Consider the following 115,343-nt stretch of genomic DNA (forward strand, 5'->3'; position numbering starts at 1 on the left):
AGTTGCCCGCGAGCAGCCACCGGACGGGCTCGATCACCAGCGACAGCGTGCCGAAGACGCCGAGGGTGAGGGCCAGCGCGATCCTGGCCCAGTTGTGGCCGCGGCGCAGGCTCGCCGCCAGGGCGACGGCTCCGGCGAACACCGCCAGCCGGAAGGCCAGCCCGCCGGCGAGGGCGGCGAACGGGGTGCCGGCCGACAGCGCCTGTCCGACGGCGAGCGTGGCCTCGAAGGCGCCCGCGCCGACGGCGGCGAACCAGAGGGTGGAGGAGGCCTTGACGGATGCGGGGAGTGTCTGCGTGGTGGGCATGCGTCCAGTGTTCTGGATCACCCGCGGGCGGATCTCCCCCGCGCGCACCCGTTTCGCCGGTAGGGAGCGCCCTACCCGCGGGTGGCCGTCAGCTCGTCGGTGGCCTCCTGGAAGGCGCCGGCCGCCTTGCCGAAGTAGTCGAACAGCGTGGCGCGCTGCTCCTCGGTGTAGCCGCCGAGCAGCTCCGCCAGCCGCTGCCGGGCGCCGCTGAGCGCCGCGTCCAGCCGGGCCGGCCTGCCGGACGCCTCGACGATCACCTTGCGCCGGTCGGCGGGGTCGGCGGCCCGCCTGACGTAGCCGCTCTGCTCCAGGCGGTCGATCAGCCTGGTGGTCGCGCCCGTCGTGAGGCCCGTACGGGCGGCCAGCTCGCCCGAGGTGAGCGGACCTGACAGCTCCAGCGTGTTGAGCGCGTAGAGGTCGGTGGCGTTCAGCCCCGCCGCCTCGGCGCTGGCCAGGCTGTGCAGGACCACCGCGCTGAGGTAGTGGCGGAAGACCACGCTGGGTTCCATCGGGGGATTCCTTGTCTTGTGCAAGAGTTGCACTAAGGAAGATATCACCGCGGGCCGCGGGGGCGCCCCCGCGGCCCCGTTCCCGCCTCAGCGCAGCTCGCGCTTGAGGATCTTGCCGGTGGCGGTCATCGGCAGGTCGTCGCGGAACTCGACGATCCGGGGGTACTTGTAGGCGGCCATGTTCTCCTTGCTCCAGGCCACCAGCTCCGCCTCGGTGGCGGCGGCGCCCGCGGCCCGGATGACGTACGCCTTGACCTCCTCGCCGTGCGACTCGTGCGGGACCCCCACGACCGCGGCCAGCGAGACCGCGGGGTGGGTCATCAGGACCTCCTCGATCTCGCGCGGGTAGACGTTGAACCCGCCACGGATGATCATGTCCTTGGCCCTGTCGACGATGGCGTAGTAGCCGTCCGCGTCGCGGGTGGCGATGTCGCCGGTGCGGAACCAGCCGTCGTTCATGACCTCCGCGGTCGCCTCGGGCCGGTTGTAGTAGCCCTTCATGATGTTGTGGCCGCGGATGGCGATCTCGCCGGGGCCCTCGCCCTCGATCGTCTTCCAGTCGTTGTCGACGAGCCTCATCTCCACCCCCCAGATCGGGGTGCCGATGGTGCCGGGCTTGGTCGGCCGGCCGAGCTGGTTGAAGCTGGCCACCGGGGAGGTCTCCGACAGGCCGTAGCCCTCCAGGATGCCGATGCCGAAGGTCTGCTCGAAGTCGCGCAGCACCTCGACGGGGGAGGAGGCGCCGCCGGCCACGGCGAGCCTGAGCGAGGAGGGCGCCTCGACGCCGTCGGCGTGGATCTTGGTCAGCAGGCCCCAGAACATCGTCGGCACGGCGGCCAGGAAGGTGATGTTCTCCTTGCGGATCAGCTCCAGCGCCGCGCCGGGCTCGAACCGCGGCATGAGCACCAGCGTGCCGCGCCTGCGGAAGCCCGTGTTCAGCACGACGGTCTGCCCGAAGGAGTGGAAGAGCGGCAGCACGGCCAGGTAGGTGTCGCCGCCGGGGGTGCGGGGGAACATCTCGTCGGCGACCATGGCGTTCATGAGCATGTTCTGGTGGCTCAGCTCGGCGCCCTTGGGCTGGCCCGTGGTGCCCGAGGTGTAGAGGATCACCGCGGTGTCCTCCGGGGCGGTCTGCACCGTCTGGAACTCGCCCGGCATGCCGTTCAGCGCCGCCCAGATCGACTCGCCGTACTCCGACTCGGTGGCCAGCGGAGTGGCCGGCAGCACGAAGAAGTGCTCGCAGCCCTCGGCGGCCTCGAAGCCCGCCTTGCCACGCTCGCCCAGCGGCAGCTCGGGGGTGCCCTCGAAGCAGAACAGCGCCTTGGCGTCGCTGTCGTCGAGGTGGTAGGCGATCTCCCTGGCCTGCAGCAGCACGTTCAGCGGCACGACCGTCGCGCCCGCCTTGAGGATGCCGAAGTAGACGAAGGGGAAGTACGGTACGTTCGGACAGGCCAGCGCGACCTTGTCGCCCTTGCCGACGCCGCGCGCCACCAGCAGGTTCGCCACCTGGTTGGCGATCGTCTCCACCATGGAGTACGGCAGGCGCAGATCGCCGAAGACGACGGCGGTGTCGTCAGGGGCGTTGCGAGCGCTGTCCTCGAGGACGATCGACAGGTTGAGCATGGGCAGGCCTTCCTCCCTCGCGCTGACTCCTACGCGCGCCATCTTGGCAGGAACCACATACCGACCGGTAGGTAACAAAGGTTACAGATGCATATGGACGAGCCGGGCCGGGTGACGTACGCGCCACACTGGCGGGACGGTGTGGGCCCTTGACGTAAGTGAACACTTGCGCCAACGATGGACGGCATGGACATCGATCTGTCGCAGATCCCCTTCTGGGGTCTTCCGCAGGCCGAGCGGATGGCCGCCTTCAGACGGCTGCGCGAACTGGACCGGCCGGTGTTCGTCAAGGAGAACCCGGTGCCCTTCATCGGCGCGGGCGAGGGCTACTACGCGCTGGTCCGCCACGCCGACGTGGTCGAGGCCAGCCGTAACGCCGAGGTGTTCAGCAGCGAGCCGTGCTCCAACAGCATCCCCGACATGCCGCGCTGGCTCGCCGTCTACTTCGGCTCGATGATCAACATGGACGACCCCCGCCACGCCAGGCTGCGCAGGATCGTCTCCAGGGCGTTCACGCCGCGCATCCTGGCGAAGATGGAGGACGACCTCGCCGTGGCGGCGACCGAGATCGTGGACCAGGCGGTCGAGGCGGGACCTGGCGACTTCGTCGAGCAGATCGCCGCCAGGCTTCCCGTCCGCGTCATCTGCGACATGATGGGGATTCCGGCGAAATTTCATGACATGGTGCTGCGCCGTACCAACGTGATCCTCGGCAACGCCGACCCCGAGTACACCGGCGTCCGGCCCGACTTCAGCCGCTGGAACGTCGCCAAGGGGCTCGGCAAGCTCCTGCACGCGGGCCACTCCCTCAACCGGCTGGCCGCCGCCCTCGGCGACGAGCGGCGCAAGCGGCCCACCGGCGACCTGGTGAGCCTGCTGGTCAACGGCGACGAACGGCTCACCCCGCAGGAACTCGGCTCGTTCTTCATCCTGCTGGTCGTGGCGGGCAGCGAGACCACCCGCAACGCCATCGCCTACGGGCTCAAGCTGTTCACCGACCATCCCGAGCAGCGCGAGCACCTCATGGCCGACTTCGACGGGCGGATCACCAAGGCGTGCGACGAGATCGTGCGCTACTCCACCCCCGTGATCCAGTTCCGCAGGACCGTCACCCGCGACCACGGGATGTACCGCAAGGGCGACAAGGTGCTGCTCTTCTACAACTCCGCCAACAGGGACGAGGCCGTCTTCACTGACCCCGACGTCTTCGACATCACCCGCGACCCCAACCCGCACGTCGGCTTCGGCGGCCCCGGGCCGCACTACTGCCTCGGCGCCCACCTGGCGCGCAGGGAGATGACCGTGATGTTCCGCGAGCTGTTCACCCGGCTGCCCGGCATCCGTGCCGTGGGCGAGCCCGACTTCCTGCTGTCGAACTTCATCAACGGCGTCAAGCACCTCACGTACGCGTACTGACCGACCGGCAGGGGAGCGACGACATGACCGCCATCGAGATCGGGACCGTCCACGCCAACGGGCTGGAGTTCGCCTACCTGACGTGCGGCGACGGCCCCCTCGCGCTGTGCCTGCACGGTTTCCCCGACACCGCGCACACCTGGCGCCACCTGATGCCCGAACTGGCCGGCCGCGGCTACCGCGCGGTGGCGCCGTTCCTGCGCGGCTACGCGCCCACCGAGATCCCCGCCGACGGCGCCTACGAGGCGGCCGCGCTGGTGGCCGACGTCCTGGCCCTGCACGAGGAACTGGGCGGCGACGAGCGGGCCGTCGTCGTCGGGCACGACTGGGGCGCCTTCCCCGTGTACGGCACGACCGGCCGCTTCCGCAGGTCGGTGGCCATGGCGGTGCCGCCGGTCGGCGCCCTGCTGTCCGGGTTCTTCGACTACGCGCAGCTCAAGCGCTCCTTCTACATCTTCCTGTTCCAGACCGGCCTGGCCGAGAGCGCCGCCGCGACCCCCGGCTTCCTCGACGGGCTCTGGCGCGACTGGTCGCCCGGCTACGACGCCACCCAAGACCTGGAGTTCGTCAGGCGGAGCATCGGCGCGCCGGCCAACCTCGCCGCCGCGATCGGCTACTACCGCGCCATGCTCGGCACCACCCCGCCCTCGGGCCGCTTCCCCGAGCCGCCCGCGCCCGACCGGCCCGTGCTCTACCTGCACGGCGCCCAGGACGGCTGCCTCGGCGAGCACCTGGCCAAGGACGCGCTCACCCACCTGCCGCCGGGCTCGCGGATGGAGAAGGTCGCGGGGGCGGGGCACTTCCTGCACCTCGAACGCCCCCGCGAGGTCAACGACCTGATCCTCGCCTGGCTGGAGGACTGAGCACCGCGATCACCGGGTGCCTGCCCATGAGGCTCACCCGGATCGCCCTGTCCACCTGGAAGCCCGGCGGCCGGACGAGCTCCGGCAGCAGGGCGACGACCCTGCCCGGCCGCTTCAGCACCCGCCGCAGCTCGCTCCAGAACCTGTCGTGGCCGGCGGCGAGCAAGCCGCCCGCGGCCACCTGGCGCTCCCACGGCGGGTTGACCAGCGCCACGTCCACGCTGCCGGCGGGCAGCGGGATCCGGCCCGCGTCAGCGGCCAGCCACCCGATCCCCGCGCCGGCGCCCGCCGCCGCGTTGCCCGCGGCCACCCGCACCGCGGCGGGGCTGAGGTCGGCGCCGAGATAACGGGCCGACGGGGCCGCCGCGCGCGCCTCGATGAGCGTCGTGCCCGCCCCGCAGCACGGATCCAGCACCGTGCGCGCCCGCTCCAGCCCCGCCAGCCTGACCATCGCCGCCGCCACCGGCGGATGCAGCGTGCCCGGCACCGTGCCGATCTTGTACGGCCTGCGGTGCAGCGGCCTGCCGGCGATCCGCAGCCCGATCACCGCCTCGTCGCCCTCCACGCTGACCCGCCAGGACAACGCGCAGGGCGGCGGCGGCCCCTGCCTCCTGGAGTGGTACGGCACGCCGAGGCGAGCGGCCAGCTCGGCGCCCACGGCGTCCTCGATGTCGTAGCGGGTGAACGTGCGCCTGCCCAGGAAGGACGCGGACACCTCCAGCCCTGCCACCTCGGGCGGCGCCTTCACCTCGGCCGAGCCGCCGAACTGCGCCTTCAGCGACACCAGCGCGGCGGCGTCCACCTCGCGGGCGGCCGCGCGCAGGCGGTCCAGCGCGGCCTTGGTGTGCCCCACCCGCCCGGCCACCGTGCCCGCCAGCAGCACGTCGTCAGCCGTTCGCAGCTCGAGCAGACCGGGATCGGGCACGCCCCGCCTGAACCACACCTCGCGGTGCCGGAAGCGCTCCGCACCGCCGATCTCCTCGGCCACCAGCGGCTCAAGGCCGCGTACCGTCCTGGCCACCAGGAGCGTATGCACCTGTCTTCTCCCACGTCGCGACCCGGGGCGGCGGCATGCCGTCCCGCATCACCGGCGGTGGGCCGGTGCTCGCGAGAGCGGCCGCGGCCCGCCGGCGGGTCGTCAACGTCGGAAGAAGAACGTCACGCGCAGAACCTAGCGGGCGCCGCGCACCCGGCTCAACGCGTTTTCACCACCCCTGCCGACCTCGGGACGAGGGTCTTCGAGGAGGAGGACGAGTGCTGGACGGAGGGGAGAGGGAGATCGCGGCTAGCGTCCCAGCACCAGGCTGGCGTTGTGGCCGCCGAAGCCGAAGGCGTTGACGAGCACCGCCCCGCGGGGGAGCGGCGCCGCCGTCCCGCGCACCACGTCGAGCTCGATCGCCGGATCGAGGCTCTCCACGTTGATGGTGGGCGGCACCACACCCTCCACGATCGAGCGGACGGCCGCGACCGTCGCCACGCCGCCCGCGCCCCCGCACAGGTGGCCGATCATCGACTTGATCGCGGTCACCGAAGGGTGCCGGCCGACCGCGCCGGCGATCGCCTCGGCCTCCACGGGGTCGCCCTCGGGGGTGGAGGTGGCGTGCGCGCTGACGTGCCCCACGTCGGCGGGATCGAGCCGCGCCTCCCGCAGCGCCGTGGTGATCGCCCTGGACTGGCCCTCGACGGCGGAGGCGGTGATGTGGACGGCGTTCGACGTGACCGCCGCGCCCGCCAGCGTGGCCAGCACCCTCGCGCCGCGCGCGGCGGCGAACGCGGCCCGCTCCAGCACCACCAGGCCCGCGCCCTCGCCCAGGACGAAGCCGTCCCTGCTCACGTCGAACGGCCTGGAGGCCCGCGTGGGCTCGTCGTTGCGCTTCGACAGCGTCCTGGCCTGGGCGAAGGCGGCCATCGTCAGCGGGTGGACGCACGCCTCGGCGCCGCCGGCGACGACCACGTCCGCCCGGCCCAGCCTGATCAGGTCGAGGCCCATCGCGATCGCCTCCGAGCCCGACGCGCACGCGCTGACCGGAGCGTGGGCGCCGCCGCGCGCGCCCAGCTCGATGCTGACCCAGGCGGCCGGGCCGTTGGCCATGAGCATGGGAATGGTGTGGGGCGAGACCCTGCGCACGCCCTCCTTCTCCAGGATGTCGTCCTGGTCGAGCATGGTCACCGCGCCGCCGGTGCCGGTGCCGATCACCACGGCCAGCCGTACGGGGTCGACCTCGGGACGGCCGGCGTCCGCCCACGCCTCCCGCGCCGCCACCACCGCGACCTGCTCGCACCGGTCGAGGCGGCGGGCCAGCGGCCGGCCGAGCACCTCGGCGGGGTCGTCGGTCAGCCGCGCCGCGATCCGCGCGGGCAGGTCCCACTCCGTCGGGCCGACACCCGAGCGGCCGGCCAGCAGCCCCTCCCACGTCGTCGCCACGTTCCCGCCCAGCGGGGTGGTCGCGCCCAGCCCGGTGATCACCACATCAGATCTCATACCTCCACGCTGCAGGGCGGTGATCGCCCGCGTGGATGCCGTAACAGACGAACGTGGGCTCCAGATCTTGTCGAACGCGCACATAATCTTGACGTAAGTAGTCACTTTCGCCAACCATGGTGCCCATGAGGCTCGTGGACTTCGACCTGTCTGACCAGGCTTTCTGGGCGCTGCCCATGGCCGAGCGCGAGGCGGCGTTCGCCCGGCTGCGCGCGCTCGACGGGCCGGTCTTCTTCGAGGAGATGGAGGTGTCCTTCGCGCCGAAGGGCCCGGGCTACCACGCCCTGGTACGGCACGCCGACATCCTCGAGGCCAGCCGCAACCCCGCGGTCTTCTGTTCGGGCGACGGCGGCGCGACCAACATCCCCGACATGCCGCCCGAGTTCACCGAGTACTTCGGCTCGATGATCAACATGGACGATCCGCGGCACGCCAGGCTGCGCCGTATCGTGTCCAGGGCCTTCACGCCCAAGATGATCAGGCAGTTCGAGGCGGACGTGGAGGCGGCCGCCGCCCGCATCGTCGACGACCTGCTGGCCAAGGGCCCGGGCTGCGACTTCGTCACCGAGGTGGCCGCCAGGCTGCCCCTAAAGATCATCTGCGACATGATGGGCATCCCGGAGAAGGACTACCAGTTCGTCTTCGACCGCTCGAACTTCATCCTCGGCGGCTTCGACCCCGAGTACATCGGCGCCGACATCGGCGACGTCGCCACCCGCCTGCTCAACGCCGGTTTCGAGCTGCAGCAGCTGGTGCAGGACCTGGCCGCCCACCGCGCCGACCACCCCACGTCCGACCTGACCTCCGCGCTGGTCAACGCCAACCTCGACGGCGAGCGGCTGACGCTGCAGGAGCTCGGCTCCTTCTTCATCCTGCTCGTCGTGGCGGGCAACGAGACCACCCGCAACGCCATCTCCTACGGCCTGCGCCTGCTCACCAAGAACCCCGCCCAGCGCGCCCTGCTGCTGTCGGACATGGAGGCCCACCTGCCGGGCACGGTCGAGGAGATCGTCCGGCTCGCCTCGCCGGTCAACTTCATGCGCCGCAAGGTGACGCGCGACGTCGAGATGAACGGGCACCTCTACAAGGCGGGCGAGAAGGCCGTCCTGTTCTACTGGTCGGCCAACAGGGACGCCGCCGTCTTCACCGACCCCCACGCCTTCGACATCACCCGCAGCCCCAACCCGCACGTCGGCTACGGCGGGCCGGGCCCGCACTTCTGCCTGGGCGCCCACCTGGCCCGCAGGGAGATCACGGTGATGTTCCGCGAGCTGCTGCGCCGCGTGCCCGCGATCGAGGGCGGCAAGCCCGACCGGCTCCACTCGGCCTTCATCAACGGCATCAAGCACATGGAGTGCACGTTCTGAGGCCGCCAGGCCCGGCCGTCCCCGCCTCCTGGCTCTCCCCGGCGGGAGGTCAGGAAGCGGCGGTCGGCTTGATCTGCTTGAAGACGCTGTTGATGTCGGGAAGCAGTTCCTTGTGCTCCGACGGCACCGACATGTAGACGATCGCGGGCACGTCCGCGCCCGTGTTGATCGCGGCGGCCACCACGGTCGTCTTCGCCCCGTCGACCGTCACCTCGTAGGCGTTGAGCTGGGCGGGCAGGTCGCCGACCTTCAGCGTCTGGGTGGCGATCTTCCTGGCGATGTTCGGGGTGGCGAAGTACAGCTTGCGCGCCGACACCACCACGGCCTTGATCACCGGCTCCAGGTCGTCGGGGGAGGAGTAGGTGCCGGCCAGCCTGGCGGGCAGCGGGCCCGTCATCACCTGGGCGACGACCGGCTTGCCCGACGCGTCGGTGCCGGCGGGGGCGAACTGGCGGGTGCTGTAGCCGTACGTGGACTTCATGGTGGTGCGCACGTCGGCCTTCCACGGGCCGCCGAGCCTGGGCACGGAGATCCCCGCGGTGGAATCGGCGGTCACGCCCGTGACAGGGGAGGGGGTGCCCTGGAACCTGGGCAGACGTCCCACGGACGGCTTCTTGGTGGGCGGCTTGGCGGTCGAGGCCGTCGGGGACGGCTCGGCGGCGGGCGACGCCGACGTCTCCTTGGCCAGCGGGCCCGCCAGGAAGGCCCACAGCAGCGCGGCGACCAGCGCGATGCCGATCGAGCCGGCCAGCGCGTAGATCCAGACGGGCTTGCCGGGGCCGTCGTCGTCGCTGTCCTCGGCGCCGATGGCCTCCTCGTCGCCGTCGCCGAAGACGGTGTTCCACAGTTCCTGCTGGCGCTCGGGCGGCGGGGTGCGCGAGCCGCTGATCTGCCCCGCGGTGACGAAACGGTTGTCGGGGTCGGACGGGTCACGGCTCAGCTGGGCGCCGGGACGCTGCTCGCCGGGGACGCCCGTCATCGGGCCGGGCGCGGCAGGCCCCGCGGCGTCGGCCGCGTTCATGAGCGGACCGCCTGCCTGCTGGTGACCGCCCGGCTGCGGGTGACCGGCCGGTGCGCCCATCGTCCTGGGGTCGGCCCCGAGCGGGGCGCCCTGATGCGGACCTCCATGGAGAGGATCGCCATGGAGCGGGCCGCCCTGCGCCGGCGCGCCCTGGCGCGGATCGCCGTAAACGGGGCCGCTCTGGACGGGGCCGCCCGGGTGGCCCCCGGGTGCGGGGTTGCCGGCCGGCGGGTTGAGCCGGGGGTGCGAGGGGCTGGTGCCCGCGCCGAGCGGGTCGGCGGGGTCGATGCCGCCGAGCGGGTCGGGCGCGGGCGGCGCCGCGGCGGAGTCCCTGGGCGGCCAGGGCGCCGGGGTGGACAGGTTCGACCAGGCGGGCAGCGGCTCGCGGGCGGGCGGCGCCTGCTCGGGCCACGCGGGGGCCGAGCCGTTCGCGCGAGGCGCCTCCGGCCACGATCCCGACGCGGGCTCGATGCGGGAGGCCTCCGGCCACGCGGTCGGCACGGGCTCGTGACGTGACGTGTCGGACCACGCGCCGGGGCCGCGCTCGTCGCGGGCGTCGGGCCGCGACGCCGGCACGTCGGGCCAGGACGGCGGCAAGGGTGACGCTCCGGAATTCTCCGTTGCCATTGCTGCCGTACCTCCCGAGGTTATGTCCGGATTGGACGCACCCGGCATGATCTCATGCGAAGCCGGTGGTTCCGCAGCAAAACGTGAGAAGCCAGTGGGATCGGTCGGCGGGTCCTGCATGGGCAGGCCGTCGGGGTCCCATCCGGGCTCAGCTGAGCGCGCCACGGTGACGAGAGTAAACTAAAGGGACATAAGAGGTCACACGGGGCGTAGATACTCGAGTGTGGAGCGCGAGGACCGAACTGGGCGCGGCCGGGAAGCGCTGCATACATCACCATCCGGTCTCGCAGGAGCGGAAGCGTCCATTGTGCCCGGGGATCCCGGCCCGGACATGGCTTTCCACGGAAGACGAGCGGTTGTCGGCTGCGCTAGTCTTGACACGTGCGTTCCGCGACCCAGCTGCTTAGCGGGCCGCGACGGCCGTCGAGCTGAACTCCCGCCGTCGCGGCGACCCCTCGTTGCGGGAACGAGGGGTTTTCTTATGGGTCACATCTTTTAACCGAAGGAAAACCGCCGTGAGTGAGTACGATCCGCAGGCGCTGCAGGCCAAGTGGCAGCAGCGATGGGAGGAGCAGGACCCCTTCCGGGCGAGCGAGGACGCCGCCGACACCCGGGAGCGGCGTTACCTGCTGGACATGTTCCCGTACCCGTCTGGCGACCTCCACATGGGCCACGCCGAGGCGTTCGGCCTGGGCGACGTCGTGGCGCGCTACTGGTTCCAGCGCGGCTACAACGTCCTGCACCCCATCGGCTGGGACTCCTTCGGCCTGCCCGCCGAGAACGCGGCGATCAAGCGCAACGCCCACCCCGCGGAGTGGACCTACGCCAACATCGAGACCCAGGCGGCCTCGTTCAAGCGTTACGCAATCTCCTTCGACTGGTCGCGGCGTCTGCACACCAGCGACGCCGAGTACTACAAGTGGACCCAGTGGCTGTTCCTGCGCTTCTTCGAGCGCGGCCTGGCCTACCGCAAGGGCGGCCTGGTCAACTGGTGCCCCAACGACCAGACCGTGCTGGCCAACGAGCAGGTCGTCGCCGGCCGGTGCGAGCGCTGCGGCGCCGAGGTCGTCCGCCGCGAGCTGACCCAGTGGTACTTCAAGATCACTGACTACGCGCAGCGCCTGCTGGACGACATGGAGCAGCTGCAGGGCGGCTGGCCCGACCGCGTGCTGGCCATGCAGAACAACTGGATCGGCCGCTCCACCGGCGCGGACGTGCGCTTCGAGATCGAGGGCCGCGACGAGCCCGTCACGGTCTACACCACCCGCCCCGACACCCTGTACGGCGCGACGTTCTTCGTGGTGGCCGCCGACTCGGCGCTGGCCGACGAGATCTGCGACGACATCCACAGGGAGGCCTTCGAGGTCTACCGGCGCCGGGTCGCCAAGCTGAGCGACATCGAGCGGCTGTCCACCGAGAAGGAGAAGACCGGCGTCTTCCTGGGCCGCTACGCGATCAACCCGGTCAGCGGCGAGCGCATCCCCGTCTGGGCCGCCGACTACGTGCTGTCCGACTACGGCCACGGCGCCATCATGGCCGTGCCCGCGCACGACCAGCGCGACCTCGACTTCGCCCGCACCTTCAACCTGCCGGTCAAGGTGGTCGTCCACACCGGCATGGCCGACCCGGGCGAGACCGGCATCGCGACCCCCGGCGAGGGCCAGCTGGTCAACTCGGGCCCGCTGGACGGCCTGAGCAAGGCCGAGGCGATCGCCAAGATCATCGAGGTGCTGGAGGAGCGCGGCACCGGCACCGCCACGGTCAACTTCCGCCTGCGTGACTGGCTGCTGTCCCGCCAGCGGTTCTGGGGCACCCCGATCCCGATCATCCACTGCCCCGACTGCGGCGAGGTGCCCGTCCCCGACGACCAGCTGCCCGTCACGCTGCCCGACCTCCGGGGCGAGGCGCTGGCGCCGAAGGGCATCTCCCCGCTGGCCGGCGCGACCGAGTGGGTCAACGTCGAGTGCCCGAAGTGCGGTGGCGCCGCCCAGCGCGACACCGACACGATGGACACCTTCGTCGACAGCTCCTGGTACTACCTGCGCTACACCGACCCGACCTACACCGAGGGCCCCTTCGACGTGGAGAAGGTCCGCAAGTGGGGCCCGATCGACCAGTACGTCGGCGGCGTCGAGCACGCGGTGCTGCACCTGCTGTACTCCAGGTTCTTCACCAAGGTCCTGCACGACATGGGCATGGTCGACTTCACCGAGCCCTTCACCCGGCTGCTGAACCAGGGCCAGGTCATCAACCAGGGCAAGGCGATGTCCAAGTCGCTGGGCAACGGCGTCGACCTGGGCCAGCAGATCGACGCGTTCGGTGTCGACGCGGTCCGCCTGACGATGGTGTTCGCGGGTCCGCCGGAGGACGACATCGACTGGGCCGACGTCTCGCCCGCCGCCTCGCAGAAGTTCCTGGCCAGGGCCTTCCGTGTCTTCACCGAGGTGGCGAGCGAGCCGGGCGTCTCCTTCGAGGGCGGCGACCTGGAGCTGCGCAAGTTCACGCACCGCACCGTCGACGAGGTCACCAAGCTGGTCGAGACGCACCGCTTCAACGTGGCGGTGGCCCGCATGATGGAGCTGACCTCGGCCATCCGCAAGGCCATCGACTCCGGTCCCGGCGCGGCCGACCCGGCCGTCCGCGAGGGCGCGCAGGCGCTGTCGGTCATGCTGTCGCTGGTCGCGCCGTACACCGCCGAAGAGGGCTGGGAGCGCATGGGCGGCGGCGGCTCGGTCTTCCACGCGGGCTGGCCGGTGGCCGAGCCGGCGCTGCTGGTGCAGGACTCGGTGACCTGCGTCGTCCAGGTCGCGGGCAAGGTCCGCGACCGGCTGGAGGTCTCGCCCGGCATCTCCGAGGGCGACCTGCTGGCGCTGGCACTGGCCTCCGAGAAGGTGCGGGCGCTGGTGCCGGGCGAGCCGCGCAAGGTCATCGTCCGCGCGCCGAAGCTGGTCAACATCGTTCCGTAGGGATCCTGGCGGTCCCGTACGGCAGGCACGACGGCCACCGGGCTGACCCGGTGGCCGTCCGCCTTTCCGCCCGCTCCTCCCTGCTTTCCGTCCTACCTGCCAGGAGCTGTCAGGTATGCGGCGTACCGTGCGAGACATGCGATACGTGGCCTTCCTGCGCGGCATCAACGTCAACCCCCGCACCCAGGTCGACATGGCCGCCCTGCGCGCGATGCTGGAGGACCTCGGCTACACCGCGGTCCGCACCCATCTGCGCAGCGGCAACGCCGTCTTCACCGCCGAGCCGCAGCCGAGGGAGCGGATCGAGAAGGCGATCGGCGGCGCGTTGGAGCCGCCGGTGGCGGTGATGGTGCGCACGGCCGCCGAGTTGCGGGCCGTGGTCGAGCGCAACCCCCTCGAGGTGCGCGACCCGGCCAGGTTCGCGGTCGTGTTCCTGTCGCGGGCGCCCGACCGCGAGGAACTGGAGAGCATCGACCCCGCCGACTACGCCCCCGAGGTGATGCGGGTCGGCGAGCGGGAACTGTACATCGACTTCCCCGACGGCCTGGCCCGGCCCAAACTGCCGCCGCTGCTGGAGAAGAGGTCGGACAACACCGGCACGATGCGCAACTGGAACACCGTGACGAAGCTGCTGGAGCTGACGGGAACTGACGGATGAGGTTCGCTCGTAGCGCATCCGGCCGGCGCCCGCCGTGAAGATCCAGGTCATTACCCGCCGGTGCCCCGGCCGGTACGGCTCCAGCAGGGAAAATCCGCGGCGGCCGACCAGCCGAGCATTAGTGTGCAACTGTGACAATTGGCGCTTACCTAAGGTATCCCCATCTGCACGGAGACCTGATCACGTTCGTGGCCGACGACGACGTCTGGCTGGCCCCGCTGGACGGAGGAAGGGCCTGGCGATTCACCGCCGAGCGCGCCCCCGTCTCCTACCCCCGGTTCTCCCCTGACGGCACCAGGCTGGCATGGACCAGCACGCGTGAGGGCACGCCCGAGGCGTTCGCCGCGGAGATCGACGGGGCCGCGGGCGAGCGGCTGACCTACTGGGGCCACGCCTCCACCGGTGTGCGCGGCTGGACACTCGACGGCCGCGTCCTGGCGATCAGCGCGACCGGGCAGGCCTCACGCGACCGGACGTGGGCCTACGCCGTACCGCTGGACGGCGGGCAGGCCGAGCGCCTGCCGTACGGATGGGTGAGCGAGGCCGCCCCCAACGCGGGCGGCGGCGTGGTGACGGTCTCGCCGGTGTGGCGCGAGCCGTCCCAGTGGAAGCGCTACCGGGGCGGCACCGCCGCCAAGATCTGGATCGACGCCACCGGGTCGGGCGAGTTCACCAGGCTGTTCGCCGACAGCATCGCGCAGTACTGGTCGGCCATGTGGGTCGGCGGCAGGATCGCCTTCCTGGCCGACCACGAGGGCGTCGGCAACCTCTACTCCGCCCTGCCCGACGGCTCCGACCTGCGCCGGCACACCCAGCACGAGGAGTTCTACGCCCGGCACGCCGCCACCGACGGCACCCGGGTGATCTACAGTCACGCGGGCGACCTGTGGGCGCTCGACTCCCTGGACGGCGAGCCGTACCGGCTGGAGGTCAGGCTGGGCGGGCCCCGGCCCGCGCGGGCCACCCGCCCGGCGCCCAGCAGGGCCGCCGACTTCGCGCCCGACACGACCGGCCGGGCGAGCGCCGTCGAGATCCGCGGCACCGCCCACTGGGTCACCCACCGGGACGGACCCGCCGGCGTGCTGCGCGCCGAACCCGGCGTCAGGGTACGGCTGCCGCGCGTGCTCGGCGAGGACGGCCTGGCCGTCTGGATCAGCGACGCGACCGGAGAGGACGCGCTGGAGATCGGCCGCCCCGGCGGCGAGATCCGCACGCTGGCCTCCGGACAGCTCGGGCGCGTCCTCGACCTGGCCGTCGCACCCGACGGCAAGCACGTCGCGCTGGCCAGTCACGACGGGCGCCTGCTCGTCGTCGACACCACGACCGGCGCGACCAGGGAGCTCGACCGGACGGCCAACGGCGACATCGACGGCATCACCTTCTCGCCCGACTCCGCCTGGCTGGCCTGGTCGCACCCGCACCACGAGCCGCTGCGCCAGATCAAGATGGGCCGCGTCGACGGCACCTCCGTCATCGAGGTGACCTCGCAGCGCTTCAGCGACTACGCCCCGGTCTTCACCAAGGACGGCAAGCACCTGGCGTTCCTGTCGATCAGGACGTTCGACCCCGTCTACGACGCGCACGTGTTCGACCTGTCCTTCCCCGCCGGAGCCAAGCCGTACCTGGTGCCGCTGCAGGCGACCACGGCCTCGCCGTTCGCCCCCTCACTGGAGGGCCGCAGCTTCAACGGCGCCGAGTCCGACACGCCGTCGTCGCCCGACACCCCCGACGGCGGGAAGGACAAGAAGGCCAAACCCGCCACCGAGGTGGACGCCGAGGGGCTGCCCGCCCGCGTCGTCGCCGTCCCCGTCCCCGCCGGGCGCTACTCCAACCTGCGCACCGCCAAGGACGCCCTGCTGTGGCTGCGCCACCCGCTGGCCGGCGAGCTCGGCGACGGCAACGAACGCGAGGAGGTCGTGCTGGAGCGCTACGACCTCAAGAAGCGCGCCAAAGCGGAGATCGCCAAGGACGTCCGTGCCTTCGAGGTCAGCGGCGACGGCACCCGCCTGGTCACCAACGGCAAGAACGGCCTGCAGACCCGCGCGGCGAGCGAGGGCGACGAGGTCGTCGGCGTCGACCTCGACCGCATCACCGTCACCATCGACCCGGTCGCCGAATGGCGGCAGTCCTACCACGAGGCCGGGCGGCTCATGCGCGACCACTACTGGCGCGCGGACATGGACGGCGTCGACTGGGCGGGCACGCTGGCCCGCTACGCCCCGCTCGTCGAGCGGATCGGCGCCTACTCCGAGCTGATCGACCTGCTGTGGGAGGTGCAGGGCGAACTGGCCACCTCCCACGCCTACGCCCGGCCCAACGGCGCCGCCGTCGACCCCAAGCGGCGCCAGGGACTCCTCGGCGCCGACCTCGCCCTCCGCGACGGCGCCTGGGTGGTGGACAGGATCCTGCCCGGAGAGTCCTCCGACCACGCCGCCCGCTCGCCGCTACTGGCCCCCGGCGTCGCCGTACGCGAGGGCGACGCGATCGTCGCCGTCGGCGGCCGGCCCGTCGACCCGGTGCGCGGCCCGCAGGCCCTCCTCGCCGGAACGGCCGAGCAGCCGGTCGAACTGACGATCAGGCCAGCCTCGGGCGGCGACACCCGGCGCGTGGTCGTGACACCGCTGGCCGACGACACCGCGCTCCGCTACCACGACTGGGTCGAGAGCCGGCGCGCCTACGTCCGGCAGGCCTCCGGCAACCGGCTCGGCTACCTGCACGTCCCCGACATGGTCGCCAGCGGCTGGGCGCAGTTCCACCGCGACCTGCGCACCGAGATGCCGCAGGAAGGCCTCGTCGTGGACGTACGCGGCAACAGCGGGGGCCACACCTCCGAACTGGTGCTGGAGAAGCTGTCACGCAAGGTGAGCGGCTGGGCGATCTCGCGCGGGTACGAGCCGATGCGCTACCCCGAGGACTCGCCGCGTGGCCCCGTCGTCGCCGTCACGGACGAGTTCGCGGGATCCGACGGGGACATCGTCAGCGCCGGGATCAAGAACCGGAACATCGGTCCGCTCATCGGCACCCGCACCTGGGGCGGGGTGATCGGCATCGACGGGCGGTACCAGCTGGTCGACGGAACGGTCGTCACCCAGCCCCGGTACGCGTTCTGGCTGGACGGCGAGGGGTGGAACATCGAGAACTACGGCGTCGACCCTGACATCGAGGTGGTGATCACACCGCAGGACCGGGTGGCGGGGCGGGACCCGCAGCTGGAGAAGGCGGTGGAACTGGCGCTGGCGGCACTCGACCAGCAACCGGCGGCCACACCGCCCGACCTTCCCCCAACCCGCAACTGACGGGCCGCTGAGCGGGGTCGCGCGCGGGCCCCGGCAGTGCCGGAGACCGGACGTTCCGTGTGGTCGGCACTGCCGGGGGCCGGACGTTCCGTGCGGTCGGCGCTGCTGGGCCTGACCGTCTACGGTTGGAGCTGTCGGGGCCGCCTCTCGTGCGCGGCTCAGCGGGCACCACGGGAGGCTGATCCCGGCGCCGCTCCAACCGGCATCGCTCCTACCGGCATCGCTCCAACCGGCATCGCTCCAACCGGCATCGCTCCTACCGGCATCGCTCCTACCGGCATCGCTCCAATCGGCGCCGCTCCAACCGGCATCGCCTGCGTCTCGTCGCGCCGCTTCCCTCCCGAGAACGCCCACCCTCGAGAACGCCCACCCTCGAGAACGCCCACCCCCGAGAACGCCCACCCCCGAGAACGCTCAGCGCCCCGGAGGTGCCGGGTGTCGCGGTGCGACCCCGGCTGTCCGAAATCAGAGTGCTCGTGACGAGCCTCGGCCTCAGCTGGGTCCGGCAAGGGATCGCGACGAGTAGGGCGTATCGGGGTCCGGCGACCAGACCCGGGCCAGGCGGTCCAGGATCTCCGCCAGCGTCTCCGTCGACGTCGCGAAGTTGACCCGTACGTAGGTCTCCCCGCCCGGTCCGAAGGCGGCGCCGTCACTCACCAGGATCCGCGCCTCCCTCTCGAGCGCCTCCGCCATCCCCGGCCGTCGCATGTCCAGCCATGCCAGATAGGTCGCCTCCGGCATCGCGTACCCCGGCACCCGCTCGGCGATCAGACGCCGGTTGCGGTCCAGGGCCGCCATGGTGTCGCGCAGCCACCCGTCGCCGTGCCTCCACGCGGCGACCGTGGCCTCGACGCCGAAGATGTTCGCCCCGCCGTACAGGAAGGCGGGCTGCGAATGGAGCGCCTCGCGGACCCGTGCCGAGCCGACGTGGGCCAGCGCGCAGCGGATGCCGCCGAGGTTGAAGGCCTTGGTCGCGGAGGTCAGCGTGACCGTGCGTTCGGGCAGGATCGTGGCGAACGGGATGTGCGTGGCGGGCGAGTAGACCAGGTCGGCGTGGACCTCGTCGGCGATGACCAGCACGTCGTGCCGTTCGGCCTGCTCGGCCACGGTGGTGAGCTCGTCCCTGGTGAAGACCTTTCCTGTGGGGTTGTGCGGGTTGACCAGGACGAGCGCGCGGCAGCCGGCCAGATCCGCCAGGTCGGTGTGCAGCGTGCGGCCCATCTCCTCGATCGTGCCGAGGAAGGGCGGGTACGCCGGAACCTGCATGGCGATCCTGTCACCGGGTTCGGTGGCGAGGTGAAGGACCACCTGGAGCGCCTGGTTGAGATCGGAGAAGGTGCGGACGGCTGCCGGGTCGGCGGGCCAGCCGTACCGGGTGAGCATGCGCTCGGCGAAGGTCTCCGCCAGCGGTCCGGCCTGCGGGTCGGCGGCCCAGGTGGGGTAGCCGAGGTCCCCGCGGGCACGCCGCTGGAGTGCCTCGACGATCGGGGGAGCGGTGGCGAAGTCCATGTCGGCGATCCAGCAGGCGATGACATCGGGACCGGCGCTCGCCCATTTCAGGCCGTCCTTGGCGGGCGGGGGGAAGAAGTCGTCCACCCGATCAGTGTCACCCAGACCCGGGAAATGTCCGATGGGCCGGGATTGCCGGAAATCGAACGCATCGGTGTCGCCGGGTGTCGGAGGGTTCTGTGCGACCAGCTCGCGCCCGAGTCCGGATAGCGGGATGCCTGGAAGAGCCCTCGCACCAACGCATGAAGTGATGGCCAGTCCGTTCTCCGAACTGTGGGCTGGGGTTCGGACGCGCGCCCCTCGATGGGTACGGCTCCACCCGGCCCGTCGGCATCCGGCCGCCGACGTGCACGAATGGGCCGCCGGTCGGGTCGCTGCTCCGTGCGCAACGTGGGTCGCGGGTCGGGTGATGTTCCGCCCGAAGGCGTCGCTCGCGGGTAGGAGCCGGGATCCGCGCGTGGGCGTCGGCATGTGGAGGCGGCGTACATCCAGGCGACAAGCCATTCCGGGCGTCGGCGTGCGGAAGCGACGGACACTCATGCGACACGGCATTCCGGACTGGGCAGGGCTGTGTCGGTCCCACCGGCCAGGGCTACGCCGGCTCGATCGACCCTCGGGAAAGGTGAGGGCCGATCGAGCGGCGAGATGCGGTCAGAGGCGGCGCAGGACTGCGACGACCTTGCCGAGGACGCTGGCCTCGTCGCCGGGGATCGGGTCGTAGTTGGCGTTGTGCGGCACCAGCCAGACGTGGCCGTCCTTGCGCTTGAACGTCTTCACCGTCGCCTCGCCGTCGATCATGGCTGCCACGATGTCACCGCTCTCGGCCACCGGCTGCTGCCGTACGACCACCCAGTCGCCGTCAGCGATCGCTGCCTCGATCATCGAGTCACCCGCGACCTGGAGGAGGAAGAGGGTGCCCTCGCCGACGAGCTGCTTGGGCAGCGCGAAGACGTCTTCCACACTTTCCTCGGCGAGGATGGGGCCACCGGCGGCGATGCGACCGACCAGGGGAACGTAGGCGGCCGTCGGCCTGCTCACCTGCGACTCGACCTCGCTGGCATCGGGGTCGACCCACAGCACGGGCTCACCCGGCAGCCTCACCTCAAGGGCGCGAGGGCGGTGCGGGTCACGCCTCAGGTAGCCCTTGCGCTGCAACGCGGTCAGCTGGTGAGACACGCTGGACGTGCTGGTCAGCTGCACGGCCTCGCCGATCTCACGCATGGACGGCGGATAGCCGCGCTGCTGGACGGAGTCGCGAATCACCTCAAGGATCTTGCGTTGCCTGGGCGTCAGGCCCAGTGAGTCGCGACGGCGGACCGCAAGGTCGCTGACGCCGTTGCCGTCATTCGGCTCGCTCATGCTTTCCTCCTCGCCCGGCGGCCTGCCTCACCGGCCCACCCTTCCGGTCCGTGGTCTTCATGTCGCACACAGCGACCGTACCGCCGATGGAGATCAACTTCAAACAATTGTTCGAGTCTTCCTCGAAATCGTCGGTGACGTGGTGTACAACATCGTACGGGAGTTCGATCGACACCGTGTTCGATTCACTGATCTTTGTTTGACCTTTTCCTTGGGTCGACGGTGGCGGGAGGTCATCAGTGCGGGCGACCACGACGACAGATTCGACCGGCCAAGACGAGCAACTCACCCTGATCGCCGACATCACCAGGGAGGAGCGCGGGCGCCCTGCCGTACCAGGAGACCGGCGCCTCCGCCTGGTCCCTCCACCCCGAGGTACGGCAGGCCAGGACAAGCAGATCGGCGGACGGCCCGCGGGGCCGCGCGAGGTTGGGGGTGGACGGTTTGCCGGGTCGCGAGGGGCATCGGGCGGACAGTCCACGGGACCACGCGGGGCAGGAGGCGGGCGGTTGCGGGTCGTCCGCGACCAGGGGGTGGCGGGGCCGGTCGCGCGGGAGGGGACGCCCGGCCCGGCAGACGACAGCACAGATACGGGGGCGGCGATGAACGGCAGGCGAGAGCGGAAGGCACGCGCAGACGGCCGGTCGGGCGGGACGGGGCGTGGAGACGGCCGGTCGGGTGGGACCGGCCGCGGAAATGCCCGGTCGGGTGGGACGGGGCGCGGCGACGGCCGGTCGGGTGGGACGGGTCGCGGTGACGGCCGGTCGGGTGGGACGGGTCGCGGTGACGTGGCGCGTGGCGGGCGCGAGCCGCAGCGGCTCACGTCAAGGGGCAAGAGCGGCGGCCTGCGTGGCGGGTGGCGGCTTCGGGGCAGGCGGCGACCTGGCGCGATGGACGGCGGTCCCGGGAGGCCCACACCACAAGGGCGCGAGGCTCCCCCTGACGCCGCGCACGCACAGGCCGGTAGGGGTCGGCCGGGCGACACGCCGACCGCGAACCTGCAGACGAAAGAACCGGGACCGGGGGCACGCCCTGTGCGGGAGGCGCTCGCAAGCCCTGGACGAGCAGGGGCGACGCGTTCGAGCCGCGATGGTCAGGGGCAGTCGCTCCGGGGTCGGGCTCGCGTAGGAGAGATGGCCGCAGGTTCGGCTTGGGAGAGGCGGTCGGTTTCCGGCCGGGCTCGGACGGGAGAGACGGCCGCGGCTTCGGCGTGGGAGGGGCAGCCAGTCTCCGGTCGAGCTCGCATAGGAAAGACGGTCGCGGGTTCGGCTCGGGAGGGGCAGGAGCTCTCTGGCCGGGCACGCACGGGCCAGGTGGGCGGGGGCTCGGGTCGCGTGGGGCAGGCGGTCGCGGGTCCGGCTCGCCGGGCGCAGGTCGTCGAGGCGGGGGCGGGGGAAAGGCCTGGAACGGTCCGCGCGCAGGAGCAACGGTCTGGTGCGGGTCGTGGCAGGCGGCCGCGGTCGGGCGCGCGCCGCAGGCGGGGAGCGCTTCGGGTGGTCGCGCCGGAGGAGCGACCGTCGAGGAGGCAGACGGGGGAGCGACAACCAAGAAGGTCGGCGGGGGAGCGACAGGCGAGGAGGTCGGCGGCGGAGCGACAACCACGAAAGTTGGCGGGGGAGCGACAGGCGAGGAAGTCGGTGCGGCTCACGGCGCCCATGAGGCTGACCAGGCGAGGCAGGGTCGCGGTCGTGGGGCTGTTCGCCGTGCTGTCCCTGGGCGGGTTCGTGCTCGGAGCCAAGGCGACCAACTGGGCGATGGCTCAGGAGACGACGAGTGCGGGACACGCGGGCCTGCCGTGGGTGATCGTGGAGAAGGGCGACACGCTGTGGACCATCGCCGCGGCGATCTCTCCGGGCGACGACCCCACCGCCGTCGCCGAGGAGATCAAGCGGCTCAACGGGCTGGAGAGCTCACTCGTCCGTCCGGGCGGCCGGCTGTACCTCCCCGACAAAGCCCCCTGACCGACCGGCGATTCCGGATCGGAGGGACGGCAGGCGCCCGCGTGTGCGGCCAACGCGAACCGCCCCCGTGCCTCCCCGACCACCACCACCGACCACCACCACCGATCGCCGATCGTCGACCAGTGTGCACACGAGTGCGTGACGGCATCGGACGGACGGAGCGCCAAGCCGCCGACGGCATCCCGTCGCGGTCGGGGTGGCCCGACGCCGTCTCATGGGAATGTCGGCGGCAGCCCATCAGGGCGGCGGCGATGGCATCGAAAGAGCCGCTCGCAGCCGTGGTCCGAACGGCGGTTGCCGGCCCGGAGACGGCCCGATCCACGAGCCGGCGGAGCCGACACAAGCGTTGCTGAAGGCGGTGTGCACGGAGGATCTAGCGACTGATCGCCCCATGCGTCCTGCCCTTAAGCGGCTCCCGGCTGATCGATTGTGGACACGCACACGGTAGCGTCCGCATGACGATCATGAAACGAGGACCGCTGTGACTGAATCGTCCAGGAATGCGCCGGACATGTCCCGTGCCGCCCGCTTGGCTCGCCATAGTGCAGTCTCCACCGCCCTGGGGCTGCTCGCCGACCGACGGCTGGCCGAGCTGGTGGAGGCCGCCCCACCCCTCGGAGCCGGTGTCGGCGGTCCCACCGCACTCCTGGAGGTCGAGGGCAGGCCGGTCTTCGTCAAGCGGGTCCCCCTCACCGACCTGGAGAGGCGGCCGGAGAACACCAGGTCCACCGCGAACCTGTTCGGGCTTCCCACGTTCTGCCACTACGGGCTCGGGCTGGGGTCGGGGTCCGGCGTCTGGCGCGAGCTGGCCGCGCACGTCATGACGACCGGGTGGGTGCTCGGCGGCCACTTCGACGGTTTTCCGCTGCTGCACCACTGGCGGGTGCTGCGGGAGCCGGTCCGGATGGCGACGGCCGGAGAGCAAGCGGCGTTGGAGGAGGCCGCAGCGTATTGGGAGTCCTCCCCGGCGGTGCGCGCGCGGCTGGAGGCGCTCGCGCAGGCGTCGGCCGTGGTCGTGCTGTTCCTGGAGTACGTTCCGCAGGACGTCAACCGGTGGCTGGAGGTGCAGGCCGCCCTCGGCGGCGACGCCGTCGAATCGGCGTGCTCCCTCCTGGAACGGGAGCTGGCCGCCGGGGTCTCCTTCATGAACGCGAACGGGTTGCTCCACTTCGACGCGCATTTCGGCAACATCCTCACCGACGGCAGCCGCCTGTACTTCACCGACTTCGGCCTGGCGTCTTCCCCACGCTTCGAGCTCTCCGGCGCCGAGCGCGACTTCCTCCGCCTGAACGCCGGCCACGACGAGTCCTACACGGCCCGGGAACTGGTCAACCGGCTGGTGATCGCTCTGAGCCGCCCGGCTGACCGGGCGGAGCTCCTTGATCTCGTACGGCGGTGCGCCGAGGGTGACAGCCTCCCTGGCGTCCCGGAGCCGATCGGGAAGATCCTCAGACGCCACGCGCCGGTCGCCGCCGTCATGAACGAGTTCTACGGCACGTTGTTCGACGAGACCAGGACGGCACCCTACCCGGCGGCCGACATCCACCGGGCACGCTCCGCCCTGTCCCGCTGACAGCCCGCCCGCGCGCGCCGCGGCGTCAGCCCGCCCGCGCGCGCCGCGGCGTCAGCCCGCCCGCGCGCGCCGCGGCGTCCCCGGGATGTGCCGGGTGAGGCGCGCCGGGATCGCGGACCGACCTGCCGCCGCGCTCATGCGTCATCGTGGCCGGCCACCCGGGACGACACCTGGCTGTTGTGGTCTTCGTGGGGGCGGTTGAGCAGCAGGTCGGCGGCGCGGGCGAGGACCTGGGCCCGGGTGCGGTCGCCGTGGTCGGCGGCGAGGAAGTGCTCCCCGATCGCCACGCAGAAGGCAAGCATGCTGCGGGCCTCCACCTCGTCGGGATCGGAACAGAAGGTGCCGATCATCTCCCGCAGTAGCGCCATGCGCTTGTTGTCCACCCGTCGCAAGCGCTCGGCGACCCCCTCGTCGCGCCGGGCCCAGTCCCGGACCGCGAGGTCGATGGGCAGCAGGCGGTCGTCGGAGAAGGTGAGCACGCCCGCGCGCTCGATCTTGGTTTTCGGGTCGCCGCCTTCGCGCTCGACACGGTCGATCACCTCGTCCGTGCTCTCCCGCTCCCAGGCGTCCAGCATCGCCTCCAACAGCGCGTCGCGGTCGGCGAAGGACCCGTAGAACCCGCCCTTCGTGACGCCGAGTCTCTTCGCCAGGGCCTCGACGCGGACGGCGTCCGGGCCGCCGGCGGCCAGCGCCCGCAGCCCCTCCTCGATCCACCTGTCACGCGGCGTGCGAGTTGCGCCCACGATGTGTCTCACCTCACTTCTCCACCATGTATACGCCCCCGTATAACAGGGGCTATTCTCATTTTATACGGTGGCGTATGAATGAATGGAGACACCGAGATGACCGGCGGTCATGTCGCCTTTCACCACCCGCGGCCCGGGCGCGTCGAGAAGTCCGTCGGACGCACGCACCAGGCGCGCGAGACGCTTCTTCGGCCGGCGCCGGGCGCCGCTCGCGACCTGGGCGAACGCATTCCCACCCTGCTGTGGCGGCAAGAGAGGCGGTCACGGCTATGAGGCTCCCCGATACCGCGCACACCCGTCGCCCCTGGCGGATCCACGAGATCTCCGGCGATTTCCGACTTGAGGACGTCTGGGCGATCCGCGCTCCCGGCGCCGGGCTGGATCACTTCCCCACGAAGCTCGCCGTGATCCAGGCGTCGGGCGCCGGACGAGACTCCGGCTCCTTCGGTCGCCGTTCGCGGTGCGCTGGAAACTCGGTGCCCTCTTCGAGGGGGACAAGCTCAAGGCGGACATCGGGGGACAGGTCCCGTCACTACGCGACCGCCTGCCGAGCAACCTCCGCGCGGCCACACCTGGCTCAGGCGCGGGGTTCGCGCCGTTCACCCCGGTGTACGAGCTCGACGACGAATGCGCTCTCGGACTGGCGAACAAAGACCGTCCGCACGGTCACGTACCTGGGCTGGGTGGCGGGCACGAGCTGCGAACGGCGGTCCTCGTGAACCCCGGCGGCCTGGCCGGACGGCTGTACATGGTCGCTATCGCGCCGTTCCGGCACCTCATCGTCCTGCCACACTCGCTCGGCAGGCGGAACGCGCGTGGCGGGACCGTGGCCGGCCGCGTACGGCAGGCGGCGGCGCGGCCACTGTGGAAGGCGCCGTGAAAGGCGTCGCGAAAGTATTCGTGAAAGGCGCCCTGGGAGGCACTGTGAAAGGCACCGTGGTAGGCACCGTGGGAACGCGCGACGTCCCCGAGGCCGTTCTCGCTCTCAGCTCGTTGTCCCGCATCGACTACGTCGACCACTTCACTCTCTTCACGGACGTGGACGCCACACCGGAGCAGTGGGCTCGGGCGATGTTCGGTGACGTTCCCGATGCCGCGGAGCGGCTGATCTGGTGTGGTTTCCTCGGTCTCCGCATCAGCCGAGGGCGATCGCCGGACACTGTGGCCGGATGGCGGATCGCCGAACGCGGCGACGACTGGATCCGGCTCGAGGCCGATTCCTGGTTCGTGACCGGCAACCTTGTCGTCCAGGCAGCCGATGGGCGGGTGTCGCTTGGGACGTTCCTGCGCTATGACCGCCGCCTCGGCCGTGCCGTGTGGCCTCCGCTGTCCGCCGTCCATCGCCGGCTGGCACCCGGGCTGCTCCGGGGCGCCGCGGCGAAGACAGACAGGTACCGGCTGCAGCCATGATCCACTGGGGAGATCCTGGGAGGCCGGCGAGACGCTCCGGACAAGACCGCCGGCACGGGCGGGCGCGTGACGTTGCGGGCCGATGCCGAAGGCGCCTCGCCTGCCAAGCCGTCAGGTTTCGTGTACGAGCCCTCCGTTGACCGCTCGAATCCACAGCCTCTGGTGCCATTCGTTGGCGTCAGCAGCGGGCCGGGCCGTCAGCACCGGATTCGTGCCCGTCTCGATGAGATGCAGAAGCGTCCAGGCGACGCCGTAGCAGTCGTCCGGGCCGAAGCAGGCGGCGAGTGCCTTCGCCTCCTCCGCCGTCACCGGTGCGAGGATCGCCCGGAGCTGCCTGTCGCGCCTGTCGATCTGCTCTTCTTCGGCGTCCCAGTCAGGGAGGGGGCCATCGGCGATGAAGGCCTGCACTTCGGGTCTCATCCTCCAATGATCAACCGCCGCCGTCCCATGCGGGTGTACGGGTCACGCCGGCCCGACCGTGTCAGGGCGCGGCGGGATCGGCCAGCCTGGACAGCTCGACGCGTTGCAGCATCTGATGGACCAGCGTCACGGGACCTCCCTGCTTGATGGTCACGGTGGCTCGCCGTACGGTCAGGTCCCCCGAGCGCACCTCGTCGTGCTCGACCTTGTCTGCCAGCTGCGCCAGCGGCTTGCCCCCGACCTGGGCCTGCAGGGTGAACCTGGAGGTGAACGTCTGCGTCACCTCGGCGATGCGTGGCAGCACGCACACGACGTTGACCGCCTGGTCGCCCGGCCCGGCGGGACGCCGCAGGCCGACGCCGTACAGGCTGACGCCCGCCGGCTGCTGCGGCGCGAAGACGGTGGCCGTCACGACATCGCCGAGGCATTCGGCGACGGCGACGTGCTCGGGCCTGTCGTCGAGGGAGGAGCCGCCGCCACCCAGGGCGGCGGCCACGGGGGCCGCGGCCGCTCCTGCCACCAGCGCGGACCGCGTCACCACGACCTGGTTGAGCTGGGTCACCAGGCCCAACTCGGCGGTCAGCCTGGTTTGCCTGATCTCGTGGTCGGGAGCGAACGTCAGTCCTTCCTGTCCGCCGATCGTGCGCGGCTTGGCGCCGAGCGCGGTCAGCTTCTCGCTGATCGCCGCGGCGTCGAGGCCGCCCTCCATCCTGACCGCGGTGTCGGGCGGACGGCCGACGGACACCGCCCTGTCGGTCGCGAACGCCTTGATCCCCGTTCGTTCGGGCAGGAGATCGATGCGCGAGGCGAGGTCGCCGAAGCCGTACCCCACGGCAGCCAGCCAGCGCCGGTCGTCTCCCAGCCCGTCGGCCGTGACCACGCCCAGCGCGCGCCAGTGGGCCATGTCACCGTAGTCGAGGTAGGTGGCGGCGGGCCCGTCGGCGGCCAGCCGGCCCATGACCTCGCGCAGCCCGCCGCCGGGCAGCGAAGTCTCGCCTGTGGTGCCGCAGCCCGCGACGGCTAGGCAGGTGATCAATAAAAACGTGTTAATCGCGCGCATGGGGTGATCATAATCTCGCCGTCAGGGGCGGCGGGCCGGTGGCTCGGCCCCCATGGTGCAGCAGATCGCGCCCACCAGCGCGGTCCACGCCCGACGCATGGGCCACCCATGCCGGAAGAAGGAACCTTTGCACCCCGCACCCGCCCGCACCCGCCGGCATCTGTTCGCACCCGCTCCGCATCCCCAACCCGCCTCCCACTCTGTCCGCACTCGCCCCGCATCCGCCCTCATCGCTTCGCGCCCGCCTCGTATCCGGCTCGCCTGCACTCACTCAGTTCGCACCGGCCTCGGATGGCCCTCTCATCCCAAGTGCCGCCCTCATCGCTTTGCGCCCGCCTCGCATCCGCGCCACACGTGTTCTGTGCCCGGCCCGCGTCCGCTCCGCGTCATGCGTTCCCTGGGGCTGTGGTCTGGCTCCTGCGTCTGGTTGACGGCCGTGGTCGGGCGGCAGGGCGCGGTGGAGATCCGACCGATGGGTCCGCTGGAGGCGCGTGACCGGCGGATGGGTGGGTCGCGGTGAGCTCGGCCAAGCGGCGTGGGAGCCCCGTGGAGAAGGCCGCAGGAGGTGCGGGCAACTGGGCCCCGAAAATGTCGGTGCCGTCTGATGGGATGGATGCAACATCGCCGAGGCGAGCGGAGGGGCGGCATGAACATCGACGCGTGGCTGCCCTTCCTGCGGCCCTGGCCCCTCCCCACGGTGCTTTTCCTGGGGTTCGCGACGCCAGGCATGTACGGCGGGCCGAGCCTGCCGCCTGTCCCGAAGGAGCCGGACGCCGCCCGGTCCGTGCGCGGGTGCGCGCCCCCACCGTCGTTACGCGCGTTCCCTCTGGCGACCGGCCGCTGAAGAGTCCGCACGACCTCGGCCAAGCTGGACGGCCGGACGCGGCGGCACATGGCGATCTCCAGACGACGGCGATCTCCACGGATGGCTGGGACCTCCACGAATCACGGCGATCTCCAGGACGGTGACGGCCATCCGGCCCGCCACGACTCCGGGGAAGTTCGGGTCGCCGACGTCGCGGCCTGATGCGACGGTAGGTCGCCGCAACCCCGCGCAGTGGTGAGGGCTCTTCCGCGCTCCCGGAGGCGGCGACGAGGCCGCAAACGGGGTCCGCGGAGGCGCGGCGGGCTCGCGGAGAGAGGCGCGGGCGACCCCTGACCGGGCCGTCCGTGACCGCGTGCACAGGGGGGCGCACGAGCGTCCCCGCGTCACTCGGGTGGGACACGCTCGACCTCTGATCGGCCGTCCGGGACCGTGTGCACAGGGAGGTCGCAGGAGCATCTTCGCGTCACTCGGGTGGGACACGCTCGACCTCTGATCGGCCGTCCGGGACCGCGTGCACAGGGAGGTCACACGAGCATCTCCGCGTCACTCGGGTGCGACACGCCCGACCCCGCGGGGCTGATCAGCGACTTCGATGCCGGGGGCGCCGTCAACTTGCGTTCATGCTCGCTCGCTTCTACGGTTGGACCACAACATCTAGTAGTTACACCGATGTAGTTCACCACAAATTGTGTTTCCGTGACCGCTCCATGGCAGGCCGTGGAGTGGGCGCGAGCATCTGCCGACGAGCATTTTACGAGTGGTGAGCAGGTGGCGTGTCGAGGAGGCGAAGCGTGCACTGTCCGTTCTGTCGTCACCCGGACACCAGGGTCATCGACAGCCGCTCCACGGACGACGGTGCCGCCATCAGGCGACGCCGTACCTGCCCTGAATGCGGGCGCAGGTTCACCACGCAGGAGACGGTCCTGCTGATGGTGAGCAAGCGCAGCGGAGTGACCGAGCCGTTCTCGAGAGACAAGGTGGTGGCGGGCGTGCGCAGGGCGTGCCAGGGCCGGCCTGTCACCGAGGATTCGCTCGCGCAGCTAGGGCAGCGGGTCGAGGAGGCCATCAGGGCCAAGGGTGCGGCCGAGATCCCCTCCAACGAGGTGGGCCTGGCGATCCTGGGGCCGCTGCGTGACCTGGACGAGGTGGCGTACCTGCGGTTCGCATCGGTATATCGCGGTTTCGAGAGCCTGGCGGACTTCGAGGCCGAGATCAAGCAACTGAAAGCCGAGAAGGGGGAGTCATGACGGAGACGGTCAGCGGGTCAGCGACGCGTGGGGGCAGGCGCAAGGGGCTGAAGATGAAGAGGATCTTCACCACGCCCGGTGTGCACCCTTATGACGAGATCACGTGGGAGCGCCGTGACGTCGTCATGACCAATTGGCGCGATGGCTCGATCAACTTCGAGCAGCGGGGCGTGGAGTTCCCCGACTTCTGGTCGGTCAACGCGGCCAATATCGTGACGACCAAGTACTTCCGCGGCGCTGTGGGCACCCCGCAGCGCGAGTGGAGCCTGAAGCAGCTGGTCGACCGCGTGGTCGGGATGTACACCAGGACCGCGGTCGAGAACGGCTACTTCGCCAGCGACGAGGACGTCGAGATCTTCGACCACGAGCTGAAGCACGCGCTGGTCAACCAGGTGTTCGCGTTCAACTCCCCGGTGTGGTTCAACGTGGGCACGCAGAGCCCGCAGCAGGTCAGTGCCTGTTTCATCTTGGCCGTTGACGACACCATGGAGTCGATCCTCGACTGGTACAAGGAAGAGGGTGTCATCTTCAAGGGCGGTTCGGGCTCGGGGGTCAACCTGTCCCGCATCCGCTCCTCCAAGGAGCTGCTGTCCAGCGGCGGTACGGCCAGCGGCCCGGTGAGCTTCATGCGCGGCGCCGACGCCTCCGCAGGCACGATCAAGTCGGGCGGCGCCACCCGCAGGGCCGCCAAGATGGTCGTCCTCGACGTCGACCACCCCGACATCGAGGAGTTCATCGAGACCAAGGCGCGCGAGGAGGACAAGATCCGCGCGCTCCGCGACGCCGGGTTCGACATGGACCTGGGCGGCAAGGACATCGTCTCCGTCCAGTACCAGAACGCCAACAACTCCGTCCGCGTCTCCGACGAGTTCATGCGCGCGGTCGAGAAGGGCGAGAAGTTCGGCCTGCGGGCCCGCCTGACCGGCGAGATCATCGAGCAGATCGACGCCAAGGACCTCTTCCACAAGATGGCCAAGGCCGCGTGGGAGTGCGCCGACCCGGGCGTGCAGTACGACGACACGATCAACGACTGGCACACCAGCCCGGAGACCGGCCGCATCACCGCGTCCAACCCGTGCTCGGAGTACCTGCACCTCGACAACTCCTCGTGCAACCTGGCCAGCATCAACCTGCTGAAGTTCCTGAAGGACGACAACTCCTTCGACGTGGCCGGCTTCGTCAAGCTCACCGAGCTGATCATCACGGCGATGGACGTGTCGATCACGTTCGCCGACTTCCCGACCGAGAAGATCGGCGAGACCACCCGCGCCTACCGCCAGCTCGGCATCGGCTACGCCAACCTGGGCGCGCTGCTCATGGCCACCGGCCACGCCTACGACTCCGACGGCGGCCGGGCGGTCGCCGGGGCGATCACCTCGCTGATGACCGGCGTGTCCTACCGGCGCAGCGCCGAACTGGCCGCGGTGGTCGGGCCGTACGAGGGCTATGCCAGGAACGCCGACGCCCACAAGCGCGTCATGCGCAAGCACGCCGGCGCCAACGACAGCCTGCGCACCATCGGCACCATGGACGCCAAGATCCACACCGAGGCGTCCAAGCAGTGGGCCGACTGCCTCAAGCTGGGCGAGAAGCACGGCTACCGCAACGCGCAGGCCTCGCTGCTGGCGCCGACCGGCACCATCGGCCTGATGATGGACTGCGACACCACCGGCATCGAGCCCGACCTGGCGCTGGTGAAGTTCAAGAAGCTGGTCGGCGGCGGCTCCATGCAGATCGTCAACCAGACGATCCCGCGGGCGCTCAAGCAGCTCGGCTACCAGCAGGAGCAGATCGAGGCCATCGTCGAGTACATCGCCGAGCACGGCCACGTCGTCGACGCCCCCGGGCTGAAGCGCGAGCACTACGAGGTGTTCGACTGCGCGATGGGTGAGCGGGCGATCGCGCCCATGGGCCACGTCCGGATGATGGCCGCGGCGCAGCCGTTCCTGTCCGGCGCGATCTCCAAGACCGTCAACCTGCCCGAGTCGGCGACGGTCGAGGACATCGAGCAGGTCTACATGGAGGGCTGGCGGATGGGCTTGAAGGCCCTGGCCGTCTACCGCGACAACTGCAAGGTGGGCCAGCCGCTGTCGGCCGCCGGCAAGAAGGAGGCGCCTGCCGCCGCCGAGACGCAGGAGCCCCAGGTCAAGGTCATCGAGGTCAACCGGCCCACCAGGCGCCGGATGCCCAACCAGCGCCCGAGCACCACCACCCGCTTCACCGTGGGCGGCGCGAAGGGCTACATGACCGCCTCCTCCTACCCTGACGACGGGCTCGGCGAGGTCTTCCTCAAGATGTCCAAGCAGGGTTCGACGCTGGCCGGCGTCATGGACGCCTTCTCCGTGGCGATCTCCGTCGGCCTGCAGTACGGCGTGCCGCTGGAGACCTACGTCAGCAAGTTCGTCAACATGCGCTTCGAGCCCGCCGGCATGACCGACGACCCCGACGTGCGCATGGCGACCTCGGTGGTGGACTACATCTTCCGCCGCCTGGCGCTCGACCACCTGCCCTTCGACGAGCGGGCCGCGGTCGGCATCTTCTCCGCCGCCGAGCGTACGGCGCAGCAGCGCGGTGACGACCCGGCCGTCGACAAGGAGGCGCTGGCCCAGTCGGCGCCGATCGAGGCCAAGGCCGTGGAGCCGGTCGCGCCCGCTCCGGTGCGGGAGACGACGAAGGAGCTGACGCTGGAGAGCCACCAGCGGTTCACCGCCGACGCGCCGCTCTGCATGACGTGCGGCACGAAGATGCGCCCCGCCGGCAGCTGCTACGTCTGCGAGGGCTGCGGCTCCACCAGCGGCTGCAGCTGAGGCATCCCGGCCTGACCCGATGAGGGTCTGGCCGGATGAAGGGGGAGTCCGGTCGCGACCGGACTCCCCCTTCGCCATGTTCGCCGGTGGGGCGCGTGGCTCGCCGTGACATGTTGAGCAGTCGGTGGGCGCGCCGCAAGCCGGAGCTGAGGGCGCCGCACTCGGCAGGCGCATGGACCGGGCACCAGAACGGCCGGCCGCGCCGGTCAGCGGGCGGGGGACACCAGGCCGGCGTCGTAGGCCGTGATGACGAGCTGCACGCGGTCACGGGCGTCCAGCTTGGCGAGCAGGCTGGCCACGTGCGCCTTGGCGGTGCCGGGGCTGATGTGCAGCCGGGCCGCGATCTCGGCGTTCGACAGGCCGCCTCCGACCAGGGTCAGTACTTCGCGTTCCCGCCCGGTGACGCCCGCGAGCTCGCGCGGCCGGGGAGCCGGGGCGGGGCGGCGGGTGAAGTCCTCGATGAGGCGGCGGGTGACGCTGGGCGCGATCAGGGCGTCCCCGGCGGCGACCACGTGGACGGCGGACAGGATGTCCTCCAGCGCCATGTCCTTGACCAGGAATCCGCTCGCTCCGGCGCGCAGGGAGGCGTAGACGTTGTCGTCGTCGTCGAACGTGGTCAGCATGATCACTCGGCAGGCGGGAGACTCGGCGGTGAGGGTCTGGGTGGCCTCGATGCCGTCCATGCCGGGCATGCGGATGTCCATCACCACGACGTCGGGACGCAACTGCCTGGCGAGCTGGACGGCCTGGGCGCCGGTCCCGGCCTCTCCTGCGACCTCGACGTCGGGGGCGGTGTCGATGACCATGCGCAGGCCGGCCCGGATCAGCGGCTGGTCGTCGGCGAGCACGACACGGATCGTCACCGGGCCTCCGTCTGCCCGGCCTCGGCCCGTGCCCGGACGATCGCAGGTTCGGCCGCGGTCGTGAGCGGCAGCCGGGCGGTGACGCGGAAGCCGCCCTCGGGCCGGGGGCCGGCGCTGAAGTCGCCGTTCAGCAGGGCGACCCGTTCCCGCATGCCCGCGATCCCGTGCCCGCTCCCCTCGCCGGCGGCGGGGGAGGCGGCGCCGCGCCCGTCGTCGACGATGTCGATGCGCACGTCCTCGCTCCCGTAGTCGATCAGAACCCGGCAGTGGCCGGTATCCGCGTGGCGGAGGACGTTGGTCACCGACTCCTGGACGATGCGGAAGGCGGACCGGTCGACGGCGGCGGGCAGCAGGCGTGGTCGCCCGTGTCTGCGCACGTCCACGCGAACACCCGCGGCCGTGGTCGTCCGGGCCAGCCGGTCGACGTCGGCCAACCCGGCGGCAGGATCATGCTCGGGCGAGCCGGGGTGCTCGCGGTCGGTCTCGCGCAGCACGCCGACCATCTGCCGTAGTCCCTTCAACGTCTGCCTGCTGGTGTCCTCGATCGCGCCGAGCGCCTGGCGCGCCTGCTCCGGCCGGGTGTCGATCACGCGAGCGCCCGCACCGGCCTGGATGGCGATGATGCCGATGCTGTGCGCGACCAGGTCGTGCAGCTCGCGGGCGATGCGCAGCCGCTCCTCGGTGACCGCCTGCGCCCCGGCGTGCGCGCGCAGCGCCAGGTCGTACGCGCGCCGCTGCCGGACGACCACCCCGGCCAGCCATGCGATCAGGACGCCCAGGCCGAGCAGGAACGACAGCGCGAGGAAGCCGGGCGCCCAGGCGCGCAGGCCGTGGCGCAGCAGGTCCGCCTGCCAGGTCGTCTCCTGGACGATCAGCGTGGCAGCGGCCGCGACCAGGCCCGCGCGACGCGACCGGGTGGCGGTCAGGAGGCAGACCAGGACGTCGGCCGCCGGGAACAGCGGCCACCACCGCTGCACCGGTTGTCCCAGCACCGCCGCCCCGATGGCGCCGGCCAGCAGTACCGCGAGCACCGCTTCGGGTGATCGCCGGGCCCAGGCCAGCGGAACGGCCATGGCGACGGCGAACGCCGCGTGGGAGGCGGCCACCGGGAGCAGGTCCTCGCCGTCCGTCAGCGTCATGACGTACAGCAGCGGCACCAGGCCCGCCAGCCCGCACCAGACGACGAGCGCCCGTACGCCACGGGGCAGGCGTGCCCAAAGAGGTGGTCTGGGCGTTCTGTCACGCACGCGTCGATCGTATTCGCCTGCTCAGGTGCGGGCATCGGCCCGAAGGCCTATGCCCGCGGGCCACCCGCGCAGCGCGGAAACCGGCCCGCGGACCGATGCGGCGGGGCTGTGACCTGCGTCAACGTTGGCGACGTGATCGAAGTCAATGGACTGACCAAGCGCTACGGCGCGGTGACGGCGGTGAAGGATCTCACGTTCGTCGTACGGCCGGGGCACGTCACCGGGTTCCTCGGCCCCAACGGCGCCGGCAAGAGCACCACCCTGCGCCTGATCCTCGGCCTGAACCGCCCGACCGCGGGGAGCGCCACCATCGGCGGCGGCTCCTTCGCCCGCCATCGGGCCGGGCTGCGTCACGTCGGCGCCTTGCTGGACGCCGGCGACGTCCACGGCGGCAGGAGCGCCGCCGCCCACCTGCACGCGCTGGCGGCCGGCAACGGACTGCCCCGCCGCCGGGTGGCCGAGGTGCTGGACGAGGTGGGGCTGGCCGGGGCGGCGCGCCGCCGTATCGGCGGGTTCTCCCTGGGTATGCGCCAGCGGCTCGGCATCGCCGCCGCCCTGCTGGGCGACCCGCCCGTGCTGCTGTTCGACGAGCCGATCAACGGCCTGGACCCGGAAGGGGTGCGCTGGGTACGCGGCCTGTTCCGGCGCCTGGCCGCCGAGGGCCGCACCGTGCTGGTCTCCAGCCATCTGATGAGCGAGATGGAGAACACCGCCGACCAACTGGTCGTCGTCGGCCGCGGCGAGCTGATCGCCGAGGAGAGCCTGGCCGCGTTCGCCGCCCGCGGCGCCGGCGCGTCCGTCGCCGTGCGCACGCCGGACCCCACGGAGCTGGCGGCCGTCCTCAGCGTGGAAGGCGCGTCCGTACGGCCGGACGGCGCCGACGGCCTGACCGTGATCGGTCTCAGCGCCACCCGCATCGGCGAACTGGCCCATCAGCGCCGGATCATGCTGTACGAGCTCGCCCCGCGCACCGCCTCGCTGGAGCAGGCGTTCATGGAGCTGACCGCCGACCGCGCCGACCACCGCGCCGCCGACCAGCGCGCAGCGGACCGCGCGGACCAGGGCGCCGCTGACTGTGCCGCCGACCGCGCCGGCCACCGCGCCGACCAGGGCGCCGCTGCCCGTGCCGCCGACCGCGCCGGCCACCGCGCCGACGCCTTGGAAGGTCGCCCGTGATGACACCGGCCCGCTTCCGCGACCTGCTCGCCGCCGAGTGGATCAAACTCTGGTCCCTGCGCTCGACCTCCTGGCTTCTCGGCCTGGGCACGCTGGCCATCGTCGCGCTCGCCGCCCAGAGCAGCCTGGACGCCTACCAGGGCTGGCCTGGCTTCACCGCCATGGAGAAGGCCAGGTTCAACCCCCTGACCGAGGCGTTCAGCGGCCTGGCCGCCTGCATGCTCATGATCGGCGCGGGGAGTCTGGGAGCCCTGACGATCGTCGGTGAGTACGCCACCGGCCTGATCCGCACCACGCTCATCGCCGTTCCCGTCCGCCACCGCGTGGTGGCCGCCAAAGTCACCGTCACCGCCACCATCACGCTCGTCGCCGGTGCGCTCGTCTCGGCGGGCACGTTCGGCGTCAGTCACGTCATCCTGTCCGGCCGCGGCGTCGCCGTGTCGGTCGGCGACCCCGGTGTGCTGCGCGTCCTCGCCGCCAACGCGCTGCTCGCCCCGGTGTCGGCACTGGTCGGCATGGGCATCGGCGCGCTGGTGCGGCACACCGCCGCCGCCGTCGTCAGCGTGTGCGCCGCGCTGGTGATCGTGCCCATGTTCTTCCGGCCCACCGTCCACCAGTGGGTCAACGACCTGTACGCCCTGGTCCCCTTCTACGTCTGGCGCACCTGCCTGGGCCTGCCCCAGCTCCGTGACGACCCCGCCCTGCCCACGGTGGCCGGCTCGTGGGCCGCCTTCGCGCTGTGGCCGCTCGCCGCCGCCGCCGTGACCCTGATCGTCGTCCGTCACCGCGACGTATGACCGTCCCGACAAGGAGAGATCCCATGACAGCACCGACCACCCGGGCCCGTCTGCTGGCCGTTCCGCTCACGGCCTGCCTCGTCCTGACCACAGCGGCCTGCGCCCCGGCGGCCGCGGCGGCGTCCGGACAACCCAGCCCCACCGCCACGGCCGCCGCCGTACGGCTGGAGCTCCCACAGCCGACCGGGCCCGACCCGGTCGGCCGCGACGTCCTGCACCTGGTCGACAACAGCCGTAAGGACCCCTGGGTGCCCGAATCGGGCCCACGCCAGCTCATGGTCTCGATGTACTACCCCGCCCGCTCGGCCACCGGCGACCCCGCCCCCTACATGACCGCCGCCGAGGCCGCCTCGCTCCTGCAGCGCAAGGCCCCCGGCACCGAACTCTCTCCTGCGATCGTCAGCACCATCCGCACCCACGCCCGCACCGGTGCGTCACCCAAGCACGGCCGATATCCGCTCGTCGTCCTTTCTCCCGGCTTCGGTCTCCCGCGGGCCAGCCTCACCTTCCTTGCCGAGGAGCTGGCCAGCCGCGGCTACGTCGTCGCGCTGGTCGACCACGCCTACGAGTCCTCCGGCACCACGCTTCCCAACGGCCGGACCATCACCTGCGCCCCCCTCTGCGACCAGCCCAAGCCCCCGGAAGGAGGGCAGGCGACCATCACCAGGAACCGGACCAAGGACGTCCGTTTCGTCATCGACGAGCTGACCCGCCGGCACCCTGCCTGGAAGCACGCCCGCATGATCGCTCCCCAGCGGATCGGCATGGCGGGTCACTCCCTCGGCGGTGACGCCAGCGCCGCCACCATGGCCGTCGACAAGCGCGTGCGGGCCGGGGCGAACCTGGACGGCACCTTCCACCCCGCGATCACTTTCGACCGGCCCTTCCTGCTGCTGGGCAGCCAGGCCGATCACGTTCCCGGCAAGGACCACACCTGGGACGGCAGCTGGGCCACTTCGCGCGGTTGGAAGCGCTGGCTCACCGTGGCCCGAACCAACCACCTGAGCTTCACCGATCTGTCGATCCTGCAGAAGGCGGCCGGCATGTCGGGCCCCGATGACCTGTCACCGCAACGCTCACTGGAGATCACCCGCAGCTACGTCGGCGCCTTCTTCGACCAGCACCTGAAAGGCAGGAAGCAGCCACTGCTGGGCGGTCCGTCCCCGGTCAACCCCGAGGTCGCCTTCCACAATCCCTGACCTCGCCCCGCGTTCCGACAGTTAAACCAAGGTTGACGTCACGTTAGTCTGGGGGCGTGCAGGAGCCCGCCGCGATCACCAAGGAACTCACCATCGGCGAACTGTCGGAGCGTAGCGGCGTGCCCGCCTCCGCGCTGCGCTTCTACGAGCGGGAAGGTCTCATCGCCAGCCGTCGCACCGCGGGGAACCAGCGGCGCTACCACCGCAGCACCCTTCGCAGGGTGGCCTTCATCCGGGCCTCCCAGAGCGTCGGCATGCCGTTGTCGGTGATCGGTGGCGTGCTCGCTTTCCTGCCGGCGGATGTTCCGCCCACGCGGGAGTTCTGGGTGCGGGCCTCGCAGTGCTGGAGCGAGGAGATCAACGCCAGGATCGAGAAGATGGAGCGGATGCGCGACAGGTTCACCGAGTGCATCGGGTGCGGGTGCCTGTCGTTCGAGCAGTGCGCGCTGGTCAACCCCGGTGACGCGCTGGGCGCGCAGGGGCCTGGCCCCCGCCGCCTGCTGGAGCCCTGATCCCGGCGCACTCGTCGCCGCCCGGGCCGCGGATTCCTGGCGACCGTCGGTCACGGTGACCGGCCCGCCGGATGGCGGGGCGAGGACGATATCGGCCGACCGGCGCCTCCTGCCCGACCACCGACCGGTTGCCCCCGTCGGCTGATCGCCCACGGCGTGCGTTCGGTCGGTCGTCGGGCGGGCACCGGTGATCACGGCCATGCGCCCGGTCCTGGCGTACCCCGCGATGTCCGGGTCCGGCCCGTCAAGGGCCGGACGGCGGCCGGTCAGCCGCAGTTGGTGAACGCGTTGTTACCGCCGTAGACCATGCTCGTCCTCCGGTAGCCGGTGGCCATCGAGCCGGAGAACTTCACGCACATGCCCTTGCCGTCCAGCTTCACCGGTCCGGCGTAGTACTTGAACAGCCCGGAGTCGGAGTCCTTGTGGATGTAGGGGGCGGTGTTGTTGCCGGCCGGGCGCGCCACCTGCAGCTCCACCGTGGTCCGGGTGCTCTGGCCGGCGAGCTGCGACTTGATGGTGACCGCGCAGTTCTGGCCGTTGCGGCGGTTGTACAGCAGGTAGACCGTACCCAGCTTGCCGACCGGCGCCTTGTTGACGACCGCGAAGCCGTTGCCGCAGATCCCTTCGGGGGTGTATCCGGCGGCGTTGGCGGTCGCGGGCACGGCGAGAACCCCACCCATGATCACCGTAGCCGCGAGAACAGACTTGAGCACGCTCTGTTTCCCTTCGTTGAGACTGCCGATCATCATGCCGGACAATCCCTGACAGTGGGGCCGAAACCCCGAAAATGGGGTGGTCAATTCGGCTAGGTTGCATGCATGAATATCGCGATTACCAGCGGATATGTGGTGCCTGTCGACGGTGATCCCATCGACGGAGGCACCGTGCTGATCCAGGATGGCAAGATCGTGGCGGTCGGGCGCGACGTCGAGATCCCCGAAGGCGTGCCGGTCGTCGACGCGGCGGGCGGCTGGGTACTGCCCGGCTTTGTCGAGGCGCACGGCCACCTGGGCGTTCACGAGGAGGCCGACGGGTGGGCCGGCCACGACACCAACGAGATGACCGACCCCAACGGTGCCAGGCTGCGGGCGCTCGACGCCATCAACCCCGGCGACCTCGGCTTCGGCGACGCGCTGTCCGGCGGCGTCACCACGGCGGTCATCAAGCCCGGCTCCGGCAACCCGATCGGCGGCCAGACGGTGGCGGTGAAGTGCTGGGGCCGTACGGTCGAGGAGATGCTGGTCCGCGAGCCGGTGAGCGTCAAGAGCGCGCTCGGCGAGAACCCCAAGCGTGTGTACGGTGACCAGAAGAAGATGCCCTCCACCAGGCAGGGTGTGGCCGCGGTGATCCGTGACGCGTTCCGCAAGGCGCAGGACTACCGGGACAGGCGCGAGCAGGCCGAGGCGGACGGCAAGGCCTTCGACCGGGACGGCACGCTCGAGGTGCTGGTGAAGGTGTTGGACGGAGAACTGCCCTGGTGCCAGCACACGCACCGGGCCGACGACATCGCCACGGCACTTCGCCTGGCCGACGAGTTCGGCTACCGCGTGATCATCAACCATGGCACCGAGGGGCACCTGATCGCCGACCTGCTGGCCGAGCGGGAGATTCCGGTGATCATCGGGCCGCTGTTCACCAGCAGGTCGAAGGTGGAGCTGCGCAACCGATCCCTGCGCAACCCCGGCATCCTGGCGCGCGCGGGGGTGGAGCTGGCGATCACCACCGACCATCCGGTGGTGCCGATCCACTTCCTGGTGCACCAGGCGACCCTGGCGGTGAAGGAGGGCCTCGACCGGGACACCGCACTCCGGTCGATCACCGTGAACCCGGCGAGGATCATGGGATTGGACGACAGGGTCGGATCGCTGAAGCCGGGACTGGACGGCGACGTCGTCATCTGGTCGGGCGACCCGCTGGACATCATGAGCAGGGCGCTGCGGGTCTTCGTGGACGGGCGCGAGGTGTACTCCTACTCGACCGAAACCGGCGACGGCACCGTCGCCGACCCGTACTACCGCGAATCCTGAGCTGGACGGGTAAGTCCTGACGCCGGTCAGTGGCCGCCGGCGATCAGTGACCCGGCCGGGGCCGTACCGCCTCGGCGGCGTCACGGTTCGCCACCCTGGAGCGTCCGGAGCCGAGGGCGAGGACCTGCGGCCCCGCCCTCGGCCCGGTCGTCACGCGGGGGCGTAGGCCCGTGTCGCGGTCTGGGCGACACGGGCCCGGTCGTCATCCGACGGCGTACGCCCGTGTCACCGTCTGGACGACGCCGTCGCCGGCGGCGTCCGTCACCGTGGCGCGCAGCGAGACGAAGCCCGGCGTGCCGGGGTTGGCCAGCAGCGCGGCCCACCCTGACGGAGCGGGAATCACCGGCACCTCACGCCAGCCGGCGCCGTCGTCGAAGGACACCTCCAGCTTGAGGGATCTCACCGCGGCCTGGGCCGCTCCCGGGTTGCGCTCGATCGAGATCGGCAACCGGGTCACGGATCTCGGCGCGGCGCGGTTGAGGCTGTCGAGGCCCTTCGGCGCGTAGCGCACCGCCATCAGCGGCAGCGCCTGCTGCTTCTCCGTGGTCGCCGAACGGAAGGTCCAGACCGAGTCCACCGCCGTGGACAGCGCCGCGTACGGCACCTGCCTGCGCGCCGACGCGTGCAGCGTGTACGTGTGCTCGGCCGCCGGAAGGCGTGCCGACAGCAGGCACTGCGGCGTCTCATACTGCGTGCAGTCGGCCAGATCGGTCGTGGCGAGCACGCCGCCGCCGGTGGCCAGAGTGATCGTTCCGGTGGCCGCGCCGTCGCCGCCGGTCCGTCCGGGCGCGCCGTCCGCGAAGAGCTGGTTGGCCGCGAACCGGAGCTCGTCCCCGGTACGGCTCCCGCCGGAGGTGGCGAAGGCCGGCCCGGTCACCGCCACGTTCCAGGTTTCCTGGACGGGCCCCCGATCGAGCCGCCTTCCGGTGTCGCGCACCCACGACTTGCCCGCCCTGACCTCCGTGTCCCAGACGAAGCCCGGCGTCCGGTAGTGGGTGAAGGTGCTGGGCAGAGGGACCTCGTGGGTCGGGAACTCCCAGGACATGCCCGACGCCGGGTTGCGGGCACCCGCCCAGACGGATCCCGTGGTCGCCACGCCCGCGGCCCGGTAGGTCGCGGTCAGCTTCACCAGGTCACGCGTCCGCGCGGTGTAGGAGGGATCGTCCGGAATGCCGTCGGCGTGATAGTCGACCAGGTCGTAGCGGTACGGGCTCGGCTTCACGCCCTTCTTGTGCCACACCGTGCCGGCCATGTAGTGCAGGCCGGGCTGTCGTACCGGAAGCACGAGGTAGTCGAAACCGGGAGTCATAGGAGCGGCCCATCCGAAGCCCCACGAACCATGGGCGAGAAAGACCTGGAGTGAGGGCTCAGGCGCGGCGGTCGGCTCGTCCACGGCGAACTGGATCTTCTTGGCCTTCCGCGCGTCCAGCACCACGTCCTGGTCGGCCTTGCCGACCGTCACCGGAACATGGGCGGTGGTGCCCGAGGTCTCCTCGTACACCTCGGCGTAGAGGTTCCACTGGCCGACCGGCAGCCGGACCGTACTCTTCCCGTCGGCGAGGTAGAACTTGTGCACCGCGCCGGTCTCGAGGCTGTACAGCTCTCCGGCGCCGAAGGCGGGCCTGCCGTTACTGCCGAGGCCGGTGATCGTGACGTCGTAGGACTCCGGCTCGACGAATGCACCGGCCGGCGTACGGACCACCGTGTCACCTGACCTGGCGGTGATCACCCCGGGATGGTCGCCGGGAGGCTTCCGCTCGGCGTTGATCGTCACGGTGACGGACGCCTCTCCCTTCGCCGGAACCTCCAGCCGGGCGGCCGACAGGGACAGCACGTCGCCGTCGGCGGCCAGGTCGAGGGTGACGGGAGTGTCACCGGAGTTGGCGTAGGTGATCGTCCTGGTCGCCTCCCGCTTGCCGGAATCCTTCCAGGGGAAGGCCGCCCAGGCGCTGCCCGGCAGGGCCACGACCTGCTGTGCCAGCGCACGGACGACATCCACCCGGCCCGCGCCCTGGTCGTACGGCCCGGCGTCCGCGATGGGGGTGGCCGAGCCGATCAGCGCCGCCTTGAGCCGCGCACCGTTCCAGTCGGGGTGGCGCTGGGCGAGGATCGCCGCCGCACCGGCCACGTGGGGGGCGGCCATCGACGTGCCGTTGTAGGAGACATAAGGCCCGTCGGCCTTGCCGGCCGCCGCGGCGGCCGTGATGTCCACGCCGGGAGCGGTGACGTCCGGCTTGATCGCGTGGTCGCCCTGGCGGGGACCACGGCTGGAGAACTCGGCCATCCGGTCGGACTTGTCCACCGCGCCGACGGTCAGCGCGGCCTCCGCGCTGCCGGGGCTGCTGATCGTTCCAGGAGTCGAGCCGCTGTTGCCGGCGGAGATGACGAACAGCGCGCCGGTTCTCTCAGACAGCGTGTTCACCGCCTGCTCGATCGGATCGACCTCCGGCGTGTCGGGGCTGCCGATGCTCATGTTGATGACCTTGGCCTTGACCTGGACCGCGGCCCACTCCATGCCCGCCAGCAGCTGCGACTCGGTGATGTCCTGCTCGCCGACCTTGCCGACCGCGAGTCTGGCGCCCGGCGCCACACCCCGGTACTTCTCCCCGGCGCCGGCGACGATGGAGGAGACGTGTGTGCCATGGCCGACGTTGTCGCGGATGTCCGGGGTGTCGGTGAAGTTGCGCGACTGGGTGACCACCTGCTTCAGGTCCGGGTGGTCGGGGTCGTAGCCGCTGTCCAGCACCGCGACGGTGACGCCCGCCCCGGTCAAGCCCTGCTTCCACGCCTCGGGCGCGCCGATCTGCGCGGCGCTGCGGTCCAGGGTGAACGGGCGGCGCCCGTCCAGCCACAGCTTCGTCCGGCCCGCCGCGAGCGCCCGCGGCCCGGCGACCAGGTCCTTCCACGCCTTGGCCGCATCAGCCTTGGTGACGCGCAGTGCCGTCATGCCGACGGTGCCCAGCCATGCGGTCTGCCGTGCCGCCCGCGGCGTGGATGCGGCTCTCCGGGGCGACTGGCTGATCAGCGGGATGTCGGCCCGGAAGGCGTCGCCGTAACGCCACTGCAGCAGCTGCGTGACGTCGAACAGCCGCTCGTCCAGGACCCCCTGGGCGACCAGCGGCATCGCGTCGGAGGGAAACACGTACAGGTGCCCGTCACGCCGGCGGGTGTGGTACGTGACCTGCCGGTCCGGCCCCGGTTCCACCCGGTGGCTCTGTCCGGTCACCACGACCCGGTCGCCGGTGATCAGTGTGACGGCGCCCTCGGGCGCGCTGTCGTCGAGCCGGGCGCCTCCCCGGTCGGGCGACGGTGACGCCTGGAGCGCCGGCGCCTGGAACGTGGTCATGCCGATCGATCCGGCCAGGACGGCGGCCATCAGTCCACTGCTTAAGTTCATGCTTTCCTCTCCGTCCGAAAGACGATCTACCTCTCTGTTGGTTTCGTACGGAGCAAAAGTTCACGGCCTGGGCCGCCAAGAGCTTCCGACGCCATGAGCTGAGGCGTCGCCGGCCGATGAGTGCGCAGGCCGGCTTGAGGAAGGCCCCGTGGACGTCGGCGCGCACCTCCCAGCGGATGCGCGGGCGCCGGAAGAGGATGCGGCAGGGCGCTCGACGTAGTTCGCTCAGGCCGAAGCCGCGTTCGATGCCGCGGCGGGCCATCAGCAGCCGGATCGGCAGCCGGCGGACCAGGTGGCGCCTTCCGCCGGACGCCCTCGATCGGCCGCGGACGGGCCGGCCTGCGACCCCCTTCCGGCGCCCTCGATCGGCAGCGGGCGGGCCGGCCTGCGACCCCCTTCTGGCGCCCTGTTCTGCGAGGAGTCCGTCGCGGCGTGGGAGAAGTCGAGCGCGCCGGCCGCCCGGGCCCGATCCAGCAGGACCTCGTGCGGCTGCCGCCACACCCGTCCGGGCTGAGGCGTCGGGGTGGGGAGGCCTGGCTGGGCTGAGGCGTTGAGATGGGGGAGGCCTGGCCGGGCAGCGGCGTCGGGGCGGGGGAGGCCTGGCCGGCCAGCGCCGTCGGGGCGGCGTGGGCAGGTGGTGAGAGGGCCCGTAGCCCCGGTCAACCTGCAGACGGAGACGGGAGATCCACGAAGAGGCCCGGCCGGCCGGTGATGGGCGCGGCGGGCTAGTGGTCGGTACGGCGGGCGCGGTGCAGGCGGACCTTCTCCCGGTTCCCGCACCGCTTCATCGAGCACCACTGCCTGGTGCCCGCGTTCGACCGGTCGGCGAAGCGGATCCCGCAGGTAGGCGAGGCGCACACCCGCACCTGGCGCAGGTCCGGCCCGCCGATCAGTTCGACGGCGTCGCTGGCGATCTCGGCCAGGGCCGCCACCACGGGATCGGCCGGCGGGAGCCGTGCGACGGACAGGTCGGGAGCCAGCTGGACCAGGGCAGGCTGCCGGCGCGCGGCCCACCGGTTGATCGGCTCGGGGAAGCCGCTCTCGCCCGCGATGGCCGCGTCGAGGCACCGGCAGATGGCCTCTCTCAGCTCCCGCGCCTCCATCAGCATCGTCGTCCCCGCCACCGCCGACTCCTGCGGGCTGGTGCCGAACGGCAGGTCCTCGGGCAGCCCGAGCCATTCCAGCAGGTCCTCGGGCTCGAGCAGCAGCTCCCGGCCGCCCGTCTTGCGGTCTCGATAGGTATTGACGAAATCCAGTGCCGGACGCCCGCCGTCCCACACCCAGTCTCGCGCTCGCATGCCTCTAACCATATGATAGGGTTAACCCTGTAACCACATGATGGAGTTACGCCATGGTGGAGTCACGGATGGCCGCGGTCGGCGACCTGCGTATGCACTACTTGATCGAAGGGGAGGGGCCGCTGCTGATGCTGCTGCACGGGTGGCCGCAGAACAGCCACTGCTGGCGTCACCTCATCGCCCCGCTCGCCGAGCACTTCACGGTCGTGGCGCCCGATCTACGCGGTTACGGGCTGACCGACAAGCCGCGCACCGGGTTCGACAAGCGCACGATGGCCGCCGACGTGCGTGAGCTGGCAAGGCAGCTCGGCCACGAGAGGGTCTCGCTGGTCGGCCACGACAGGGGAGGGCGGGTCGCCCACCGCTACGCCCTCGACCACCCCGACGAGGTGGAGCGCCTGGTCGTCATGGACATCATCCCCACCAGGGAGATGTGGCGGCGCTTCGACATGAAGACGGGCATCGCGCTCGGCACCTGGCACTGGACCTTCCACCTTCAGCCCGACCTGCCCGAACGGCTCGCGGAAGCCGACGTCCGCGGCTATCTCGGCTACTTCTTCGAGAAGTGGACCGTCCAGCGGGCCGCGCTCGACGTGGAGGAGTACTACCGGGCCTTCTCGCAGCCCGGGGCGCTGCGGGCCGGCTTCGACGACTACCGCGCCTCCTTCCCTGACGACGCGGCGCACGACGACGCCGACTACGACGCGGGCAAGCGGCTGGAGATGCCGGTGCTCGCGCTGTGGGGTTCGGCGGGGCTGCCTGCCCGGGTCGGGGTCGAGGAGGTGTGGCGCGACTACGCCCGCGACGTGCGTGGCGCGGAGATCCCCGACTGCGGCCACTTCCTGGCCGAGGAGCGCCCCGACGTCGTGCTGTCGCACCTGCGCGACTTCCTGAAGGTGTAGCCGACGACTTCCTGAAGGTGCAGCCGACGGCGATCCGGCCCCGGCGCCACGCCAGGCATCGTGGCCGAGCCCCAAGCCAGGGCGAGTCCGGCGGTCGTGGGTTGCGGTTGTGCGTGTGGTCGGATCGGGCGTTGGGATCGGGTGTGGTTTTCGGGCCGGGGTGAGTGGGGGTCGTGGTCGTGGGTTGCGGTTGTGCGTGTGGTCTGATCGGGCGAGGGGGCCGGGCGTGGTTTTCGGGCCGGGGTGAGTCGGGGTCGTGGTCGTGGGTTGCGGTTGTGCGTGCGGTCTGATTGGGCGAGAGGGCGTTAATGAGAAATGTCCGTGAGGTCCCAGGTTCGGATGCTGCCGTCGCTGCCGCCGGAGACGGCGATTGGTTTGCCTTTGAGCATGGTCACCGCGACCCCGCTGACGGCACCGTGGTGGCCGGGGAGGGGAGGCAGGAGCGGTTCCATCGTCCGCGGGTCCCACACGATCACCGTGCCGTCGTCCTGCCCGGTCACCAGCACCGTCCGGGATCCGACGCGCGTGACGGCCATGGCGGTGGAGCGGATGCTCAGAGCCTTGCCATACGGTTCGCCCGTCGTGGCGTCCCACAAGCGGATGCCGCCCCATCCGGGGGCGTATTTGCGCTGGAAGAAGACGATGGTCTTGCCGTCGACCTGCCCGATCGCCAGGGATTCGGCCTCGCCGCCGCTCGTGCCACCCGAACCCTCCCGCGATGCATATCACCGCTGATGGCCGTCTGTCGGCCCATCTTCCCGCGGGGCGACCAGAGGATCAATGGAGGGGAAGAGTCACCAGTTTCGGGCGGTGCCCATGACGTGCAGCAGGGCATCGCGGCGTCCGGCGAACGTGGCCTGCGCCATGCCTTCCCGCTCGGCCCGGATGTGAAGCATGGCCAGCTCGGTCGCCGCGTGCTGGTAGTCCGACATGGCGCGGGACCGTCCAGCCTCCTTGGCCCAGGTGCGCGCGTGCCTGCGCGCCTTCAGCGAGCTGAGCATGCCGATGTCCTGCTGCGTGAGGACACCGGTCGGCAGGTAGCCGGGCAGGACACTGCCGATCTTGGCGAGCACCCGCCTGCGTTCGGTAAGGATCACCACCACGAGTACGACGATCACCGTGAACTCCAGCAGGTAGACCCCGCCCAGCGCGCGAACGCCGCCCAGCGTCGCGGCGCCGTTCCAGAGGCCGTGCAGCAGCACGGCGGCCAGGTAGCCGAGCGGGATGGCCAGCCACCTGGCCGGGTTTCGCCTGGTGGCCGCGTAGGCGACGCCGAGCCCGATCATCGAGGTGTAGACGGGGTGGCCGAGCGGCGAGACGAGGCCGCGCAGCACGAACACGCCCATCGCGTCGTCGGCCCCGCCCTCCATGAAGGCGATCGCGTAGTAGCCGACGTTCTCCACGAGCGCGAAACCGAGCCCCGCCATGGCGGCGTAGATGATGCCGTCGGTCAGCCCGTCGATCTCCTTCCGCCTGCGCAGGAGGAGCAGGAGTGCCGCCCCCTTCAGGCCTTCCTCGGTGACGGGGGCCAGGACGACGGTGCCGATGTCGTTGACCACCGTCTCGCCGTACCCGGCGCGGCGGAAGAGCTCCTGGCCGGCCATGCTCAGGATGACGGCCAGCACGACGGCCACTCCCGCGCCCCAGACGAACGCGAAGGCGAGATGGAGCCTGGGTTCGGGCTCCAGCCGGTCGAGCGCGAGCACGGCGCCGAGCAGGATGGGCAGGGGCGCCACGGCCATGAGCGCCGCCAGGCCGAAGCCCGAGGGTTCGTTGGACATCAGCATCAGGGCCAGCATCAGCAGCGCGCAGATGCCCGAGACCACGAGGCCGATGATGAGAGCTTTGCTGGGGCGCGGTGAGAGCACCGCGGGGCGTGTCACACCAGTCACGCTCTCACATTGAGCTGTCGCGATAGACGGATAGTTGACGCGTGCTTGCGGGCCCTCACAAGGGGTCCCTCCCAAGCACCCCTGGAGAGGTCGGGTACGGCGCGGCTACGGCTGGTCGGCGGCGGCCGGAGGGCGGAGCATCGCGTGGATCCCCACCGCCATCGCCAGGGTGATCCCCGCGACGGCCCATACGACGACCTGGAACGCCGCGGCGAGCTGGGGGCCGCCGCCGGGGCCGCCCGCCGCGATCGTGTTGGCCAGTTCCGCGTCGCCGACTCTGGCTTGGACGAGGCTGACCAGCGCCGAGCCGTACACCGCGATGACGATCGCCTCGCTGCCGATCCGCAGCGTGTTGACGAAGCCGGCGGCCATCCCGGCCCGCTCGGGTTCCACCATGCTCATCGCCAGCCCGTCGCCGACGCCGAAGCCGAGGCCCGCGCCCACCCCGACCAGCAGCAGCGGCGCGACGGGCGGCGCCGCGTCCGTCGTCGCGAGCCAGGCGTTGCCCGCCGCGAACAGCACCACCGCCACGGTCACCAGCGTCCTGGCCGGCACACCCCTGTTCAGCAGCCAGCCGCCGACCGGCGGGGCGATCAGCACGGGGGCGGTCATCACCAGCATCCACAGGCCCGCCTGCTGGGGAGATGCGCCGTGGACGCCGGCGAAGTAGGTGGGCAGGTAGGTCAGCAGTGTCACCATGCCGAAGCTGGTGGCGACGGGCACGAGGCTGAGCGCGAGGAAGCGCCGGTTGCGCACCAGTGTGAGGTCGAGGACGGAGTGGGGGCTGCGCCGTTCGACGGCCGCGAAGGCGACGAGAAGCGCCGCGGCCGCGGCCAGCAGACCCAGCACGACAGGATCTCCCCAGCCCGCCTGCGGTCCCTGGACCACCGCCACGGTCAGCAGCCCGAGACCGGCGACGAACGTCACCGCGCCCTTGACGTCCACCTGCGGACGACGCGGGGCGCGCGATTCCCCGATGAACGGGATGCCGGCCAGTGAGAGGGCCAGGATCAGCGCGTTCGACAGGAAGATCGCCCGCCAGCCGAGCCCGCCGACCAGCCAGCCCGAGATCGTCGGGCCGAGCGCGAGCCCGATGCCCGCGACAGTGCCGAGCAGTGCGAAGGCCCGGGTTCTGGCCGGTCCGTCGAACGCGGTGGCCAGGATCGCCGCGCCGCCGGCCATCACGCCCGCGGCGCCGACGCCGGACAGCGCCCTGGCCGCGTCGAGCAGCCAGATGCCGTCGGAGATGGCGGCCACCACCGACCCGGCGGCGAAGATCGCGGCTCCGGTCGCGAACACCCTGCGGCGGCCGAACAGGTCGGCCAGCGAGCCCGCGACCAGGGTGAAGGAGGCGAAGGTGAGGTTGTAGGCGTTCATCACCCACTGCAGCGGGGCGCCCGCCGCGCGCAGGTCGGCGCCGATTCCGGGCAGCGCGACGGCCGCGCCGGAGATGGACATGGGGACGACGAGGAAGCCCAGCAGGACCACGGCCATGGTCAGGGCGGGGCTCGAGGAGCGCGGTTGAATTGCCACTCGGCAGAAAATGCCACTGAGTGGCGTTAGCTGTCAATCGGCACTTTTGCGTTAGGGTGATCGCATGGATCTACGCGAGCTGCCGCTTCGGGAGCGCAAGAAGGCCCGCACGAGGCAGGCGCTGACGGAGGCGGCGCTGCGGCTGTTCACCGAGAAGGGGTTCGACCACACCACGCTCGACGAGCTCGTCGACGCCGTGGAGGTCTCCAAACGGACCTTCTTCCGCAACTTCCCGAGCAAGGAGGACGTCGCCCTGGCGGCCGACACCGAGCTGTGGTCGACCTTCCTGGACGAGGTCGACGCGATGGAGGTGGCGGGACTGGTGCTCGACGCCTTCAGGACGGCGCTGCGGGTGAGCCTCGAGCGGATGGACGAGGGATGGGGCGCCAGGTTCCTGGCCACCAGGGCGCTGTGCGCGGTGACCCCGGCGGTGCAGGCGCACAGCCTGCGCTACTGCGACCAGACGACGCAGGCGGCCTTCGCGAGGATGGGCGCCCGGGCGGGGTTCGACGCCGAAGACGTACGGCTGAAGCTGGTGATCGAGGTCGCGATCGCGGCGTGGCGGCACGCGGCGCTCAGCTGGACGGCCGACGGCGGGCCGGGCGGGCTCGCGGGACTGCAGGAGCGCCTCGACACGGCCTTCGCCGCCATCCCCGACAGCATCGCGCTGACCGGGGCGAACGCCGACCGGTGAGGTGGCCGGCCGTAGGGGGTGTCGCGCGGCGCGATGCGGCGGCCCGGAGCGCCCGCGCCGCAGGAGGGTCCGGCCGTGCTGACGGACGGTGGGTGTCGCGCGGCGCGGCGATCCAGGGGCCCGTGCGTTGGGTGGGGTGGGTCCTGGGTGCCGGATGGTCAGAGGTGGCCGAACGGTGGGGTCGGGTGACCCGGTGGTGGTGATGGTGGCGGCATGGTCGAGGATGGGCACGCCAGAGCCGTCCGGCAGAGGGGATCACATGGACTGGGCCGAGATCACGTCCGAGGAAGAGCTGCGCGACCTGCTGGGCGAGGTGATGCCCAGGGCCGCCGCCAAGGATCGGTTCGCGCTGCACGAGCGCGACAAGGAGTGGCTGGCCAACTCCCCGTTCTGCCTGATCTCCACCGCGGCCGCCGACGGCACGTGCGACGTCTCGCCCAAGGGTGACCCGCCCGGCTTCACCCACGTCATCGACGACACCACCATCGCGATCCCCGACCGTCCCGGCAACCGCCGGGCAGACGGGTTCCTCAACATCCTGACCAACCCGCACGTCGGCCTGCTCTACCTGGTGCCGGGGCGGGGCGAGACGCTGCGCATCAACGGCAGGGCCAGGCTGGTGAGGGAGGCGCCGTTCTTCGACGAGATGATCGTCAAAGGCCATCGGCCGCGGCTGGCGCTGGTCGTGGAGATCGAGCAGATCTTCTTCCACTGCGCCAAGGCGTTCCTGCGCTCGACGCTGTGGAAGCCGGAGACGTGGCGGCCCGACGCCATGCCGTCCCACGCGGCGATCCTGAAGAGTGTCCAGAAAGTGGAGGAGTCCCTCGAAGAGCTGGAGCGCTACTACGGGGACTCCTACCAGGCGAAGCTGTACAAGTCCTAGGCGGCGGACGGGGGTCCCGAGGGCAGCCGGATCACGTTGCGGCCGCTGTACGCGCTCAGGTCGACGACCGTGGTGTCGGTCTGGGTGTGGTTGCGGCGGCCGGTCTTCCTGATGTCGCGGACCTTGTGTCGCGCCACCCGCGGCGGCACCGCCTCAAGCCTCGTGTTCACTGAGCCCCCCGGCGTGATGTTTTTGTTACATCACATTACTTACAGATTGCCCCATAAGTCCCATGTAAAGATCGCGTCAGTACGGAAGCCGTCGTCCGGACGGCGACCGCAGGTCCAGGTCCTGAGGCCGGCTCGGCTGGCGCTTGGACGGTGTCTTGACGATCCTGGTGCGTCGCATGGTCTGCCCCCTTCGGTTGTCCCCACAGTGCACCCGGCCGCTTGACAGCGGCTTGGCGAGCACTTGCGGCCCGCCGACCAGGTCGTCTCCACGCCGCGCAAGCCCCGAGCAAGCCCGGACGAGCACCACCCTCAGGTCCGGGCGGGCCCGGCGTGGCCACGACCGGCGCGAGCACCCGCCCGCACCGCAACTTCGCGACAGGGAAGGGCATCTAACCCCCCGTGAATGATCCAGCGCGCATCGGTGGCTACTGGCTGGCCGGACGGCTCGGCGAGGGTGGCCAGGGCGTCGTCCACGAGGCATACGACGGCGAGGGCCACAGGGTCGCCATCAAGGTGCTGCACACCGCCGACGCGCGAGGCCTGGCCAGGGAGGCGACCGCGGCCCAGCGGGTGGCCTCGTTCTGCACGGCCCGGGTCCTGCACGTCGAGACCGAGGGGCCGCGGCCGCACATCGTCTCGGAGTACGTCCAGGGTCCGAGCCTGCGCGCGGCGGGCCGCCTGTTCGCGGGCGACGACCTGTACCGGCTCGCGACCGCCGTGGCCACCGCGTTGACCGCCATCCACGACGCGGGCGTGATCCACCGCGACCTCAAGCCGGACAACGTGCTGCTCAGCCCCGACGGGCCGCGAGTGATCGACTTCGGCATCGCACGGACCGCGGAGATGTCGCTGACCAGGAGCGGTGAGGTCGCCGGCACTCCCAGCTACATGGCCCCGGAGATCTTCACGGGCCAGCGCGCCACGCCGGCGGTGGACGTGTTCGCATGGGGCGCGGTGGTGCTGTTCGCCGCGACCGGCGAGGACCCCTTCCGCGCCGACCACCTCGGCGGCGTCATGCACAGGGTGCTGTCCTCGCAGCCGGACCTGAGCGTCCTGCCGGAACGGCTGGCCCCGCTGGTGGCCGCGGCGATGGCCAAGGATCCGGCCGCCCGGCCGACCGCCCGTGACCTGCTGCTCGCGCTGGTCAGCGCTCCGGTGGCCGGTACCGGGGAGCTGCTGGCGGCCGGCAGCCGCTCGGCCATGGGCCTGCACGTGACGGGCGAAGCCGATCCCGCGCTCGGCACGATCGCCGAGGACGCCTACGGAGGGCTCGGGCCGCGGGAGCGCGAGCTGGTCCCCGAGGTGTTCCTGCGGCTGGTCGCCGTGGACGAGGACGGCCGCGAGACCGTCCGCTGGACGCCCAGGTCGGAACTGCTCGACGGCGGGCGGGACGAGCCGGTCGAGAGGATCCTGCGCGCCTTCTCCTATCTCGTCACCGAGAGGGACGGCATGGTCGCGCTGTCGCGTCCGGCGCTGCTACGGGCGTGGCCGAGGCTGCGCGGGTGGGTGGACGCCGACAGGGCCGGCCTCGCCGTCCTGACCGAGCTCAGCGCGGCCGCAAGGCAGTGGGCCGACCACGGCCGCCGCGACGGCGACCTGCTGCAGGGCAGCCGCCTGGAAAGCGTGCTGAGCTGGGCCGCGACGGGGCGCAAGCATGTCACGCTCACCCCGACGGAGCGCGACTACCTGCGCGCGGGCACCGAGCTGACCAGGAAGCGGGCCCGCAGGCGCAGGCTGACCACCGCGGCGCTGGCCGGCCTGCTCGCCGTCGCGCTGGTGGCGGGCGGGCTCGCGGTGTGGCAGGCCCGGCGCGCCGACGCCCAGCGTGACGCGGCCACGGCCAGGAACGTCGCGATCGAGGCGGCGGCGCTGCGGGCGGGCGATCCGGTCAAGGCGATGCTGCTGACGCTGGCCGCCTGGCGGGTCTCGCCCGGTGTCGACACGCGCTCGGCGCTGGTGTCGTCCTACCAGCAGAGCGAGGTGGCCGCCTTCCACGACCCGCCGGTCGACGGGGTGGCGCTGCGCACGCTCACCCATGACGGGCGCTTCCTGGTCAGCGTGAGCGAGAGCGGCGTGGCGGTCCACGATCTGCGTTCCGGTCGCAGGACGCGCGGCTGGGCCGTACCGGGGATCGGCGGCGAGTACCTGTTCGACGTGTCGGTCAACGGCAGCGGGCGGCGCGTCGCCGTGACGACCGACAAGAGGATCACCGTCTGGGACGTCGCCACGGGACGGCTGGTGGCGCAGAAGGCGATGCCCGAGGGGTCGGGCGGGCGCGGCGCCGACTACGGCGACAGCGAGTCCACGCTGGCCGTCAGCCTCACCGACTCGCTGATCTACCTGTGGGACCACGACAGGGGCCGCACGTTCGGCGGCATCCGCGCGCGGGATTCCTTCACGGGCGGCGACCCGCTGGTCGACAGGACCGGACGGCTGCTGCTCGTGCCGGGTGACCCGCCCTTCTCGGCGCTGCGGCTGCCCGCGTGGACCAGGGACGACAGGCTGACGGCCGCCTGCAAGGACCAGCCGCACGCGGCGGCGTTCACCGCTGACGGCACGATGCTGGCCTGCGCGGGACGGGAGATCCAGCTCGTCGACCCCGCGACGGGCAGGCGGCTGCCGCTGCCCGGCGGCGAACACGAGTTCTGGCCCGCGGCGCCGGCGTGCGAGCTGTGCGACGCGGCCGTCAAGGGCCTGCGTTTCAGCCCGGACGGCCGCTACCTGGCCGCGTTCGCCGACCGGTCGCTGCGCGTCTGGGAAGTGGCCGACCAGCGGCAGGTCCTCGCCTACCAGGCCGAGGGCGAGCTGACCGACGCCCGCTTCGACGGCGACGTCCTGCGCTACCTGCTCGACGACACCGTCGTCACGCTCGACCTGCGGCCGCGGGTGAGCGGTTTCCGCACCACCGCCGCCCAGTGGGGCACCGAGCTGAGTCCCGACGGCAGGTGGGCCCTGACCAGGCCGGACGTGAACACGATGGAGCTGTGGGAGCTGGCCGCCCGCCGCAGGGTGTGGCGGATGCGCGCCTCCGGCCGGCCGGTCTTCGACCAGCAGGGCGAGCGGCTGCTCACCATCCCCGAGAGCGGCCGGATGACGCTGTGGGACCTCAGGACGCGGCAGCGGCGGTGGTCGGCGCCCGTGCCCTTCGACAGGCCCGCCGTCCAGGCGGCGTTCACGCGCGACGGCCGGACGCTGGTCCTCACCACCGCCCTCACGGAGACGGACATCAGGATGAGCCGCGTGGACGCGCGCACCGGCCGCGGGCTGGGCACGTCCGCCACACGCGCCGCCGGCGGCGTCCTCACCCCCGACGGGAAGCGGCTGGCGGGCACCGACGGCAGGTTCCACGACGTGGCCACCGGCAGGCCGCTCGGCGCCGGGTTCGGCACGGGAGTCGTCGCCGTCAGCGACCAGTCGACGATGGCCGTCAGCGGCGACCGCACCGGCCGGATCGCGCTGCGCCGTCTCGACGGCCAGGCCGCCGCCTCGCCGATGCTGAGAGGCGCGGTCGAGCGGGTCGCGCACATGACCTTCTCTCCTCAGGGCGACCTGCTGGCCACCGTGGGCGACGACCCCGGCACGCTCCAGCTGTGGGACGTGCGGGCCCGGCGGCGGCTCGGCGGCCCGGTCAGCGCGTACGCCGAAGGGCTGCCCGGCGAGGGCGGCCTCGCCTTCAGCCCCGACGGGAAGGCGCTGTACGTCGCCGAGCACGCCGGCCTGATCCACGAGTTCGTGGTGGACCCCGAGCGCATGGCCGGCGCCCTCTGCGAGCGGGCGGGACGCGAGCTGACCGAGCGGGAATGGCGAGAGTCCTTCGAGCAGGTTCCCTATCGCCAACTTTGCAGCTCCTGAGAGCATCCAACACGCCATGGGGGATGCGCTGATCGACGGGGACCCGCAGCGGCTGGGCGGCTACTGGCTCGCCGGACGGGTCGGGGAGGGCGGCCAGGGAGTCGTCTACGAGGGCTACGACGCCCAGGGCGAGCGGGTGGCGATCAAGGTGTTGCGCGGCGACCCCTCGACCCAGCCCCGTCTGGCCAAGGAGGCCGCGGCGGCCCGCCGCGTCCCGGCCTTCTGCACCGCCAGGGTGCTGGAGGCCGACCTGGACGGCCCGCGGCCGTACATCGTCTCGGAGTACGTCGAGGGCCCGAGCCTGCGGCAGGCGGGCCGCGTGTTCGCGGGCGACGAGCTGCACCGGCTGGCCACCGCCATGGCCACCGCGCTGACCGCCATCCATGACGCGGGCGTCGTGCACCGCGACCTCAAGCCGGACAACGTGCTGCTCGGCCCGGACGGGCCGCGCGTCATCGACTTCGGGGTGGCCCGCACGCTGGAGATGTCGCTCACCTCGGCGCAGCTGCTGGCGGGCACGCCCAGCTACATGGCGCCGGAGGTGTTCTCGGGCGAGCGGGCCGGCACGGCCGCTGACGTGTTCGCCTGGGGCGCCACCGTGCTGTTCGCCGCGACCGGGCAGGACCCGTTCCGCGCCGACTCGCTGGGCGCGGTCATGCACCGCGTGCTCTCCCACGAGCCCGACCTGTCGATGCTGCCGGGCCCGCTGCGGGCGCTGGTGGGCGCCGCGCTCGCCAAGGACCCCCGGCAGCGGCCCACCGCCAGGGAGCTGCTGCTGGGGCTGGTCAGCGGGGACGGCCTCGACACCGCCAGGCTGCTGGCCCAGGGCGTGGGCTCGGCCGCGGCCATGGCGGCCCACGGCGGCCGGCCGGCCGCCGACCCCGCGCTCGGCACGCTCGCCGAGGACGCCTACGCCGCGCTCGGCCCCGCCGAGCGGGAGCTGGTGCCCGAGCTGTTCCTGCGCCTGGTGACCGTCACCGAGGACGGCGATCTGGCCGTACGGCAGGCCGCCCGCGCCGAGCTGCCCGACGGCATCGAGCCGGTCCTGCGGGCGTTCGCCTACGTGGTGTCCGGCGGGGATCCCGTCAGGCTGCTGCGTCCGGCTCTTCCGCTGGCCTGGCCGCGGCTGCGCGCGTGGATCCAGGCCGACAGGGACGGCCTGGCCGTGCACCGGCGCATCGCCGCCGCCGCCACGAGCTGGGCCTCCGGCGGGCGCAGGGACGCCGACCTGTTCCACGGCAGCACCCTGGACGCCGCTCAGCGCTGGGCGGCGACGGGCCGCAGGAACATCACGCTCACCCCTGCCGAGCGCGACTTCCTGGAGGCCGGCTCGGCGCTGGTCAGGCGGAGGGGGCGCAGGGTCAGGGCCGTCTCGGTCGCGCTGGCCGTCCTGCTGGTGCTCGCGGTGGCCGCGGGCGGCTTCGCCGTCCAGCAGAGCAGGCAGGTGGCCGAGCAGCGCGACGTGGCCGAGTCGGGACGGCTGGCGGCGCTGGCCGACTCGGTCCGGGCGAAGGACCCGGTGCTGGGCATGCTGCTCGGCGTCGCCGCGCACGACGTCGCGGCCACGCCGCAGGCGATGGCGGCGATGTACCGCGGTCTCACCTCGGCGGCCACCCGGTCGTTCACCGACCCGGCCGCTGTGGCGGTCAGGGTGCTCGGCGCCGACGGCCGCCGCCTGTTCAGCGCCTCCGACGGCGAGGTGAGGGTGTGGGACACGCGCACCGGCCGCAGGACGGCCGCCTTCCGGCACCAGGAAGGCGACGTCATCGGGATGGCGGCCAGCCCGTCCGGCCGCACGCTCGCGATCGCCACCGACAAGGAGGGGGTCATGCTGTGGGACGCGGCGACGGGCGCCGCGCGCCGGCCCCGCTACCGGCTCTTCGAGGGCGCGGAACAGATCGACTTCGCCGTGTCGTACAGCGCGTCCGAGGACGTCGTGGTGGTGCGGGTGGGGCAGGGCGCCACGTTCTGGAACATCCGCACGGGGGCGAAGACAGGTGTGCCCACGCTCGGCGGGAACCTGGAGGTGACGCCCGACGGCAGGACGGCGGTGTACACGCTGATGGGTTCCGAGCTGCGCCGCCAGGCGTTGCCCGGCGGGCGGGCGGCCACGTTGTCGCGCTGCCCGCGGCTGTGCCAGGACTTCGCCCTGAGCCCGGACGGCGCGAAGGCGGCCGTTCCGGGGCCTGAGGAGGACATCCAGCGCCTGGCCGTCAGCACGGGCAAGGAAACGGACATCAACCTGAGCGGCTGGAAGGGCGGCGCCATCTCCTGGAGCGGGGACGGCAGGCTGATCGCCGCACTGGGCGACAACGGGCTGCAGGTGTGGCGGGCCGGCGACGCCACGATGGTGCTCGACGAGCCCGTCCCGACCGGCGCCGACCACCTGGCCTTCGATCCCGACGGCCGCACGCTGCGCTACCTCGCCGGTGACACGGTGGTCGGCGTGCCGCTCGATGCGCGCCCGCGCCGCGGCCCGAGCGGGGAGCTGATCAGCCCCGACGGCGGACGCCTGCTGGCCGGCCGCACGGTGCGCCACCTGGCCACGGGCCGGACGGTCACCCTGAAGGACGAACCCCAGTACCCGCGGGTCTTCAGCGGCACCGGCGCGGCCGTCGCCACGGGCGGCGACGAGAGCGTCTCCGTCCACGACACCGCGTCCGGCCGGAGGCTGGCCGAGCTGCCCATGCGCGACGAGGCGCCCCAGGGCCTGGCCTTCAGCCCCGACGGCGCCCGCCTGGCCGTCTCGGCGCAGACCTTCGTCAGCCTGGTCGACCTGAAGAGCGGCAGGCAGATCTGGCGGGCGCCGTCGAACATGGCCGACGAGCTCGCCTTCACCCCTGACGGGCGCCACCTGTCGGTCGGCGACGGCTTCCTGGACGCCGCGACCGGGCGCCCGGCCACCCCGCGGCCGCTCGGCGCGGTGGTGCGAGGGCTGGGCTTCTCCACCGACGGCACCGTCTTCGGCTGGCCCGACGGCTCGGCCCGCATGGCCTTCTGGCGGCGGGGGGCGGCCGGGCCGTCCTCGGCGCCGCTGCGCGACCTGCCCGTCAACCCGGAGCTGACGTTCTCGCCGGACGGCTCACTCGTCGCCGTCACCGCCATGGACGGGGCGCGGGTGTACGACGTGGCCTCCGGGGTGGTGATCGTCACGGTCAAGGATCCCTCGATCAGCCAGGCGCGGTTCGCCGCGGGCAGGCTGCTGGCGCTGGTCGACGGGAAGCTGGCCGAGTACCCGCTGGACCCGGCCGTGGTGGCGGCGCGGGTGTGCGCGCGGGCCGGGCGGTCGCTGAGCGAGGCGGAATGGGCGGTGTACGTGCCGGGCCTGCCGTACCGGCGGGTGTGCGGGAGGTGAGAGGCGGACGTGCGGCAGGTGAGAAAGGAGCGGCGCCGGGCGACCCGCCCGCATACGCTACGGCCATGACGCTGATCGACGCTCACGCCTTCCCGCTCGCATGACCCTGGCCAGGCTCGTCGCCGTCTGCGCGGCCTGGGGGGTGTTCTGGGGGTCGTGGTCGGCGTTGCTGCCTGCCGTACAGGCCCAGGTCGGGGCGAGCGACGCCGATCTCGGCGTGGCGCTGGCCGGTGTGCCCGCCGGCGCCATCCCGGCGATGGCGCTCACCAGCAGGCTGGTCAGGGGCAGGGAACGCGCGGCGCTGGCCGTCACCACCGTGCTGTTCGCCGTCGCGGTGTCGCTGGTCGGCCTCGTCGGCAGCCCCCTGGCGCTGGGGCTGGCGCTGGTCGGGCTCGGCGCGACCAGCGGGGCGTTCGACATCGCGCTCAACACCGCGACCGGCAGGGCCGAGCGCGAGTCGGGGCGCAGGCTCTTCCAGCCCGTGCACGCCGCCTTCCCCGTCGCCGTGATCGTCGCCGCCCCCGCCACGGGGCTGGCCCGCTCCCTCGGGTACGGCCCCGCGCAGGTGCTGGCCGTCGTCGCGGTCCTGGTGCTGGCCTGCGCGGTCTTCGCCGCCGGCCTCGCGCTCGGCCGGGGCGTCCAGCCGGTCGCCGAGTCCGGGCGGCACGGCGCCTGGCGGCACGCGGTCGTGCTGGGCGCGCTGGCCGCGGGGGCGCTGGTCATCGAGAACTCCGTCGAGCAGTGGTCCGTCCTGCTGCTGGAGGACCATCTGGCCGCGCCCACCCTGCTGGCCAGCGCGGCGCCCGCCGTCTACATGGGCGCGCTCACCGCGGGCCGGCTGGTCGCCCAGGCCCTTCCCAGGCTGGGTCTGCGCACGCTCTACCTCGTGGCGGGACTCGGCGGCGGGGGCGGGATCGCGCTGGCGGGGCTGGCCCCTGTGGCGTGGCTGTCGCTGGCCGGGTTCGGGCTGACCGGGCTGGCGCTCGGGCCGCTGGTGCCGGCCATGCTGAGCAGGGCCGCGGTGGGCGACGAGGACGGCGCGTTGGTCTCGGCCGTGTCCACCTTCTCCTATGCGGGGTTCGTCGCCAGCCCGCTGCTGGTCGCGGCGCTGTCGGCGGCCTTCTCCCTGCCCGTGGCGCTGGCGCTGCTCGGGGTGCTGGCCGTCCCGCTCCTCGGTATATATTTGACCGATCGTTCTCGATAAGGCATATTCAAGACCACTCATTCTAGAAAAGGGAGTGGTCATGCGTTTCAAGGGCAAGGTCGTGCTCGTCACCGGAGGCGGCTCCGGCATCGGGCGGGCGAGCGCCCAGGCGTTCGCCGGCGAAGGGGCCACGGTGGTGGTGGCGGGCCGGAGCGTCGAGCCGTTGCTGGAGACGGTGCGGCTCGTGGAGGAGGCCGGCGGTACGGCCGGCCACGTGCGGGCCGACGTCACGCGCGCCGCCGACGCCGAGGTGATGGTCGCCGAGGTCGTGGCGAGGTACGGCCGGCTCGACGTCGCCTTCAACAACGCCGGCGTCTTCGCCGGGGGCGCGGTCACCGACCTGGACGAGCGGACATGGGCGCACGTCATGGACGTCAACGTGACGGGCGTGTGGCTGTCGATGAAGTACGAGATCGAGCACATGCGCCGCAACGGGGGCGGCGTCATCGTCAACACCGCCTCCAACCTGGGCGCCCACAAGAGCTACGCCGGACTGGCCGCCTACATCACCTCCAAGGCGGCGGTGAGCGCGCTGACCAGGGCCGCGGCGCTGGAGTACATCGGGGAAGGCGTCCGCATCAACGCCGTCAGCCCCGGCCCCGCCGAGACGGCGATGTCGCTGCGGCCGGGCGAGAGCGAGGCCGAGCGGGCCGAGCGGATGAAGTCGGCGCTGCCGCTCGGCAGGGTGGGCACGCTGGAGGAGATCGCGGGAGCCGTGCTGTACCTGGCCTCGCCCGAAGCCGGTTTCGCCGTGGGCACCGACCTGGTGGTCGACGGCGGCGCCTCCGTCTGACCGCCAACACGTAGATCATCGGCCAAGAGTCGGCGCGGAGGACGAATGCATTCCTCCCTCGGGGTATCTCCGCTGAAGTAACCCCGGGATCGGAGGACCGACATGGCCGTCTGCGAAGTGTGCGGGAACGACTACGACATGAGTTTCGAGGTGCACGCCCAGGGCGCGGTGCACACCTTCGACTCCTTCCAGTGCGCCATCCAGGCGATGGCTCCCATCTGCGAGCACTGCGGACAGAAGATCATCGGGCACGGCGTGGAGGCCAACCGCCGCTGGTACTGCTGCGCCCACTGCGCCCGGCAGGAGGGGGCGACGGCGATCGTCGACAGGGTCATGGCGGGGACGTCCGCTTAGGTGGACACTGGCCTTGTGTCCGACTTTGACGTACTGGTCGTGGGCTCGGGCCCTGGCGGGCAGAAGGCCGCCATCGCCGCCGCCAAGCTCGAACGACGCGTGGCCGTGGTCGAACGCCGCAACATGATCGGCGGCGTGTGCATCAACACCGGCACCATCCCGTCCAAGACGCTGCGCGAGGCCGTGCTCTACCTGACCGGTCTCAACCAGCGGGAGATGTACGGCCAGAGCTACCGCGTCAAGGACGAGGTCACCGTGGGCGACCTCGGCATCCGCACGCAACACGTGATCGGGCGCGAGGTCGACGTGATCCGCAGCCAGCTGTCACGCAACCACGTGGCCGTCCTCAACGGGACGGGCCGCTTCGTCGACCCGCACACCGTCAGCGTCGTCGACGAGCACGGCAACGACGTCAAGGTCACCGCCGACAAGATCGTCGTGGCGGTCGGCACCAGGCCCGCGCGTCCCGCCTCCGTCGAGTTCGACGAGCAGACCGTCATCGACTCCGACGGCATCCTCAACCTGCCGTCGGTGCCCGACTCGCTGGTCGTGGTCGGCGCGGGCGTCATCGGCATCGAGTACGCCAGCATGTTCGCCGCGCTCGGCACCAAGGTCACGGTCGTCGAGCGGCGCGAACGCATGCTCGACTTCTGCGACCTGGAGATCGTCGAGGCGCTGAAGTACCACCTGCGCGACCTGGCCGTCACCTTCCGCTTCGGCGAGACCGTCGCCGCCGTCGAACGCCGTCCCCGCGGCGCGATCACCCTGCTGGAGAGCGGCAAGAAGATCCCCGCCGCGACCGTCATGTACTCGGCGGGACGCCACGGCATGACCGACGACCTGGGGCTGGCGGCCGCCGGCCTGACCGCCGACGACCGCGGGCGCATCACCGTCGACGCGGTCTACCGTACGGCGGTGCCGCACATCTACGCGGTCGGCGACGTCATCGGCTTCCCCTCGCTGGCGGCGACCTCCATGGAACAGGGCCGCATCGCCGCCCACCACGCCTGCGGCGAGCCCCTCGGCGGCCTGTCGACCCTGCAGCCCATCGGCATCTACACCATTCCCGAGATCTCCTTCATCGGGCAGACCGAGGACGAGCTGACGCATTCGCACGTGCCGTTCGAGGTCGGCATCTCCCGCTACCGCGAGCTTGCCCGCGGCCAGATCATCGGCGACACGTACGGCATGCTGAAGCTGCTGGTCTCGCCCGAGGACCGGTCGCTGCTGGGCGTGCACGTGTTCGGCACGGGGGCGACGGAACTGCTGCACATCGGGCAGGCGGTGATGGGCTGCGGCGGGACGATCGACTACCTCGTGGACGCGGTGTTCAACTACCCGACGCTGGCCGAGTCGTACAAGGTGGCGGCGCTGGACGCGATGAACAAGCTGCGCAGGGTGGCGAAGTTCGAGCTCTGAGCGAGAACGGCACGCGACAGGAGAATGTCGGCGGCGGCGTGACGGAGTCTGTCAGGGTATGGCTTATGGATCTCCATGACGCCAAGCGGCTGGCCCGGGCGCTCGACGAGCTCATCACGACCGCGCGCCAGACGATCAGCGAGGAGAGGGAACCGCCCGAACTGGTGACCCGGGTCACCGCGCACCTGGGGTGCGATCTGCGGCACATCGTCAACGTCGCCGAGAACCTTCCGGGCTGGGAGCACGTTAACCTCCAGCGCGGTGTGGACTCCTACCTGGCCGCGCACAGCCCGCAGGCCGAGTGGTTCGGCATCGCCGGGCACGGCCGCGAGCACGAGGACATCGTCAACATGCTGGCCGGCGCCGCGCGTGGCTGGGAGCGGTACGAGCCCGGCGCGGTGGACTACGCCACGGCGGCGGTGGGGCCCGACGAGACCACCGAGGTCGTCTCGCTCGGCCTCGTGCTCGCCCGCTCTCCTGACGGCGCCCCGGTGGTGATCGGCCTGCGCGGGGCACGGGAGCACACCCCGCAGTGCCGGCTCGTCGTGCTGGCGCAGGACCGGCCGAGCGCCACCCGCGCCCGCGACGAGATCTCGCGGCGCATGCGCGAGAACGACGTCTACCAGGGGCAGGTCCTGTCGTTCGAGTGGAGCGAGCATCGCGGCAACGACCTGGTGACGTTCCTGCCCCGGCCCCGCATGACCGCCGACCAGGTGATCCTGCCGGGCGACGTGCTGGCCACGATCGAACGGCACATCGTGGAGATCGGGGAGCACGCCGTACGGCTGCGCGCCAACGGCCAGCACCTCAAGCGCGGCCTGCTGCTGCACGGGCCGCCCGGCACCGGCAAGACCCACACCGTCCGCTATCTGATGGGCCGGATGCGCGACTGCACCGTGATCGTCATGACCGGCTCGGCGATCAGGTACGTCACCCAGGCCGCGGGGCTGGCCAGGCGGCTGCAGCCGGCGATCGTCGTCCTGGAGGACGTCGACCTGGTCGCCCGCGACCGCTCCTACACCGCCGACGGCAACCCGCTGCTGTTCGCGCTGCTCGACGCGATGGACGGGGTGGGCGCCGACGCCGACGTGACGTTCGTGCTCACCACCAACCGCGCCGACGTCCTGGAGCGGGCCCTGGCCGACCGGCCCGGGCGGGTCGACCTGGCCGTCGAGATCCCCAAGCCGGACGCCGGAGGCCGTGCCGCCCTGCTCCGGCTGTACGCCGGGGACCTGCGCCTTGAGGCCGACCTGGAGCCGATCGTGGCCAGGACTGAGGGCGCCACCGCGTCGTTCTTCAAGGAACTGCTGCGCCGTGCCGTTCTCGCCGCCCTTCCCGGGAGCGGCACGGCGACCGTGCCCACGCTCACCGGCGCGCACCTCGGCCGCGCCCTCGACGACATGCTCGACGAGCGCGCGGCACTGACCAGGGCCCTGCTCGGCTCGGGTGAGCGCGTCCACCACCCCGGCGCGGACGACGACGAGCCGTTCCCCGAGCCCGCGCCTTACCTGCCGGGCCTGCCGGGCGGCCCGCATCCCGGCTCGACCGTGGGTTTCCACGACTTCTGATCCGCCGCCCCGCCGGGGGCGCGGCGGCAGGGCGGGCGGCGGGGACGAGCAGGCCGCGTGCCAGGATGGCGGCATCGCCCGAGACACGGGAAGGAGCGTCCATGACCGACCGCTTCGAGACCCTGATCGACCGGCAGATCCGCGAAGCGCAGGAGCGCGGCGAGTTCGACGACCTGCCAGGCGCCGGCAAGCCGCTGCCGAACAGGGACGAGCTGAACGACGAGCTCTGGTGGGTGAAGCGCAAGCTCGCCGGCGCCCGCCGGGGCGGCGGGTCCTGACGCCGAGGGCGGCGGATTGGTCGGCGGGCGCCGGCTGCGGCATGATGGGGCCAGCCTGGCCGATCGTCGGAGGCTGATCTTGATCTCTTCCTCAGCGGGCCCGCGGCCCGCCGACTTCACCGACGTCAGGGCGACCAACCTCGCCGTCGTCCTCCGCTTCGTGCGTGACAAGGCGCCGTGCTCGCGGGCCGACATCGCCGCCTCGACCGGGCTCAACAAGGCGACCGTGTCCAGCCTGGTCGCCGACCTGATCGAGCGGCGGCTCGTGCGCGAGGTGGGCCTGACGGAGAACCGCGTCGGACGGCCGGCCACCATGCTGGTCCTGGACGGCTCGCCGTACGCGTCGGTCGGCCTCGAGGTCAACGTCGACTACCTCACCGCGGTCGCGGTCGACCTGTCGGGGGAGCGGCTGCTGTCGTGGCGGCGCTCCTTCCCCGGAGCGACGGCGACCGCCGCGCAGGCCGTGTCCGCGGTCGCCGCTCTCACCAGGCGGGTCATCAGCCGCATGAGCCGCGACCGGCGGCAGGTGCTCGGCGTGGCGGTCGCCGTTCCCGGCCTGATCGGCACCAGCGGCACGGTCGTGGTGGCGCCCAACCTCGGCTGGCGCGAGGTGGACCTCGCGGGTGACCTGGCCACGGCGCTCCGCGACCCCGGCTTCCCCATCCAGGTCGAGAACGACGCGAACCTCGCGGTCCTGGCCGAGCACCGGTTCGGTCCGCTGAGCGGCACGCCGAACCTGGTCTACCTGACCGGCGAGGTGGGCGTCGGCGCCGGTGTCGTCCTCGACGGACGGCTGCGGCGCGGCGGCCAGGGCTTCAGCGGGGAGATCGGGCACATCCAGATCGACCCCGAGGGGCCCGCGTGCCGCTGCGGCCGTACCGGTTGCCTCGAGGCGGTCGCCGGCATCGGGGTGTTCGTCTCGGCCACCGACCCCGCGGAGGTGGAGCCGGAGATCCGGGAGGTCGTCCGCCGGGCGAAGGCGGGCGACCGGCCGACCCTCGGCCTGCTCGCCAGGGTCGGGCGCGACCTCGGCAGGGGCATCGCGATCGTCACGAACCTGCTCAACCCCGAGGCGGTCATCCTGGGCGGCTACTACGTGCCGCTCGCCCCGTGGTTGCTGCCCGCGGCCACGGCCGAAGCCTGCGACCGCACCCTCGCCGGCGACCTGGGCGGGTGCCGGATCGTCGCCTCCACCCTGGGGTACGGCGCGGCGGCCCTCGGCGGGGCGGCGCGCGTCCTCGACTCGGTCGACTCGGGCCGCCTCCCCGCCCTCCAGGCCTCGTGACCCCCGGACCGCGATACGCCCGGGGGTATCCAGAGGTCATGGGCCGGCGTGCCGTACGGCGTTCCGGGGGTCAGGCGCCGGGGGCGGGGCGGCGCAGGCGGGTCATGGCGGCCTCGACGTCGGCGCCGCCCGCCCGGTTGTAGGGCAGCCTGGACAGCAGCATGCCCATGGCGCAGGTGTCGGTGACGGCGGCCACCGCCAGGCCCGTCCCGACGAGCCCGGCCACGACCACCGCGGCGGGGATCCAGAGGCTCGCCACGACGGAGGCGACCACGATGGTCCCCGCGACAAGGCGGACCTGCCGCTCCAGCGCCCAGCGTGGCCGGCCGCGGTTGACCGGCGCGCCGGAGGCGATCCAGGCGTTCATGCCGCCGTCCAGGACCACGACGTCGGCGGGCCCGGCGCCGGCGAGCGCCGTTCTGGCCCGATCGGCGCGGCTGCCGGACTGGCACACGAGGAGCAGGCGGCCGCCCGCGTCGGCGACGATGCGCCGCCGGTGGGCCTCCACCTGGTCGAGGGGCAGGTTGACGGCGCCGTCGATGTGCGCGGAGGCGAACTCGGCCGGGGTACGGACGTCCACGACGAGGACGCCGGGGTCGGCCGCGACCAGCGCTCGGGCGGAGGTGGCGTCGATGCGTGACACGGGGTTTCTCCTGTTCTGTCGAAGGTGGGGCGCGGGCGTCAGGCGCTCGCGCGCGTCTCCAGCGCGGCTGCGACCTCACGGACGCCGGCGCCGGTGAGCGCGATCGCCCGGTAGCCCTCGCCGGCGAGGCGGCCTGCCGCGATGCTCGCGCGGCGTCCGGAGACGCAGGCGACCAGCACCGGTCGTGCCGGGTCGAGCTCGCCGGGAACGCCCAGGGTGAACAGCTCGGGCAGGAAGCGCTCGGCCGCGCCCTCCAGCCGCTTCTCCTCCCGCTCGCCGGGCATCCGCACGTCCAGCAGCTGGGCGTCCGGCTGGGCGGCCCGCTCGACGAAGGCGTCGAGCTCCAGCAGCTCGTAGGTCTGCGTGGCGGCCTCGCCGAGGTCGCGGACGACGCCCTGGACGGTGTCGACGCCGATCCTGGCGAGCTGGGTGACGGCCTCGGCGACGTCCTGCCCCGGCTCGGCGACCAGCGTGATCGGCTCCTGGTGGGGCAGCAGCCACCCCGCCCAGCTGCCGAAGTCCTCGTCCAGCTCGATGCCGACCGAGCCGGGCAGCATGCCGAGCGCCTGTGCCCGGCGGGGCCGCAGGTCGACCACGTGAGAGCCGGCGGGGATGTCGGCCACGCCGAGATCGGGAACCGCCACGGACGGCATGGGCGGCACGCCGAACGTGTTGGCCGGCCCCATGTGCGCGTAGAAGGCGGGGATGGGCATGGGGTGGGCCAGCAGTTCGTCGGCGAACCTCTCGGGCTCGTCGATGGTCAGGAGCGGGTTGCCGGCGCGTTCGGCCCCGATGGTGGAGGTCAGCCGGCCGGCGCCGGTGGCCGTGCAGAAGGAGCCCTCGCCGTGCGTGGGGTACAGGCCGACGCCGGGCGGCAGGGCGGCCAGGCGGTGCAGCGAGCGGTGCTGCATGCGGGCCAGCGTGCGGGCGCGCTCGGGGCCGAGCAGGTCGGGACGTCCGGCCGAGGCGACCAGCAGGCTGCCGCCGGAGAACACCGCGACCGGCTCGCCGTCGACCAGCACCAGGTAGCTGGTGTGCTCGGGAGTGTGGCCAGGGGTGTGGACCGGGCGGATGGTCAGGCCCGTCCCGCCGTCGATGTCCTCCAGGTGGAAGGCGGGGGTGTGCCGGTAGGCGGCCGCCGCGGCGGCGGGCAGGACCAGCTCGGCGCCGGTGCGCAGGGCGGCCTGCTCGGCGCCGGAGACGTAGTCGTTGTGCAGGTGCGTCTCCAGCACGAACCGCAGCTCCACGTCGCGCACGGCGGCGGCGCGCAGGAAGCGGTCGATGTCGCGCTGGGGATCGACCAGGACGCCGCGGCCCTCGTGCGACAGCAGGTAGGTCTGGTCGCCCAGGCCGGGCGTACGGAACGACGTGATCTCCATCCCGTCTCCTCTCTGATACCCCTGGGGGTATCCTTCGGGCAAAAAAGTGCGGCCGCGGGCGCGCGGCCGCCGGGCTAGGCGAGGGCCAGGAAGAGCTTCTCCAGCTCGCTGACGCTCATGGGGGGCTGGTCGCCGCGGTTCTGGGCGTCCTGGCAGTGGCGCAGGCCGGTCGCGACGATCTTGAAGCCGGCCCGGTCCAGGGCCTTGGAGACGGCGGCGAGCTGGGTGAGCACCTTCGTACAGTCCTCGCCCGCCTCGATCATCGCGATCACCCCGGCCAGCTGGCCGTGTGCCCGCTTCAGCCGGGTCAGCGCGTCGCCGACCATGCCCTCGTTCAGCTCCATGCTTGGACTATACCCCCGGGGGCATCCGGCAAGGCAAATCGGAGCCGATGGGAGGCTTCGGTGATCCGGATGATTAGGTTAGGCTCACCTTAGTGCGAACCCCCGCGCGCGACGACCGGAGGAACCCCGGGTGCCCTGCGAAGGCCGTGACGTCCTGCGACGTGCCATCACCGGACAGTGGAGACAGACCGCGAGCGGAGCGCTGCTCGCCGCGAGCCATCAGACCGGCGAGGCCCTGGTCCCCGTCGTGGTCGGCGTGGTGATCGACCAGGCGATCTCCGGCGGTGACGGCGGTGCGCTCGCCGGCTGGATCGCCGTCCTCGCGCTCACCTTCGCCGGGCTGTCGTTCAGCTACCGCTTCAGCGCCCGCGCCGCGGAGAAGGCCGCCGAGCTGGCCGCCCACGAGCTGCGCCTGGCGCTGACCAGCCGGGTACTGGCGCCAGGGGCGGGCGCCGAGACCGGCCGGCTGCCGGGCGAGCTGGTCTCCGTCGCCACCTCCGACGCCAAGCGGGTGGGCGCCGTCAACGTCGCCCTGACCGCGGGCGTCGCGGCCCTGGCCGGGCTGGTGGCCGGCGGCGTGGCGCTGCTGATGGTGTCGGTACCGCTCGGCCTGCTGGTCCTGCTGGGCGTCCCGCCGCTGCTGGCGCTGGCGCACCTGCTCGGCAAGCCGCTGGAACGGCGCAGCGGCGCCGAGCAGGAACGCGCCGCGCGCGCCTCGGGCGTGGCGGCCGACCTGGTCGCAGGACTGCGGGTGCTCAAGGGCATCGGCGCCGAGCGGGCGGCGGTCGACAGGTACCGGCGGACCAGCCGCGACGCCCTGGCCGCGACCGTGCGGGCGGCCAGGGCGCAGGCCTGGCACGACGGCGGGATGCTGATCCTCACCGGCGTCTTCCTCGCGATCGTGGCGCTGGTGGGCGGGCGGCTGGCCGCGCAGGGCGACATCAGCGTCGGCCAGTTGGTGGCGGCGGTCGGGCTGGCCCAGTTCCTGCTCACCCCGCTGTCGATCCTGGCCTGGGCCAACGGCGAGCTGGCCCAGGGCCGGGCGTCGGCCGCCAGGATCGCCTCCGTGCTGGCCGCGCCGCCGGCGGTGGCGGGGGGCTCGCGCGAGCTGCCCGAGGTCGTGCGCGGCGGGCTGGTGATCAAGGACGTCTCCCACGGCGCCCTGCGCGGGCTGAGCGCCGAGGTGGCGCCGGGGGAGCTGCTCGGTGTCGTCACGACCGACCCGGCGGTGGCCACCGCGCTGCTGCAGGTGCTCGGCCGGACGGCCGACCCGGGGTCGGGCACCGTCGAGCTGGACGGGGTGCCGCTGTCGAGCGTCGAGCCCGCACTGGTGCGCCGGGCGATCGTGGTGGCCGCGCACGACGCGGACCTGTTCGAGGGCACCCTGCTGGACAACGTCGCCGCGGCCGCGCAGGATGACGGCCTGCTGCCGGAGGACGTCGCCGCCGCCCAGGGTGACGGCCTCCTGCCGGAGAAGGGCGCCACCGCTCAGGGTGACGGCCTCCTGGCGGAGAAGGGCGGCGCCGCCGCGCGGTACGGCCACGGCCCGGTGTCCCGTGCCGTGGTCTCGGCGATGGCGGCGGCGGCCGCGGACCAGGTCGCGGCGGCGCTGCCGGACGGCGCGCACACCCTGCTCACCGAGCGCGGGCTGTCGCTGTCGGGCGGCCAGCGCCAGCGGGTGGCGCTGGCCAGAGCGCTGGCCGCCGCCCCTCCGGTGCTGGTCCTGCACGACCCGACCACCGCGGTCGACGCGGCCACCGAGGCCGCGATCGCCCAAGGGATCAGGACGGCCAGGGCGGGGCGCACCACGGTCATGGTGGCCACCAGCCCGGCGCTGCTGGCGGCGGCCGACAGGGTGATCTTCCTGGACGGTGACCTGGTGACGGACGGCACCCACGCCGACCTCGTCCAGGAGCACGAGACCTACCGGGCGGCGGTGCTGACGTGACGGCCGCGAAGAGCGAGCAGGCGACGACGGAGGAGGCGCGGCACGTGACCGCTGAGGAGAGCAGGCCCGCGCCCGGCGGCGCCCCGGCGAAGGGCGGGGAGCGCGAGCTGCTGCCCACCGCCACCGCGGCACGCACCAGGGCGGCGGTGTGGCGGCTGGCCCGCCCGCACCGGAGCACCGCGTTGGCCGGCTTCGCCGTCCTGGTCGTGGCGACCGGCGTCGGCCTGCTCACCGCGCCGGTGCTCGGCCACATCATCGACCTGGTCGTCCAGGGCAGGCCCGCGGACGCGGTCACCGAGCCGGTCGTCTGGCTGGTGGCGATCGCGGCCGGCCAGGGCGTGGCGAGCGCCGTCGGCGTCTCGCTCGTGGCAAGGCTGGGCGAGGGGATGCTCGCCACCCTGCGCGAACGCTTCGTCGACAGGGCGCTGCGGCTGCCCTTGGAGCAGGTCGAGCGGGCCGGCTCCGGCGACCTGACCGCCCGCGTCACCGGCGACGTGGCGGTGATCACCAACGCGGTCCGCGACGCGCTGCCCGCGCTGGCCCGTTCGCTGCTGACGATCGTCCTGACCCTGGCCGGCATGGCGGTCCTCGACTGGCGCTTCCTGCTCGTCGCGCTGCTCGCGGTGCCGATCCAGGCGCACACGCTGCGCTGGTACGTGCGCCGCGCCGTCCCGCTGTACGCGGCGCAGCGGGTGGCCGTCGGCGCGCAGCAGCAGCAACTGCTCGGCACGGTCGGCGGCGCGCCGACCGTCAGGGCGTTCGGGCTGGCCGAGCGGCACGTCGGCCTGGTGGGGGCCGGCTCGCGGGCCGCGGTCGACCTGGCGGTGGCCGGGGTCAGGCTGGTCACCCGGTTCTACGCCAGGCTCAACCTGGCCGAGTGGGTCGGGCTGTCGGCGGTGCTGGTGACCGGCTTCCTGCTGGTGCGCGGCGGCGGCGTCACGGTCGGTACGGCAGGCGCCGCCGCGCTGTACTTCCACAGCCTGTTCACCCCGATCAACATCGCGCTGGGCCTGGTCGACGACGCGCAGGCGGCGGGGGCGGGCCTGGCCAGACTGGTGGGCGTGGTGGAGGCCGCCCCCGCGCCCGCCCCGCCGCTCGCCTCGGGCACGGCCGCGCCTGAGGTGCGCGTCCGCGACGTCGGGTACGCCTACCGCGGCGGCCGTCCGGTGCTGCGCGGGGTCTGCCTGGACATCGCCGCGGGGGAGACGGTGGCGCTGGTGGGCGCCAGCGGGGCGGGCAAGACCACGCTGGCCAAGCTGATCGCGGGCATCCACCCGCCCGGCAGCGGCTCGATCGGCGTCGGGGGCGAGGGCCGCGACGTCGCGCTGCTCACCCAGGAGGTGCACGTCTTCGCCGGCCCGCTCGCCGACGACCTGCGGCTGGCCAAGCCGGACGCCGAGGAGGCCGAGCTGGTCGCCGCGCTCGACCGTGTCGGCGCGCTGGCGTGGGCGCGGGCGCTGCCGGAGGGGCTCGGCACGGTGGTGGGCGACAGCGGCCACCGGCTCACCGCGGCCCAGGCCCAGCAGCTGGCGCTGGCCCGGCTGGTGCTCGCCGACCCTCCGGTGGTGGTGCTGGACGAGGCGACGGCCGAGGCGGGCAGCGCGGGCGCGAGGGCGCTGGAGGCGTCGGCGGCGGCCGCGATCGAGGGCAGGACCGCGCTGGTCGTCGCCCACCGGCTCACCCAGGCCGCGGCCGCGGACCGCGTCGTGCTGCTGGAGGAGGGCCGGGTGGCCGAGACAGGCACGCACGACGAGCTCGTGCGGGCCGGCGGCCGCTACGCGACCCTGTGGGCCGCCTGGTCCGGCCACCGCCAGGGGTGACCGGACCAGGCCGGCGGGTCAGTCCTGCCTCGTCGCCTCGACGAGGCTGCGGGGGCGCAGGTCGGTCCAGTGGGTCTCCACGTACTCCAGGCACGCCTCCCGCGTCTCCTCACCGAACACCACCCGCCACCCGGCGGGCACCTCGGCGAACGAGGGCCACAGCGAGTGCTGCTCCTCGTCGTTGACCAGCACCAGGAATCGGCCGTCCCGGTCCTCGAACGGGTTCGTGCTCATGCGTTGCTCCTCACTTCGGTGTGCAGAATGCGGACCAGCTCGTCCGCCATGGACTGGATCGTGGCCCGGTCGAACAGGTCGGTCGCGTACTCCAGCAGGCACTCCACCGGACCGTCGCCGCGCGGCTCGAAGAAGCTCAGCGTCAGGTCGGCGTTGAGCGCTCCCGTCGGCACGTGCTCGAAGGCGAGCTCGCCGGTGTCGGCCTGCTCGTGATGGACGATCATCACCTGTGGCGCCCGCAGGCCCAGCGCCCTGGCCACCCGGTCGAACGGCACGTCCTGCCGGTCGAGCGCGGCCAGGTCGGTCTCCCTCACCCGGGCGAGCAGCTCGCGGAAGGTCGGCTCGCCGGAGGTGTCGGTGCGCAGCACCACGGTGTTGAACAAGCAGCCGACCAGGCCGGTCAGCTCCTCCTCGGTACGGCCCGCGACCAGCGAGGCGATCGGCAGGTCGGTGCCCGCCCCCCGCCGGGTGAGCAGCGTCGCGAACGCCGCGTGGAGCACCATGAACATGCTGGTGCCGCTCTCGGCGGCGACCGCGTCGATGGCCGCGTGCAGGCCGGCGTCGAGCGTGACGCCGACGTGGTCGCCCCGCACCCCCTCACCGGCCCGGTCGTACGGCAGCGCGACGGCGCGCGGCATGCCGTCCAGCGCCTGCCGCCAGTGCTCGAGCTGGGCGCCGTCGGTCACCTCGTGCGCCCACCGCGTGTAGTCGGCGTAGCCGACCGGCAGCGGCTCCCACGCCGGGGCGGCGCCCCGCCGCCGGGCCGCGTAGGCGGCGGCGAAGTCGCGCAGGAGCGGCACCACCGACCACTCGTCGACGGCGAGGTAGTGCATGGTCAGCAGCAGCGCCCGCGCGCCCGAGCGGTCGGTGAGCAGCCTGGCCCGCAGCGGCGCGCGCCCCTCCAGGTCGGCGGGTTCGCCCGCCAGCGCGTGCAGTCCCTCGTCCAGGTCGGGCACCTCGACGTGTTCCAGCCATTGCGCGGCCGGCACCTGGACGAGCCCGCCGTCCCCGCGGACGACGGCCGTGCGGAGCGGCTCGTGACGTGCTGCGACGTCGGCGAGCGCGGCGGCCGCGGCACCGGGATCGGGGGAGCGGAGCGCGAAGGCCATGTCGTGCGGCCGCCCGGCCCCGGTCCTGGCGTGCTGCCACTCCTGGGGCGGCGCGGCGGGCAGCTCCCGCCGGCGCAGCCTGGCCCGCTCGCCGAGATCCCTCTCGTCGAGGCGGGCGGCCAGCTCGGCGACGGTGGGCGCGTCGAAGACGGCCCGCAGCGTGAGCCGGGCGTCCAGCGTCGTGCGGATCCTGCCGAGCAGCCGCATGGCCGACATCGAGTGGCCGCCGAGCTCGAAGAAGTTGTCGTGGACGCCGACCTGGGGCAGGCCCAGCACCTCCGCGAACAGCTCGGCGAGCGCGTGCTCCCGCCCGGTGCGCGGGCGGGTGGCACCGGTCAACGCCGACCAGTCGGGCGCCGGCAGCGCGGCCCGGTCCAGCTTGCCGTTGGGCGTCAGCGGCAGCGGCCGGTCGAGCACCACCACCGCGGACGGCACCATGGCCGGGGGCAGCAGCGCCGCGACGTGCGACCGCACCTGGGCGGGGTCGAGCGGGCCGCCCGCCGCGACCGCGTAGCCGACCAGGCGCGGCTCGGGACCGCTCGTGTCGGTGACGACGGCCGCCTGGGAGATCATCGGGTGCCTGGTCATCGCGCCGGCGATCTCGCCCGGCTCGATCCTGAACCCACGGATCTTGACCTGGTCGTCCGCCCTGCCGAGGAAGTCGAGGTTGCCGTCGGCGCGCCAGCGGGCCCGGTCGCCGGTCCGGTACATCCTGGCGCCGGGCCGGCCGAACGGGCAGGCCACGAACCGCTCGGCGGTCAGGCCGTGCCGTCCGAGATAGCCGCGCGCCAGCCCGCGCCCGGCGATGTAGAGCTCGCCGGCCACCCCAGGCGGCACCGGGCGCAGGCGCTCGTCGAGCACGTAGGCGCGGGTGTTGGGGTCGGGCACGCCGATCGGCACCGCTCCCGCCCAGCCCGGTTCGGCCGCCCACAGCGTGGAGTTCACCGTCGCCTCGGTCAACCCGTAGGCGGCCAGCAGGCGCAGCCGGCCCGCCCAGCGCTCGATCACGTCCGGCGGGACCGTCTCGGTGCCGACCAGCACCGTGCAGCCCTCGGGCGGCTCGCAGCCGGCCGGCAGCGCCGCCACCAGCGACGGCGGCAGGATCGCGTGGGTGATCCCGTGCTCGGTCATGAAGCCGGTCAGCTCGTGGCCGGGCACCCTGGCCGCGTCGGGAACGAGCACGAGGCTGCCGCCGTGGCACAGCGCCATGCTCAGCTCGAAGGCGGTGACGTCGAACCCGATCGAGGCGAAGTGCAGCACCCTGCTGTCGGGGGTGAGCCCCATCCGGTCGACGGCCGTGGCGACCAGGCTGCCGATCCCCTCGTGCGTGACGACCACGCCCTTGGGGCGTCCGGTCGAGCCGGAGGTGTAGATGACGTAGGCCGCCTGGTCGAGCGCCACCTCCGGGTAGGCGGGTGCCCGCCACCGCCCGTCGGGCGCGTCGCCGAGCAGCAGCACGTCCAGGCCCTCGACGGGTTGCGCGGCCACGACCACCTTCGCCCCCGAGTCGCCGACCATGTACGCCAGGCGGTCGGCGGGGTGGGCCAGGTCGAGGGGCAGGAACGCGGCACCGAGCTTGAGCGCGCCGAGCATCACCGCCACCATGTCCACCGAGCGCGGCACGGCCACGCCGACCACGCTCTCCTCCCGCACGCCGTGATGGGCGAGCATCGCCGCCATCCGGTCGGACAGGGCGTCGAGCTCCGCGTAGCCGACCGAGCGGTCCCCCTCGACCACCGCCACGGCGCCGGGGCGTTCGGCGACCCTGCGCAGGAACATGCCGTGCAGTGTCTGCTCGGCCACCTCGCGGTCGGTCGCGTTGAAGCCGGTGACGACCAGCTCCCGCTCCCGCGGGGTGAGCACGTCGATGTCGGCGACCCTGACCGACGGGTCGGCGGCGACCGTCCCGACCAGCCCGGCGAGCCGCGCCCCCATGGCCGCCACCGTGGACCGGTCGAACAGGTCGGCGCGGTACTCGACGACGCAGGAGATCGCCTCGTCCTCGACGAAGCTGAACACCAGGTCGAACTTGGCGGTGCTCGCGGACACCGGCGCGGGCAGCACCTCCAGGCCCGCCAGCGCGAAGTCGTCGGCGCCGCGGTTGCGGTAGCCGACCATCACCTGGAACAGCGGGTTGCGGCCGGGCGAGCGGACCGGGTTGAGCTCCTCCACGACCGCCTCGAACGGCACGTCCTGGTGGGAGAAGGCGGCCAGGGCCCGCTCCCTGACCCGCGCGACCAGCTCGGCGAAGGTCGGGTCGCCCGACACGTCGGCGCGCAGCACGAGCGTGTTGACGAAGAAGCCCACCAGGTCGTCCAGTGCCTCGTCGGCGCGGCCGGAGACCGGCACGCCGAGCGGCAGGTCGGCACCGGCGCCGAGGCGGTGCAGCAGGGCCGCGACCGCCGCGTGGCAGACCATGAACATGCTCGCGCCCGAGTGCTGGGCCAGCCGCCGCAGAAGCCGGCTGTCCTCGGCGCCGAACTCGACCCGCAGCTCGCCGCCCGCGGCGGCCGGCCGCGCGGGGTGCGGCCGGTCGGTGGGCAGCTCCAGCCGCTCGGGGGCGCCGCGCAGCGTCTCGGCCCAGAAGGCCAGCTGGCGGGCGGCCACGCTGTCCGGGTCGGTCCGCTCGCCGAGCAGCCGCCGCTGCCAGAGCGTGTAGTCGACGTACTGCACGGGCAGCGGCTCCCACGCGGGCGCCCCGCCCCCGCGGCGGGCGGCGTAGGCGGCCGACAGGTCACGCAGGAACGGGCCGTCCGACCACTCGTCGGTCGTGATGTGGTGCAGCAGCAGCGCCACCACGTGATCGCGCGCGCCCAGCCGGACCACGGTGGCCCGTAGCGGCAGCTCGGCGGCCAGGTCGAACGGCCGGGCGACGACCGATTCCAGCGTCGGCTCCAGCGTCGCCGCCGTGGCCTCGACCACCTCGACGACGGGGACCGCCTCGGCCGCCGGCACCACCCGCTGGAAGGGACGGCCCTCCCGCTCGACGATCAGCGTGCGCAGCGCCTCGTGCCGGGCCGCCAGATCGGCCAGCGCGGCCCGCAACGCCTCGACGTCGAGCTCGCCGCGCAGCCGCATCACCAGCGGGAAGTTGTAGAGCGCCGACGGCCCTTCCAGCTGCTCGATCAACCAGAGCCGGCGCTGCGCGAACGACAGCGGCGGCTCGGCGGGCCGGTCGGCCGCGGCCGTCAGGGCGGGCCTGGCGTCCTGCCCGCCGACCCTGGCGGCCAGTTCGGCCACGGTCGGCGCCTCGAACAGGTCGCGGATCGCCAGCTCGGCGCCGAGGGCCGCGCGCGCCCTGCTGACCAGGCGGGTGGCCAGCAGCGAGTGGCCGCCCAGGTCGAAGAAGTCGTCGTCGATCCCGACGCCCGTCACGCCCAGCAGGTCGCCGAACAGCTCGCACAGCACCCGTTCGCGCGCCGTGCGGGGCGGGCGGCTCTCCTGGCCGCCGCTGAGGGCGGGTGCGGGCAGCGCGCGCACGTCCAGCTTGCCGTTCACGGTGAGCGGGAGCCGGTCCACCGCGACGAGCGCGGCGGGCACCATGTAGCCGGGCAGCCGCTCCTTCAGCGCCGCCCGCACCACCGCGAGGTCCGCGCCCTCCTCGCGCGGCACGACGTAGCCGAGCAGGCGGCCGCCGTCGGCGACGACCGCCGCGTGGGAGACCAGCGGGTGTTCCTCCATCGCCGCCGCGACCTCGCTCGGCTCCACCCGGTAGCCGCGGATCTTCACCTGGTCGTCGGTGCGGCCGAGGAAGTCGATGACGCCGTCGGGGCGCTGCCGTACCAGGTCGCCCGTGCGGTACATCCGCTCACCCGGCGCGCCGAACGGGTCGGCGACGAAGGCCGCGGCGGTCAGTCCCGGCCTGCGGTGGTAGCCGCGGGCCAGGCCCACGCCCGCGATGTACAGCTCGCCCGGCGTGCCGGGCGGCACCGGGCGCAGCGCCGCGTCGAGCACGTACGCCGTCGTGTTCCAGATCGGCCTGCCCACGGCGGGTGTCGCGCTGTCGTCCGTGGACGCCCCGAGCGTGTTGATCGTGTACTCGGTGGGCCCGTACAGGTTGTAGCCGACGGTGCCCTCGCTGTCGCGCAACGCCGTCCACACCGTCTCGGAGACGGCCTCGCCGCCCAGCAGCACCAGCGGCGGCCGGTGGCCGTCGAGCAGGCCCTGCTCGATCAGGTGGTGGGCGTAGGTGGGGGTGACGTTCACGACGTCGACGCGCTCCCTGTCGCAGTAGGCCACCAGGGCCTCGGCGTCGCGGCGCAGGTTCTCGTCGCAGACGTGGACCTCGTGCCCCTCCACCAACCACAGCAGCTCCTCCCACGACATGTCGAAGGCGAAGGAGACGGTGTGGGCGATGCGCAGCCGCCTGCCGCCCGCGGCGGCGACGGCCGGCCCGAAGATGGCCTCACGATGGTTGAACTGCATGTTCGTCAGGCCGCGGTACGGCGTGACGACGCCCTTCGGCCTGCCGGTCGACCCGGAGGTGTAGATGACGTAGGCGGGATGCTCGAGCCGGTACGGCAGGCCGCGGGCGAAGCCGGGCCGCTCGGCGTCGGACGGCACGCCCGCCGGCAGCGCGGCCAGCCGGTCGGCGGTCGCCGGGTCGTCGAGCAGCACGCGCGGCACCCCGGTCTCGGGCAGCGCCACCGATCCCGTGGTCACCACGCAGACGGGCGAGGTGTCCTCCAGCATGAAGGCCAGCCGCTCCGCCGGGTACTCCAGATCCAGCGGGAGGTAGGCCGCGCCGGTCTGCAGCACGGCGAACAGCGCCGCCACCATGTCGGCCGAGCGCGGCAGCGCCAGCGCGACCACCCGCTCCGGCGCCGCGCCGTGCTCCAGCAGCAGCCTGGCCAGCCTGTTGACGCGGGCGTCGAGCTCGGCGTAGGTCCAGCGTTCGGCGCCGAAGACGAGCGCCACCTCGCCGGGGGTGCGCGCGGCCTGCTCCGACAGCAGCTCGGCCACCGTCACCGCGGGCAGCGGCCGGGCCGGTGCCGCCTGCCGCCGCTCGCCCTCCAGCAGCAGGTCCACGGTGCCGACCAGCGCCCGCGGCGCCGCCACCAGGCGCCCGAGCACGGTGGTGAACCGGTCGAGCACCCGGCCGGCCTCGGCGCCGCCGACCACGTCGGGGCGGTACGACAGCGTCACGCGCAGGCGGGCGCCCTGGGTCACGATGAGCGTCAGCGGGTAGTGCGTGGCGTCGACCGCCGACACGTTCACGATCCCGTGCCGGCCGGTGAACTCCGCCATCCGCTCCTGCCCGCCCGCCTCGCGCAGCACGAAGAGGGTGTCGAAGAGCCGCCGGTGGCCGCTCTCCCGATGCAGCTCGCCCAGCCCGACGTGCTCGTACGGCATCAGCGCCACGCGCTCGTCCTGCACCCGCCGCGCCAGCTCGAGCACCTGCTCGCGCGGGTCGAACCCGATCCGCACCGGCACCGTGTTGAGGAACATCCCGATGACGTTCTCCACGTCGGGCACCGCCACCGGCCGGCCGGCCACCGCCGCGCCGAACACCACGTCGTCGCGGCCGACCGTGGCCGCGAGCACCAGTCCCCATGCGAGGTTGAGCAGCGTGTTGAGCGTCAGTCCCGTCTCGCGGGCCAGCGCGCGCAGGCCCTCGCCCAGCTCGGCGGGCAGTACGACATCGAGGTTCACCGGGATCTCCGGGCGCAGGCCGTCGTCGGCCGCCCGTACCAGCGTCGGCTCCTCCAGCCCCGACAGCGCCGCGCGCCAGGCGGTCAGCGCCTCGCCCGCGGGCTGCGTGGCCAGCCAGGCCAGGTAGTCGCGGTAGGTGTCGGCGGCGGGCGCCGCCGCGGCGTCCCCGAGGAGCTGTTCGAGCACCAGCCAACCCGACCAGCCGTCCCACAGGATCAGGTGGTGGCTCAGCACCAGCAGGTCGCGCTCGCCGAGGCGGATCAGCAGCAGCCGCATGAGCGGCGGGGCGGCCAGGTCGAACCGGGTGGTCCTGTCCTCGGCCAGCAGTTCGGCGACCATCCGGTCGCGCTCCTCGCACGGCAGCGCCGACAGGTCGATCTCGCGCAGCGGCGGCTCCACCCCGGCGCCGATGAACTGCACGGGACGCGACAGCCCTTCGGCGGTGAAGCCCGCCCGCAGGCTCGGGTTGCGGGCCAGCATCGCCGCGCACGCCGCGCGCAGCCGGTCGGCGTCGACGGGCCGCGCGAACTCGAAGACGTCCTGCGAGGTGTAGACGTCGACGGCGGCGGTGTCGTAGCTGGAGTGGAAGTGGATGCCCTCCTGCAAGGGCGACAGCGGCCAGACGTCCTCGACCGGGACGGGGCAGACGCGCCGCACGCTCTCGTGCTCCTCGGCGGTCAGCGTGATCAGCTCGGCCGCCCCGTGCTCCTCCGCGGTGGCTTCCATGGTGGCCTCCGCGGTGGCCTCCATGGTGGCCTCCGCGCTGGCCGCCAGCGCGGCGGGCGTCCGGCAGGTGAAGACGTCCCTGGGGCTGACCGCCAGGCCCGCCTTCCTGGCCCGGCCCGACACGGCGATCGAGGCGATGCTGTCACCGCCGAGGGCGAAGAAGTCGTCGTCGAGGCCCGCCTCGGTGCCGAGCACGGCGGTGAAGATGTCGCAGAACAGCCGTTCCCGCTCGGTCCGCGGTGCCCGCACGGCCCGCGGCCCCACCTCGGGAACGGGCAGGGCGCCGCGGTCCACCTTGCCGTTCAGCGTCAGCGGCAGCCGCTCCAGCGTCACCACCGCGCTCGGCACCATCGGCGGGGGCAGCGCGGCGGCCAGCGCGGCGCGCAACCCCGCCCCGTCGAGGCGGGCGCCCCGCTCGGGGACGGCGTAGCCGACCAGGCGGGTGGCGCCGCCGTGGTCGCGGGCGACGACCACGGCCTGCGCGACGCCGTCCAGGGCCGCCAGCCGCGCCTCGACCTCGCCTAGCTCGACGCGGTTGCCGTGGATCTTGACCTGGTGGTCGGTCCTGCCGGTGTACTCCAGGGCGCCGTCGGGGCGCAGCCGCACCAGGTCGCCCGTGCGGTACATGCGCGTGCCCGGCGGGCCGAACGGGTCGGCGACGAACCGCTCGGCGGTAAGCGCCGTCCTGCCGTGGTAGCCGAGGGCGAGCTGCGCGCCGCTGATGTAGAGCTCGCCTTCGGTCGCCGGGCGCAGGCAGACGTCCAGGACGTACAGCCCGGTGTTCCAGACCGGCCCGCCGATCGGCACGGCCGCGTCGCGGTCCGTGTCGCGGTCCGTGCCGCTGTCCGTGCCACCGTCTGTGCCGCCGTTCGCGTCGCCGTCCGTGCCGCCACCTTCGTCGCCGTCCCACCAGGTGACCTGGACGGTCGCCTCGGTGGGCCCGTAGCAGTTGTCGACGGGGACGCCGGTCAGCTCCCGCCAGCGGCGGGCCAACCCCGCGGTCAGCGCCTCGGCGCCGCCGAAGACCCTGCGCAGGCTCGCCGCCCAGCCCGGATCCCGCGTGACCTCGTCGGTGGACAGGAAGGCCCTCATCATCGAGGGCACGATGTCGAGGACGGTCACCCCGCGGTCCCTGACGAGCCCGGCCAGGTAGGCCGGATCGACGTGCCCGCCGGGCTCGGCCAGCACCACGGCGGCGCCGGAGCACAGCGGCCAGAAGATCTGCCACACCGAGGCGTCGAAGCTCGCCGACGCCTGCTGCAGCATCCGGTCGGTGCCGTCCATGGCGAACAGGTCCTGGGCCCACGCCAGGTGGCCGACGATGGCGCGGTGCGTGACCACCACGCCCTTGGGCCGGCCCGTCGAGCCCGAGGTGTAGATGAGGTAGGCGGGGTCGTCCGGCGCGGGAGCGCGCAGCGGGCCCCCACCACCGTCGGGACCGCCCTCGCTGCCGCCGGCGCCACTACGGGTGCCGCTCTCGGCGCCGCTCAAGGGGCCGCGGAATGGGTCGCTCGAAGGGCCGCTCAAAAGATCGCTCAAAAGATCGCTCGAGGGGTCGCTCAAAGGGTCGCTCGAGGGGTCGCTCAAAAGATCGCTCGCGGGGCCGCTCGCGGGGCCGCCGACCAGGACACGCTCCACCCCCTCGTGCTCGGGGAAGGACCCGTCGGTGACCACCACGCGGGCGCCGCAGTCGGCCAGCATGTACGCCAGCCGCTCGGCCGGATGGTCGAGGTCCAGCGGCACGTAGGCCGCGCCCGCCCGCAGCACGCCGAGCACGGCGGCCGGCAGGTCGGGCGAGCGGGGCAGCGCCACGGCGACGAACCCGCCCGGACCGACGCCGCGTCGCACCAGCCGTACGGCGAGCGCCTGCGCCCTGCGGTCCAGCTCGGCGTAGGAGACCTCCTCCTCGCCGAAGATCACCGCGGTGGCGTCGGGCGTCGTGGCCGCCTGGGCGGCGAACGCGGCGGCCAGCGTCGTGGGCGGTACCTCACGCGGCCCGCCCAGCAGGCGCGCCTGCTCGAGCTCGACCAGGTCGAGCCGCCCCACGGGGCGCTCGCCGGCGGTGACCAGCTCCTCCAGCAGGTGCCGCAGCGCCCGCGCCACCCGCGCGGCGGCGCTGGCGCCGATGGAGTGGTCGAGCCTGAAGGTGGTCCGCCGTCCCGGCACGACGGTCAGCGACAGCGGGTAGTGGGAGCCGTCGCGGACGTCCACGCTCGCGATCGCCCCCATGTCGCCCTCGACGGGATAGTTCTCGACCGCCACCAGCGTGTCGAACAGGGTGCCGAACCCGGTGATCCGCTGGATGTCGGCCAGGCCGAGGTGCTGGTGGTCCAGCAGCCGCGCCTGCGCGTCCTGGAGCCCGGCCAGCAGGTCGGCCGGACGGTCGCCGGGGCGCCAGGCCAGCCGTACGGGGATGGTGTTGACCAGCAGGCCGACCATCGACTCGACGCCCTCGACGGCGGCCTGCCGGCCTGAGACGGTGCTGCCGAAGACGACGTCGTGGCGGCCGGTCAGCCGGCCCAGCAGCAGCCCCCACGCGCCCTGCACGAGCGTGCTCAGCGTCAGCCCGCGCGCCCGTGCCCAGCCGGCCAGGTCCGCGCCGGCCTCGAAGGTGATCTGGCCGGGCGCGCCGGCCTGGTACCGCGGGCCGAGCAGTGTCGGCTCGTCGAGCCCTTCCAGCGCCCGACGCCAGGCCCGTCCCGCCGCCTCGTCGTCGCGGTCGCGCAGCCAGGTGAAGTAGTCGCGGTACGGGGTGACCTCGCCGAGGTGTTCGCCCAGCAGCTCCCGCAGCATGATCGGCACCGACCAGCCGTCGGCGACCAGGTGGTGCAGGGTCAGCACCAGCGTCCGCCCGTTGACCAGGGCGGCCCTGAGCAGCGGCGGCGCGGCCAGGTCGAAGGGCCTGGCCCGCTCCCGCGCGGCGATCTCGTCGACGTCGGCGCCGGTGACCTCCGCCCACGGGACCGTGACCCGGCCGGCCACGTACTGCACGACCCTGCCGTCGGCGCGCTGCAGGAACCCGGCGCGCAGCGGCGCGTGCCGGTCCACCAGGCGTTCCACCCGGCGGCGCAGCGTGGCGGGCTCGACGGGTCCGGCCAGCTCGACGACCTGCTGGACGGTGTAGACGTCGGGGTCGGACAGCGAGTGGAAGTACAGGCCCTGCTGGAGCGGCGTCACCGGCAGGACGTCCTCCAGGTCGCGGGGCAGCGCGTCGATCTCCTCCTGGTCGAGCGTGACCAGGGGGAAGTCGGACGGCGTGTGCCCGCCCGCCGCCGGCCCGGCCACGTGGGCGGCGATCCCGCGCAGCGCCTCCAGCCAGGCGCCGGCCAGCTCCGCCACGTCGGCCCGTTCGAGGACCCCTTCGGGCCACGACCAGGTGGCGCTCAGCTCGGGCCCGGACGCGCCGTCGCGGACGATCGCGTTGACCTCGAGGTGATGGGTCAGCGGCATGCCGGGGTCGCGCCCGGCCGACAGCGGCTCCGCCCCGGCGGCCGGCTCCCAGTCCGCGCCGCCGTCCGCCCTGAACCGGCCCAGGTAGTTGAACAGCACCTCCGGCGTCGGCAGGTCGCCCAGCGCGCCCCGCAGCAGCCCGAAACCGAGACCGGCGGACGGGACGGCGCGCAGTTGCTCCTTGACCCGCCCGAGCGCCCGGCCCACCCCCGGGCCGCCGGCGCGGAACTCCTCCCACGCCACGTCGCCGCCGTCGATCCTGACGGGGAACAGGCTGGTGAACCAGCCGACCGTGCGGGTCACGTCGGCATCGCCCGCCACCGCGTCCTGCTCCCGGCCGTGCCCCTCCAGGTCGACCAGCAGGCCGCCGGCGCCCTGACGGCGGGCGAAGGCCGCCGCCAGCGCGGTCAGCAGCACGTCGTTGACGGTGCCGTGGTAGGCGGCCGGGGCGTCGGTCAGCAGTGGCGTCGTCCCGTCGGGGGGCAGGACGACGGTCAGCCTGCGCTCGCGCGCGGCCGTGTCGGTCGCGGGGTCGAGGGGCCGCAGCCCGAGCGACGGCACCGGCCCGGCGAGCGTCCGCCGCCAGACCTGCTGCTCCGCCTGCCGCGCGGGGGTCGGCGCGTCCTCGGCCAGCAGCCGCGACCAGCGCGCGAACGAGGTGCCGACCGGCGGCAGCTCGACCGGCTCGCCCGCGGCCACCGCCCGCGCGGCCTGGGCCAGGTCGGACAGCAGGATGCGCCAGGAGACGCCGTCCACCACCAGGTGGTGCGCCACCAGCGACAGCCGCCGCTCGTCCGGCGACCACACCGCCTGCAGCATCACGCCCGCCGCCGGGTCCAGCCGGCCGACGGCGGCCTCGACCCCGTCGCCGGCCACCAGGCCGCCCGCCTGGACCGTGCCGGGCGGCGGCACCTCCATGTGCCAGCCGTCCTCGCCGCGCAGCAGCCGGGCGCGCAGCATGCCGTGATGGTCGAGGACGGCCTGCAACGCCCCGGTGAGCAGGCTCTCGTCCAGATCGTCCGGCACGCGTACGGTCACCGACTGGTGGAAGCCGTTGATCGGCCCGCCCACCTCCCGCAGCCGGCCGACGATCGGCGTCTCCGGCACCAGGCCGACGCCCGCGTCATGAGCCTGCTCGGGTACGGCCTGGCCGCGCCCCCGCGCCAGCGCGGCGACGGTCCTGTGCTGGAAGACCTCCCGCGGCGTGATCGCGAGACCCGCCCGCCTGGCCTTGTTGACCAGCTGGATCGCGACGATGCTGTCGCCGCCGAGCTCGAAGAAGCTGTCGTGCGCGCCCACCGACGGCAGCCCGAGGACCTCGGCGAACAGCCCGGCCAGCACGCGCTCGGCGGGGGTTTCGGGGGCGGTGTCGCCCGCCTGCGCCGTCCACTCGGGCGCGGGCAGCGCCTTGCGGTCCAGCTTGCCGTTCGGCGTGAGCGGCAGCGGCCCGTCGAGCACCACGATCGTGCCGGGCACCATGTACTCCGGCAGCGCGCCGGCCGCCAGCCGCCGCAGGTCGGCGGGGTCGAGGCCGCCGTCGCCCGTCACGTAGCCGACCAGCCGCCTGACGCCCCGGTGGTCCTCGACGGCGGCGACCGCCGCCTGGGCGACCGCGGGGTGGCTCATCAGGATGCTCTCGACCTCGCCGGGCTCGATGCGGTACCCGCGGATCTTGAGCTGGCCGTCCTCGCGGCCGAGGAAGTCGATGGTGCCGTCGGCGCGCCTGCGGGCCCGGTCGCCGGTGCGGTACATCCGCTCGCCCGGCGCGCCGAACGGGTCGGCGACGAACCGCTCGGCGGTCAGCCCCGGCCTGCCGAGATAGCCCCTGGCCAGGCCGAGGCCGCCGACGTACAGCTCGCCGGTGACGCCGGGCGGCACCGGGCGCAGCGCCGCGTCGAGGATGTGGCAGCGGGTCCCCGGGTCCGGCACGCCGATCGGCACGGGGCCCGACCAGTCGCGCTCGGCGAGCCAGAGCGTGGAGTTGACCGTGGCCTCGGTCAGGCCGTAGGCGGCCACGACCCGCATGCGCTCGCTCCAGCGGGCGACCAGCTCGGCGGGGACCGTCTCGGTGCCGACGACCAGCACACCGTCCTCGGGCAGCGCGCACCCGGCGGGCAGCGCCGCCACCAGCGACGGCGGCAGGATCATGTGGGTGACCCGGTGCTCGGCCAGGTAGCCGGTCAGCTCCTCGCCGGCCACGCGCCGCTCGGACGGCACGACGACGACGGTGCCGCCCACGCACAGCGACATCACCAGGTCCCAGACGGCCACGTCGAAGCCCACGGAGGCGAACTGGGCGACCCTGCTGGAGGAGTCGACGCCGAGCCGTTCGACGGCGGTGGCGATGAGGGCGCCGACGCCCTCGTGGGAGAGCACGACGCCCTTCGGCCGGCCGGTCGAGCCGGAGGTGTAGATGACGTAGGCGGCCCGGTGCAGCGCGCCCTCGGGCGGGTCGGTGTCGGCCGCCTGCGGGAGGGTGTCCAGAAGCAGGCGGGGCAGCTCCAGGTCGGCGGCGTGGCCCGAGACCGTGACGAGCAGGCGGGCACCGGCGTCGGCCACCATGAAGGCCAGCCGGTCGGCCGGATGGTCGGCGTCCAGCGGGAGGTAGGCGGCGCCCGCCTTCATGACGCCGAGCAGCGCCACGACCAGGTCGGCCGAGCGAGGCAGCGCCACCGCGACGACGTCCTCGGCGCCGACGCCCTGCGCGCGCAGCGTGTGGGCGAGCCGGTTGGCCCTGGCGTTCAGCTCGCCGTAGGTCAGCCGCTCCGACTCGCAGATCATGGCGAGCCTGCCGGGCGCGTGCGCGGCCTGCCGTTCGAACGCCGCCGTCCACGAGATCTCCGGCAGGTCGCCGGGCAGGGGGACGAACGGCGGCACGGGCGCCAGGTCGATGCCGCCGAGCGGCGTGTCGGGCCGCTCGGCCAGCGCCTCCAGCGTCAGCAGGAGGCGCCGCTCGTGCTCGGCGAGCGCCTCGGGGTCGCACACCGCGGCGTCCGCGTCGAGGTCGATCCGCAGCCCCTGGCCCGCGGGCCGGTCGTAGACGGCCACGGACAGGTCGCCGACCGGCCCGAGCGACAGGTGGTGGATGACGCAGTCGCCGTCGCCGAACCTGATCCCCTCGTGGTACGGCATGACGTTCACGGTGGGCCCGATCAGCGAGCGCAGCCCTTCGACGCGGCCCAGCTCCCTGGCCAGGTCCTCGCCCCGGTAGCGGGCGTGCGCGCCCAGCGACCCGACCTCCTCGGCCACGGCCGCGACCAGTTCGGCACCCGTGGTCCAGGGGCTGACGGCGAGCCTGAGTGGCAGCACGTTGGACATCAGGGCAGGGGAGTCGTCGCCGTGCAGCCTGCCCGCGACGGGCAGGCCCAGCACCAGGTCACGCTCGCCGCTCGCCCGGTGCAGGTAGGCGGCCACGGCCGCGATGGCCAGCCGCGACAGCCGGGTGCCCAGCGCGGCCGCCGCCGCGCGCAGCCCGTCGGAACGCTCCGGCGACAGCTCCACCGTGCGGCGCAGGACGCCGCCGGCCTGGGCGGGCGGGCACTCCACCAGCCTGGCAGGCTCGTCGGGCAGGCCCGCCAACCTGCCGTGCCAGTACGCGGCGTCGGCCGCGTGCCCGGCGGAGGCTCGGTAGCCGGCGTCGGCCGCCACCAGCGCGGGCAGCGACCAGTCGACGCCGGCGTCGGGGCCGCCGCCGTACAGGGCGGCCACGCGCTGGATGAGGCGCAGCATCCCGGCGCCGTCGGTGACCAGGTGGTGGTACCGCTGGTACCACCACAGCCGGCCGTCGCCCAGCCTGAGCAGCGCGTGGGCGAACATCGGCCCGCGGGCCGGATCGACGGTCCGCGCGAGGTCGGCCGCCATCCACGCCCGCGCGTCCGCCTCCGCCAGGTCGAGGACCGGCAGCGGCCAGTCGCCCGCGGGCCTGGTGATCTGGACAGGGCCGGCCTCGTCCTGGGCGAACACCACGTGCAGGCTCTCCGCCTCGGTCACGGCCTGCCTGATCGCCCCGGCCAGCCGCGCCACGTCGGCCGCGAGCTCCACGTAGCCGCCGATGGTGTAGGCCGGGCTGTCCAGCGCTAACTGCTGGGCCAGCCAGATTCCGGTCTGGGCTCCGGTCAGCGGAAGTACGGACATCTGGCTGCCTTTCACGTCACTCTGCGGGAATCAGGGTGGGCCGGGCCGGCCGGGGATCACTTCTTGAGAAGCGGCACGACCTGGTTGATGGCGTAGGGGATGCTCAGCACCGTGTTGAAGGACAGCGCCGCGCCGATCGGCGGGTCCTGGTAGGTCAGGAAGAGGTCGCGGCCCTGCCGGGCGACCTTCAGCTGCTTGTAGACGCTGTCGTTCCTGATCCGCTCCCACGGCTCCCTGCCGGTGGTCAGCCAGACGAGGCGGTCGACCTCCAGCAGGCTCAGCCCCTCGGAGCCGAACTCGGCCACGTTGGACTTGCCGGCCTGCCTGCTGATCTCCTCCGGGACGGTGAAGCCCAGCTCGGCCAGGAACGCCGACTTGGGGTCGCCCTTCTGGAAGGCCGAGTACTGCCCGGCCTTGAAACTGTCGGCGGCGACGGCCGTCAGCCCCTTCCACTGCGGGTTGTCGGCCCGGACCTTCGCGAACCGGTCGGCGATGCCGGCGATGAGCCTCCTGGCCGTGTCCTCCTCGCCGAGGGCGCGGCCGGCCAGCAGCGTCATCTCCTGCCACGGGGCGGCATAGGGGTCGAAGCCCTTCGGCTGGGCGACGACGGGAGCGATCTGCGACAGCTTGTCGTAGTGCTCCTTCTGGATGCCGGAGTACATGGCGAAGATGAGGTCGGGCTTGAGCGCGACCAGCTTCTCGAACTTGACGCCGTCCTCGCGCAGGCCGAGCACGGTGGGTTCGGTGCCGCCCCACCTGTCCTTGGTCCAGGGCCAGTCGGAGAACGGGCTGCGCTGGAACCAGTCCACGACGCCGACCGGCTTGAAGCCGAGTGCGAGGACGGGCTCGTGGTCGCTCAGGCCGATGGTGACGATCCGCTCGGGACGCTTGGCGATCTCGGTCGTGCCGTACATGTGCTCGACCTTCACCGGGAAGGCCGATCCGGCCGCCGGGGCGGACGAGGCGGGGGCGGGCTCCGCCGTACCGGCCGGGGTGGGGCTGCCGCAGCCGGCGGCGACGGTCAGCGCCAGTGCGGCGAGCACTGTCGAGAGACGCTTGGACATAGTTTCCTCTTCCGGATCTGAAGTGTCACCGGCACGCAGACTAAGGTAAGCCTTACCTATCTTCAATCGCCGGAAAAGTCTTGCGCGAGGCACATGAGTGAGGTATGCCTAACCTAAAAAGCGAACGATCGGATCTTCGTGACACAGCAGAGAACCGCCGCGGCACGGCGGCCGCTCCTGATCGCGGCGAGCGCGGGGGTCCTGGTCGTGCTCTGCGCGCTGTCCCTGGCCGTCGGCAGCAGGGCGATCCCGCTCAGCCAGGTCTGGACGGCCCTGGCCGATCCGGCCGCCGTCGACCCCGAGGTCGCGGCCATCGTCGGCGGGACGCGGCTGATCCGCACCCTGGTCGCCGTGCTCGCCGGAGCGGCCCTCGGCCTGGCCGGAGCCGTCATGCAGGGGCTGACCCGCAACCCGCTGGCCGATCCCGGCCTGCTCGGCGTCAGCGCGGGCGCCGCCTTCGGCGTCGTGGTCGCCGCGGCCGCGCTCGGTGTCAGCGGCCTGCTGTCGTCGGTCTGGTTCGCCTTCGGCGGCGCGGCGGTCGCCAGTGCCGTGGTCTACCTGCTGGGCAGCAGGGGCAGAGGCGGCGCCGCGCCGGTCAAGCTCGCCTTGGCGGGCGTGGCCGTGACCTACCTGCTCGACTCGCTGACCGGCGGCATCGCGCTGACCGACCCCGAGGCGCTCGACCGCTACAGGTACTGGTCGGCCGGCTCGCTGACCGGGCACGACGGCGGGACGCTGCTGGTGCTCCTGCCGTTCCTCGCCTGCGGCGCCGTGCTGGCGCTGAGCACCGCGCCCGCGCTCAACAGCCTGTCCCTCGGCGACGACGTCGCCGCCGCCCTCGGCCGCAGCCTCGTGTCCGTACGGCTGCGCGGTGCGCTCGCGGTGACCGTGCTGACCGGGGCGACCGTGGCGGTCACCGGACCGATCGTCTTCGTCGGGCTCGTCGTCCCGCACCTGGTGAGAATCTTCACCGGCCCCGACCACCGCTGGCTGCTGCCCGCCTCGATGCTGCTGGCGCCCTGCCTGCTGCTGGTGGCCGACATCCTCGGCCGCGTCGTCGTGCGCCCCACCGAGCTCGACGTCAGCCTGGTGGCCGCCTTCCTCGGCGCGCCGTTCTTCATCGCCATGGTCCGCCGCCGCAGGCTCGCGGAGCTGTAGCCGATGCCCGGACCGCATCTCACGCGCTCGCGCGACCGCCTGGCCTTCCGGGTGGACCGGCCCGCCGTCTCCGGCGTGCTGCGCCCCCGGCTCGTGCTCACCTGGCTGCTGCTCGCCCTCGTGACGCTCGCTGTCCTCTGCCTGGCCGTCGGCGCGGGCGCGGGCGACTACGCGCTTGCGCCCGCCGCCGTCGTCCGCGCGCTGGCGGGGGAGGGGGAGCGGGCCGACCTGTTCGTGGTGTGGGAGCTGCGGCTGCCCAGGGCCGTGGTGGGTCTGCTGGCCGGGGCCGCCCTCGGGCTGTCGGGCGCGATCTTCCAGGCCGTCACCCGCAACCCGCTGGCCAGCCCCGACATGCTGGGCATCACCCAGGGCGCGGGCGCCGCCGTCGCCGCGGGCATCGTGCTCGGCGCCGGCGCCGGCCTGGGGCTCCAGTGGCTCGGCCTGGCGGGCGCCGTCGCCGTGGGCGTGCTGATCTACCTGCTGGCCTGGAAGCGCGGCACCACCGGCTACCGGATCGTGCTGGTGGGCATCGGGGTCAGCTGGATGTGCGTCAGCCTCACCTCCTACCTGCTGAGCAGGGCGGAGCTCCACCAGGCGCAGAAGGTGCTGGGCTGGCTGGTCGGCAATCTCAACGACCGGGGGTGGGCACAGGCGGGGCCGCTGGCCGTGACGCTCGCCGTCCTGCTGCCCGCGGTGCTCCTGCTGGTACGGCTGCTGCGGACGCTGCGCCTGGGCGACGACGTGGCCGGCGGGCTCGGCACCCCCGTGCAGCGCACCCGCCTGGCCCTGCTGCTGTGCGGGGCCGCGGCGGCCGCCTTCGCCACCGCCGCGGCCGGGCCGATCCTGTTCGTCGCGCTGGCCGCGCCGCAGATCGCCCAGCGCATGGCCCGCACCGCAGGCCCGCCCGCGACCGCCTCGGCTCTCACGGGCTCGGTGGTCGTCCTGGTCGCCGATCTGGTCAGCCAGCGCCTCATGGCCGACTCCGTGCTGCCCGTCGGGGTGGTGACGGGCGTGCTCGGCGCGCCGTTCCTGTTGTGGCAGCTCAGCCGGGCCAACCGGCGGGGCACGGGAGGATGAGACACGTGACGTACCCGTCGCTGCGGGCCAGCGGGCTGACGCTCGCCTATGACGACCGCGTCGTCGTCGACGGCCTTGACCTGGAGATCCCGCAGGGCAGGATCAGCGCCGTCATCGGCGCGAACGCCTGCGGCAAGTCCACGCTGCTGCGCGCCCTGGCCCGGCTGCTGGCCCCCCGCGACGGCGCGGTGCACCTGGACGGCCGCGCCATCCACACCATGCCCACCCGGCAGGTCGCCCGGCGCCTCGGCATCCTGCCGCAGTCGCCCGTCGCGCCCGAGGGGCTGACCGTCACCGACCTGGTCGGGCAGGGCCGCTCACCGCACCAGACCTGGTGGCGGCAGTGGTCGTCGGCCGACCAGGACGCGGTCACGCACGCGCTGGTGGCCACCGGCATGCTCGAACACGCCGACCGGCCGCTGGACGAGCTGTCCGGCGGCCAGCGGCAGCGGGCCTGGATCGCCATGGCGGTCGCCCAGGGCACGCCCGTGCTGCTGCTCGACGAGCCGACGACCTACCTCGACCTGGCCCACCAGATCGACGTCCTCGACCTGGTCGTCGACCTCAACCGCCACCAGGGCCGCACGGTCGTCATGGTCCTGCACGACCTCAACCAGGCCTGCAGGTACGCCGACCAGCTGATCGTGATGAGGGCCGGGCGCGTCGTGGCGGAGGGGCCGCCCGCCGACGTGATCGACGCCGAGCTGGTCGAGCACGTCTTCGGCATGCGCTGCCAGGTGGCGGCCGACCCGGTCAGCGGAACCCCGCTGATCATCCCGATCGGCCGCCACCACGACGGCGGCGTCAGCGCCGGCCCGCGTAGGAACGCGCGCGGCTAATCGAGTGGACGATCTCGCCCACCCGCACGGCGGTGTTCGACAGCAGCGTCGAGGTGATGCCATGGGTGTGCTCGGTGGCGCCCTGCACGTAGATGCCGCAGCGCATCGCCTCCGTCGTGGCGACGCGGTAGTCGCGCTCGATCCGCAGGCCGCCGTCCGGCAGCCGCAGGCAGTGCTCGCCGGCCTCGCCCAGCAGCGTCAGCGGGTCGCCGGGACGGTAACCGGTCGCGTAGACCAGCAGGTCGGCCTCCAGGACCGTGCGCTCTCCCGTCGGCAGGAACTCCACCGTCACCCGGGGCCCTTCGGCGACCTCCACCACCCGGGAGGCGTTGAGGATCCGCAGCCGCTCCACGCCGCGCACCTTCTCCTGGTAGTGGCGCCGGTAGAGCTCGTCGATGAGCTCCAGGTCGACCACCGAGTAGTTGGTGGAGGCGTGGTAGTCCAGCAGCCGCCGCTTCACCTCGTCCGGCGCGGTGTAGAAGTGGTCGACGGCGGCGGGGTCGAAGATGCGGTTGGCGAACGAGCTGTCGTCGGCGGGCGTGTAGCCGTACTTGGCGAAGACGGCGCACACCTCCGCGCCGGGGAAGGTGCTGTGCAGGTGGTCGGTCACCTCGGCCGCGCTCTGGCCCGCGCCCACCACGACCACGCGCCGCGGCTCGCGCAGCGTGGGCAGCCGGTCGAGGAGCTCCTCGCTGTGCCAGACGCGCTCGTCGCTCACCACGCCCGGCGGCAGCACCGGGTCCAGGCCCGCGGCGATCACCACGTTCCTGGTCCTCCTGGTGGTCAGCTCGTCGGAGCAGCCGCCCTGGCGTACCACCACGTCGAGGTACTCGATCACGCCGTCGACGGTCACGGGGGTGACGGCGACGACCTCGGACCGGTACTCCACCTGGTCGGCGAAGGAGGCCGCGGCCCATTCGAGGTAGTCGTGGAACTCCAGGCGCGAGGGGAACATCGTCTTGTGGTTGATGAAGTCGACCAGCCGGCCCTTGTCGCTCAGGTAGCTCAGGAAGCTGAACGGGCTGGCCGGGTTGCGCATGGTGACCAGGTCCTTCAGGAAGGACACCTGCATCGTCGTGCCCTCCATCAGCATGCCGCGATGCCATCCGAAGGCCGGCTGCTTCTCGAAGAAGACCGCGTCGAGCGGGGTGTGTTCCCGTAACGCGATGGCCAGGGCGAGATTGGAGGGACCGAAACCGATGCCCACGAGATCGTGGACGTGGTGCTCCGACGAGGGCATTGATGACCTTCCATGGTTAGGTTAGCCTCTCCTAATTAAGGCGAGCCTAACCTTTTCCGATCCCCCCTACAAGGAGACGCCATGCGGGTCGTGATGTTCGGCTACCAGACGTGGGGCCACCGCACGCTGCGAGCGCTGCTGGACTCGGGTCACGAGGTGGCCCTCGTCGTGACGCATCCCAAGAGCGAGCACGCCTACGAGCGGATCTGGGGCGATTCGGTCGCCGACCTGGCCACGGAGCACGGTGTCCCGGTCCTGGTGCGCGACCGGCCAGGCGACGAGGAACTGATGACCAGGCTCAAGGAGGCCGACCCCGACCTCATCGTCGCCAACAACTGGCGCACGTGGATCCCGCCGGAGATCTTCGCCCTGCCCCGTCACGGCACGCTCAACGTGCACGACTCGCTGCTGCCGGCCTACGCCGGGTTCTCCCCGATCATCTGGGCGCTCGTCAACGGCGAGAAGGAGGTCGGCGTCACCGCGCACATGATGGACGCCGACCTGGACGCGGGTGACATCGTGCTCCAGCGCGCCGTACCGGTGGGCCCCGACGACACCGCCACCGACCTGTTCCACCGCACGGTCGACCTGATCGGCCCCATCGTCGCCGAGTCGCTCGAGCTCATCGCCTCCGGCCGGACGGACTGGACGCCGCAGGACCGCTCGAAGGCCAGCTTCTTCCACAAGCGCTCGATCGAGGACGGCAGGATCGACTGGACCTGGAGCGCCGAGGAGATCGCCCGGCTGGTCCGCGCCCAGTCCGACCCGTACCCCAACGCCTTCACCCACTACAACGGCACGCGCATCAGGGTGCTGCGCGCCTCGGTCTCCCGGGGCAGGTACGGCGGCACGCCCGGCAGGGTGTTCATCCGCGAGGGCGACGGCGTGGTCATCGTCGCCGGTGCCGACGCCCGGCGCGGCCGCAGCCAGGGCCTGGTGATCGAGCGGGTCCGCACGGACGACGACGTCGAGCTGCCCGCGACGGAGTTCTTCACGACGATGGGCGGCTACCTCCGCTAGGGATGCCCGCCGGGGCTCAGGGCCTGTCCGCCGTCGCGTGGCCGGCCTGCTCCGGCTGCGGCTCCGCCGGCGTCATGGGATGGGCGGCCTCGGTGCGCAGGCCGTCCAGGAAGAAGGACAGGCACCGCCGCCAGGCCTGGGGTGCCACCCCCGTCGACTCCCTGATCACCTGCGACATCGCCCAGACCAGCGTCGCCACGTCCTGTGCCGTGAAGTCGGCGCGCAACTGCCCGCTTCGCCTGGCCCGCTCGATGACCTGGTCCACGTCCCGCAGGCCGCGGTGGCAGGCGTCGCTCACCTCGGAGGTGCTGGGGAAGCGCCGGGCGAGCGCGTCGTTGAGCCCGCGGTCCTCGGCCTGCAGCGCGAAGAGCCCTTCCAGGAAGCCGGCGAAGCCGTTCCACGGATCGGGGTCCTCCAGGGCCGCGGCGGCGATCCGGTCCAGGGCCGCCAGCCGTTCGGGGAAGATCGCGTCGAAGAAGGCCTCCCTGGTGGGGAAGTGGTTGTAGAGCGTCCCGATGCTGACCCCGGCCGTGCGGGCGATCTCTTCCAGCGGCACGTCGAGGCCGCGTTCACCGAACAGCTGGGTCGCGGTGACCAGCAGCTTGTCGCGGTTGCGTGCGGCGTCGGCGCGCAGGGGTCGTGATCCCGTGGCCATGTTTCCCATCCCATTAACTCGAGGGCGCCCTCAGATTATGTTACCGTCGACATAACCTGAGGGCGCCCTCGAGTTATTTGTCACTGCGACTCGGAAGGCAGCACTGTGTCCTTTTCCACGTCTCAAACCGCCCGCGGGACGGCTGTGGTCATCGGGGTGGGGCCCGGCCTCGGGCTGTCCGTCGCCCACCGCTTCGGCCGCGAAGGCCACACCGTCGCCCTGGTCTCCCGTACCGGCGCCAGACACGCGGGGTACATCGCCGGCCTGGCCGAGGAGGGGATCGAGGCCGCCTCCTTCCCCGCCGACGTCCGCGACGGCGACCAGCTCCGCTCGGCGCTGGAGGCCGTCACCGCGCGGTACGGCGGCATCGACCTGATCTACTACGGTCCCGGCGCGATCGACGGGCCCCGGCCCAGGCCGATCACCGAGGCCGACACGGCCGGGGTGCGGGAGGCGATGAGCTGGGTGTACCCGGCCATCGACGTGACCGGCACGGTGCTGCCCGGCATGATCGAGCGCGGCGCGGGCGGGCTGCTGTTCGCGGGCGGGCTCAGCGCCGCCGTGCCGATGCCCGCGCTCGGCGACCTGGCCGTCTCCTCGGCGGCGCTGCGCAACTACGTCCTGACCCTCAACGCGGGACTGGCGGGAACGGGGGTCTACGCCGGGATGCTCACCATCGGCGGGCTGATCGAGCGTGGCGACATCCACCAGCTGGTCACGTCGCAGCCGGAGCAGTTCGGCGACGTGGGGGACAAGACGCTGAACCCCGACGCCATCGCCGACGCCGCGTGGCAGATGTACACCACGCGCGACCGCGCCGAGACGACGTTCAGCGCCTTCGCCTGACCCGATACCCGCGGTCGGCCCGCACGTCCCCGCGTGCCGCCCGCATGTCCCCGATGCCGCCCGCACGTCTCCGCGTGCCGCCCGCACGTCCCGGCGCTCGGCCCGCACGTCCCCGCGGTCGGCCCGCACGCACGTCCTTGTGCGGGCCGACCGGGCTCAGCCGGCCCGCCTGCGGGCCAGCAGGTGGGCCTGCGGGAAGCCCCTTTGGGCGTCCTCCTCCGGGGCCGACACCAGCCGGGCCACCTCAGCGATCCCGGCCTCACGCAGCAGGCCGGCGATCCGGTCGGGCGGCCACCGGTAGGCCGGGGTCACCTTGTGGTCGAACATCTCCGCCGGCCCCGCCGGATCCTCGTGGGCCTGGAAGGAGACGAGCAGGTGGCCGCCCGGAGCCAGCACCCGGCCGAACTCGGCGAAGATCTCCGGCAGCCGCTCCGGCGGGGTGTGGATGATCGAGTACCGGGCCAGGATCCCGGCGAGGGAACCGTCCGCCAGATCGAGGGCGCCCATCGAGCCCACCTCGAACCGCAACTCCGGGTGCGCCCGGCGGGCCAGCGCGATCAGCTCCGGCGACAGGTCGACGCCGAAGGCGGGCAGCCCGCGATCGTGCAGCTGGGCCGTCACGTGGCCGGGCCCGCAGCCGAGGTCGGCGACCGGCCCGCCCCCCGCCGCCCGCACGACGTCGGCGAACACGGCGATCATGGCATGGTCGAAGGTCAGGGTCGGGAACACCGTGCTGTTGAACTCGGTGTACGGAACGGCGGCCAGGTCGTAGGCCGCGCGGGTGGCGCGAAGGAAGTCCGGTTCGATCACGGGTGACCACCGTAGTCCTCCGGGGCCGCGGCCGAGGCCTTCCCGGACGGCCGCCGCGGCCCCGAGGCGGCGGGCCGTCAGACGAGTGCCGCTCCGCTGAGCCTGCGCGCGTGCTCCCTGGCCGCGGCGTGCGCGGCGGCCTGAGAGGCGGCCGCCGCCTCCCGCAGCGGCGCCATCGCGGGCGTGGTCTCGGCCAGCGTCAGCTCGGCGGTGATGACGTGGAGGTCCAGGCCGAACACCTCGGTCAGGATCTTGCGCAGGTAGGGGTCGGCGAAGTCCCAGCCCTCCCTCGGCGTGCCGGGGCCGTACGCGCCGCCGCGCGACAGGACGAGCGTCGCCGGACGGCCGGCGACGGGACTGTCGGCCGGGCTCATCCCGAACGTCCGGCCGGGGATCAGGACCTGGTCCAGCCACGCCTTGAAGGTCGACGGGGCGCCGAAGTTGTACATCGGCACCGCGAACAGGTACGCGTCCGCCTCCAGGAGCTCGCGCACCAGCGCGTCCTGCAGGAAGGAGGCCGTCGCCTGCTCGGCGTCGTGGTCCTGGGCGGGGGTGAGGCGGGCGCTGATGCCTGAGGCCGTCAGGTGCGGGATCGGCCGGGAGCCCAGGTCGCGGTAGGCGACGGTGCCCTCCCACGCGTCCTTGAACGTCTCGGCCACCCCGCGGGAGACCGAGCCGGCGGGTACGGCGGAGGCGTCGATGTGCAGCAGATGAGCCACGATGATCCCTTTCGTCTGTTGAAAAGATAATCTGTGAGACAGATTGTCTGTCCATCAGCTTATCTGTCAAGTGAAGTAACATCGGGCCATGAAGACTGAGCACGGGCTCCCCGCCGGATTCGACACCAACCTGGGGTGGCTCATGGGACAGGTCTTCCACGCGCACCTGACGGCCGCGCAGCACGCGCTCGCCGATTTCCCCGGTTCCCAGCGCGGCTACATGGTGGTCCACGCGGCCGTCAACGGCTGCGCCCGCAACCAGATCGACATGGCCAACCAGCTGGGCCTCGACCGCACCGTGATGGTCTACCTGGTCGACCAGCTCGTGGCCGCGGGGCTGGTCGAGCGCATGCCCGACCCCAACGACAGGCGCAGCAGGGTCATCGTCGCCACCGACGCGGGCAGGGCCAGGCTCGAGGAGGCCGCGCGGGTGCTCGGCCTGGTCGACGAGCACGTGCTGCGCGCGCTCGACCCCGACGAGCGCGGGCGCTTCCGCGACATGCTCCGGCGTCTGGCCGCCCACCATCTGGCCAACGGCGGCAACGAGCACGACGCCTGCGTGGTCGCCGAGGCCGTCGCGGACAAATAGGGATATTTCCCTACATCGTGCGCGTGGCTCATCGCTACGCTCATGACCTCGTGAAGAGCACCCCCATGGGCCGCTGGCTGCCCGCTTTCCTGCTGCTCGCCCTCATCTGGGGCAACAGCTTCTTTTTCATCAAGGTGGCCGTCGGCGCCCTGCATCCCCTCCAGATCTCCTTCGGCCGGATGGCCATCGGCGCGGCGACCCTGCTGGCCGCCCTGGCCGTCAGCCGCAAGGCGCTGCCGCGCGATCCACGCCTATGGGGACACTTCCAGGTGGCCTCGGTGGTGCTCACCACGCTGCCGTTCACCCTCTTCGCCTACGGCGAGCAGTACGTCTCCTCGGTCGTGGCCGCCATCTGGAACGCCACCACCCCGCTGTGCACGCTCGCCTTCACGCTGCTGCTGCGCACCGAGAAGCCGAACGCCGGCAGGGTCGCCGGGCTCGGCCTCGGATTCGCGGGCGTCATGGTGGTGCTCGGCGTGTGGCAGCCCATGGACGGCGGCCAGCTCGGCGGCAGCCTGGCCTGCTTCGGCGCGGCCCTCTGCTACGGCATCGGCGGCTCCTACCTCGGCCGTTTCGTCACCGGACGCCGCACCGAGGCGCCCGTCGTGCTCGCCACGGGGCAGCTGATGAGCGGCACCCTCCAGCTCGCGGTGATCACCTCGCTGGCGGGAGTGCCGCTCGTCGACCTGTCCGCGCCGCCCGCGGTCTGGTGGAGCATGCTCGGCCTCGGCGGGCTCGGCACCGGCGTCGCCTACCTGCTGCTGTACGGCGTGCAGGCCAGGGCGGGGGTGACCACCACCTCGACGGTGACCTACCTGCTGCCGGTGTTCGCGGTCGTGTCGGGGGTGCTCCTGCTGGGGGAGGGCCTCACCTGGAACCAGCCGGTGGGCGCGGTGGTGATCCTGCTGGCCATCGCGATGACCCAGGGGATGGTCCGCCTCGGCCGTACCCCGGCCGCCGCGGCGCCCCGGACCGAACCCGAACCCGAACCCGAACCTGAACCCACGATCCCCTCCAGGACGTGACGGCGTGCACCGGCCGCGACGGGATACGACCCATGGGTTCCTTGAGCGGCTGGGCGCCGTCGTGGTCGCAGCACCTGGGCGCATGGACGGCGAAGAGGAGGGCCTGGTCCGGGCGGTATCCGCCCCGACGGCGGTTACGGCGGGATCGCCTCGATAGCGTCCCGCAGGCGGTGCAACGCCGGCCCGAGCTCGCCCAGCGGTGGCGTGCCCAGCGCCAGCCGGAGCGCGCGGGGACGGTAAGGCCCGGTGGCGAAGGCGTCGGCGGTGGACACGAGGATCCCTTCCTCCGCGAGCACGGCCGTGACGTGGTCGGGACGCTGGTGCGGCGCCAAGCCGAGCCATACCACGTAGGACGCCGGGTGTGCCGTGACGTCCATGCCGGCGAGCGCGGCGCGGGCGATGTCCTGCCGGGCGGTGGCGTCCTGGCGACGGGCCTTCTCCAGCTGCGCGACCGTGCCGTCGGCGATCCAGCCGGTGGCGAGTGCGGTGATGAGTCCCGGCGCGCCCCAAGCCGCCACGCGCAGGCTCCTGGTGACGGCCCGGACGTGCCGGTCGGGGACCACGGCGAAGCCGAACCGCAGGCCGGTCGCCACGTTCTTCGACAGGCCGGCGACGTAGCAGGTGCGTTCGGGGGCCAGGGCCTGCAACGGAGGGGGCGGTGCGGCCTCGAGGAACGCGTACGTGCCGTCCTCGACGATCACGCAGTCGCAGGCGCGGGCTGTGGCGACGAGGCGGGCGCGCTGGTCTCGGTCGAGCACCCAGCCGAGGGGGTTGTGCACGGTGGGGATCGCATAGATCGCGCGGACGGGCCGCGTACGGCACAGCCGGTCGAGCGCGTCGAGGTCCGGACCCGTCGCCGTCAAGGGGACCGGAGCGAGGTCGAGGCCGTGCGCCGAGGCGAGAGCCGTGATGCCGGGATAGGTGAGCGCGTCGACGGCCAGGACGTCGCCGGGCCGGGTGAGCGCGCGGAGCACGGTGTCGAGCGCCTGCTGGGTTCCGCTCGCCAGCAGGACGTTCGCCGGCACGGTGTCGATCCCGCGGCCGAGCAGGTAGGTGGCCACGATCGCCCGGTGATGCCCGCGCCCGCCCGGCGGGTCCTGCCGGAGCAGCGACTCCACCTCGCCCGACGTCGCAAGGGCGCGCAGGGCCAGGCGCAGCAGATCGGCCTGCCCGTCGGCCAGCGGCTGATTGAACGACAGGTCGGCCACGCGCGGCACCGGCAGAGCGCGCGATGGCTCCAACCCGTCGTAGCCGGACAGGACCCGGACGAACGTCCCGCGCCCCGGCTCGCCGACGACCAGACCCATGGCGGCCAGCTCGGCGTAGACGCGGCTGGCCGTGGCCAGCGCGATCCGCCGCTCGCGAGCCAGATCGCGGTGCGTCGGCAGGCGGGTACCGGCGGGGAGCACGCCGGAGCGGATCGCCGCGACGTACTCGTCGACGACGGCTCTGTAGGACGGGGGCCGCATACCGGACCTTGTATCTAGGACAATAAGTGGATTGTCCTAGATTATGGCTCCTAACCTCGGTGCGTCCACGCGCGAGCGAACGGAGCCCAGGTATGACCGTCCACATCCACCAAGACGACCATCTCGTCACGATCACCATCGATCGGGAACGGAAACTCAACGCCCTGGATTACCCGACGATCGATGCGCTGCTGGCCGCGCTCGACCGCATCGAGTCCGACGACCGCGCCCGCGCCGTCATCGTGACCGGCGCCGGCCACAGGGCGTTCAGCGCGGGCGCGGACATCCCGTCTCTCGCGCGGAGCATCGCGGGCGGGAGCGAGCGCGCCCTGCGCGAGATCGTCCGGCGTGGCCACGGGCTGACCCGGCGGATCGAGGAGTTCCCCAAGCCGGTGATCGTCGCGGTCAACGGCCTCGCCTACGGCGGCGGTTGCGAGATCGTCGAGGCCGCCCCGCTCGCGATCGCGGCCGAGCACGCGATGTTCGCCAAGCCCGAGATCACCCTCGGCTTCCCTCCGCCGTTCGGCGGCTCCCAGCGGCTGCCGCGCCACGTCGGACGCAAGCACGGCCTGGAGATGATCCTGACCGGCGACCCGATCCCGGCCTCCCGCGCCGCCGAGATCGGCCTCGTCAACGCCGTCGTACCCGCCGACGACCTCCTCGACGCCGCACGGAACCTGGCCGCCCGGATCGTCCGGCACGCGCCGACCGCCGTGGCGGCCTGCCTGCGCGCGGTCACCCGGGGCGTCAACCTGCCGATCGACGAAGGGCTCGCGGTCGAGGCGGCCTGCTTCGCCGCGACCGTGCCCACCGACGGCGTGCGGACCGGGCTGCGCCGGTTCCTCGACCGCTCCGCCGTGTCCGGCTAGCCCGTCGGGAGAGCCACGCCGCGGCGACCGTGCTCCGCGACTGTCCCTGGCATGTCGCGCGAGCACGGCGAAGCGACGGCCGAACGGCCGGCGTCATGCGAGTGACGGTCGTGTCAGGACCCGGCGAGGACGCGCGCCACGTACTCCTGCGACGGCGGCCCGAAGCGGGCGAACACCTCGCCTATCGCGGCGTGCAGGGCGGGCAGCCCCCAGTCGTCAGGCAACAACTCCTGCGGTAGCGGGGGCGCCCGCAGGGTGTCCACCAACGCGCCCCCGAACAGCCGGATGTAGGCCGCCAGCGCTGCGCCGTTCGGCTCGACAGGTGTCATCGGCTCCCGGGCGGCGGCTCGCAGCCGAACGGCGTGCTCGTGGAAGCGGCTGTTCAGTTCGCCCAGTTCCCAGGCGCGATAGGCGACGTCGGCCGCGTCCGCCGTCGACAGCCCGACGCGTCCGTAGTAGACGGTCCCCGCGGGCGGCTGGCCGCCCAGTTCCTCCAGGAGGTGGGCGCGGCGGTCGGCCGGTGAGATCAACACGCCTGGCTGCATGAGCCCGTAACGGGCGAGGGTGGCGGCGCGGCGCAGCCGGTCGCGGTAGGCGCGCTGGGACTCGGGGACGGTGTAGAAGACCGCGTGGAAGTAGCCGTCCCAGACCGGCGGCGGCCCGGCTCGCCGGTCCCGGGCCCGCCGGAAGTCGGCCAGGAAGTTCCCGGCCAGGTGGTAGTCGGCCCCCCGGCCGCGCGGCGTGGCGGCGAGCAGGCCGTCACGCCGCATCCGGGCGATCAGCGAACGCGCCGCGCCCTCGGTCAGTCCCACGTCGGTGAGGAGCCGTGTCAGGACGGTTCCGGGTAGCTCCTCGCGGCCCGCCACCCCATAGAGGAACGGGACAAGTCCAATGTTGGCACCGCGTGAGACATTTGCCGGACCCTGCTGACCTGTTACGCTTTTGCTCACGTTCGTGAGCTTAGTCGACATATGACGAGTGGGGATCGAGATGACACAGAACAAGGCGCAGGGCGGCAGAGGTGGGGCGGTGCTGGTGAATCTCGTCCCCTCGATCCTGTTCGGCGTGGTCCTGCCGTTCGTGACCTACGGGATGCTGACCGACCGCGGCTTCGCCCCGGTCACCGCGCTGCTGCTGGCCTCGCTGTGGCCGGTCGGGGATCTGGTCCTGTACCTGGCGGTCAAACGGCGGGTGGACGAATTCGGACTGATGATGCTGGTCCTGCTCCTGCTCGGCGCGCTGAGCGCGGTCGCCTACAACACGACCGAGCTGTTCTTCGTCAAGGACTCGGCGATCACCGGGCTGCTGGGGCTGACGTTCCTGGGCAGCCTGGCCCTGCGCCGGCCGATCATGTTCTATCTGGGCCGCAAGTTCGGCACCGACGGCACGCCCGAGGGTCTCGCCGCCTGGAACGGCCTGTGGCAGTACCCCGGCTTCCGCCGCACCCAGTACCTGATGACGACGGTGTGGGGGGTGAGCTTCCTGCTGGAGGCGATCGTGCGCATCCCCCTGACCTATGTGCTGCCGACCGCGACGATGCTCCTGGTCAACAACGTGCTGCCGATCGCGGTGGTGGCGGCGTTGGTGACATGGACGATCTTCATGGCGAAACGGGGCCGTGCTCGCTCGGCCGCCGCGACGGCGGCCATGACGCTCGAGAAGCAACAGAGCACGGCCCCGATGCCCGCCGGACCCCGGTCGGCCGAGGGCTGACCCGACGGATCGCGGTTGTCCAGGTTGGGATGGCGGGCGGTAGGCGGCCGGGACCGTTCATCCGGCCGGGTCGGCAGGCTTTCGTGACCGGCCGCGCCCGCCCTTGGCGCCGTCGGTGGCCTTCCGGCCCGCCACGAGGGTGTCGCCCGGCAGCGGCGGCTCGACGGCTTCGGACCCGGAGGAGCGGCCCGGTCGCGGATGTGGCGCGGTGTCCTCGCCGGCCCCGCCGTCCCCACCCGCCGCCAGAGACGCCGGCGGGGATGACGCAGGGGGAGGCACCGGGGACGGCGCCGCGGGCGCGGCGGACCTGGATGCCCGTCCCGGCGCCACGGCCGCGGGACCGCTCGCGCCCGCCGCGCTCACGCCGTGCTCGCGAAAGGTCTCGGAACCGCCCGAACCCTCGCCGTCACGGGCCCCCGCACGATCACGCTGGTCACGGGCCTCCGCCCGGTCACGCACGATCTCGTGGTCACCGATCACCTCGCGGTCACGGCCGGTCTCGCCGTCCCGGCCGGACTCGCGGTCGCGGGCGGTCTCGCCGTCCCGGCTGGACTCGCGGTCGCGGGAGGTGCCGGGCTCGCGCAGGGCGTCGATGACGGAGTCGGCCTCGTTGTCGGCCGCGAACTCGTCGGCCGCCTGGGCCTCCCGGCGTCTGATCACCACCATGTGGTCCACCGAGATCCGCCCCGCTCCCGTCACCGCCAGCAGGACGGACGCCGCGCCCAGCGCCACGACCAGGTTGGTGTCGACCGGGTTCAGCGGCCGGGCGACCAGGAAGACGGCCAGCGTCTCGGCGAACAGCAGCAGCCCCAGCACCGGCGTGAACAGCCCGGCCACCAGCAGCGCGCCGCCGATCAGCTCGGTGAGCATGGTGATCGCCGCCCATGCCCCCGGCGCGGGGGCGCCCTGGGCGGCGAACTGGGCGCCGGTGGCGGTCAGGCCCACTTCGAGCTTGTGCCAGCCGTTGGCGAAGAAGAGCCCGCCGACCCCTAATCTGGCGGCGAGCGTGGCGAGATCGTGGAGGGTCCGTCTCACGGTATTCCTGTGACCTGAGCGGGTCATTCCAAACCTCGGTCACGCCGGATGAGCACGGCCACGGCGGCCGAGGTTGCGGCGAGCAGGACCACGGAGACGATGATCGTCGTGTGCAGGGCGTGGACGAACGCCCACCGCGCCGCCTCGAGCAGCGCGGCTCCCGCCTCGCCGCCCGTCTGCCTGGCCACGTGCGCCGCGGCGGCCATCGACTGCCGCGCCTGCTCCATGGCCTGCGCGGGCACCCCCGTAACGGTGGGCACGCCCGGCGCGTAGACCACCGCGGTGATCGTGCCGAGGACGGCGACGCCGAGCCCGGCACCGAGCTCGTAGGCGGTCTCCTCGATGGCGGCGGCACCGCCCGCCCTGGACTCCGGCGCGGCCGACATGATCGTGTCGGAGGCGGCCAGCAGCGCCACCTGCAGTCCGAAGCCGATGCCGACGAAGCAGACCGCCAGCAGGAACGAGTGGGGCTCCACGCCCCACGCCAGGGTCGGCGTCAGCGACACCGCCACCAGCGCGAGACCGCCGCTCATCGTGGCGCGCATGCCGATCCTGCGCAGCACCGCCGCGGCGGCCAGCCCTCCGGCGATCGCCGACAGCACCAGCGGCAGCATCCTGAGCGCCGCGCGCAGCGGGCTGTCGCCGAGGACCAGCTGCAGGTACTGGGCGAGCATGAGCTGCAGCCCGACCAGGGAGAAGACGCCAAGCAGCACGCCCGCCACGCCGGTGGCGAACGCCCTGTCCCTGAAGAGGCCGACGTCGAGCAGGGGATACGGCAGGCGCCGCTGCCGCCGTACGAACCACGCGAGCAGCGCCGCGCCCGCCAGCAGCACGGCGACGGCGCCCGGGTGGCCGGAGCCCGCCTCCTTGATTCCGAAGGCGACGGCCAGGATGCCCAGCACGGACAGGACCGCGCTGGTGGCGTCCCACGGACGGCCCGTGCGCTCCCGCGACTCGGGCAGCAGGAGATGGGCGGCGGGCAGCAGGGCCAGCAGGATGGGCACGTTGATCAGGAAGACGGCGCCCCACCAGGAGTGCTCGACCAGCAGCCCGCCGATCAGCGGGCCGATGGCCGCGCCCGCGGCGGCCACCGCGCTCCAGACCCCGAGGGCGATCGCCCGCTCGCGCCGGTCGGTGAAGACCTGGCGGATGATGGACAGGGTGGCCGGCATGATCATCGCGCCGCCGACCCCGAGCAGGGCTCGCGCGAGGATGAGCGTCAGCGGGGTCGGCGCGAACGCGGCGCCCGCGGAGGCCAGGCCGAACACCACGTATCCCCACAGGACCAGGCGTTTTCGGCCGTAGCGGTCGCCGAGCGTGCCGAACATGATCAGCAGGGGGGCCACGACCAGCGAGTACGCGTCGATGATCCACAACAGCTCGACGGAGGACGGCTCCAGCGCCGCCGTCAACGCGGGGACGGCGATGTGCAGCACCGTGGCGTCCACGGTGATGAGGAGCAGGCTGAGGCAGAGCAGGACCAGAATTGACCAACGGTTGGTCCCGCGCGCCGTTTCGGCCCGCCGCACACCTGGCGCGCTCTGCAGGATCGTCATGCGACGTCCATGACAGGTTCGCCTCGGTCATGGAACATGCGTGGCAGCTTAGGCGATGTCCGGCACGTGGCACACCCGGATCGACTGATCACATGGAGTGGTTCCACCTCTCTAGTGAGATACAGCCATATGTCCTGATCTATCGCAACGACCTGCGCGAACGGATCATGGAGCGGTGGGGAGCGACGGCGAGGAACCGGATTCCGCTGCCGGATGGTGCGCCGTCGCTCTCGCCCACCTGTCCGCCGAGCGCCCCGAGGCCGCGCTGGAGGCCGCGCGGCGAGCCGTCGCCCTCGAGCCCGCCGACGAGTGGCCGCACCGCCTGGCCAGCCTCGCCCTCGAACGGCTCGGCGGCGACGCCGAGGCCGTGCGGGAGGCTGAGCGCGCCGTGCGGCTGGCGCCAGGCTCGTGGCAGGCACGGCTGCGGCTCGGCGCCGCCCTGCGCCGCGTCCCCGGGCGCTGGCGCGAGGCCGCCGGCAGCGCCGCGGCGGCGGCCCGGTTCGCCCCGGAGGCGCCCGAACCCCATGCCATGGCCGGCGACCTGGCGCTGCTGCGCGGCGAGCATCGACGCGCGGCGGCCGCCTACCTGGCCGCGCTGCGCAGGAACGGCGCGCACGCCCCCGCCCGCGTGAACCACGGGCTGGCCCTCCTGCGCTGGGACCCGCCGCGCGCCCACCACGACCCCGCCTGGACCATCGACCCGCGCGAGACCGGCCGGGCCAGGCGCGCCCTCGAGGTCTGGTCGCGCCAGGCCCGCCTGCTGCCCGCCGTCGCCACCGCCGCCTCGGGCCTGCTGGTGGTCACTGGTCCGGTCCCGGCCGCGCCGCTGGGACTGGCCGGCATCATCGCCCTCGTCCTGGTGGGCGCGGCGAGCGTCCGCCAGGCCCGCAGGGTGCGGATCTGGTCCGTCGTCCCCGTCATGCTCGGCCGCGACCGGTGGTTCGGCCTGTCGGTGGCGACGGCGGGCATCGCCGTCCTCGCCTACGCCGCCTCCCTGCTCGTGCCCCTCGCCGACCCGCTCTGGGCGGGTTTGGCGGGAATCGTGCTGCTCAACGCGCCCGTGCTGGCCGTCCTGCGCGTGCTGTCGGAGGCCTGGCGCGGCAGGCCGGTGCTCGCCCTGGCCCAGCTGTCGGCCGCCTACGGCGAGCGCGCCGCGCGCCGGGACGTCGTCGTCGCGCTCTGGATCGTGCTGGTCAGGTCCTGGTCCGCGCTGGCGGCGCTGGCGGCGGCCGCCATGGTGGCCCAACCCGCGGCGGGGCTGGCCGCGCTCGCCCTGCCGTACCTGCTGGCACGGGTCAGGCGGCGCGGAGGGCTGGCCGGTCTGGCCGCCTCGGGCGCCGACAGGTGGCTGGTGGCGGCGGTCGCGCTCACGCTGACCGCCGCGCTGGCCTGTGCGGCCGGGGGAGCGGCGAGCCTGGTGACCGTGCTCGTGCCTGGCGGCGAGCAGGTGGGCGCGTGGGCATGGCGCCTGGTGCTCGGCGCGCTGGCCGCGGCGGCCGCGGTGTTCGGGCTGCGCGCGGCACGCGCCTGGTGGCGCGGCGCGCCGGGCCCGTGGCGGGCCGCCCTGATCATGGCGGAGCCGGTCATGGAGGGGGCGGGCCCGCCGGTGCGGCTCACCCCGGAGACGATGAAGGCCGTCACGTCCTCCCGTGAGATCGTGCTGGCCTGCGCCGACCCCCTCGGCCCCCGCGCGCTGGCCGTCGGCGCCGTCACCTCCGTCACCGCCTCGGGCGAGCTGCGGCTGATCGCCGGAGCCGAGGCGTGGGAGGCGGTCGAGCGCGACCCGCGCGTCGCCCTGTTCGCCGCCGACGCGGCGCACCGCCGCCTCTGGGCGGAGATCCGCGGCGTCGCCCTGCCCGACCCCGAATCCGACGTGCTGCGCGTGACGCCCCAGCAGGTCCTCGTGGGCGAGTTCCCCGGACGGCACCAGCGCCGGTAGCGGCACTCCGAATCGCCGCGTCCACGCGCGCCGTATAGCGCGGCGGCGACGTCTGTGCGGTATAACCGGGGTCGAACCGGGGAGGCGTGATGCGGGACTCCGACAGGACTCGCTCTGCGGGGCGGGCCGCGGCGCGAGATCTGTTTGAACAGGTACGGCTGCGCTATTTCCGCCTCCCGCCCGCCATACGCAGGGTGATGCACATCGGCGTCCTGGTCGGCGCGGTCGGTCTGGCGGCCGCCATGGGCTGGGACCTGTTCAAGACCTTCCTCGTCACGCTCGTCCTGCTCGGTTTCGTCGCGCTCACCCTGCGCTTCCCCCGCGCCGCCGCCACCGCGCTCGTGCTGCTGGGATGGGGCTGCCTGCTGCCGGTGTTCGTGATGCTGTTCCCCGCGCCGTCCATGGCGCCCACCCTTCTCATGGTGCTCGCGCTGCCCGTCGCGGCCGGCGCGCACCTGATCCGCTGGGTGCCGCCCTGGGTGACGGCGCTGATGGCGCTGCTTCCCGCGGGCGCGCTGGCCGCCGCGCTGTCTCCCGTCTCCGACGGCATCGCGGTCTGGGCGTCGTACGGCGCGGCCGCCGCCGTCCTCGTGCACCGCTTCGTCCTGGCCCGCAAGGCCCGCGCCGACCTGGTGGCGGAGGAGCCCGTCCGGGTCAGGGCGCGCGAGGCGCAGCCGGGCCATCCGCAGCACGCCGACAGGGCCGCGCCGCCGCCGCCGATCTCGGTGGAGGACGCGCTGGCCGAGCTGGAGGGCATGGTCGGCCTGGCCCCGGTGAAGGAGCAGGTCCGCTCCATCGCCGCCTCCATCGAGGCCTCCAGGCTGCGCGCCGAGGCCGGATATCCCGCCGACCGGCCGACCAGGCACTTCGTCTTCGTCGGGCCGCCGGGCACGGGCAAGACCAGCGTCGCCCGCTCGGTCGCCAAGATCTTCTACGCGTTCGGCCTCCTCGAGACGCCCTACGTGGTCGAGGCGCAGCGGGCCGACCTGGTGGGGGAGTTCCTCGGCGCGACGGCGATCAAGACCAACGAGCTGGTCGACCGGGCGCTGGGCGGGGTGCTGTTCATCGACGAGGCCTACAGCCTCATCAACTCCTCGGAGGGGCAGCCCGACAGGTTCGGCGCGGAAGCCGTACAGACCCTGCTGAAGCGGGCAGAGGACGACCGCGGGCACCTGATCATCATCCTGGCGGGCTACGAGCAGGAGATGACCTCCTTCCTGGCCTCCAACCCGGGGCTGTCGTCGCGGTTCGCCACCAGGGTCCGCTTTCCCAGCTACTCGCCCGCCGAGCTGCTGGAGATCACCGACCTGCTGCAGAAGCGGCGCGGCGACCGGCTGGCCACCGAGGCCAGGCCCGCGCTGCTCGGCCTGTTCGAGGACGTCCAGCGCCGCGGCCTAGTCGACGAGCTCGGCAACGCGCGCTTCGTGCGCAGCCTGGTCGAGGCCGCCGCGCAGGCCCGCGACGTGCGCGTGGTCGGGGCGGGCGGCACGCCGAGCACCGAGGACCTCACGACCACGACGGTCGCCGACGTCACCAAGGCCTTCAACGAGCTGACCGCCCGCTTCCGCGGCTACACCGCCACGCCCACGCTGGAGGAGGCGCTGGCCGACCTCGACCGCATGGCCGGCCTCGAACCCGTCAAGCGGCAGGTCCACGCCATCGCCGCCCAGCTCCAGGTGTCCCGCATGCGGCAGGAGCGGGGGCTGCCCACGCCGCCGCAGATGCGGCACTTCGTCTTCGTCGGCCCGCCCGGCACAGGCAAGACCACCGTCGCGCGCGTCATCGGCCGCATCTTCGCCGCGCTCGGCCTGCTGGCCCGGCCCGACGTGGTCGAGGCGCAGCGCGCCGACCTGGTCGGCCAGCACCTCGGCGCGACGGCGATCAAGACCAACGAGCTGGTCGACCGGGCCCTGGGCGGGGTGCTGTTCGTCGACGAGGCCTACGGCCTGGTCAACCCCGGCTACGCGGGCGGCGACGCCTTCGGCGCGGAGGCCGTCCAGACGCTGCTCAAGCGGGCCGAGGACGACCGCGACAGGCTGGTCGTCGTCCTGGCCGGTTACGAGCGGGAGATGGACCGCTTCCTGGCCACCAACCCCGGCCTGGCCAGCCGCTTCAACCAGAAGGTCGCCTTCCCCAGCTACTCGCCGCGCGAGCTGTCCGAGATCGCCGTGCTGCTGGCCGAGCGCTCGGGCGACCACTTCGACGAAGCGGCCCGCACCGACCTGGACGAGGTCTTCACCTGGGTCTGCGGCGAGCGCCTCATCGACGGCCTGGGCAACGGCCGCTTCGCCCGTTCCCTGTTCGAGCGGGCCGCCATGCGCCGCGACGTACGGCTGGCCGCGCTGGGCCAGGCCGCCAGCGAGTCGGAGCTGACCACCATCACCAGCGACGACGTGCGCGCCGCCGTCGACGAGCTCGCGGGACGCTGACCTCCTCCATATCGATCGCAGGGTGTATCTGTTTGGCTACGATCGGTGATGATGGCGGGGCTCATGTCTCGGGCCCCCGCGTCCATCTGGTCCGCCGGCCTGGGGCGGGAACGTTCCAGACGGCGTAGCGCGCCGCCGGGGACGGCCCTCCCGCCTCCGGTGCCGCCCGCCACCACGCCGCCGCGCCCGAGGCGATCCAGGAGGAACAGTGAGAACATCCCGGCTCGTCGCGCTCATGGCCGTGGCAGGCGCGGTGGCCCTGGCCGCCTGCTCGGGCGGCGAACCGGCCGCCGGAGGGCCACCAGGGCACAGGGCGGCCGCGGTCAAGGCCTTCGACATCAACCCCGTCGACCGCGCCCGCGTCAAGGACGGCGGCACGCTGCACTGGGGGATCGGCCAGTACCCGGCCCAGTGGAACGTCCACCACGTCGACGGCGGCCTCATCGACGCCAAGAACGTCGTCGACGCCCTCATGCCCACCCCTTTCCGCAGCGACGAGAAGGCGGTCGTCAGGGCCAACCCCGACTACCTCCTCGGCGGCGAGGTCACCGCCACCGCCCCCCGGCAGGTCGTCACGCTGACCCTCAACCCCAAGGCCCACTGGTCCGACGGCAGGGCCATCACCTGGCAGGACTACCAGGCCCAGTGGAAGGCGATGAACGGCGCCGCCGACGGTTTCCGCGCCGGCTCGACCACCGGCTACCGCGACATCGCGTCCGTCGCCAGGGGCAAGGACGACTTCGAGGTCGTCATCACCTTCGCCAACCGCTTCGGCGACTGGCAGTCGCTGTTCACCCCGCTCTATCCGAGGTCCACCAACGGCTCGGCGGAGACCTTCAACCGCGGGTGGGTGAACCGCATCCCGGTCACCGCGGGGCCGTTCAGGTTCCAGGCTCTCGACAGGACCGCCAAGACCGTCACCCTCGTGCGCGACCCGGCGTGGTGGGGCGAGCGCGCCAAGCTCGACCGGATCGTCTTCCGCGCCATGGACGCCGACGCGCTGGTCGGCGCCTTCGCCAACGGCGAGATCGACACCTTCGACATCGGCCCGTCCGCCCCCGGCTACGCCCGCTCGAAGGCCACCCGGGGCGCCGTCGTACGGCGGGCCGCCGGTCCCGACTTCCGCCACATCACGATGAACGGCCAGAGCGCCGTGCTCGCCGACGCCGGCGTGCGCCAGGCCATCGCCATGGCGATCAACCGCCGCGCGATCGCCGAGTCGGACCTGCGGGGCCTCGACTGGCCGGTCACGCTGCTGGACAACCACTTCCTCATGAACACCCACGAGGGCTACGAGGGCGGCGCGGGACGGGTGGGCGACCACGACCCGGAGCGGGCCAGGGCGGCCCTCGACGCGGCGGGGTGGAAGCTCAAGGGGCAGACACGCGTCAAGGACGGCAAGGAGCTGAACCTGCGCTTCGTCATGCCGGCGGGCTCGCAGCTGACCAAGTCGGAGGGCGAGCTGGTGCAGCACATGCTGATCCGGCTGGGGGTGAAGGTGACGCTGCAGGCGGTGCCGGCCGACGACTATTTCCCGAAATACATCATTCCCGGCAATTACGACATAACAGCTTTTTCGTATCTCGGGACGCCGTATCCGGTTTCCAGTGGGTACGGCACGTACGCCGACGCGACGACCGACGCCAAGGGCGCCCGGCAGTGGAACGCGAACGTGGCCCGCATCGGATCACCCGAGATCGACCTGGCCATGCAGCGGGCCACGGAGGAACTGGACGCCGGCAAGGCCCGCCAGGCCACCATCCTGGCCGACCGGCTGATCTGGGACGAGGTCAACGTCCTGCCCCTCTACCAGCGGCCGCAGATCGTGGCGACGAAGGCGGCGCTCGCCAACATGGGGGCGCGGGGGTTCTACGACCTGAGATACCAGGACATCGGCTTCACCTCCTGACTTGCCGCGCCTGGCGCCCCGTCCTTGCCGGGGCGGGCGTCCGGCGGCATGCCGTACCGGCCGGCGGTTGTGTCGGTGGCGCCGTGTAGAAGTGGATCCGTGAAACTGACCTGGCCCCAAGTCCTCTCCTGGCGACTGCGCCGCCAGTTCGTCGCCGCAGCCGACGGCCCCGGCGCGGTGGAGATCGCCCGCAGGCTCTGCGGCCTGCAGAACCAGGTCGCCTCCTCCACCCGGCAGGCCGTCGCCGTCCGCAGCGCCACCCCCGACCCCGGGCAGCTTGACCGTGCCCTCTGGCAGGACCGCACCCTGGTCAAGACCTGGATCATGCGCGGCACCCTCCACCTCGTCCCCGCCGAGGACCTGCCCGACTACTGCGCGGCCCTCAGCACCCTGCGCTTCTGGGAGAAGGGGTCGTGGCAGCGCGGCCACGGCGTCACCGCGGCGGAGACCGAGGCGATCATCGACGCCGTCCCCCGGGTCCTCGGCGGCGCCCCCCTGACCCGCGACGAACTGGTGGAGGCCGTCGTCGACCGCACCGGCGACGACCACCTCCGCGAGGCCCTGACCTCGGGCTGGGGCGTGCTCCTCAAACCGCTGGCCCGCCTCGGCGAGCTCTGCTACGGCCCGCCGCGCGAGGGCAGGGTGACGTTCACCGCCCCGCGCGCGTGGCTGCCGTCATGGCCCGCCGCGCTGCCACCCTTCGAGGAGGCGGGCGTACGGCTGGCGCGCGCGTTCCTCGCCGCCCACGGCCCCGCCTCGCCGGAGGCCTTCGACACCTGGCTGTTCGGCGGCGTGGCCAGGAAGGGCGTGCTCAAGGGCTGGTTCCGCGACCTGGCCCCCGAGCTCACCGAGGTCGACGTGGAGGGCACTCCGCTGCTGGCACTCACTGAGCACCTCGACGACCTGGCGGCCACCGAGCCTTCGCAGGCCGTGCACCTGTTGCCCGGTTTCGATCAGTACATCCTGGGCGCACCCCGATCCCTGGAGCCGCTCATCCCCGCCGGCGTCAAGTCCAAGGTGAGCCGGGCGGCGGGGTGGATCTCGCCGGTCGTCATCTACCAGGGCCGCGTGGCGGGCGTCTGGGAGAGCAAGGACGGCGAGCCGGTTCTCGAGCTCTTCGAACCGGTCCCCGAGCAGCCGCTCGCCGCGGCCGTCGCCAGGCTGCGGGCCGCCACCGCGCAGGATCCCGGCGCCTGACGAACCGGGAGGCGACCAGCCGTCGGGGAAGAGGGCGGCGCGCCGAAGGGGCCCTGGTCCGCGGCCCCGGCCGGGTCAGCGCCGTACGAGCCTGAAGGTGAGCGCGTCGCCGGGACGGGCCTGGGCGGCGACCGGCAGATCGGCGTCCAGCACGACGCCGATCACCGGGTACCCGCCGGTCGCCGGATGGTCGGCCAGGAAGACGATCGGCTGCCCGCTCGGCGGCACCTGTATCGCCCCCGTCACCACGCCCTCGCTCGGCAGCTCGCCCCGGCGGGCCCACTCCAGGGCGGTGCCGCGCAGCCGTACGCCGACCCGGTTGCTGTCCTGGGTGACCTCGTAGGGCCGGGCGCACAGCCCGGCCAGCGCGCCGGGCGCGAACCAGTCGTCGCGCGGCCCGGCCAGCACGCGCAGCACCGGCGGCGGCAGCGCCCCCGCGGACGCGTGGTCGGCGCGGATCGGCGCGAGCGCGCCGGTGGCGCCCACGGGCAGCCGCGTGCCCGCCCGGAGCGGCTCGGGCCCGAGCCCCGACAGCGAGTCGGTCGAGCGGCTGCCGAGCACGGGCTCCACGTCGATGCCGCCGCGCACGGCCACGTACGTCCGCAGCCCCGCGGCGGGCGCGCCGACCCGCAGCTCGGCGCCCGGCGGCAGCCAGAAGGGCACCGCCATCCCGTGCGCCCCGGCCCCTGAGACCACCGTCAGCGGGCAGGCCGCCCCTGTCACCGCGATCCACGCGCCGCTCAGGAAGCGGAGCCTGGCGCCGCCGAAGGTCAGCTCCAGGCCCGCGCTGCTCTCGGGGTTGCCGACCAGGCGGTTGGCCAGGCGCAGGCCGGCGGCGTCGGCGGCCCCGGAGCGGGGCACGCCGAGGTGCGCGTAGCCGGGCCGGCCCAGGTCCTGCACCGTGGCGTAAGGCCCGGGGGCGAGCACCTCGATCATGTCGCCTCGAAGCGTACCCGGGTGCCGGGCGGCAGCAGCGACGGCGGGTCGGCGTGGACGTCCCACACCCGCAGCGACGTGCGGCCGAGCAGCCGCCACCCGCCGGGCGAGGCCGTGGGGTAGACCGCCGCGTAGGGACCGGCGATCGCCACCGAGCCCGCGGGCACCGAGGTGCGCGGCGTGGTCAGGCGGGGCACGTGCAGCACGGGGTCCAGCCCCGTCAGATAGGCGAAGCCCGGCGCGAAGCCCAGCCAGCCGGCCACCAGCTCGGTGCCCGTGTGCCTGGCGATCACCTCGGGCACGGTCAGGCCCGTCTCGGCGGCGACCGACGGCAGGTCCGCCCCGTCATAGACGACGGGAATCGTCACCACCTTCTCGGACAGCGCCGGGGAATCGCCGCCGGCCGAGGCGAGCTCGGCCAGTTCGGACAGCCGGGCGCGCAGCCGCGACTGGTCGCCGCCCGTGGCCACCACCAGCACCGTCTCGGGCCCCGGCACGATCTCCTCGACCTCGGCCGGCCGTTCGGCGCGCAGCAGCGCGTCCAGCCGGTGGGAGGCCGCCAGCGACCCCGTCTCCACCAGCAGTCCGTGCTCTCCGGCGGGCCTGACCAGGCTCATGCGAAGGACTGGATGGCCACCCCGGCCTCCAGGAGGCCGTCCCGTACGGCACGCGCCAGCCGTACCGCGTCGGGGGTGTCGCCGTGGACGCACACCGACCGCGCCTTGACGGACACCTTCGAGCCGTCGATCGCGGTCACCGTGCCGTCCACGGCCATGCGCACCGCCCGCGCCGCCACCTCGCCGGGGTCGTGGATCACCGCGCCCTCCTCGCGGCGCGAGACCAGCGTGCCCGCCGGCGTGTAGGCGCGGTCCGCGAACGCCTCGGTGACCGTCGGGACCCCCGCCTCGGCCGCCGCCGTGTGGACCACCGAACCGGGCAGGGTCAGCACGGGCAGGCCGGCGTCGTAGTCGAGCACCGCGTCGACCAGCGCGGCGGCCTGCACGGGGTCACGCACGACCCGGTTGTAGAGGGCGCCGTGCGGCTTGACGTAGGCGACCCGGCCGCCCATCGCCCGAGCAATCCCGTCGACGGCGGCCAGTTGATACAGCACCTCGGCGCACAGCTCCTCCGGCTCGACGTCCATCTCCCTGCGCCCGAAACCGGCCAGGTCACGGTAGGACACCTGCGCCCCGATGGTCACCCCCCTGTCGACGGCCGCGGCGCAGGTGCGCCTGATCGTCACAGGGTCGCCCGCGTGGAAGCCGCAGGCGACGTTGGCCGAGGTGACGATGTCGAGCAGGGCGAGATCGTCACCGAGCCGCCAGATGCCGAAGCCCTCTCCGAGGTCAGCGTTGAGGTCGATCACCATAGGTCATGACGCTACAGGCCGTCGGGGATGTCCGCGATGTCATCCAGCGCGGACGCGAGCTCCTCGGGGTCGGCGCCGATGCGCTCGACGATCTCGATGAGGACGTGGAGCACCTCGTGCCGGTCGTGGCCCAGGTCGAGCAGCCGCTGCGCCGCCTCCCACAGCTGCGGCGGATCGCCCTCCCACAGCCGCGTGGCGATCTCCTCGTGCCAGGCCAGGTGCTGCTCGTCGATCTCGCCGACGTGGTCGATCTCCAGCAGGATGCGCCGGTCGGCCTCGTCGGCGGGGTTGAGCGTGTCGAGGTCGATGTCGCCGTGCCTGCCCTGCAGGATCGGGAACGCGAACACCCGCCTGGCCAGCGCCGACAGGTCGCCGTCCGGCAGCAGCCGCTCCATCAGCGCCATGTCGAGCCCGAAGGAGGCCGGATCGCGGTAGGCGTCGGGGAAGCGGGCGGTGGCCTCCCACACCCCGTCGAGCGTGGCCGCGATCCCCTGCTCGGGCAGCCCGGTACGGCGGGCGGCGAACCGCACCCACGCCGCCAGCACGTGCGGCATCGCCTCCTGCTCGGCGTGGCTGAGCATGACCTTGCGCGGCAGCCAGTCGAGCAGGAACGTCTCGCACTTGGTGGGGCTGACCCGCAGCGGGCGGTCGAAGTCCTGCTCGCAGCCGTAGTCGATGATGTGGTCGGCGCAGCGCGAGGCGGCCGACGGGTCGGACAGGTGCTCGGCCGCGTCGGAGGCCAGGAACTCGGCGGCCAGCATCGCCCTGCGTTCCCTGCTGTAGGGCGCCTCGCTGTGCAGCGGGGCGGGCCGCCTGCGTCCCGGCGGCAGCGCCTTCAGCCTGGACCTGGCGAAGGCGTGGTAGGCGCTGTAGCTGTCGCTGACCGGCGGCGGGTTCTTCGGCTCGCGGGTGGCCCGCATCGCCGACTCCAGCAGTGCCCTGGCCTGCTGCGGCTCGACCTCCTCGAACAGCAGCATCGGGTTGGCCTCCGCCTCCGCCCGGGCCTCGTCGAGCAGCTTGTCGACGTGGGTGGAGACCCACGCGTCGCGGGCCATGCCCGACATGTTGTAGTCGACGACCATCACGAGCGCGTGGCGGTCCTGCGGGTGGGCGGCCGCGGCGTGGGCGCCCTCGGTCCGCTCCTCGCTCCACCGGTAGCCGAAGGTGCAGATCACGGTGTCCTGGTCGCCGTAGGCGTCGCGCGAGACGTAGCATCCGGTCGGCTTCACCGCGCCGACCCTGTCGGCCCATCCCGGCCTGGCCACCCCCGACTCCATCATCGCCAGCGCCGCGCCCTCGGCCTTGGCGCCCTGGCGGGCCGTGCCCAGGTAGGCCAGGCAGATCAGCAGCGTCAGCGACGCGGGCGTGCCCGCCTTGGCCGCGTAGTCGACCAGCCCCTCGCCCAGGACCTGCTCGACGTCGCCCCCGCGCACCCTGCGGCCCCACCAGGCGCCGACCATGTCGGAGACCATGAGTTCGGCGTCGAGGGGACTGCGGACGGCCAGCAGCTCGCGGGCCGCCTGCACCATCTCGGCGAACACGTCGTCAGGCGGAGTGCTCTCCCTTGGGTCTCGTCGGTGTCGGCGCACGCCCTCCACTCTCTCGCATTCCAGGCGGAAACGGTGCGTTTACCAATGAGAAACCGTGCTTGACCGGCCGTCGCCGTCCGCCAGACGAAAGCAGGCCGGGT

General features: G+C 72.7%; 82 protein-coding genes. 44 read left to right on the top strand and 38 right to left on the bottom strand.

The window, feature by feature from the left end:
* The 3 genes from ACWEVS_RS22655 to ACWEVS_RS22665 form a co-directional block, all read right to left on the bottom strand.
* Nucleotides 1-307, bottom strand: a 307-nt coding sequence (locus ACWEVS_RS22655) for a hypothetical protein (protein ID WP_452553140.1), incomplete at its 3' end; no start/stop codon positions are given.
* Nucleotides 308-378: 71 nt separating this feature from the next.
* Complete coding sequence (locus ACWEVS_RS22660; RefSeq protein ID WP_354916654.1) at nt 379-816, bottom strand: MarR family winged helix-turn-helix transcriptional regulator; 438 nt, start codon at nt 814-816, stop codon at nt 379-381.
* An 87-nt stretch (nt 817-903) separates the two neighbouring features.
* Entirely contained in the window at nt 904-2,439 is a 1,536-nt protein-coding gene (locus ACWEVS_RS22665; protein ID WP_452553268.1) for a long-chain-fatty-acid--CoA ligase, read from the bottom strand.
* 186 nt (nt 2,440-2,625) lie between these two features.
* Between ACWEVS_RS22665 and ACWEVS_RS22670 the strand changes: the two genes are divergently transcribed.
* Both ACWEVS_RS22670 and ACWEVS_RS22675 read left to right on the top strand, forming a co-directional pair.
* Entirely contained in the window at nt 2,626-3,855 is a 1,230-nt protein-coding gene (locus ACWEVS_RS22670) for a cytochrome P450 (protein WP_449927750.1), read from the top strand.
* A 23-nt stretch (nt 3,856-3,878) separates the two neighbouring features.
* Nucleotides 3,879-4,718, top strand: a complete 840-nt coding sequence (locus ACWEVS_RS22675; RefSeq protein ID WP_452553142.1) for an alpha/beta fold hydrolase — start codon at nt 3,879-3,881, stop codon at nt 4,716-4,718.
* Here ACWEVS_RS22675 and ACWEVS_RS22680 read toward each other — a convergent pair.
* Entirely contained in the window at nt 4,684-5,754 is a 1,071-nt protein-coding gene (locus ACWEVS_RS22680) for a methyltransferase domain-containing protein (RefSeq protein WP_452553144.1), read from the bottom strand. The two genes, ACWEVS_RS22675 and ACWEVS_RS22680, sit on opposite strands and share 35 nt — an antisense overlap.
* Nucleotides 5,755-6,003: 249 nt before the next feature.
* Entirely contained in the window at nt 6,004-7,200 is a 1,197-nt protein-coding gene (locus ACWEVS_RS22685; RefSeq protein WP_449927756.1) for a beta-ketoacyl-[acyl-carrier-protein] synthase family protein, read from the bottom strand.
* 125 nt (nt 7,201-7,325) lie between these two features.
* Here ACWEVS_RS22685 and ACWEVS_RS22690 point away from each other — a divergent pair, with 125 nt between their 5' ends.
* Nucleotides 7,326-8,567, top strand: a complete 1,242-nt coding sequence (locus ACWEVS_RS22690) for a cytochrome P450 (RefSeq protein WP_452553146.1) — start codon at nt 7,326-7,328, stop codon at nt 8,565-8,567.
* A 49-nt stretch (nt 8,568-8,616) separates the two neighbouring features.
* Here the strand turns inward: ACWEVS_RS22690 and ACWEVS_RS22695 are convergent, their stop codons facing one another.
* Complete coding sequence (locus ACWEVS_RS22695) at nt 8,617-10,185, bottom strand: hypothetical protein (protein ID WP_452553147.1); 1,569 nt, start codon at nt 10,183-10,185, stop codon at nt 8,617-8,619.
* Nucleotides 10,186-10,730: 545 nt separating this feature from the next.
* Between ACWEVS_RS22695 and leuS the strand changes: the two genes are divergently transcribed.
* From leuS to ACWEVS_RS22710, 3 genes are all read left to right on the top strand, one after another.
* On the top strand, nt 10,731-13,181 hold the full coding sequence (gene leuS, locus ACWEVS_RS22700; protein ID WP_449927762.1) for a leucine--tRNA ligase: 2,451 nt from the start codon (nt 10,731-10,733) through the stop codon (nt 13,179-13,181).
* 136 nt (nt 13,182-13,317) lie between these two features.
* Complete coding sequence (locus ACWEVS_RS22705; RefSeq protein WP_449927764.1) at nt 13,318-13,839, top strand: DUF1697 domain-containing protein; 522 nt, start codon at nt 13,318-13,320, stop codon at nt 13,837-13,839.
* Between the two features lie 188 nt (nt 13,840-14,027).
* Nucleotides 14,028-17,135, top strand: a complete 3,108-nt coding sequence (locus tag ACWEVS_RS22710) for a S41 family peptidase (protein WP_452553149.1) — start codon at nt 14,028-14,030, stop codon at nt 17,133-17,135.
* A gap of 492 nt (nt 17,136-17,627) precedes the next feature.
* Here ACWEVS_RS22710 and ACWEVS_RS22715 read toward each other — a convergent pair whose 3' ends face one another.
* Both ACWEVS_RS22715 and lexA read right to left on the bottom strand, forming a co-directional pair.
* Nucleotides 17,628-18,731 carry a MalY/PatB family protein gene (locus ACWEVS_RS22715; RefSeq protein WP_452553151.1) on the bottom strand — a complete coding sequence of 368 codons (1,104 nt, stop codon included), beginning with the start codon at nt 18,729-18,731 and terminating at the stop codon, nt 17,628-17,630.
* A 564-nt stretch (nt 18,732-19,295) separates the two neighbouring features.
* Nucleotides 19,296-20,003, bottom strand: coding sequence for a transcriptional repressor LexA (gene lexA, locus ACWEVS_RS22720; protein WP_354916687.1), 708 nt, complete (start codon nt 20,001-20,003; stop codon nt 19,296-19,298).
* Between the two features lie 1,655 nt (nt 20,004-21,658).
* On the opposite strand from lexA, the gene ACWEVS_RS22725 reads away from it, so the two are divergent.
* Both ACWEVS_RS22725 and ACWEVS_RS22730 read left to right on the top strand, forming a co-directional pair.
* Nucleotides 21,659-21,964, top strand: coding sequence for a LysM peptidoglycan-binding domain-containing protein (locus ACWEVS_RS22725; RefSeq protein WP_452553153.1), 306 nt, complete (start codon nt 21,659-21,661; stop codon nt 21,962-21,964).
* Nucleotides 21,965-22,445: 481 nt separating this feature from the next.
* Nucleotides 22,446-23,537, top strand: coding sequence for a serine/threonine protein phosphatase (locus ACWEVS_RS22730; protein WP_452553154.1), 1,092 nt, complete (start codon nt 22,446-22,448; stop codon nt 23,535-23,537).
* A gap of 134 nt (nt 23,538-23,671) precedes the next feature.
* On the opposite strand, the gene ACWEVS_RS22735 is transcribed toward ACWEVS_RS22730, so the two are convergent.
* Nucleotides 23,672-24,292 carry a TetR/AcrR family transcriptional regulator gene (locus ACWEVS_RS22735; protein ID WP_449927774.1) on the bottom strand — a complete coding sequence of 207 codons (621 nt, stop codon included), beginning with the start codon at nt 24,290-24,292 and terminating at the stop codon, nt 23,672-23,674.
* Between the two features lie 451 nt (nt 24,293-24,743).
* Here ACWEVS_RS22735 and ACWEVS_RS22740 point away from each other — a divergent pair, with 451 nt between their 5' ends.
* Both ACWEVS_RS22740 and ACWEVS_RS22745 read left to right on the top strand, forming a co-directional pair.
* Nucleotides 24,744-25,163, top strand: coding sequence for a DUF2867 domain-containing protein (locus tag ACWEVS_RS22740; RefSeq protein ID WP_452553155.1), 420 nt, complete (start codon nt 24,744-24,746; stop codon nt 25,161-25,163).
* A 44-nt stretch (nt 25,164-25,207) separates the two neighbouring features.
* Entirely contained in the window at nt 25,208-25,693 is a 486-nt protein-coding gene (locus tag ACWEVS_RS22745; protein WP_452553157.1) for a hypothetical protein, read from the top strand.
* Between the two features lie 111 nt (nt 25,694-25,804).
* Here ACWEVS_RS22745 and ACWEVS_RS22750 read toward each other — a convergent pair whose 3' ends face one another.
* The gene (locus ACWEVS_RS22750; protein WP_452553158.1) at nt 25,805-26,113 is read right to left on the bottom strand and encodes a hypothetical protein; all 309 of its coding nucleotides are present in this window, start codon (nt 26,111-26,113) and stop codon (nt 25,805-25,807) included.
* 61 nt (nt 26,114-26,174) lie between these two features.
* Nucleotides 26,175-27,173, bottom strand: a complete 999-nt coding sequence (locus tag ACWEVS_RS22755; RefSeq protein ID WP_452414495.1) for a hypothetical protein — start codon at nt 27,171-27,173, stop codon at nt 26,175-26,177.
* Nucleotides 27,174-28,790: 1,617 nt separating this feature from the next.
* Between ACWEVS_RS22755 and nrdR the strand changes: the two genes are divergently transcribed.
* Together nrdR and ACWEVS_RS22765 are read left to right on the top strand one after the other, a co-directional pair.
* Nucleotides 28,791-29,246, top strand: a complete 456-nt coding sequence (gene nrdR / locus ACWEVS_RS22760; RefSeq protein ID WP_354922901.1) for a transcriptional regulator NrdR — start codon at nt 28,791-28,793, stop codon at nt 29,244-29,246.
* Nucleotides 29,243-32,053 (top strand): vitamin B12-dependent ribonucleotide reductase, encoded by a 2,811-nt coding sequence (locus tag ACWEVS_RS22765; RefSeq protein ID WP_354922904.1) that lies wholly within the window; start codon nt 29,243-29,245, stop codon nt 32,051-32,053. Before nrdR ends, ACWEVS_RS22765 begins: the two co-directional genes overlap by 4 nt.
* Before the next feature lie 206 nt (nt 32,054-32,259).
* On the opposite strand, the gene ACWEVS_RS22770 is transcribed toward ACWEVS_RS22765, so the two are convergent.
* Together ACWEVS_RS22770 and ACWEVS_RS22775 are read right to left on the bottom strand one after the other, a co-directional pair.
* The gene (locus ACWEVS_RS22770; protein WP_449927786.1) at nt 32,260-32,916 is read right to left on the bottom strand and encodes a response regulator; all 657 of its coding nucleotides are present in this window, start codon (nt 32,914-32,916) and stop codon (nt 32,260-32,262) included.
* Entirely contained in the window at nt 32,913-34,163 is a 1,251-nt protein-coding gene (locus tag ACWEVS_RS22775; protein WP_452553160.1) for a sensor histidine kinase, read from the bottom strand. Before ACWEVS_RS22775 ends, ACWEVS_RS22770 begins: the two co-directional genes overlap by 4 nt.
* Nucleotides 34,164-34,295: 132 nt before the next feature.
* Here ACWEVS_RS22775 and ACWEVS_RS22780 point away from each other — a divergent pair, with 132 nt between their 5' ends.
* From ACWEVS_RS22780 to soxR, 4 genes are read left to right on the top strand one after another with little or no spacing between them, the layout of a single operon-like run.
* On the top strand, nt 34,296-35,339 hold the full coding sequence (locus ACWEVS_RS22780; protein ID WP_452553162.1) for an ATP-binding cassette domain-containing protein: 1,044 nt from the start codon (nt 34,296-34,298) through the stop codon (nt 35,337-35,339).
* Entirely contained in the window at nt 35,339-36,136 is a 798-nt protein-coding gene (locus ACWEVS_RS22785; RefSeq protein WP_449927792.1) for a hypothetical protein, read from the top strand. Before ACWEVS_RS22780 ends, ACWEVS_RS22785 begins: the two co-directional genes overlap by 1 nt.
* 23 nt (nt 36,137-36,159) lie before the next feature.
* On the top strand, nt 36,160-37,335 hold the full coding sequence (locus ACWEVS_RS22790) for an alpha/beta hydrolase family protein (RefSeq protein ID WP_452553164.1): 1,176 nt from the start codon (nt 36,160-36,162) through the stop codon (nt 37,333-37,335).
* Between the two features lie 56 nt (nt 37,336-37,391).
* Nucleotides 37,392-37,847: a redox-sensitive transcriptional activator SoxR gene (gene soxR, locus ACWEVS_RS22795; protein WP_449927796.1), complete on the top strand. Its 456-nt coding sequence runs from the start codon at nt 37,392-37,394 to the stop codon at nt 37,845-37,847.
* 266 nt (nt 37,848-38,113) lie between these two features.
* Here soxR and ACWEVS_RS22800 read toward each other — a convergent pair whose 3' ends face one another.
* Nucleotides 38,114-38,596 (bottom strand): hypothetical protein, encoded by a 483-nt coding sequence (locus ACWEVS_RS22800; protein WP_449927798.1) that lies wholly within the window; start codon nt 38,594-38,596, stop codon nt 38,114-38,116.
* A 69-nt stretch (nt 38,597-38,665) separates the two neighbouring features.
* Between ACWEVS_RS22800 and ACWEVS_RS22805 the strand changes: the two genes are divergently transcribed.
* A complete protein-coding gene (locus tag ACWEVS_RS22805; protein ID WP_449927800.1) occupies nt 38,666-39,874 on the top strand; it encodes an amidohydrolase in 1,209 nt (402 codons plus the stop codon).
* A 202-nt stretch (nt 39,875-40,076) separates the two neighbouring features.
* Here ACWEVS_RS22805 and ACWEVS_RS22810 read toward each other — a convergent pair whose 3' ends face one another.
* Together ACWEVS_RS22810 and ACWEVS_RS22815 are read right to left on the bottom strand one after the other, a co-directional pair.
* Complete coding sequence (locus ACWEVS_RS22810; protein ID WP_452553166.1) at nt 40,077-43,271, bottom strand: S8 family serine peptidase; 3,195 nt, start codon at nt 43,269-43,271, stop codon at nt 40,077-40,079.
* Nucleotides 43,272-43,996: 725 nt separating this feature from the next.
* On the bottom strand, nt 43,997-44,569 hold the full coding sequence (locus ACWEVS_RS22815) for a CGNR zinc finger domain-containing protein (protein WP_452553167.1): 573 nt from the start codon (nt 44,567-44,569) through the stop codon (nt 43,997-43,999).
* A 53-nt stretch (nt 44,570-44,622) separates the two neighbouring features.
* Here ACWEVS_RS22815 and ACWEVS_RS22820 point away from each other — a divergent pair, with 53 nt between their 5' ends.
* Nucleotides 44,623-45,471 (top strand): alpha/beta fold hydrolase, encoded by an 849-nt coding sequence (locus ACWEVS_RS22820; RefSeq protein WP_354905211.1) that lies wholly within the window; start codon nt 44,623-44,625, stop codon nt 45,469-45,471.
* A gap of 305 nt (nt 45,472-45,776) precedes the next feature.
* On the opposite strand, the gene ACWEVS_RS22825 is transcribed toward ACWEVS_RS22820, so the two are convergent.
* The 3 genes from ACWEVS_RS22825 to ACWEVS_RS22835 all read right to left on the bottom strand — a co-directional run bounded on the left by ACWEVS_RS22825 (nt 45,777) and on the right by ACWEVS_RS22835 (nt 48,896).
* Entirely contained in the window at nt 45,777-46,067 is a 291-nt protein-coding gene (locus ACWEVS_RS22825; protein WP_452553168.1) for a WD40 repeat domain-containing protein, read from the bottom strand.
* A 198-nt stretch (nt 46,068-46,265) separates the two neighbouring features.
* Entirely contained in the window at nt 46,266-47,363 is a 1,098-nt protein-coding gene (locus ACWEVS_RS22830) for a PrsW family intramembrane metalloprotease (protein ID WP_452553170.1), read from the bottom strand.
* Between the two features lie 105 nt (nt 47,364-47,468).
* A complete protein-coding gene (locus ACWEVS_RS22835) occupies nt 47,469-48,896 on the bottom strand; it encodes an MFS transporter (protein WP_452553171.1) in 1,428 nt (475 codons plus the stop codon).
* Between the two features lie 64 nt (nt 48,897-48,960).
* Here ACWEVS_RS22835 and ACWEVS_RS22840 point away from each other — a divergent pair, with 64 nt between their 5' ends.
* Entirely contained in the window at nt 48,961-49,590 is a 630-nt protein-coding gene (locus ACWEVS_RS22840; protein ID WP_449927814.1) for a TetR family transcriptional regulator, read from the top strand.
* Nucleotides 49,591-49,849: 259 nt separating this feature from the next.
* Entirely contained in the window at nt 49,850-50,473 is a 624-nt protein-coding gene (locus tag ACWEVS_RS22845) for a pyridoxamine 5'-phosphate oxidase family protein (protein WP_452553173.1), read from the top strand.
* Here the strand turns inward: ACWEVS_RS22845 and ACWEVS_RS22850 are convergent.
* The gene (locus ACWEVS_RS22850) at nt 50,470-50,643 is read right to left on the bottom strand and encodes a hypothetical protein (protein ID WP_354905199.1); all 174 of its coding nucleotides are present in this window, start codon (nt 50,641-50,643) and stop codon (nt 50,470-50,472) included. The genes ACWEVS_RS22845 and ACWEVS_RS22850 overlap by 4 nt on opposite strands.
* Nucleotides 50,644-51,042: 399 nt before the next feature.
* Here ACWEVS_RS22850 and ACWEVS_RS22855 point away from each other — a divergent pair, with 399 nt between their 5' ends.
* From ACWEVS_RS22855 to ACWEVS_RS22895, 9 genes are all read left to right on the top strand, one after another.
* Nucleotides 51,043-54,495 carry a WD40 repeat domain-containing serine/threonine protein kinase gene (locus tag ACWEVS_RS22855; RefSeq protein ID WP_452553174.1) on the top strand — a complete coding sequence of 1,151 codons (3,453 nt, stop codon included), beginning with the start codon at nt 51,043-51,045 and terminating at the stop codon, nt 54,493-54,495.
* A 16-nt stretch (nt 54,496-54,511) separates the two neighbouring features.
* Complete coding sequence (locus tag ACWEVS_RS22860; protein WP_452553176.1) at nt 54,512-57,850, top strand: protein kinase domain-containing protein; 3,339 nt, start codon at nt 54,512-54,514, stop codon at nt 57,848-57,850.
* Between the two features lie 100 nt (nt 57,851-57,950).
* Complete coding sequence (locus tag ACWEVS_RS22865) at nt 57,951-59,054, top strand: hypothetical protein (RefSeq protein ID WP_452553178.1); 1,104 nt, start codon at nt 57,951-57,953, stop codon at nt 59,052-59,054.
* A 40-nt stretch (nt 59,055-59,094) separates the two neighbouring features.
* Entirely contained in the window at nt 59,095-59,847 is a 753-nt protein-coding gene (locus tag ACWEVS_RS22870; RefSeq protein ID WP_452553179.1) for an SDR family NAD(P)-dependent oxidoreductase, read from the top strand.
* A 102-nt stretch (nt 59,848-59,949) separates the two neighbouring features.
* Entirely contained in the window at nt 59,950-60,201 is a 252-nt protein-coding gene (locus tag ACWEVS_RS22875; RefSeq protein WP_354905185.1) for a hypothetical protein, read from the top strand.
* A gap of 15 nt (nt 60,202-60,216) precedes the next feature.
* Nucleotides 60,217-61,620 carry a Si-specific NAD(P)(+) transhydrogenase gene (gene sthA / locus ACWEVS_RS22880; protein WP_449927825.1) on the top strand — a complete coding sequence of 468 codons (1,404 nt, stop codon included), beginning with the start codon at nt 60,217-60,219 and terminating at the stop codon, nt 61,618-61,620.
* A 65-nt stretch (nt 61,621-61,685) separates the two neighbouring features.
* The gene (locus ACWEVS_RS22885) at nt 61,686-63,188 is read left to right on the top strand and encodes an AAA family ATPase (protein WP_452553181.1); all 1,503 of its coding nucleotides are present in this window, start codon (nt 61,686-61,688) and stop codon (nt 63,186-63,188) included.
* Between the two features lie 101 nt (nt 63,189-63,289).
* Nucleotides 63,290-63,466: a DnaJ family domain-containing protein gene (locus tag ACWEVS_RS22890; RefSeq protein WP_449927828.1), complete on the top strand. Its 177-nt coding sequence runs from the start codon at nt 63,290-63,292 to the stop codon at nt 63,464-63,466.
* A gap of 79 nt (nt 63,467-63,545) precedes the next feature.
* Nucleotides 63,546-64,751: an ROK family transcriptional regulator gene (locus ACWEVS_RS22895; protein ID WP_452553183.1), complete on the top strand. Its 1,206-nt coding sequence runs from the start codon at nt 63,546-63,548 to the stop codon at nt 64,749-64,751.
* A 70-nt stretch (nt 64,752-64,821) separates the two neighbouring features.
* On the opposite strand, the gene ACWEVS_RS22900 is transcribed toward ACWEVS_RS22895, so the two are convergent.
* The 3 genes from ACWEVS_RS22900 to ACWEVS_RS22910 all read right to left on the bottom strand — a co-directional run bounded on the left by ACWEVS_RS22900 (nt 64,822) and on the right by ACWEVS_RS22910 (nt 67,117).
* The gene (locus ACWEVS_RS22900) at nt 64,822-65,394 is read right to left on the bottom strand and encodes a rhodanese-like domain-containing protein (RefSeq protein WP_452553184.1); all 573 of its coding nucleotides are present in this window, start codon (nt 65,392-65,394) and stop codon (nt 64,822-64,824) included.
* A gap of 38 nt (nt 65,395-65,432) precedes the next feature.
* Entirely contained in the window at nt 65,433-66,773 is a 1,341-nt protein-coding gene (locus ACWEVS_RS22905) for an MBL fold metallo-hydrolase (RefSeq protein ID WP_452414471.1), read from the bottom strand.
* A gap of 74 nt (nt 66,774-66,847) precedes the next feature.
* On the bottom strand, nt 66,848-67,117 hold the full coding sequence (locus tag ACWEVS_RS22910; protein ID WP_354905167.1) for a metal-sensitive transcriptional regulator: 270 nt from the start codon (nt 67,115-67,117) through the stop codon (nt 66,848-66,850).
* Nucleotides 67,118-67,247: 130 nt separating this feature from the next.
* Here ACWEVS_RS22910 and ACWEVS_RS22915 point away from each other — a divergent pair, with 130 nt between their 5' ends.
* Nucleotides 67,248-69,065 (top strand): ABC transporter transmembrane domain-containing protein, encoded by a 1,818-nt coding sequence (locus tag ACWEVS_RS22915; RefSeq protein WP_452553186.1) that lies wholly within the window; start codon nt 67,248-67,250, stop codon nt 69,063-69,065.
* Complete coding sequence (locus ACWEVS_RS22920) at nt 69,062-70,885, top strand: ABC transporter ATP-binding protein (protein WP_452553188.1); 1,824 nt, start codon at nt 69,062-69,064, stop codon at nt 70,883-70,885. Before ACWEVS_RS22915 ends, ACWEVS_RS22920 begins: the two co-directional genes overlap by 4 nt.
* Nucleotides 70,886-70,903: 18 nt before the next feature.
* On the opposite strand, the gene ACWEVS_RS22925 is transcribed toward ACWEVS_RS22920, so the two are convergent.
* The 3 genes from ACWEVS_RS22925 to ACWEVS_RS22935 are packed head-to-tail and all read right to left on the bottom strand — an operon-like array spanning nt 70,904 to nt 87,254.
* Nucleotides 70,904-71,119 (bottom strand): MbtH family protein, encoded by a 216-nt coding sequence (locus tag ACWEVS_RS22925; protein WP_354905160.1) that lies wholly within the window; start codon nt 71,117-71,119, stop codon nt 70,904-70,906.
* Nucleotides 71,116-86,190 carry an amino acid adenylation domain-containing protein gene (locus ACWEVS_RS22930; protein ID WP_452553190.1) on the bottom strand — a complete coding sequence of 5,025 codons (15,075 nt, stop codon included), beginning with the start codon at nt 86,188-86,190 and terminating at the stop codon, nt 71,116-71,118. The genes ACWEVS_RS22925 and ACWEVS_RS22930 overlap by 4 nt, the downstream gene beginning before the upstream one ends.
* A 56-nt stretch (nt 86,191-86,246) precedes the next feature.
* The gene (locus tag ACWEVS_RS22935) at nt 86,247-87,254 is read right to left on the bottom strand and encodes an iron-siderophore ABC transporter substrate-binding protein (RefSeq protein WP_452553191.1); all 1,008 of its coding nucleotides are present in this window, start codon (nt 87,252-87,254) and stop codon (nt 86,247-86,249) included.
* A gap of 138 nt (nt 87,255-87,392) precedes the next feature.
* Here ACWEVS_RS22935 and ACWEVS_RS22940 point away from each other — a divergent pair, with 138 nt between their 5' ends.
* From ACWEVS_RS22940 to ACWEVS_RS22950, 3 genes are read left to right on the top strand one after another with little or no spacing between them, the layout of a single operon-like run.
* The gene (locus ACWEVS_RS22940; RefSeq protein ID WP_452553193.1) at nt 87,393-88,412 is read left to right on the top strand and encodes a FecCD family ABC transporter permease; all 1,020 of its coding nucleotides are present in this window, start codon (nt 87,393-87,395) and stop codon (nt 88,410-88,412) included.
* A gap of 3 nt (nt 88,413-88,415) precedes the next feature.
* A complete protein-coding gene (locus ACWEVS_RS22945) occupies nt 88,416-89,489 on the top strand; it encodes a FecCD family ABC transporter permease (protein ID WP_452553195.1) in 1,074 nt (357 codons plus the stop codon).
* Nucleotides 89,486-90,328, top strand: coding sequence for an ABC transporter ATP-binding protein (locus tag ACWEVS_RS22950; RefSeq protein ID WP_449927850.1), 843 nt, complete (start codon nt 89,486-89,488; stop codon nt 90,326-90,328). Before ACWEVS_RS22945 ends, ACWEVS_RS22950 begins: the two co-directional genes overlap by 4 nt.
* Here the strand turns inward: ACWEVS_RS22950 and ACWEVS_RS22955 are convergent.
* Nucleotides 90,294-91,568 (bottom strand): lysine N(6)-hydroxylase/L-ornithine N(5)-oxygenase family protein, encoded by a 1,275-nt coding sequence (locus ACWEVS_RS22955; RefSeq protein WP_452553197.1) that lies wholly within the window; start codon nt 91,566-91,568, stop codon nt 90,294-90,296. The genes ACWEVS_RS22950 and ACWEVS_RS22955 overlap by 35 nt on opposite strands.
* Before the next feature lie 81 nt (nt 91,569-91,649).
* Between ACWEVS_RS22955 and ACWEVS_RS22960 the strand changes: the two genes are divergently transcribed.
* Nucleotides 91,650-92,588, top strand: coding sequence for a methionyl-tRNA formyltransferase (locus tag ACWEVS_RS22960; protein WP_452553199.1), 939 nt, complete (start codon nt 91,650-91,652; stop codon nt 92,586-92,588).
* 16 nt (nt 92,589-92,604) lie between these two features.
* Here ACWEVS_RS22960 and ACWEVS_RS22965 read toward each other — a convergent pair whose 3' ends face one another.
* Nucleotides 92,605-93,243: a TetR/AcrR family transcriptional regulator gene (locus ACWEVS_RS22965; RefSeq protein ID WP_449927856.1), complete on the bottom strand. Its 639-nt coding sequence runs from the start codon at nt 93,241-93,243 to the stop codon at nt 92,605-92,607.
* A 144-nt stretch (nt 93,244-93,387) separates the two neighbouring features.
* Here ACWEVS_RS22965 and ACWEVS_RS22970 point away from each other — a divergent pair, with 144 nt between their 5' ends.
* Entirely contained in the window at nt 93,388-94,089 is a 702-nt protein-coding gene (locus ACWEVS_RS22970) for an SDR family NAD(P)-dependent oxidoreductase (RefSeq protein WP_449927858.1), read from the top strand.
* A gap of 156 nt (nt 94,090-94,245) precedes the next feature.
* Here the strand turns inward: ACWEVS_RS22970 and ACWEVS_RS22975 are convergent, their stop codons facing one another.
* Both ACWEVS_RS22975 and ACWEVS_RS22980 read right to left on the bottom strand, forming a co-directional pair.
* A complete protein-coding gene (locus ACWEVS_RS22975; RefSeq protein ID WP_452553201.1) occupies nt 94,246-94,899 on the bottom strand; it encodes a class I SAM-dependent methyltransferase in 654 nt (217 codons plus the stop codon).
* A 77-nt stretch (nt 94,900-94,976) separates the two neighbouring features.
* Nucleotides 94,977-95,618 (bottom strand): FMN-dependent NADH-azoreductase, encoded by a 642-nt coding sequence (locus ACWEVS_RS22980; RefSeq protein WP_354905137.1) that lies wholly within the window; start codon nt 95,616-95,618, stop codon nt 94,977-94,979.
* 88 nt (nt 95,619-95,706) lie between these two features.
* On the opposite strand from ACWEVS_RS22980, the gene ACWEVS_RS22985 reads away from it, so the two are divergent.
* Together ACWEVS_RS22985 and ACWEVS_RS22990 are read left to right on the top strand one after the other, a co-directional pair.
* Entirely contained in the window at nt 95,707-96,207 is a 501-nt protein-coding gene (locus ACWEVS_RS22985; protein WP_452553203.1) for a MarR family winged helix-turn-helix transcriptional regulator, read from the top strand.
* Between the two features lie 50 nt (nt 96,208-96,257).
* Nucleotides 96,258-97,232 carry a DMT family transporter gene (locus ACWEVS_RS22990; RefSeq protein ID WP_452553204.1) on the top strand — a complete coding sequence of 325 codons (975 nt, stop codon included), beginning with the start codon at nt 96,258-96,260 and terminating at the stop codon, nt 97,230-97,232.
* Between the two features lie 134 nt (nt 97,233-97,366).
* Here ACWEVS_RS22990 and ACWEVS_RS22995 read toward each other — a convergent pair whose 3' ends face one another.
* Complete coding sequence (locus ACWEVS_RS22995; RefSeq protein WP_452553206.1) at nt 97,367-98,701, bottom strand: aminotransferase-like domain-containing protein; 1,335 nt, start codon at nt 98,699-98,701, stop codon at nt 97,367-97,369.
* A gap of 92 nt (nt 98,702-98,793) precedes the next feature.
* Here ACWEVS_RS22995 and ACWEVS_RS23000 point away from each other — a divergent pair, with 92 nt between their 5' ends.
* The gene (locus ACWEVS_RS23000) at nt 98,794-99,570 is read left to right on the top strand and encodes an enoyl-CoA hydratase-related protein (RefSeq protein ID WP_452553208.1); all 777 of its coding nucleotides are present in this window, start codon (nt 98,794-98,796) and stop codon (nt 99,568-99,570) included.
* A gap of 113 nt (nt 99,571-99,683) precedes the next feature.
* Here the strand turns inward: ACWEVS_RS23000 and ACWEVS_RS23005 are convergent, their stop codons facing one another.
* Nucleotides 99,684-100,541 carry a hypothetical protein gene (locus tag ACWEVS_RS23005; RefSeq protein ID WP_452553209.1) on the bottom strand — a complete coding sequence of 286 codons (858 nt, stop codon included), beginning with the start codon at nt 100,539-100,541 and terminating at the stop codon, nt 99,684-99,686.
* Nucleotides 100,542-100,560: 19 nt separating this feature from the next.
* On the opposite strand from ACWEVS_RS23005, the gene ACWEVS_RS23010 reads away from it, so the two are divergent.
* Nucleotides 100,561-101,283, top strand: coding sequence for a VC0807 family protein (locus tag ACWEVS_RS23010; RefSeq protein WP_452553210.1), 723 nt, complete (start codon nt 100,561-100,563; stop codon nt 101,281-101,283).
* Nucleotides 101,284-101,340: 57 nt separating this feature from the next.
* Here ACWEVS_RS23010 and ACWEVS_RS23015 read toward each other — a convergent pair whose 3' ends face one another.
* On the bottom strand, nt 101,341-102,318 hold the full coding sequence (locus ACWEVS_RS23015; protein ID WP_452553212.1) for a DoxX family membrane protein: 978 nt from the start codon (nt 102,316-102,318) through the stop codon (nt 101,341-101,343).
* 23 nt (nt 102,319-102,341) lie between these two features.
* Nucleotides 102,342-103,874: an MFS transporter gene (locus ACWEVS_RS23020; RefSeq protein ID WP_452553214.1), complete on the bottom strand. Its 1,533-nt coding sequence runs from the start codon at nt 103,872-103,874 to the stop codon at nt 102,342-102,344.
* A 175-nt stretch (nt 103,875-104,049) separates the two neighbouring features.
* Between ACWEVS_RS23020 and ACWEVS_RS23025 the strand changes: the two genes are divergently transcribed.
* The 4 genes from ACWEVS_RS23025 (at nt 104,050) to ACWEVS_RS23040 (ending at nt 111,348) form a co-directional block, all read left to right on the top strand.
* Nucleotides 104,050-105,813, top strand: coding sequence for a hypothetical protein (locus ACWEVS_RS23025; RefSeq protein ID WP_452553216.1), 1,764 nt, complete (start codon nt 104,050-104,052; stop codon nt 105,811-105,813).
* 197 nt (nt 105,814-106,010) lie between these two features.
* Nucleotides 106,011-108,242: an AAA family ATPase gene (locus ACWEVS_RS23030; RefSeq protein ID WP_452553217.1), complete on the top strand. Its 2,232-nt coding sequence runs from the start codon at nt 106,011-106,013 to the stop codon at nt 108,240-108,242.
* 208 nt (nt 108,243-108,450) lie between these two features.
* A complete protein-coding gene (locus ACWEVS_RS23035) occupies nt 108,451-110,151 on the top strand; it encodes an ABC transporter family substrate-binding protein (protein ID WP_452553219.1) in 1,701 nt (566 codons plus the stop codon).
* A 99-nt stretch (nt 110,152-110,250) separates the two neighbouring features.
* The gene (locus tag ACWEVS_RS23040) at nt 110,251-111,348 is read left to right on the top strand and encodes a winged helix DNA-binding domain-containing protein (protein ID WP_452553221.1); all 1,098 of its coding nucleotides are present in this window, start codon (nt 110,251-110,253) and stop codon (nt 111,346-111,348) included.
* Between the two features lie 75 nt (nt 111,349-111,423).
* Here ACWEVS_RS23040 and ACWEVS_RS23045 read toward each other — a convergent pair whose 3' ends face one another.
* The 4 genes from ACWEVS_RS23045 to ACWEVS_RS23060 are packed head-to-tail and all read right to left on the bottom strand — an operon-like array spanning nt 111,424 to nt 115,182.
* Nucleotides 111,424-112,284 carry a 5-oxoprolinase subunit C family protein gene (locus ACWEVS_RS23045; RefSeq protein WP_452553223.1) on the bottom strand — a complete coding sequence of 287 codons (861 nt, stop codon included), beginning with the start codon at nt 112,282-112,284 and terminating at the stop codon, nt 111,424-111,426.
* Nucleotides 112,281-112,901, bottom strand: coding sequence for a 5-oxoprolinase subunit B family protein (locus ACWEVS_RS23050; RefSeq protein WP_452553225.1), 621 nt, complete (start codon nt 112,899-112,901; stop codon nt 112,281-112,283). The genes ACWEVS_RS23045 and ACWEVS_RS23050 overlap by 4 nt, the downstream gene beginning before the upstream one ends.
* Complete coding sequence (locus ACWEVS_RS23055) at nt 112,898-113,653, bottom strand: LamB/YcsF family protein (RefSeq protein ID WP_452553227.1); 756 nt, start codon at nt 113,651-113,653, stop codon at nt 112,898-112,900. The genes ACWEVS_RS23050 and ACWEVS_RS23055 overlap by 4 nt, the downstream gene beginning before the upstream one ends.
* Nucleotides 113,654-113,664: 11 nt before the next feature.
* On the bottom strand, nt 113,665-115,182 hold the full coding sequence (locus ACWEVS_RS23060; protein ID WP_354905238.1) for a hypothetical protein: 1,518 nt from the start codon (nt 115,180-115,182) through the stop codon (nt 113,665-113,667).
* Between the last annotated feature and the right edge of the window lie 161 nt (nt 115,183-115,343).

Source organism: Nonomuraea sp. NPDC003754, assembly GCF_053605785.1.

Bases quoted from the DNA above. Each gene is read 5' to 3' on its own strand.
- ACWEVS_RS22660 (WP_354916654.1), bottom strand. From the start codon at position 816: ATGGAACCCAGCGTGGTCTTCCGCCACTACCTCAGCGCGGTGGTCCTG.
- ACWEVS_RS22665 (WP_452553268.1), bottom strand. From the start codon at position 2,439: ATGCTCAACCTGTCGATCGTCCTCGAGGACAGCGCTCGCAACGCCCCT.
- ACWEVS_RS22670 (WP_449927750.1), top strand. From the start codon at position 2,626: ATGGACATCGATCTGTCGCAGATCCCCTTCTGGGGTCTTCCGCAGGCC.
- ACWEVS_RS22675 (WP_452553142.1), top strand. From the start codon at position 3,879: ATGACCGCCATCGAGATCGGGACCGTCCACGCCAACGGGCTGGAGTTC.
- ACWEVS_RS22685 (WP_449927756.1), bottom strand. From the start codon at position 7,200: ATGAGATCTGATGTGGTGATCACCGGGCTGGGCGCGACCACCCCGCTG.
- ACWEVS_RS22690 (WP_452553146.1), top strand. From the start codon at position 7,326: ATGAGGCTCGTGGACTTCGACCTGTCTGACCAGGCTTTCTGGGCGCTG.
- ACWEVS_RS22705 (WP_449927764.1), top strand. From the start codon at position 13,318: ATGCGATACGTGGCCTTCCTGCGCGGCATCAACGTCAACCCCCGCACC.
- lexA (WP_354916687.1), bottom strand. From the start codon at position 20,003: ATGAGCGAGCCGAATGACGGCAACGGCGTCAGCGACCTTGCGGTCCGC.
- ACWEVS_RS22725 (WP_452553153.1), top strand. From the start codon at position 21,659: ATGAGGCTGACCAGGCGAGGCAGGGTCGCGGTCGTGGGGCTGTTCGCC.
- ACWEVS_RS22750 (WP_452553158.1), bottom strand. From the start codon at position 26,113: ATGAGACCCGAAGTGCAGGCCTTCATCGCCGATGGCCCCCTCCCTGAC.
- ACWEVS_RS22755 (WP_452414495.1), bottom strand. From the start codon at position 27,173: ATGCGCGCGATTAACACGTTTTTATTGATCACCTGCCTAGCCGTCGCG.
- ACWEVS_RS22765 (WP_354922904.1), top strand. From the start codon at position 29,243: ATGACGGAGACGGTCAGCGGGTCAGCGACGCGTGGGGGCAGGCGCAAG.
- ACWEVS_RS22785 (WP_449927792.1), top strand. From the start codon at position 35,339: ATGACACCGGCCCGCTTCCGCGACCTGCTCGCCGCCGAGTGGATCAAA.
- ACWEVS_RS22790 (WP_452553164.1), top strand. From the start codon at position 36,160: ATGACAGCACCGACCACCCGGGCCCGTCTGCTGGCCGTTCCGCTCACG.
- ACWEVS_RS22800 (WP_449927798.1), bottom strand. From the start codon at position 38,596: ATGATGATCGGCAGTCTCAACGAAGGGAAACAGAGCGTGCTCAAGTCT.
- ACWEVS_RS22805 (WP_449927800.1), top strand. From the start codon at position 38,666: ATGAATATCGCGATTACCAGCGGATATGTGGTGCCTGTCGACGGTGAT.
- ACWEVS_RS22810 (WP_452553166.1), bottom strand. From the start codon at position 43,271: ATGAACTTAAGCAGTGGACTGATGGCCGCCGTCCTGGCCGGATCGATC.
- ACWEVS_RS22815 (WP_452553167.1), bottom strand. From the start codon at position 44,569: ATGCGAGCGCGAGACTGGGTGTGGGACGGCGGGCGTCCGGCACTGGAT.
- ACWEVS_RS22820 (WP_354905211.1), top strand. From the start codon at position 44,623: ATGGTGGAGTCACGGATGGCCGCGGTCGGCGACCTGCGTATGCACTAC.
- ACWEVS_RS22840 (WP_449927814.1), top strand. From the start codon at position 48,961: ATGGATCTACGCGAGCTGCCGCTTCGGGAGCGCAAGAAGGCCCGCACG.
- ACWEVS_RS22845 (WP_452553173.1), top strand. From the start codon at position 49,850: ATGGACTGGGCCGAGATCACGTCCGAGGAAGAGCTGCGCGACCTGCTG.
- ACWEVS_RS22860 (WP_452553176.1), top strand. From the start codon at position 54,512: ATGGGGGATGCGCTGATCGACGGGGACCCGCAGCGGCTGGGCGGCTAC.
- ACWEVS_RS22865 (WP_452553178.1), top strand. From the start codon at position 57,951: ATGACCCTGGCCAGGCTCGTCGCCGTCTGCGCGGCCTGGGGGGTGTTC.
- ACWEVS_RS22870 (WP_452553179.1), top strand. From the start codon at position 59,095: ATGCGTTTCAAGGGCAAGGTCGTGCTCGTCACCGGAGGCGGCTCCGGC.
- ACWEVS_RS22875 (WP_354905185.1), top strand. From the start codon at position 59,950: ATGGCCGTCTGCGAAGTGTGCGGGAACGACTACGACATGAGTTTCGAG.
- ACWEVS_RS22885 (WP_452553181.1), top strand. From the start codon at position 61,686: ATGGATCTCCATGACGCCAAGCGGCTGGCCCGGGCGCTCGACGAGCTC.
- ACWEVS_RS22890 (WP_449927828.1), top strand. From the start codon at position 63,290: ATGACCGACCGCTTCGAGACCCTGATCGACCGGCAGATCCGCGAAGCG.
- ACWEVS_RS22905 (WP_452414471.1), bottom strand. From the start codon at position 66,773: ATGGAGATCACGTCGTTCCGTACGCCCGGCCTGGGCGACCAGACCTAC.
- ACWEVS_RS22910 (WP_354905167.1), bottom strand. From the start codon at position 67,117: ATGGAGCTGAACGAGGGCATGGTCGGCGACGCGCTGACCCGGCTGAAG.
- ACWEVS_RS22925 (WP_354905160.1), bottom strand. From the start codon at position 71,119: ATGAGCACGAACCCGTTCGAGGACCGGGACGGCCGATTCCTGGTGCTG.
- ACWEVS_RS22930 (WP_452553190.1), bottom strand. From the start codon at position 86,190: ATGTCCGTACTTCCGCTGACCGGAGCCCAGACCGGAATCTGGCTGGCC.
- ACWEVS_RS22935 (WP_452553191.1), bottom strand. From the start codon at position 87,254: ATGTCCAAGCGTCTCTCGACAGTGCTCGCCGCACTGGCGCTGACCGTC.
- ACWEVS_RS22945 (WP_452553195.1), top strand. From the start codon at position 88,416: ATGCCCGGACCGCATCTCACGCGCTCGCGCGACCGCCTGGCCTTCCGG.
- ACWEVS_RS22950 (WP_449927850.1), top strand. From the start codon at position 89,486: ATGAGACACGTGACGTACCCGTCGCTGCGGGCCAGCGGGCTGACGCTC.
- ACWEVS_RS22955 (WP_452553197.1), bottom strand. From the start codon at position 91,568: ATGCCCTCGTCGGAGCACCACGTCCACGATCTCGTGGGCATCGGTTTC.
- ACWEVS_RS22960 (WP_452553199.1), top strand. From the start codon at position 91,650: ATGCGGGTCGTGATGTTCGGCTACCAGACGTGGGGCCACCGCACGCTG.
- ACWEVS_RS22965 (WP_449927856.1), bottom strand. From the start codon at position 93,243: ATGGCCACGGGATCACGACCCCTGCGCGCCGACGCCGCACGCAACCGC.
- ACWEVS_RS22985 (WP_452553203.1), top strand. From the start codon at position 95,707: ATGAAGACTGAGCACGGGCTCCCCGCCGGATTCGACACCAACCTGGGG.
- ACWEVS_RS22995 (WP_452553206.1), bottom strand. From the start codon at position 98,701: ATGCGGCCCCCGTCCTACAGAGCCGTCGTCGACGAGTACGTCGCGGCG.
- ACWEVS_RS23000 (WP_452553208.1), top strand. From the start codon at position 98,794: ATGACCGTCCACATCCACCAAGACGACCATCTCGTCACGATCACCATC.
- ACWEVS_RS23005 (WP_452553209.1), bottom strand. From the start codon at position 100,541: ATGTCGACTAAGCTCACGAACGTGAGCAAAAGCGTAACAGGTCAGCAG.
- ACWEVS_RS23010 (WP_452553210.1), top strand. From the start codon at position 100,561: ATGACACAGAACAAGGCGCAGGGCGGCAGAGGTGGGGCGGTGCTGGTG.
- ACWEVS_RS23020 (WP_452553214.1), bottom strand. From the start codon at position 103,874: ATGACGATCCTGCAGAGCGCGCCAGGTGTGCGGCGGGCCGAAACGGCG.
- ACWEVS_RS23030 (WP_452553217.1), top strand. From the start codon at position 106,011: ATGCACATCGGCGTCCTGGTCGGCGCGGTCGGTCTGGCGGCCGCCATG.
- ACWEVS_RS23045 (WP_452553223.1), bottom strand. From the start codon at position 112,284: ATGATCGAGGTGCTCGCCCCCGGGCCTTACGCCACGGTGCAGGACCTG.
- ACWEVS_RS23050 (WP_452553225.1), bottom strand. From the start codon at position 112,901: ATGAGCCTGGTCAGGCCCGCCGGAGAGCACGGACTGCTGGTGGAGACG.
- ACWEVS_RS23055 (WP_452553227.1), bottom strand. From the start codon at position 113,653: ATGGTGATCGACCTCAACGCTGACCTCGGAGAGGGCTTCGGCATCTGG.
- ACWEVS_RS23060 (WP_354905238.1), bottom strand. From the start codon at position 115,182: ATGGTGCAGGCGGCCCGCGAGCTGCTGGCCGTCCGCAGTCCCCTCGAC.